This is a genomic window from Bartonella sp. W8167 (assembly GCF_016100335.1).
GTDB classification, from domain to species: Bacteria; Pseudomonadota; Alphaproteobacteria; order Rhizobiales; family Rhizobiaceae; genus Bartonella; species Bartonella apis.
Window position 1 is genome coordinate 1 of record NZ_JACFSQ010000003.1, and the last position, 115343, is coordinate 115343.

A 115343-nucleotide genomic window follows, 5' to 3' on the forward strand; every position below is an offset into this window, starting at 1 on the left:
CCTGCAAACCCAGCAGGGGCGGGGGCTGGCGGGGTGTTGGAAAAATCCATCCATGATTATCTAAGAATAATCCACTAGGCGCGGTTATCAGCGCCCTTGTGGGACGCTGCTGCCCTTGCCCAATATGCCCGGCCAGAGGCCGGATAGCTGGTCTATTCGCTGCGCTAGGCTACACACCGCCCCACCGCTGCGCGGCAGGGGGAAAGGCGGGCAAAGCCCGCTAAACCCCACACCAAACCCCGCAGAAATACGCTGGAGCGCTTTTAGCCGCTTTAGCGGCCTTTCCCCCTACCCGAAGGGTGGGGGCGCGTGTGCAGCCCCGCAGGGCCTGTCTCGGTCGATCATTCAGCCCGGCTCATCCTTCTGGCGTGGCGGCAGACCGAACAAGGCGCGGTCGTGGTCGCGTTCAAGGTACGCATCCATTGCCGCCATGAGCCGATCCTCCGGCCACTCGCTGCTGTTCACCTTGGCCAAAATCATGGCCCCCACCAGCACCTTGCGCCTTGTTTCGTTCTTGCGCTCTTGCTGCTGTTCCCTTGCCCCTTATTGATAAAATATGTCGAAGCCGGCTGGTTGGGGCGCAAAAGTGGCCGCGGCTTTTACGACTATAGCGGTGAAACACCAGTCCCCACACGTTGAGTTTTCTTGAAAAGCGAGAAGGCATAAAGCGCTATCAAAAATTAAACGCGACAAAATAACGGCTTTGAACGTCAGAAATCTCGCAACTCGTAATGCAAAAGAGACCCTTGCCCCCCCCTGGAAAAGAGTTAAAGCCGCTCTTTTCCGGTTTCCGGACAAAATTCTTCAATGACCCGTTCATGAAAAACAAAAAGACTCGTCTAAAAAGCCTTTACCAACGGGTTTTTCAATCCTGCATTTTTTTGAAAGCAAAAAGATATTCCACTTCGGGAAACTAATGACCGGAAAAGCTGATGACTTTTGAAAGTTAGCTTAACCGCAAAAAACAAAACATGGTCACTTTTAAAACCGGCTAGCGACAAAACATAGGTCACTGAACTCAAGCGTTTTCAAGTCATAAAGTTTGGCAAGATACGTCGAATCGAGTGCTGTAAATTGGCATCCAAACCGCTTTTTTCAAAGGTCAAAGGCTCGCTATAAAAGACTTAGTTACGCAATTTTTCAGGAATAATGCGATCGGGTGGACGATGGTGATCGATAAAAGCTCTGATATTGATGATGACTTTTTCCCCCATATCAATCCGGCTTTCCACCGTCGCCGATGCCATGTGCGGCAGAAGCACCACCTTGCCTTGCCGCGCCAATTTGGCAAGCGACGGACTGAAATTCGGTTCTTTTTCGAAGACATCAAGACCTGCGCCGGCAAGTTTGCCATTTTCTATCTGTCGGGCAAGGGCATTTTCATCAATAATTTCACCACGAGCCGTGTTAACGACGTAGGCTGTTTCCTGCATCAAAGCGAGACGTTCGGCTGAAAGGAGATGATAGGTCTTCTCGGTAAGCGGGCAATTGATTGAAAGAATATCAATCGTCTTCAACATATCATCAAGATCGGCCCAATAGGTCGCTTCAAGCTGTTCTTCAATTTTTTCGCTGACGCGGGCGCGATTATGATAATGAATTGAAAGACCAAATGCTTTGGCGCGGCGCGCAACCGCTGTACCGATACGCCCGAGACCGATAATGCCGAGTTTCTTTCCATAGATGCGCCGCCCCAACATCCAGTCCGGCGACCAACCCGGCCAGATACCGCTTTCATTCAATACATTGGCACCCTCGACAAGGCGACGCGGCACTGCCAGTATCAGTGCCATTGCCATATCGGCAGTATCTTCTGTTTGAACATTCGGGGTGTTGGTCACAAGGATACTACGACCGGTTGCCGCGTTAATGTCGATATTATCGGTACCATTGCCGAAATTGGCAATCATCCTGAGATTATCTCCCGCCTGATCGATAAGGTCCTTGTCGATGGTATCGGAAATCGTCGGCACCAGAACATCTGCACGTTTTACCGCATCGACAAGTTCCTGTCGTGACATCGGCCGATCTTGCTTGACAACCTCGGTATTGAAAAGCTCGCACATGCGTCTTTCAACCTGTTCCGGAAGCTTGCGTGTCAAAATGACCAACGGTAATTTTTTCCCCTGCATAGAAAACCTCGAAATATTTCCAATATTTTTCGCGATTATTGAGACCTCTTTAACCAGCACTATGGCATAGGATCATCAGGCTGTCATGAGTCTGGTCTGCTTATAGCAGAAAAGATACCAAAGAACACAAGAGAAGAGAGGCACACACAGTGGACAGTTTCAGCAAATTCCGTTTTTCGAACCTCGGAAGAATGTTTTGTTCAGCAAGCATTTGTTCGATTCTGACGGGTTTGTCCTTGTTATTTTCCCCCGTTTCCGCCCTTGCAGAAGAAGCGGCTCAGGAAGCTTCCCAGAATGTGGGGCCTAGCGGTTTGCCATTGCCGCGTTTTGTTTCTATCAAACCGGCGCGGGTCAATGTACGCGTTGGTCCCGGACGTAATTATACGGTTGTGTTCTCTTATCAAAAACAAGGATTACCTGTGGAAATTACACAGGAATATGACCAATGGCGCAAAATTCGCGACTCGGATGGCGATGAAGGTTGGGTTTACCAGTCCCTTTTATCAGGCCATCGCACAGCAATGATAACGCCTTGGCAAAAAGACAAATCCAAGCTTGCCCCCATGCGTCAGGAACCGAGCGAAAATGCACCGCTTGCTGCCGAACTCGAGCCCGGCGTTATCGCCTCAATTCATAAATGTGACGGTAAATGGTGCGAACTCGATGTCAACCATACACGCGGCTATGTAGCCCAAGATCAACTTTGGGGTGCCTATCCCGGCGAGACCGTCAAGAACTGATGCCCCGCCACTTAATTAACAACTTTCAAATTGCGTCCGCCAGAATCATCCGGTTTTGATGCCCATCCACAGTGATATTGTTTCAGAATATCGGTTTAACTCTCACAATTTTTTAAAAAAATCATACCGGCTTTTTGGGATGTGGCTTTTTAAACATATGCACATCTTATCCAAAAACAAACCGTTTCACACTTTTTGGGATGTGGCTTTTTAAGTGCACGCACATCTTATCCAAAAACCGTTTCACACTTTTTGGGATGTCGCTTTTAAGTGCACGCACATCTTATCCAAAAACCGTTTCACACTTTTTGGGATGTCGCTTTTAAGTGCACGCACATCTTTTTCCCAAAAACCGTTTCACACTTTTCGGGATGTGGCTTTTTAAGTGCACGCACATCTTATCCAAAAACCGTTTCACACTTTTTGGGATGTGCGTGTCTCACCCCTCAACTCACTTTCACGACCAGATCATCCAGCCCGTCAATATGGCCAACCAATTCGTCACCTTTTTGCACCGGCCCCACGCCTGCCGGCGTTCCCGTCATGATAATATCTCCCGCCTGCAACACAAATAATTGCGACAAATAGGCAATCATTTCAGGAATTTTCCAGATCATCTCGTTCAAATTGCCCGATTGGCGACCTTTTCCGTTTACCGAAAGGATAATCGAACCTTCGTTCATGTCTTTGGTTTCAGATTTTTCAATCAAATGAGAACAGGGAGCCGAATGTTCAAAAGCTTTTGCCGTTTCCCATGAACGCCCCGCTTTTTTAAGTTCGGCCTGCAAATCACGTCGCGTCATATCAAGGCCGACAGCAAAACCGAACACACAATCCTGCGCCTCTTTCGTCGTCAGGTTTTGTCCACCTTTTTTAAGAGCAACAACAAGCTCTATTTCATGTTCAACATCATGGCTTTTCGGCGGATAAGGGAAAACACCGTCAAATACCAGATTATCCGGATTTTTCTGGAAAAAGAACGGCGCTTCCTTTGACGGGTCATGCCCCATTTCTATTGCATGATTTGCATAATTGCGACCAACGCAATAAATCCTGTGAACCGGAAAAACTTTACTGCTCCCTTTGATCGGGATACCGACAATTGCAGGTGGCGTAAATATGAAATCACTCATTTCTTTATCCTCTCGTTTAAAAGAAATTTTCGAGGCCGGAAAAGCCGGATAACGGCTTCTATAGAAAATTGAATTTTACAAAGTTTTTAACCGTTTTTCCGAATACAAATTTTTGCAACCTTCAAATTTATAGCTATTTTTCCCGATGAGATGAAGCCGATATTTATTTAACTTCGGTCACGATCAGCCGGACAGCAAAGGCTGTGAAAATTCCGGCCATTAAAAAATCAAGTATTCTTACAAAATGCGGGTTTTCTTTTATGGCTCTGGCAAATTTATCGGCAGCCAAAACCATTGAAACCGTGAAGGGAAGGGATATCGGAATGAAAGAAGCTCCGAGAAAAAATATCTTTTCAGGCGCATGCGGATCAAGCGCGTCAACAAATTGCGGTAAAAAGGTCAAATTGAAGAGAAGAACTTTCGGATTTAGAAGATTGATCGCAAGACCGGTAAGGTAATTCCGTTTTACACTGAGTTTTTTCTGCTTTTTCCCGTCGACAAAAAAATTCGACCGGTTCAAAAGCGCTTGTAGTGCAAGCCACAAGAGATAGACCGAGCCCGCCACTTTGAGGATAAAAAACGCTGTTGGAGAGGCTATTATCAATGCTGAAAGGCCGACAGAGACCGCAAAAACCTGAATGATAATACCAGTTGCACAACCGGCAATGCAGGCAAGACCGGCCGCTTTTCCCTGCGATATGGCGCGGCCGACAAAAAGCGCCATATCGGGCCCCGGGATGAGTGTCAAAATGATTGCTGCACCGGCAAATTCCAAAAACACATGGGCGTCTGGCAAGAAAGACATGATCATGATCTCTCGTTAATCATCTTTGTCTTATTGTTTTATCAAACCATTTCAATCTGTTTTTATAAGTTTTATGTAAGAAAAAATTTTTGATTGCTTGCATGGTTGCTATCTCCTGATAAAACAGCTCATATCAATTCAATCGGGTCAATCAATTGGGGCCATTAATTATCGGACAGAAAAAATGGAAAAGTGGAAAGACGTTAAAAAAGTTGTACTGGCCTATTCAGGCGGCCTTGATACTTCAATCATATTGAAATGGCTGCAAACCGAACTCGGTGCGGAAGTCATCACCTTCACAGCCGATCTGGGGCAGGGCGAAGAGCTTGAGCCGGCACGCCGCAAAGCCGAAATGCTCGGTGCCAAACAGATTTTTATGGAAGACCTGCGCGAAGAATTTGTCCGCGATTTCGTATTTCCGATGTTTCGCGCCAATGCAGTTTATGAAGGTGTCTACCTTCTTGGAACATCAATTGCCCGCCCGCTCATTTCAAAACATCTGATTGAAATTGCCAAAAAAACCGGTGCCGATGCGATTGCTCATGGTGCGACAGGCAAAGGCAATGATCAGGTTCGTTTCGAACTTTCAGCTTATGCTTTGAACCCCGATATCAAGATCATTGCGCCATGGCGTGACTGGAATTTCAAAAGCCGTACAGAACTTCTGGATTTTGCCCAGAAACATCAGATTCCTGTGACCAAAGATAAACAGGGCGAAGCACCGTTTTCGGTCGACGCAAATTTGCTACACTCTTCTTCAGAGGGCAAAGTATTGGAAGACCCGTCACTTCCGGCTCCCGAATATGTGCATTTGCGCACTGTCTCTCCTGAAAATGCACCCGATAAACCCACAATTATCACCATCGGCTTCAAGAATGGCGACGCCGTTTCAATCAATGGCAAACAAATGTCGCCGGCAACTTTGCTGACCGAACTCAATAAATATGGTCACGACAACGGAATCGGTCGTGTCGATCTGGTTGAAAACCGCTTTGTCGGCATGAAGTCACGCGGCGTCTATGAAACGCCGGGCGGTACAATCCTCCTTGCAGCCCACCGCGCTATTGAATCCATCACGCTTGATCGCGGTGCAGCGCATCTGAAGGACGAGTTGATGCCGCGTTATGCCGAGTTGATTTACAACGGTTTCTGGTTCTCTCCCGAACGCAAAATGTTGCAGGCAGCAATCGATCTGTCGCAAGAAAATGTTGAAGGGGAAGTCAAGCTGAAACTCTATAAGGGCAATGTCATTATTGAAGGTCGCAAGAGTGACAAATCGCTCTATTCAAGTTCGCTTGTGACATTTGAAGATGACCACGGCGCCTATAACCAGAAAGATGCCGCCGGCTTCATCAAATTGAATGCTTTGCGTCTTCGCACTCTTGCTGCGCGGGACCGCAAATAAGCATTTTTACTTGGATTTTACCAAAGCTCCGGAATGAATTTTCCGGAGCTTTTTATTGTCTTTTGTCATCTCCTAATCTACCCCAAATCTGGCACGTTAAGTCGTTAAAAGATTTCTACAAAACAACAAAAATTGCCGATGCCGATAATCAAGCGCTTTTCGGCCCATGCGCCAAGGTGAAGAACCCCGAATACCTGTTGAAGGATTGTTTTTTTCCTTATGCTGGCCTAAATCTACAAGAGAACTAAATTGGAAAGGCTTCTCGGATGACACAAAATCTTGGTAGCGTTGATCGCATTATCCGTATCATCATCGGTATTGTTCTACTTTCTCTTATTTTCTTTCTTGATAGTGGCGCGCGCTGGTTTGGCTTGATCGGACTTATACCACTTCTCACCGCAATTATCGGTTTTTGCCCGCTTTACAAGATATTCGGCCTATCAAGCTGCCCATTGAAACACTGAGATTTCTTTAAATAAGCAAGATTGAACCGGAAACTTCTCACCCTCAACGGGTCTCATGTTCCAAAAGAGCGGGCATTTGGTCAAGGCTCGGATAAGTAATCAACATCATTCCGGCAATAAAGCTTAACGCGAAAATAAGTGTTGCAACGATGATACCTGTTGCACCATTCATGAATGCCGGCGTGCCAAGCGGGTTCCGGCTGATCTTTTTTTCTTCTCTGTCTTCCGGATTATCATCAAGCGTGACAATGAATAAACCGAGATTGAGAAGCGGCATAACCAGAAGCCAGGCAGCGCCTTTTTTCCCGAATCCGTCACGCGCGCGGGACACAGAAAGATACATCGTAAGATAGCCGAACAGGAAAGGCGCCACGGCTGCGAATAAAGCCATAAATACCGGTGGCAATGCACCGTTCAATCTGAACAATACCAAATTGATTGCATAACTTAACAAAACATAGCCCAAGAAAGCACATGCAAACATGAAAAGATAAGGAATACGATAAAGCGTTTTGGGGCTGATATTGGTAAAATAGGCAAGCACAGCACCAAACAGGAAAGCAAGCACGAGTCCTTGCAAAGAAAGAACAAATCCTTGAATAGAAAAAACGTAGCTCAACATTTCTATCACTTCTTTCTTCTGTGATACTTTGTGGAATAATCAAACTCTGCCGGATTTACGTGGCTTTCAAATTCCTGTTCAATTGAAGAAGCGCCTTGCTTCTTGAAAAACCGGAATGCGAGAAAGGCATATCCGCACTATTCCACGCAATTTTCCCACATAAAAAATTTGCCTGAACAAAGAGGTTGTAACCATAAAACTTTTTATGGTTACAAAACATAATCGTCTTACGCTTTAAAAATCAATAAATGCTTTTGCGTTGCTCTTGATATTAATGACGATCGACCGAAACGCCATTTTTATCAATTGTCATTTCGACGCCGGATGGTTTTTGCTGTTGTTTCTGTTGGTAAGTTTTATAACCCAAGCCCGCAACAACAACGATAAGCACGCCGATAATAAGAAAAAGGAAATTCCGATTCATAAAATTGCTCCCTACTCAAAGTAATAGGGAGCAATATGGAGCAATAATTTCCATTTCAAGTGCAGCATCATTCGGTTTTCAATTCAGAATAACCTGAATAACACTTTCATTGAAGCTTCTTTTAATGTGCTTCATCCCAATTTTTAGCTGCCCGTGCATCAACTTTAAGAGGCACAGATAAGGATAGAGCTGGCATAGTCGCATTCTCCATCACATTTTTTACAAGAGCAGTGGTTTTTTCAACTTCGTTTTCAGGCAATTCGAAAATCAGTTCATCATGAACCTGCAATAACATTTTAGCCGACAAGCCGGCTTCCTTCAGCGCGTCATCCATTTTTATCATCGCACGACGGATAATATCGGCGGCGGCCCCCTGAATTGGTGCGTTGATTGCCGCTCTCTCGTTGAAAGCCCGCACTTGTGCGCTTTTGGAATTGATATCCGGATAATGTGCACGCCGTCCGAAAATTGTCTCTACAAAACCATGCTCGTGCGCAAACGCTTTGGTCTTTTCCATATAATCTTTAATGCCCGGAAAACGTTCGAAATAGGTGCGGATATATTGGGCTGCTTCCTCGCGAGGAATCGATAATTGGTTGGCAAGTCCGAAAGCGGAAATGCCATAAATAATGCCGAAATTGATCGCTTTGGCACGGCGACGAACTTCCGGTGGCATACCCTCGATCGGTACCCCGAACATTTCCGATGCTGTCATTGCATGAATATCAAGACCATCTGCAAATGCTTTTTTCAAAGCTTTGATATCGGCGACATGGGCAAGAACACGCAGCTCAATCTGACTGTAATCAGCAGACAGTAGCAAATTTCCGGGACCGGCTATAAAAGCCGCACGGATTTTTCTTCCCTCCGGTGTGCGAACCGGAATATTCTGCAAATTCGGGTCTGACGAGGCAAGTCGCCCGGTTGACGTTGCAGCCATTGAATAATTCGTATGAACGCGCCCCGTATTAGGTAAAATATAATTCGGAAGTGCATCGGTATAAGTCGATTTCAATTTTGTGAGCTGGCGCCAATCAACAATCTTGCGGGGTAATTCATGCCCCTCTGCTGCCAGATCTTCAAGAACCTGAGCCGATGTTGACCATTGGCCGGTTTTGGTTTTCGAGCCTCCGGGCAAACCCATTTTGCCGAATAAAATTTCTCCCAGTTGCTTGGGCGACCCGATATTGAATTTTTCTCCGGCAAGTTGATAGATTTCATCTTCCAAAGCGGCTGCCGATTGGGCAAGCTCACCGGATAATCGTGACAATAATTGCCGGTCAACCAGAACGCCGCGTTCTTCCATGCGGGCAAGAACGGTCACCAAAGGCCGCTCCAGACGCTCATAAACGCGGGTAACACCGCGGGCGACAATTTGTGGTTTTAAAACCCGCCAAAGTCGCAACGTAACATCCGCATCCTCGGCTGCATATTGGGTTGCCCGTTTCAAATCGACGGCAGCAAAACCGGTTGCCGTTTTTCCACTTCCGGCAACCTCTTTGAATGTAATCGGCTTGTGTCCCAACCAGCGCTCGGAAAGTGCGTCCATTCCATGGGTCAATGTTCCTGCATCCAGAACATAGGAAAGCAACATCGTATCGTCGAATGACCGTATTGTGATATGATACTGTCGCATCACCAGCCAATCATATTTCATATTTTGCGCAATTTTTAAAATTGCGGGATTTTCCAATACCTGTTTCAATAAAGCGACCGCTTTTTGTGTATCAATTTGTCCCTTAAGGCGGCCGCCACCCAGTAAATCATTGCCACCATCGACATGATTAAGTGGCACGTAGGCCGCTTCACCGGGATTAAGACCAATAGAAAAGCCGACAAGTTCCGCTTGCATCGGGTCAAGCGAGGTCGTTTCGGTATCGAATGCAAAGAACCCTTGCCCCTTTGCCCGGTCGAGCCATTGTTTCAGTTCGGCTTCGTCCGTTATCGTGTGATAAGCGGTCGTATCTATTTTTTCTGTGAGTGCTTCTTTTTTACGTTTTTCTGCCAGAAGCTGCGGGGTGTTTTCCGCTTGTGAATCATCAGAATCACTTTCTTGTTCTTGTCGAGCATTACCACCAACTTCCGGCGCTCCGCCAACATCGGAACCTTCCTCAAGATCCGGTCCATGGGCACTTTTGCCCCATTCGACATCAAGCTCCACCGGCTCGATCAAAGCCGCATCACAATTGGTCGCTTCTGCAACACGACGCGTCAAAGAATTGAATTCCATTGCCTTTAAAAAGCCGATAAGGCGCGGTCCATCAGTTGGTTCCAACAGGAGACCGTCAAGACCGATTTCAAGCGGAACATCGGTTTTTAATGTTACAAGCTGACGCGCCAATCTCGCCTGATCGGCAAACTCGATAATATTTTCACGACGTTTTTTTTGTTTGATATCGCCGGCATGAGCCAACAGCGTATCGAGATCACCGAATTCTCCAAGGAGCTGTGCTGCCGTTTTCGGGCCAATACCCGGCACACCGGGGACATTATCGGTGGAATCACCAGTAAGCGATTGCAAATCAATCATCTTTTCAGGTGGAACGCCCCATTTTTCAATAACTTCCGCAATGCCGATCGGGCGGTCTTTCATACCATCATACATCCCGACCTGTTGATTGACGAGTTGCATGAGATCCTTGTCGGAAGAAATAATTGTCGTTTTCGCACCGCTTCGGGTGGCCGCAGAAGCATAGGTTGCAATAATATCATCTGCCTCATAACCCTCTTTTTCAATGCATGGCAGATTGAAAGCGCGGGTAGCCTGCCTGATAAGGCTGAATTGGGGAATAAGATCATCAGGTGGGGTAGGGCGGTTTGCTTTATATTCGGGATATATCTTTTTACGAAATGTTTCCGACGAATAATCAAAAATCACAGCAAAATGCGTGGGCACGACGCCAACTGCAGTATCACGCGCATCGCACAACAATTTCCAGAGCATATTGCAAAAACCGGCCAGTGCGCCAACCGGTAAACCGTCTTTTTTTCGTGTTAATGGCGGCAAAGCGTGATAGGCGCGAAAAATATAACTTGAACCGTCAACGAGAAAAAGGTGATCATTTTTTTGCATCGTCAATCCTGACATCGAATTTTGAAAACATTATATAAGTTAAAAAGCACATTGAACACGAAAAGCCCATCAGCAAACAATAGAAAATGTGGTGCGAGCAAAATTTATCGTTAGGCTCTTATAGGTTCTTTTCACGCATTTGTTACAAAATGTTAATATAGTTGCCCTTGAAAAGCCATTTTTAAATTCTTTTATATGACCTATCGACACTGCGTCGATATGTCCGGTGTTCCGGCTTTGTCCCCCGCCGTTTACCGGATACAACAGTCTACTTTCCCTCTCCGGACTGTTGAGTGAGTGCAGTAAAAAAGGCCGTTGTGGTTTCCCCCTCTCCACAACGGTCTATTTTTATAAAATGACTTCCCGAAGATAAATTCCGAAGACATTGATCAAATCGACTTGCAATGAAGCGCAATTCTACGAGGGGATGCATTTAAAAATCATCATCCGAGTTTGAATGTCGAGTTTAAAGTCGAAATCTACTTTTTCCTAGATTTTTAAACACGATATCTCTCAATCATGACCCCCAAATAGTCCTAATGTCGGGTATATTCTTCATTGAAGATTTTACGAAAACCAACCCGTTTGGCTACAGGATGTTTCAGTTTATCCCATCGTCCAATTTTTCCTGTCGGTTCAATTTTTGATGTGGCTCCACATGGCTTTTTCGCCAATTTTTGCAAGCAAAGCATCATGGGCCGCTTTATCTTCTTCGCTCAAACGGCTTGGCAATGGTTCAGGGCGAGCTTTGAGAACGATTTTCTTCTGATCCTCGTTTTCATTGGATTTGCTATCGGTATTAGCTCCGTCAAATCCCAGAGCACCCTGTTTGCCGCCGATAAGTTCGATATAAACATCGGCGAGAATTTCAGAGTCAAGCAAAGCTCCGTGCAGCGTCCTGCGTGAATTATCAATGCCGAAGCGTTTGCACAAAGCATCCAGAGAATTCGGGCCCATCGGAAATTTCCGACGAGCCATCGCCAATGTATCGATAATACGATCAACACTGATAAGCGGTTTATGAATACGCCCCAATTCCGCATTCAAAAAACCAAGGTCGAAGTTTGCATTGTGGGCAATCAATGTTGCGCCTTCGATAAAGGAGAGAAAATCATCGGCTATTTCTTCAAATTTCGGCTCGTCCTTGAGGCGCTCATTGGTAAGTCCGTGAACTGCTACAACCTCATCAGGGATGATTACGCCTTGCGGATTGAGATAGACGTGAAAAGTTTTATCGGTAAGATAGCGATCAACCATCTCCACACAACCGATTTCGACAATACGGTCTGTTTCTTTGTGAAGGCCTGTTGTTTCAGTATCAAAAATAATTTCTCTCATAAAAATCTGCTCTCATCTACTCTTTAACGTGCATTAATTTGCATTGGCCTTTTTTAAACGAATGGTCACTTCAAACCGGATTGTTTCATATTTTTCTAGCGTTTCGGGGAGACAATAAACAACAAATCACGTTTCCAATGACTATATTCGCTCACCTCTCCGGAAGAGTGGCAATCCAAAATAATCGACGCAAAAAACATTTTGATGATTCTTACATCTTATATCGGAAAGAAACTATGGATAATCCGGATATAACGGCGCAAAAATCCGCCGATAACCTCGTCATTTCAATTTTACAAAAACTGTCACCAAAAAATACTATTATTTTTATGGACAGGCGGTCTACTTGCCAATCAAACGGGAAATCAGATGTTTTACCTGTTGTCTGGCATCATCAAGACTCTTGCCCGTATCAATAATGAAATCCGCACGCCGACGCTTTTCTTCATCTGATATCTGGCGTGACAAAATACGGTCGAGCTTCTCATCATCCCAGCCGCTGCGGGCAAGTACACGTTGCCGCTGGATTCCCGTTGGTGCCGAAACAACCGCTATCTTGTCAACCCGTCCTTCTGGCCCTTTTTCAAATAATAAAGGAATATCGAGAACCACAAGCGGATCACCCCGATCGCGGTGCATTTTTACAAAATCTTTTTCTTTTTTGCGCACCAGCGGGTGAATAAACTTTTCCAAAAGGACAAGTTTTGCCGGATCCCTGACAATTGTTTTCGATAATTTTGAACGATCTATCCGGCCATCTGTCAAACAATCGGGGAAAATACGGCTTAAATTTTCAATAACCTCTTTATTTTCGTAAAGTTCATGGACAGCCCTATCAGCATTATAAACAGGAATGCCGGCTTCCTCGAAAAAGCCGGCTGTCGTCGTTTTTCCCATGCCGATAGAACCTGTAAGCCCGAGGATAATCATTTAATGGCCCATTTTACCCAGAATTTCTTGTCGTAATTCGTTGTCAACAACAGGTCTTATTCCAAACCACCGTTCAAACCCCGGTACAGCCTGATGAAGCAACATTCCGATTCCATCAACATAATTGAGGTTTCTAGCTTTGGCTTCCAAGAGAATCGGCGTCATCAAAGGAGTATAAACAATATCTGTCACCAGGACCGACGGCTTTGCCTGATCAAGGTGAATAAACGGTTCGCTGTCTTTCACTACAAGATTATTTGTCATTCCCAAAGATGTCGTATTGACGATTAAATCCGCCAGAGGAACGAGATCATCTATTTCGCTCCAATTGCGTGCTTTTACCTGATTGCCAAAATAACCGGCAAGCTTGTCGGCACGGGATTTCGTCCGGTTTACAAGATAAATGTTCTCAAAACCGCGTTGTTCAAGCGTATAAATAATTGCGCGCGCTGCACCTCCGGCGCCGATGACAAGCGCCGCATTTCCACCCCAACCTGGAGCAAAATCGTTAAGATTGGCTTCAAAACCATAACCATCTGTATTGCTTGCACAAAGTGTGTTATTCTCGAACCATAATGTATTGGCGGCTCCTATCCTTGTTGCAGCGTGATCTTTTTTTTCAGAAAGGCGAAAGGCTTCTTCCTTATGAGGAAGGGTAACATTGCCGCCGCAAAAACCTTTTTTTTGCAGCGAACTGATAAATGTTTCAAAATTTTCCGGCTTTACCTCGACTGCATCATAAGTTCCGGCCAACTTATATTTTTTGAGCCAAAAGCGATGAATTTGCGGTGAAAGCGAATGTCCAACCGGATAGCCGGTTACAAAAGCATGGGGTATTTCTGTTGTTATGTTTTTCATCTTATTGAATGATGATTCCTATCTCACGTAATTTTTTGATTAATAATAAAAGGGGCATACCGATAATGGTGAAATAATCACCATCTATTTTATCAAATAGCTGGATACCCAAGCCTTCGATCTGATAGGCACCGACACTTGATTGAACATCTTCTCCTGCTTTATCGATATAATAATCGATAAATTCGGGCGATAATGACCGGACTGTCATTTTTGCAGTTGAAAGCCCGACCCAATCGGCTTTACCAGCTTTTGCCAAAGCGATGCCGCTATGAAGATAATGTGTTTTACCTGATAAAGAGAAAAGACGGTCACGCACTCCTTCAAGATTTGCTACTTTATGAAGTGCATTTCCCTCAAGCTCCAGTGTTTGATCGCATCCGATAACAAACGCATCCGGAAACCGGCTGGAAACATCTTCAGCCTTTTTCATTGCCAGTTTTTTAGCAAGTTCCTGAGGCGTGATTTTACCTAAAGTTTTTTCGAGCTCGCGCTCATCTATTTTTGCTCCTTCAACATCGAATTCGAGACCGGCATTTTCCAAAATCGATTTTCTGAATGGGCTTAAAGATGCGAGAATAAGCGGTTTATGAGACATAGTTTTTCTTTTTATGAAGTTCAGATTTGATGATCGCGCAGGTAAAGTTCGAGAATCGCAGTTGCTGTTTCTTCAATAGAACGGCGTGTAACATCAATAACCGGCCAATTGTTGCGCTGAAAAATCTGTTTTGCATTATTGAGTTCCTGCGCGATGCTTGCCCTGTCAATATAGCTTTCGATTGTGAGACCCCCGCCAATATTGCGACTTTGCCGCACCTGACTTATCCTGTCAGCAGAAGCAATAAGACCGACAATCAATGGCTTTTTTAATAGGAAAAGCTCACTTGGCGGTAAAACACCCGGAACCAATGGAACATTGGCTGTTTTGATACCACGATTGGCAAGATAAATACTTGTCGGCGTTTTTGATGTTCTCGAAACCCCGACGAGAATCACATCGGCATCTTGTAGCCCATCGGGTAGTTGGCCGTCATCATGTTCCATTGTGTAATCCAGTGCCTCGATGCGTTTGAAATAATTTGCATTAAGCTCGTGCTGGGCACTGGCGCGCCGGTTTGCCGGCAATCGCAAAAATGAATGGAACGCTTTGAAAACCGGGTCAAGAACAGAAACTGAAGGAACATCCATTTTTTCACATGCCGAATGCAGTAGATGCGCCATTTTTTCGTCGACAATTGTGTAAAGCACAATTCCAGGTTCCCGATTGATCTGGCCGATCACTTCCTGCAACTGGGCTTCGTTGCGAATAAGTGGATAGACATGTTCGATAGCGTTAGCTTCGACATATTGAGAGGCGACTGCGCGCCCTGCCGAGAGGAGAGTCTCTCCGGTCGCATCAGAAATCATATATAAATGAAAGTCCAATTTTTGTTTTGCCACAGGATTCACAGGCCCTTGTTGATAGATGTGCAAAGAAACAAGCATTTTGTGCACACCAAAAAAATCAGAGGATAAGTCTATAATGTTATACACAAGCCAATGCGTTGTGGGAAATTCAAATTCAGACTTATGAATTATGGGGAAAACTCTTATTCTTTTAAATTGAACGGGTCTTTGACAATCCATCATAAAAACCGCGAATCCATTTGATTCTATAAATCATTTTTTATCTTTTAAGATGAATAGACGGGCGTTGGAAAACGCCATTTCCTGATTTTAAAAAATATCGCCAAATCTGTGGATAAAATAAGGTTAATAAATAATTAACAGAAAACACAGACTCTAAGAATCAGAATCTCGATTCAAAATAATTTCTTTCTTGAAACCTCCCTTTGGAAAAGCCAACATAAGCCATGACAAAAAAAGTTCTTGAAGTTCTAAGTGGTAAAACACTTTCTCCACCACCAATCTGGTTGATGAGACAAGCCGGAAGGTTTTTACCGGAATATCGCGAAGTCAGGGAAAAAGCAGGAAGCTTTCTTGATCTTTGCTATAATCCTCGCCTTGCTTTTGAAGTCACAATGCAACCGGTCAGACGATTCGGCTTTGATGCAGCAATTCTGTTTTCGGATATACTCGTTGTTCCCCATGCTTTAGGCAGAGATCTACGTTTTGAAGAAAAGAAGGGACCGATTCTTGATCCACTATCGGTCAATGAAATTGAAAATTTAAATGTCGAAAGGGCTCAGGAAAGACTAGCCCCAAGTTTTGAAACTTTATCTCTTCTCAAAACCGCTTTACCTCGTGACACAACGCTTATCGGTTTTTGCGGAGCTCCATGGACTGTTGCAACCTATATGATTGCCGGACACGGCACTTCAGATCAGGCTCCTGCCAGACTGTTCGGATTTAGCCACCCCGAAGCTATGAAATCACTTCTCGAAATTCTTGCCGATGTTTCGGCAGATTATCTTATCAATCAGGTAAAATCGGGGGCTGAAGTTCTACAGATTTTTGATTCCTGGGCAGGTGTTCTGGATGAAGAAAGTTTTGATAGCTATGTCATTTATCCAATAAACCGGATAGTTCAGCGTATCAGAAAAGTTTTTCCGGAAGTTCCTATAATAGGTTTTCCGAAAGGTGCCGGTGCCCTTTATGGAAATTTTGTCAGAAAAACCGGTGTTACAGCTCTTGGACTTGATTGGTCTGTTCCTCTTTCCTTTGCTAAAAAATTGCAACAAATAACACCGGTTCAGGGAAATCTTGATCCATTGCGACTGGTTTCGGGTGGTGTCGCGCTCGAAAAAGGAATAGAGACTATTCTGGAGAATCTGGGGCAGGGCCCGTTGGTTTTTAATCTGGGGCATGGAATAACACCACAGACACCTATCAAAAACGTCGAAAGACTGGTCAAACTGGTGAGGAATTTTAACAAATGACGAATTCTAAAACGCACATGACAACAGGGACAATCTGGCTTCGCGCCATCATTTCAATATTGATTGTTGTGGTTGTTTTATGGGCATTGTTTCACGTGAATCCGGAACAATATCCGAATGCAACGTTGTGGATCAAATCTTTCCATGTGATTGCCATCATCTGCTGGATGGCGGGAATGTTCTATTTACCGCGCCTGTTTGTCTACCATTGTCGGGCCGAAACCGGTTCAAAGCAATCAGAGACTTTCAAAATTATGGAAAGACGGTTGTTGCGCGCAATTATCAATCCTGCGATGATCGCCTCATGGATAACCGGGCTTTGGTTGGCATGGGAAGTTTATGCGTTACAGGGTGGTTGGCTACATCTGAAACTTCTCGTTGTTGTTATACTTTCTGGCTATCACGGGCTGTTATCACGCGGGGTTCGCCATTTTGCCGAGGATAGAAATAATATTTCGGAAAAGACCTGGCGTATTTTAAACGAGGTACCAACGGTGCTGATGATCATCGCTGTAATTGATGTCATTGTAAAACCGTTCTGAATGAAAATGGCTTGATTTCTTAATATAAGGGGGGTAGATGGAATTTACCCTCCTTTCTTATTTTCCAAAGTTTCTGAACAAGGCGCTTTTTCGAGGAAAATAATTTTTCTATAAATATAAGAGTTTATATTGGATGCAGAATATTCAACAGATGAAACTACAAGAGCTGAAAAGTAAAACTCCGGTTGAACTTGTCGCTTTTGCCGAAACGCTTGAGGTAGAAAACGCTTCATTAATGCGCAAACAGGAACTGATGTTCGCAATTTTGAAGAAACTTGCCCTTCAGGATGTTGAAATTATCGGTGAAGGTGTTCTGGAAGTTTTGCTCGACGGTTTCGGGTTTTTACGTTCGGCCGATGCCAATTATCTTCCGGGGCCAGATGATATTTATTTGTCACCATCCCAAATCCGGCGGTTTTCATTAAAAACCGGCGATACTGTGGAGGGACCGATACGCAGCCCTAAAGAAGGCGAGCGTTATTTTGCTCTGTTAAAAATCAATACAATCAATTTTGAAGATCCGGAAAAAATCCGTCACAAAATTCATTTTGATAATTTGACACCTCTCTATCCGAACGAGAGGTTGAAAATGGAGTTAAGTGACCCAACAAATAAAGATATGTCGGCAAGGGTCATTGATCTTATCTCACCTTTGGGTAAGGGGCAGCGTGCACTGATTGTTGCACCGCCAAGAACCGGTAAAACAGTTCTCCTACAGAACATTGCCCATTCAATTACGGCCAATCATCCGGAATGTTTCCTGATTGTGTTGCTTATTGACGAACGGCCGGAAGAAGTGACCGATATGCAACGTTCGGTCAAAGGTGAAGTTGTTTCTTCAACATTCGACGAGCCGGCATCACGCCACGTTCAGGTTGCTGAAATGGTCATTGAAAAGGCAAAGCGCCTTGTCGAACAGGGCCGCGACGTGGTCATTCTTCTTGATTCGATCACCCGTCTTGGTCGCGCTTATAATACGGTTGTTCCTTCATCGGGAAAGGTATTGACCGGCGGCGTTGACGCAAACGCGTTGCAACGACCCAAGCGCTTTTTCGGTGCGGCTCGTAATATTGAAGAAGGCGGATCGCTCACAATTATTGCCACGGCTTTGATTGACACAGGAAGTCGTATGGACGAAGTCATTTTCGAAGAATTCAAGGGCACGGGTAACTCTGAAATCGTGCTTGACCGTAAAGTGGCTGATAAGCGAATTTTCCCGGCAATGGATATTTTGAAATCCGGAACGCGCAAGGAAGATCTATTGGTTTCTCGTCAGGATTTGCAAAAAATATTTGTTTTGCGTCGTATTTTGGCTCCAATGGGCACAACCGATGCAATCGAATTTTTGATTGACAAATTGAAGCAGACAAAAACCAATGCAGAATTTTTCGATTCGATGAACACCTAATTGGGGAATACCTAATTTGGAAACACCTGATCGGGAAGGTTACACCTCAGATAATATTGGGGATAATGTCTGACGGGTGTTTTAAAAAAATTGATGTAACAGTTTTTCCGTCCGGAAATTTTTTCGGGCGGTTTTTTATTTTTGATCACGCCAAACAACAGCTTGAGACGAAGTTGAACAGAGTTGTGCAAAAAATGGATGGTCTCATCTATTTCAAATGTCTTATAGAACGTTTGTCGAATTGTAGAACTTTTGTCCGTTCAACATGAAGCGGGTGGGATTGGAAGACCTATTCCACAACGAGGTTACGAATATGGATACTATTTTTGCTTTATCAAGCGGAAAACTTCCCTCTGGAGTTGCGGTCATCCGCGTTTCGGGAGATATGACTCAAACGATCGTCAAGACATTGCTCGGTCGACTTCCAACACCTCGCCTTATGACATATGGAAAACTGGTATCCCAAGACGGTGACTTTCTCGATAGCGCTCTAACAGTGTTTTTTCCTTCGCCGCATAGTTTTACCGGTGAAGATTGTGCGGAATTTCATCTTCACGGGGGTAAGGCCGTCGTTGAACGGTTTTTGAACGAGCTTGCGAAGTTCGATACATGTCGTTTGGCAGAACCGGGTGAATTTTCGAGGCGCGCGTTTTTTAATGGTAAGCTCGATTTAACGGAAGCTGAGGGATTGGCTGATCTCATTGAAGCAGAAACCGAAAGCCAGAGGCGACTAGCCATCATGGGGGCAAGCGGTAAACTAGCGACACTTTATCGGCAATGGCGAAGCAATCTTATCAAAGCTCGTGCCATGATAGAGGCAGAGCTGGATTTTTCCGATGAGGAAGACGTTCCGGGTTCTGTGAGTGATATTGTTTGGAATAATTTACGAGCTTTAAGCCGGTCAATCTCGGATTTTATTGAAAAGAGTGAACGTGTCGCATCCATGCGCGACGGTATAAAAATTGTCATCGCTGGTGCTCCGAATTCTGGAAAATCTAGCATTATCAATAAGTTAGTAGGTTTTAATATAGCAATTGTCACTGACGAAGCAGGCACAACACGCGATGCTTTGGAGACGCGTATTGTGATTGATGGCTATCCGGTTTTGATAACCGATACGGCCGGAATGCGAGAAACGGATAACAAAGTTGAAAAACTTGGTATTGAAGTCGCTTATGATCGAGTGAAGGATGCGGATCTCGTTTTGCTTGTTGATGACTTGGAACATCCGCTTCCGATAGAGCTTCCCGGAACCGATGCAGAAATTTGGCATATCGGGAATAAAGTTGATTTGGCAAAAGGGTCATTAGAAAAATGGCCAATCCAGTTTTCGACAAAAACCGGTGAAGGATTTGATTCTTTTGTAAAAGCGATTGCTTCTTTCTGCTCGAGTTTTTCATATGACGTAGGAGAAGTCGTCACTGCTCGCAAAAGGCAATTGATGCTTTTAAAAACGGCGATCTCCGAAATTGATCACGCCATTCGATATGAAGAACGCGATTTTTCATTGAGAGCCGAACATTTGCGGCTCGCTGCAGATTCGCTTGGTAGAATTACCGGTGATATTGATGTGGAAGACATTTTGGACGTTATTTTTTCGCAGTTTTGTATAGGAAAATAGGTTGTCTTGTACGGTCGATGACTATTTCCGAAAAATTGATTCACGTGAAACAGTAAAGTGATGATTCACGTGAAACAGAGGTTGAATTATATGTTCAATCTTCGAAAATAATGATTCACGTGAAACATTCTATGTGTTAGACAGATTGTTAAATTGATGTACCATCCAAGAAGGTACAGTTCTTTGTTTCACGTGAAACGTTATAATTTTAACGGTGTTAATATAAAATTGGCTGATAAATTCGATGTAATTGTTGTCGGGGGCGGACACGCCGGATGTGAAGCTGCTGGTGCGGCTGCACGTACCGGTGCAAAAACCGCGCTGGTCACCTACCATTTTGCTTCAATCGGGACGATGTCATGTAATCCGGCAATTGGTGGTCTTGGAAAAGGTCATCTTGTGAGAGAAATTGATGCACTTGACGGACTGATGGGAAGGGCGGCAGACGAAGCCGGAATACAGTTCCGGCTGCTTAACAGGAGAAAAGGACCGGCAGTAAGGGGGCCACGCACACAGGCAGATCGGAAACTCTATAAACAAGCCATGCAGTCGTTAATTTCGGAGCAGACCAATCTTACGGTTATAGAAGATGAAGTCATTGATCTTATTGTAAAAAATGACGCAATTTCAGGCGTTGTCTGTAAAACCCATGGACAAATTGAAGCCGGTGCCGTTGTCTTGACAACGGGTACATTTTTGCGTGGACTTATTCATATAGGTGAAAAAACATGGCCAGCCGGAAGAATGGGCGAAGAACCCAGTAATCTTCTTGGAGAACATCTAGGACAATATGGTATCCACTTGGGACGGTTAAAAACCGGTACTCCTTCACGCTTAAGTAAAAAAACGATTGATTGGGACAATCTTCCAAAGCAGAGTGCTGACGAGGATCCTGTACCGTTTTCTTTTTTGACAGAAACAATTCGTCAACCGCAAATAGATTGTGCTGTTACAAGAACCAACCACAAAACCCACCAAATTATAAAAGATAATATTCATCGTTCGGCAATGTATTCGGGTGCGATCAAAGGCATAGGACCGCGATATTGTCCCTCAATCGAAGATAAAATTGTAAAATTCGGCGAGCGTGACGGACACCAGATATTTCTGGAACCGGAAGGATTGGATGATGATACGGTCTATCCGAACGGTATATCAACATCTCTGCCGGAAGAGGTTCAACTCGATTTTATCAAGACCATTGAAGGGTTGGAACACGCCAAGGTTTTGCAACCGGGTTATGCAATCGAATATGATTTTGTCGACCCACGCCAACTTTATGCAACATTGGAATTAAAAGCGATTCCAGGTCTTTTTCTGGCCGGTCAGATCAATGGAACAACCGGTTACGAAGAAGCGGGTGCACAAGGTTTGCTTGCCGGACTGAACGCTGCAAACAAAGCTTCAGGTAAGGAACAGGTTACAATCAGCCGGTCAACCGCCTATATCGGGGTTATGGTGGATGATCTGATTACACGTGGCGTCAGTGAACCTTACCGTATGTTCACCTCTCGTGCCGAATTCCGTTTGTCTTTAAGAGCAGATAATGCCGATGAAAGATTGACACCTTTGGGATTAAAATGGGGAATTGTCGGCTCGTTACGTCAACAGGCTTTTCAACATAAACAGGATTTGTTGAAAACAGCCCGTGACCTTTGTCAATCAATAACAATCACACCAAATGAGGCCACTGAAAAAGGATTGCAAATAAAACACGACGGAATTCGCCGGAATGTTTATGATTTGCTTTCTTATCCGGAAATGTCACTTTCTCGTTTGAGTGAAATTTGGCCATCACTTAACGAGATTGATAAAAAAACAGCTAAAACACTCGAGATTGAGGCTCAATATGCGGTTTATCTTGAGAGACAAGCTCAAGACATTGCTAATCTTCAGCGTGATGAACAACTTCGTATTCCAGCAGAACTCGACATTGATGTGATTTCCGGCCTTTCCAATGAACTGAAAGGAAAAATCCGTGCCCGTGCTCCCCGATCAATAGCCGAAGCACAAAAAATCGATGGCATGACACCAGCAGCTCTGTCTCTTATTATTACCCATATTCAACGTTTACACCGCGAAAATCGGAGAAGCGCCTGATGACCGAATGGGCAGAAGAAAAATATCAATCAATACTGCAAATTGTACCTTCGGTTTCACGTGAAACAGCAGGAGCTTTGATGGCTTTTGAAGAAGCAGTTAAAAAGTGGCAATCCCATATCAATTTAATCGCAAATGCTACTTTGCCCGAACTCTGGACACGGCATATTCTTGATAGTGCACAACTCGCAGAATTCAAACCACAAGCAAAAAACTGGTGTGATATTGGTTCGGGTGGCGGTTTTCCCGGAATTGTTATCGCAATTCTTTTGAAAGAACAAAGCGGTTTTCACATCGACCTTGTCGAAAGCAATAACAAAAAAGCCGCTTTTTTAAGAAGTGTGAGCGCCGAGTTCAATTTGCCTACAACAGTTCATACCTGCCGCATTGAAACAAGTTACATACACATTAACAAACCGGAAATTATCACGTCACGCGCCTTGGCATCGCTTGAAAAGCTTTTTGAACTGACACAACCCTGGTTCGAGCAAGGCGCAACCGCGCTATTCCAGAAGGGCCGTGATTATAAGAAAGAAATAGCCGAAGCAGAGAAAAACTGGAAATTCGATTTTGAAGTTCATCAAAGCAAGATTGATAAGCAGTCAGTTATTCTCGAAATTAGCAAGATCGATTCACATAAGGGGTGAGAGAAATGAGCGACACACGTATTATCGCCATTGCAAATCAGAAAGGCGGGGTTGGCAAAACAACAACAGCTATCAATCTTGCTACTGCGCTTGCGGCAATTGGCGAAACCGTATTGGTGATGGATATTGACCCGCAGGGTAACGCCAGCACCGGACTGGGAATAGATCGTAACAAACGCCCGCTATCGTCTTATGATGTTATCGTTTCGGGTGCATCGGTCAATGACGCCGCATTAGAAACAGAAGTGCCAAACCTTTATGTTGTGCCTTCGACACTCGATCTTCTCGGAATCGAGATGGAAATTGCACCGGCAAATGACCGTATTCAGCGGTTACAAAAGGCCTTGCGAAAAAACCCTATGGTGACCGAGAAATTTTCATATATTCTGATTGATTGTCCCCCTTCCCTCAATCTTTTGACACTTAATGCAATGGGCGCAGCCGATTCCGTTCTTGTGCCTCTACAATGCGAATTTTTGGCACTTGAAGGCTTGAGCCAATTGTTGGAAACGGTAAAACAGGTTCGTGGCTCACTTAATCCTGCACTGGAAATACAGGGTATTGTGCTTACCATGTATGATGGCCGCAATAATCTTTCCAATCAGGTTGTGGAGGATGTACGGTCCTTTATGGGGGACAAAGTCTATCAAACTGTTATACCGCGCAATGTTCGTGTGTCGGAGGCGCCCTCCTTCGGTAAACCGGCTTTGCTTTATGATCTGAAATGTGCAGGCAGTCAGGCCTATTTGCAACTTGCTTCCGAAGTCATTCAACGCGAACGCCAGTTGCGCGCCGCTTGAATTTTTTAACCTATTGAATAATCAAGGAAATAAATATGAGTGACGATCAATCGAAAAAACGGCTTGGACGTGGGCTCGCGGCTCTTATCGGCGATGTTGATCTTGGTATTGATAAACCTGTCACTACCCGGAAGACATCGTCGGAACGTCAGGTTCCAATCGAATTTATTTCCCGTAATCCGCAAAATCCGCGGCGCCACTTTACCGAGACCGAGCTTGATGACCTTGCCCAATCCATCCGTGAACATGGCGTGGTTCAGCCGGTTGTCGTACGTCCCTCACCCGACCACCCGAATCGGTTTGAATTGATCGCCGGTGAACGTCGCTGGCGTGCTGCCCAGCGGGCAAACCTCAATGAAATACCGGTTATTATTCGTGACGTCGATGACCGCACGGCTTTGGAACTTGCCATTATTGAAAATGTTCAAAGAACCGATCTTAATCCACTGGAAGAAGGCATGGGCTATCAGCAACTGATCGATGAACATGATTATACCCAAGCCGATCTTGCACAGGTAATTGGCAAGAGTCGCAGCCATGTTGCTAACACATTGAGATTATTGAAACTTCCGGCCAAAGTGCAACAATTCATCAATGATGGACAATTGTCGGCCGGCCACGCCCGCTGTCTGATAACAGTCGACGACCCTCTGGCTCTAGCAGAAAAAATTATCCGTGACGGCCTATCCGTTCGTCAGGCTGAAGCTTTGGCAAACGGGCAATCAAATGGAAAAACAAAAAAACGCACACCGACCGAAAAGGATGCCGATACCAAGTCGCTGGAAAAACTACTTGCCGATGTCATAGGCATGAAAGTTGCCATCAAACACGGCAAAAAAGGCGGGGATGTTAAAATTCATTATTCTTCGCTGGAACAGCTCGACGATATTTGCAGGCGTTTACAGAACTAGAAGCGCTTGCCGTCAATCTCGCACCCCGATTGATCGGGAGACACGATCCTCGACGTTATCCGGCTTTCAAAAAGAGAGTAGCCGCATCTATTTTCGTGTTTTGCGATGTCTTTTCCTTTTCAGAGACCCGGCAAAACCGGTCTTACCGGTGTGAAAACTCTTTGTAAGTTTGCTTATAAAAATGACACGCTGTTTATCCGGATTTTAGTAAAATAATGAAGTGGCGATAACATAGAACGCAAATCGAAAAATATTTAAGTAAAATCGTATAACTATCTCGCATCATATTATATAAAAACACATCTACAGAATGTAAATATTTATATTTTTTAAAGTATTGTTAAAAATCACGTTGTCATAAATTATAACAATCTTATGTTATTTCTTAATAAAAAGATTTTTCTTTAAGTATAAAAGCTTTGACTAACTGCGCGGCGAAAAAGCGTAGTGAGGTGTTGCACCAACCTCTGCTATCGAGTTTATCTGAGTTAACGGTAGGCAATAAATTCTATTGTTCGAGAACCTTACGAATACGATCGGCGAATTGTTTTCCGAATTCGAGATTTTCTTTTGATACTGTTGTGCTATCGTCAAATATTGCATCCTGATCTTCAAGCGAGGATGCAGCAGCAAGGCTTGCTTGTAATGCCAGATAACCGACAACGTAATCCTTCGGTTCGAGCGCGTTTTTTTTCAAAATGTTCATGACGCGCTCATCTTTTGAAATAGTTTTAATGAGCCCGTCAATACTACCATCATTACCGGTTTCGGATTCCGAAAGCCTGATTGTGGACTCCGACATTTCCTTCTGGACATTTTCCATCTTTACCAGAAAAGCTTCATTCAAAGGATATTCCGCTATAATCTTCGGATTACCCGTCGGAGAGAGATAGAATTCGTTTTGCTTGTCATCCTGCTTTGGAGCATCTTCGCCAAAAGCGGCAACCGGAAAGACAATCAAACAAAGGGCAATGACAAATTGCTTGATAAACATTCAGAAGTGATCCTTGCGTTTTCTTAATTCGGCAAAAACAGCGACATCCGAAGCATTTTCCATCTTCAATGTGCGGCGTATATCGGGGTTATTGCAGCGCAAAAATGGATTTGACGCTTTCTCGCTTTTGATCGAACTCGGGAGTGAGGTTTCTCCAACTGCGATAAGCCTGTCAACAGCAGCAGCCCGATTGATAAGCGCGACATTATCCGGATCGACCGAGCGTGCGAACCGCGCATTTTCTTTGGTGTATTCATGGCCGCAATAAAGCTTGGTATCGTCAGGAAGAGCTTTTAGCTTTTCGAGCGAAGAAAACATCATCTCGGCTGTTCCTTCAAACAGTCTCCCGCAGCCCAGATAAAATAACGTATCACCGGTGAAAACCAGTTTGTCTTCAGGAAAATAATAGCAAACGGAGCCAAGCGTATGACCGGGGGTTTCAAGCACTTTCACATCGAATTTTGCGAATTTACAGCCTGATTGTTCATTGACCCCTTCATCAAGTCCACTAATTTTGTCGGCTTCACGTTCCGGCCCGATGATTTTCGTGCCATAAACGGCTTTAAGTGCCGCAATTCCCTCGATGTGGTCCATATGATGATGGGTTATGAAAAGAACATCAAGCTTATAACCTTTTTGGTCAAGCTTTTCACGGATTGCCTTTGCGTCCGGCGCATCAATAGCTGCAGTTAGCCCGCTTGCCTCGTCATGAAGCAGCACTCCGAAATTATCACTGCGGCAAATGAACTGTGTAATTTCCATTGTTTCAATCCCATCGATTTTTGAAATTCTCGACTTATTCGTCAAGCTTTGTCTGTTTCACACCTATCGGCGAGGTTGCATGTTTCATAACAATCGGCATTTGCGCAATCATAAAGATAATGGTGATCGGCATGACACCGAAGACCTTGAATGTCGTCCAGAAATCATTGCTGAAATTGCGCCAAACCAATTCGTTCAACACGGCAAGAAAAATAAAAAACCAAGCCCAGCGACGGGTTAGAATTTTCCATCCCTCATCATCAAGTTGAAAGGCAGAATCAAGCACATAGCCGAGAAGCGATTTATTGAAAGCCAGACCGCCAAACAGGATAAGGCCGAAGAGTGTGTTGATAATTGTCGGCTTCATCTTGATGAATGTATCATTATGAAGCCAAAGCGTTAAAGCCCCGAAAATCAACACAAAGACACCGGAAATAAGCGGCATGATTGGGAGTTTTCGTGCAATAATCCATGAGGCAACGAGTGCAATAACAATGGCAACCATGAAAATCGCCGTGGCAGGAAAAATCGGTTTTTCAAATCCCTGAAACAGGCCGACATGTTTGATAAGCCATTCGCCCTTGTAATTTGCAAAGAAAAACACCACCAGTGGTCCCATTTCCAGAATGAGTTTGAGCGCCGGTGACATATGGAGCTCTTTTACCGCTTTGGTATCTTCCGGATCGGGTTCAAAAAGTGAATTGGTCATTCGTGTTTTCCTGCTATTGCTTCGGCAAAGTCCGAAGCTGCGAAGGGCTCGAGGTCATCAATACCCTCTCCTACCCCGATAAAATATACCGGTAACTTGTATTTTGCCGCAATGGCAACAAGGATGCCGCCGCGCGCTGTTCCATCAAGTTTTGTCATGACAAGGCCGTTCACACCGGCAATGTTGCGGAATATTTCCACCTGGTTTAGCGCATTCTGGCCGGTTGTGGCATCAAGTGTTTGCAAAACAGTGTGTGGGGCATCCGGATCATGCTTGCTTAAAACACGCACAATTTTGGCAAGCTCGTCCATAAGTTCGGTTTTATTCTGCAAACGTCCTGCCGTGTCAATGATAAGAACATCACTTCCGGCAGCTTTGGCTTTTTCATAAGCGTCATAGGCAAGGCTTGCCGCATCGGCACCGAGTTTGGTCGAAACAACCGGTGCATTGACCCTGTCTCCCCAGATATGGAGTTGTTCGATAGCAGCCGCACGAAAAGTATCACCAGCCGCCAACATCACCTTTAATCCGCCGGCGGTTAGCTTGGCTGCCAATTTTCCGATTGTTGTGGTTTTTCCGGTTCCATTCACACCGACAACCAATATGACATGCGGCTTATGGCTCAAGTCAAGTTCAAGCGGGCGGGCAACCGGCTCAAGTACTTTTTTGATCTCGTCACTCATGATCGTGCGTACTTCGTCGGTTGATATATCTTTGCCATAGCGGCTTGATGCAAGGGTATCGGTGATACGGAGAGCGGTTTCAAGACCAAGATCGGCTTGAATGAGTACATCTTCCAGATCTTGCAATGTCGCTTCGTCAAGTTTGCGCTTGGTAAAAATGGAACTGATGGAATCACCAAGTTGGCGGGAAGAACGGGCCAAGCCCGATTTCAACCGTTCAAACCATGACATTTTTTTGGGTTCATGGAGGGGTAAATCCGGCTTGACGACCTTGTTTTTATTGTTTGTTACCTTGTCGGTAATTGTTACGGTTTTATGAGCCGGAAGGTTTGTTTCGGCCTCTGTTGTCTCTATCGTTTGTGAACCGACAAATTCCGCTTCGGGAACTTGTGGTTTTTTTGAAGGTTGCCTTTCCGCCTTTTTCTTTTCGGCTAAAGCGGGTTCTAAATTTTCCGATGAAGTGTCTGGCCGCTCTTTTTTCGCTTTGACCGGTTCGTTGTTTTCAGTGTTGGTGGCTTCGCTCTGTTTTTTTGCCTGAGCTGCCTTATAGGCTTCAAAGGGTGATAAAGCGGGCGTTGCCGCTTCTTTTGTCACATCATTGTCTGAATCCGTTTTCGGGTTCGAGCCAAAAGAAAAAACTTTTTTAAATAAACCTTTAGCCATAAAAATCCCCGGTCAGGCAGCGTTACGTTCGTCGAGCTTGGCAATAAGTTTGTCGCCATCCTGGCCGACAATGTGGCCTTTAACGATGGTTCCGGCAATTGCACCGTCGATTTTGGTCAGTGTGAAATCCTCCGTGCGGCCGATTCCATCATGTTCGACAAGAATCATGTGTTCGGTGTTTTGTAAATGCTCGAGATGGTCGTTATAGGCTTTTTGCCCCTTTTGCCTCAGTTTTTCTGCTCTCAGTTTGACAATATGCCGATCAACCTGTGGCATACGGGCAGCCGGTGTGCCTTCCCGCGGGCTATAGGGAAAGACATGAAGATGTGTCAGTTTACAATCATCAACGAGCGCCAATGTGTTTTCGAACATCGCATCGGTTTCTGTCGGAAAACCGGCAATAAGATCGGCGCCATAAACCATTTCGGGACGTTTGTCGCGTAAATCATTGCAAAACCGGATTGATTGGTCGCGTAAATGGCGCCGTTTCATGCGTTTCAAAATCATGTTGTCACCAGCCTGAAGTGAAAGGTGCAAATGCGGCATTAACCGGGGTTCATAAGCCAGTAATTCCATCAATTCGTCATCGACTTCTACCGAATCTATTGAAGAGAGGCGCAAACGCGCAAGATCGGGAACGTTTTTCAAAATTGAATGAACAAGTTTGCCGAGAGTTGCCTTTCCGGGAAGATCAGGTCCATAGCTTGTAAGATCAACGCCGGTGAGGACAACTTCCTGATAGCCGTTTCCGTTAAGGCGTTTTATCTGTTCGACGACTGCACCCATTGGAACGGAGCGTGACGGCCCTCTTCCATAGGGAATAATGCAAAATGTGCAGCGATGGTCGCAACCGTTTTGCACTTGCACGAAAGCCCGCGAATGCCCTTCTATCGAGTCAACCATATGGGGCGCATTTTCTTTCACGTCCATGATGTCGTTGACTTTGAGTTTTTCGTAATTGTTGACACCGAAATCCGGAAGCTGACGATAGGAATGGGCATGCAGTTTTTCTTCATTCCCCAAAACCAGATCAACTTCGTCCATATCGGCAAAATTCTGGCCCATAGTTTGGGCGGCACAGCCTGTTACAATGATACGTGCAAGCGGGTTTTCGCGCCTTGCTTTGCGAATTGCCTGTTTTGCCTGACGAACGGCTTCGGCCGTGACAGCGCATGTATTGAAGATAAAAGCGCCGTTTTCCAACTTATCAAGACCGGCTTCAGCACTTTCTTTGCGCATGACCTCAGATTCAAATGCATTAAGTCGACAGCCAAAGGTGACAATTTCAGTTGCCATTATGAAATCCTTTGATATTCGCCCGAAACCGGATCGAACTTTCCGCTAAACTCGAATTCCGTCGGTCCCGTCATGATGATATGGTTGTCTTTATCCCATAAAATGTCGAGTTTCCCACCTGGTAGAGTTACAGTCACATGCCGTTTTGTGAGTCCACGTCTTGATGCGGCAACAGTTGCGGCACAGGAAGCGGTGCCACAAGCGCGTGTAAGGCCTGCCCCCCTTTCCCATGTCCGCAAAGTCAAAGAAGTGGGCGATGTGACGTGCGCAATCGAAATATTGCAACGTTCGGGGAAAAACGGGTCATGTTCAAGTTCGGGACCATATTTATCAAGGGCTATTTTCTCGATATCGTCGCCAACGAAAAATATTGCATGGGGGTTTCCCATGGAAACCAGCGAGGCATCATGAAGTAGCCCGCGACCGATATCGATATCGGCGTGGTTTGTGTCGGCAATGGGATGTGACACCGGTATTTCCTGCCATTCAAGATGCGGAATTCCCATATCGACCGATACCAAACCGTTTTCACGGCGCTTTGCCCTGACAATACCGGCAACCGTATCCAGTTTGAAATTGTCGCCCAGATTTTGCTTATAGAGCCATTCAACAACGCAACGTGTACCGTTTCCACAGGCTTGAGCTTTGGATCCATCCGAGTTCCATATGACAATGTGGTAATCACTACCGGATTTAATTGGCTTATGAACCGCCATTATCTGGTCGAAAGCCGTATCGCGTTTTTTAGAAAGAGCGATAGCAGCTTTTGGTGTTATGTCTGTTTTGGTCTCGCGCATATCGGCAACAATTATTTCATTGCCGAGACCATTCATTTTTTCAAAAGGGATCATATTTGCCATCTACCTGATGTTTATTACGATAATATGGCTGAAAATCCAAAAAAATTCCAGCGCAAGCACGATCAATAATCGGAATAGTTCAGCGACTAATAAAAACCGGAGATTGATGAAAATCCGACTATTGATCAAAATATTGGAGAATTTTGAAAATGATCGCCATTTTCAGCGTTTACGAACGGATTTCCGATTTAATTTAGCGCCATTTCTAAAATTCTCTATTTAAGGTAAATAAATTCCGGTAATGTTTGTGTTTAAAAATAACATTTAAAAACAATATGTTAAACAATAATTTTATGGGCAAAAGTTTTTACTCGAGAAATCGAAGCTGCATCCGGTCCCCTTTTTTGTTCGTGAATCATGAAGAAGAGCAGATGTTTTTCTTTTTTTCTCACACTTTTTTGCTATGTATAGTCTTTAAGTAAAATTTAACCATCGTGCCTTTCGTCTGTACGGTATCACTGCGCAATCATGCGATGAGGAAAGTAGGAATATGACAGTCTCGAGGAATTCACTTCTGGTATTGACAGTTATGGCAACAATGCTTGCCGGTTGTGCGAATTCACGATTCGGCAACAATGGTGGTGGCGAACCGCCGCAGGTGGTTATGCCGGGGCCGCCAAGTTCGGGTGGTGTCAGCCAATCCGAGTTGCCGCCGCCGGATAATTTTCCGGCAGCACCCAATAATAGCGTGAGTAGCAGTGCCCCACAGCAACAACAGACCGAGGTAGCCAGTCTTCAGCCGCCTGCAAACGCTTCGGATTTGACTCCCGGAGCGATTGCCGGTGTCTGGAAAGCTTCGGTTGGCGGGCTGAATTGTCAGATTGCAACACCGCAGACAAAATATGGCCAAGGCTATCGCGCGGGACCGTTGCATTGTCCGGAAGCCTTCTCGAAAGTTGCGTCATGGGCAGTGAGTGGCAAACAGCTGAATTTCTATGACGGCGCCGGAAGTGCTGTCGCTACGCTTTATTCTGCCGGTCCTAGCCGGTTCGAAGGCAATACAGTGAACGGTCAGGCGGTTATTTTAAGCCGCTAATAAAATTGGGAGAGGTCGCAGTCATCAGGCCTCTTTTATTTTCTTCAGCACAAGAAGGGGCTTGTCGATGGGAGCAATGCGTGAGCGCTATGATGCTTTGGTTGAAAACGGTGAAATCGACCGTGATGAAGCGCAAATTACCCTGATCTCGCATTTCGACTGGCTTCTTGACGAGCTTGCTGTTAAGCGTATGTCGCAGAAAAGCTCTCCACTCGGCTGGCTTTTCGGCAAACACAGGGATAACCGAACCGGTGTGCGTGGCCTATATGTTTATGGTGAAGTTGGCCGTGGCAAAACCATGCTTATGGATTTGTTTTTTTCCTGTCTGCCCGATGGTGACAAAAGGCGCGCCCATTTCAATGATTTTATGGCCGATGTGCATGATCGTATAAATCGTCATCGGCAGGCATTGACGCGTGGCGAAACCAAACAGAACGATCCCATTCCTCCCGTTGCGGCAAGTCTTGCCAAAGAAGCTAAAGTTCTTTGTTTTGACGAGTTTACTGTGACCGACATTGCCGATGCAATGGTTCTTTCAAGACTTTTTACCGCTCTTTTCAAAGAAGGTGTAACACTGATTGCAACGTCGAATGTTGCGCCTGATAATCTTTATAAAAACGGGCTCAATAGGCAGTTATTCTTGCCTTTTATCAAGATTCTCGAAGATAATGTCGAGGTTTTTAACCTTGATGCAGATACCGATTACCGGCTGGAAAAAGCCGATCGCAAGCCTGTCTATATCACTCCTCTAGGCCATATTGCGCAGGAAAAGATGGATGCTGCATGGGCACTCGTTGAACAAGGAAACACCGCAAAGCCGGATGTTGTCGAAGTTCGCGGACATCCCGTTCAAGTGCCACGTGCAGTAAATAATGCGGCCCGTTTCGACTATATCGATCTTTGCTCCATTCCGCTGGCTGCTGCCGATTATCTCGCCTTGTCGGACCGTTATCATACATTTTTCATTGATAATGTGCCGATTATGGATGATGAACACCGAAACGAGACAAAACGCTTCATTCTGCTGATTGATACGCTTTACGATCGCCACATCCGGCTGTTTATTTCGGCTGCCACAACTCCCGATAAACTCTATCAGGGAACAAACCAAACCACAGAGACATTCGAGTTCGAACGGACTTCATCACGTCTTTTTGAAATGCAAAGTGAGGAATATTTGGCCAATTGGAATGAAAAACAGGTCAAATAAAGCCTAAAAACCAGTAAACACGCATAAATTGTGTCAATTTGACGCATAAAAGTGAAGAAAAATTGACGTTTACGTAACGTGAATTCAATATAACCGATTGAATTTATTAGCTTTAGATAATTCTATTGTAATTTTCTACGATTCAGCCTATCGACGATAAAGGTGTAGATCTCATGACTGCGGTTCGTCGCAGCTAAAATCTATACGGGAGTATTAACAAACCCGATTTTTTATTTGGCTTATCAAGCTGCAATAAAATTGAGGGGCGTTTGGATCATGTCGGCGAGGAGCAAATTCCGCTTTATATTCCGACACTATTTTTAGGGAAGAAACCAGAATGGCACGCAATAAAATAGCACTCATCGGTTCAGGAATGATCGGGGGCACATTGGCACACTTGATTGGATTGAAAGAACTTGGCGATGTTGTCTTGTTCGATATTGCAGAGGGTGTGCCGCAGGGTAAAGGTCTTGATATTGCCGAATCTTCGCCAGTTGAAGGTTTCGACGCAAAATATACAGGCGCCAATGACTATGCAGCAATCGAGGGCGCAAACGTCATTATCGTTACAGCAGGTGTTCCCCGTAAGCCCGGAATGAGCCGTGACGATCTTCTTGGTATCAACCTCAAAGTTATGGAACAGGTCGGTGCCGGAATTAAGAAATATGCCCCTGATGCATTTGTTATCTGCATCACCAATCCGCTCGATGCGATGGTTTGGGCACTGCAAAAATTTTCAGGCCTTCCGGCAAACAAGGTTGTCGGCATGGCAGGAGTTCTCGACTCCGCACGTTTCCGCTATTTTTTGGCAGAAGAATTCAAAGTTTCGGTTGACGATGTGACAGCCTTCGTTCTTGGCGGTCATGGTGATTCGATGGTGCCGCTTGCCCGTTATTCGACAGTTGCCGGCATTCCTTTGCCGGATCTTGTCAAAATGGGTTGGACAACCGAAGCAAAGCTCGAAAAAATTATTCAGCGTACCCGCGATGGTGGTGCAGAAATCGTTGGTTTGTTGAAAACCGGTTCGGCATATTATGCTCCGGCAGCTTCGGCTATTTCGATGGCAGAAGCTTATCTGAAAGATAAAAAGCGTGTTGTACCGGTTGCTGCGCATCTTTCCGGCCAGTACGGCGTTAAAGACACATATGTTGGCGTTCCTGTTGTTTTGGGTGCTGGCGGTGTCGAACGCGTTATCGAAATTGAACTTGATAAGAAAGAAAAGGAAGCTTTCGATAAATCTGTTCATGCTGTTCATGGCCTTTGTGAAGCCTGCGTAAAACTTGCACCAAACTTGAAATAAGTGGGGGTCACCCCACTTTTTCATTCACATAAGTCGGATATACCGATTTTCCGGGACCGGACTTTCGGCCCACAATAGAAAAGGAAAAATGAATGAATATCCATGAATATCAGGCCAAGCGTCTGCTTCATGAATATGGCGCACCGATAGCAAACGGTGTTGCTGTCTATTCTGTAGAGCAGGCAGAGGAATGGGCAAAAAAATTGCCCGGACCTCTTTATGTCGTTAAAAGCCAGATTCACGCTGGTGGGCGCGGCAAGGGTAAGTTTAAAGAACTTGGTCCCGATGCTAAAGGTGGCGTCCGTCTTGCAAAATCGGTTGAAGAAGTTGTTGCCAATGTCAAAGAAATGCTTGGCAAAACACTCGTCACCAAGCAGACAGGACCGGCCGGAAAACAGGTAAATCGTCTTTATATTGAAGATGGTGCTGATATCGAACGCGAACTTTATCTGTCACTTCTCGTTGACCGTACGCTCGGAGAGGTTGCTTTTGTCGTTTCGACAGAAGGCGGTATGGATATTGAAACCGTTGCACATGATACACCTGAAAAAATTCTCACCCTTCCGATTGATCCGGATAAGGGCGTTACCGCTGAAGACAGCGCAAAACTTTGCGATGCTCTGAAGCTTGATGGTGTTGCTCGTGAAGACGGATTGAAACTTTTCCCGATTCTTTACAAAGCTTTTGTCGAAAAAGACATGAGCCTTCTTGAAATCAACCCGTTGATCGTCATGAAAAACGGTCATTTGCGGTTGTTGGACTCGAAGGTATCGTTCGACAATAATGCACTTTTCCGCCACCCCGACATTGTCGAGTTGCGGGATACTTCAGAGGAAGACCCGAAGGAAATCGAAGCTTCCAAACACGATCTTGCCTATATTGCTCTTGATGGCAATATCGGTTGCATGGTCAATGGCGCAGGCCTTGCCATGGCAACGATGGATATCATCAAGCTTTATGGTGGCGAGCCGGCAAACTTTCTTGATGTTGGTGGTGGTGCTTCCAAAGAGCGCGTGACTGCCGCTTTCAAGATTATTACAGCCGATCCCCATGTACAGGGCATATTGGTAAATATTTTCGGTGGCATCATGCGTTGTGATGTTATTGCCGAAGGTGTTCTGGCTGCGGTCAAGGAAGTCGGTTTGAAAGTGCCTCTGGTCATTCGTCTTGAAGGCACGAATGTTGATAAGGGCAAAGCTCTTATCAATGAAAGTGGTCTGAATGTAATCTCGGCGGATGATCTTGACGATGCCGCCAAGAAAATTGTCGCAGCCGTGAAGGGAGCTTGAAGTCATGTCGATTCTTATCAACAAGGATACCAAAGTTCTCGTACAGGGTTTGACCGGCAAAACCGGTACCTTCCATACCGAACAGGCGCTTGCCTATCATGGAACCAAAATGGTTGGTGGCGTTAACCCGAAAAAGGGCGGCGAAACCTGGCATGGTGCCAATGGTGAAGAATTGCCTATTTTTGCAACTGTTGCCGAAGGCAAGGACAAAACCGGAGCCGATGCATCGGTTATCTATGTTCCCCCGGCAGGTGCTGCGGCTGCAATCATGGAAGCTATTGATGCCGAAATTGGCCTTATTGTTTGTATCACGGAAGGTATTCCGGTTCTCGATATGGTCAAGGTCAAGGCAAAATTGAGAAAATCGAAGTCGCGCCTTATCGGCCCGAACTGCCCCGGTGTTCTTACACCCGATGAATGCAAAATCGGCATTATGCCGGGATCGATTTTCAAGAAAGGTTCGGTCGGTGTTGTGTCGCGCTCGGGCACTTTGACCTATGAAGCTGTTTATCAGACAACAGTCGAAGGTTTGGGCCAAACAACAGCCGTCGGCATTGGTGGCGATCCGGTCAAGGGTACCGAATTTATTGACGTACTCGAGATGTTCCTTGCAGATGATGAAACCAAGTCGATCGTTATGATCGGTGAAATTGGCGGTTCTGCCGAGGAAGACGCTTCTCAATTCCTGATTGATGAAGCCAAGAAAGGGCGCAAAAAACCGGTTGTCGGTTTTATTGCCGGTCGTACAGCGCCCAAGGGCCGCACAATGGGGCATGCCGGTGCTGTGATTTCCGGTGGCAAAGGAGGAGCCGAAGACAAGATCGCTGCTATGGAAGCAGCCGGTATTCGGGTTTCACCGTCACCTGCGCAAATCGGCAAGACGCTCGTTGAGGTTCTTAAAGGATAATTACAAAAAAGCCACTCGGGCGACTGGTTCGGGTGGCTTGATTTTTTTAACAGAAGCGAATGCTTCTTCAACACCAATTCGTAGGGTGTTCCCGCGGATATTAAGGAGACGGAACAGGTGTTCCGGCAGAATATATGGCAAGGCAGGACCAGACAAACGATCTTTTTGAACAAACTTCGTTTTTATATGGTGGCAATGCTGATTATATAGATCAGCTTTATGCCGAGTATGAGAAAAACCCCGCCGGCGTTGATCCGCAATGGCGTGAATTTTTCGATAATTTAAAAGACAATAAAGAAGATGTGCTGAAAAATGCTGAAGGCGCATCCTGGCAGCGTGACAATTGGCCGGTAAAGCCGGTAGGCGAGCTGGTATCAGCTCTGGACGGTGATTGGTCCGCTGTTGAAAAACATATGGGCGACAAGCTCAAAGGCAAAGCAGCAGAAGCAGCCAAAAAAGGCGGTTCGGCTGTAAGCAATGCCGATATCATTCAGGCCACCCGCGATTCAGTGCGCGCAATTATGATGATCCGCGCCTATCGTATACGCGGCCATCTTCATGCAAAACTTGATCCGTTACAATTGCGTGAAGCACCGGAAGATTATAACGAATTGTCGCCTGAAACCTATGGTTTCACAACGGCCGATTATGACCGTAAAATATTTATCGACAATGTTCTCGGGCTTGAATATGCAACAATCCCGCAAATGTTGGAAATATTGAAAAACACCTATTGCAATACAATCGGTGTCGAATTCATGCATATTTCCGATCCGGCAGAAAAAAGCTGGATTCAGGAACGAATCGAAGGCCCGAACAATTGGGTATCGTTCACGCCTGAAGGTAAAAAGGCTATTGTTCATAAGCTCGTAGAAGCCGAAGGTTTCGAAAAGTTTCTTGATACAAAATATAAGGGCACAAAGCGTTTCGGCCTTGATGGCGGTGAATCGCTTATTCCGGCTCTTGAACAGATCATCAAGCGCGGTGGTGCTCTGGGTGTGGAAGAAATCGTTTTCGGCATGGCTCACCGCGGACGTCTTAACGTTCTTTCGCAGGTGCTCTCCAAGCCTCATCGCGCAATCTTCCATGAATTCAAGGGTGGTTCTTATAAGCCTGATGATGTTGAAGGTTCGGGCGATGTGAAATACCATCTGGGTACATCTTCCGATCGCGAGTTCGATGGCAACAAGGTGCATTTGTCACTTCTTGCCAACCCGTCCCACCTCGAAATTGTTGACCCGGTTGTTATCGGTAAAACCCGTGCAAAACAGGATTTGCTTGCCGGTCCGAGCCGCAGTGATCTGGTTCCGCTCAGTGAGCGGGCAAAAGTTATGCCGGTTCTTATCCACGGTGATGCAGCTTTTGCAGGGCAAGGTGTTATTCAGGAAACATTGGGTCTTTCGGGACTGAAAGGTTTCCGTGTTGCCGGCTCTATCCACTTCATCATCAACAACCAGATCGGTTTTACAACCAATCCGCGTTTCGGTCGTTCAACGCCTTATCCATCAGATATTGCCAAGATGATCGACGCACCGATTTTCCACGTCAATGGCGATGATCCGGAAGCGGTTGTTTATGTTGCCAAAGTTGCAACAGAATTCCGCATGATTTTCCATAAGCCGGTTGTTATCGACATGTTCTGCTATCGCCGGTTTGGTCACAATGAAGGTGATGAACCGTCCTTCACGCAGCCATTGATGTATAAAGCCATTCGTGGTCATAAAACCACTTTGGAACTTTATGGCGAGAAGCTGGAAAAAGAAGGCCTTATCAAGGCTGAAGAACTCGACCAGCAAAAGCGCGAGTGGCACGACAAGCTTGAAAAAGAGTTTGAAGCCGCCACTTCCTATAAGCCCAACAAAGCCGATTGGCTTGACGGGACATGGACAGGCTTGAAAGCCGCCGACAATGCCGACGATCAACGTCGTGGCGCAACCGGCGTGCCGATCAAGACACTGAAAGAAATTGGTGAACGTCTGGTTGACATTCCGGCCGATTTCCATGTTCACAAGACCATTAAGCGCTTCCTTGATAACCGTGCAAAAATGTTTGCAACAGGCGAAGGAATCGATTGGGCAACCGGTGAAGCTTTGGCTTTCGGTTCACTTGTTATCGAAGGTGCACCGGTTCGTCTTTCCGGTGAAGATGTCGAACGTGGTACATTCAGCCAGCGTCATTCTGTTCTTTATGATCAGGAAAACGAAAACCGCTATATCCCGTTGAATAATCTTAAAAAGGGTCAGGCCATTTATGAGCCTGTCAACTCGATGCTTTCGGAAGAAGGTGTATTGGGATTTGAATATGGATATTCGTTGGCACAACCGCTCGGCTTGAACTTGTGGGAAGCCCAATTCGGTGACTTCGCCAATGGTGCGCAGGTTCTTTTCGACCAATTCATTTCCTCGGGCGAACGCAAATGGCTGCGTATGAGCGGCCTTGTCTGCTTGTTGCCGCATGGATTTGAAGGTCAGGGACCTGAACACTCTTCAGCCCGCCTTGAACGTTATCTGCAACTATGTGCAGAAGATAATATGCAGGTTGCCAATTGTACGACACCGGCAAATTACTTCCACATTTTGCGCCGTCAGATCAAACGCGATTTCCGTAAACCCTTGATCTTGATGACACCGAAATCCTTGTTGCGTCACAAACGCGCCGTCTCTTCGCTGAGCGATATGGGAGCCGATACAACCTTCCATCGCTTGCTGCTTGATGACGCCCAACAGCTCAAGGATCAGGCAATCAAGTTGCAGAAAGACAACAAGATCCGTCGCGTCGTTCTCTGCTCCGGCAAAGTCTATTATGACCTTTACGAAGAGCGCGAAAAACGCGGAATCGATGATGTCTATCTGTTGCGTGTTGAACAGCTTTACCCGTTCCCGGCAAAAGCTTTGATCACTGTTCTTTCCCGCTTCTTGCAGGCGGAAATCGTCTGGTGTCAGGAAGAGCCGAAGAATATGGGTGCCTGGTCATTTATCGAACCCTATCTTGAATGGGTACTGGCTCATATTGGCGCGAAATATCCGCGTGCCCGTTATGCCGGTCGTCCTGCAAGTGCTTCGCCTGCAACCGGGCTTATGTCGCAACATCTTCAACAGCTTGCCGCGTTCCTTGAAGACGCGTTAGCTTAATTCTCAAATCACTCTGACGTATGGAAAAAAATTATGGCTAATGAAATCCGTGTTCCTACTCTGGGCGAGTCCGTTACTGAAGCAACCATTGGGAAATGGTTCAAAAAAGTTGGCGATGCTGTCGCTATGGACGAGCCCTTGGTTGAACTTGAAACTGATAAAGTAACAGTCGAGGTTCCCTCGCCTGTCGCAGGAAAATTGACAGAAATTGTTGCCAACGAAGGTGACAATGTCGAAGTTGGCGCGCTTCTCGGCTCGATCGAGGCGGGAGCTGCCGGCAATGTTGCTCCGCAGCCAAAGCCTGCCCAACCGGCACCGAGCGCTCCTGCACCACAACCGGCAGCAAATGCACCTGCAGCCGCTTCCGGCTCGATGCAGCCTGCTCCTTCTGCTGCTAAACTGATGGCTGAAAACAATTTGTCAGCTGGTCAGGTTGATGGTTCGGGCAAGCGTGGTCAGGTCCTTAAAGGCGATGTTCTTGATGCACTTGCAAAAGGCATTTCGGCCGCTGCTCCGGCAGCAGCTCCGCGCGTGGCTTCCCAGCCGCAAGATGCTGCACGTGAAGAACGTGTCCGCATGACAAAATTGCGTCAGACCATTGCCCGTCGTTTGAAAGACGCACAAAACACCATGGCAATGCTCACCACTTTCAACGAAGTGGACATGTCGGCTATTATGGACTTGCGTAAACGCTACAAGGAAATGTTCGAGAAGAAACATGGCGTCAAACTCGGCTTCATGGGCTTCTTCACCAAGGCTGTTTGCCACGCATTGAAAGAAGTTCCCGCTGTTAATGCCGAAATCGACGGCACCGACATTATTTACAAAAATTATGTCAATGCCGGTATTGCTGTTGGTACAGCCAAAGGCCTTGTTGTTCCGGTTGTCCGTGACGCAGACCAGCTTTCAATCGCAGGAATCGAAAAAGAAATCGGTCGCCTCGGTCGTTTGGCACGTGATGGCAAGCTCGCTGTCGCCGATATGCAGGGTGGCACATTCACCATCACCAATGGCGGCGTTTATGGTTCATTGATGTCCACACCTATCCTCAATGCTCCTCAATCGGGTATTCTGGGTATGCATGCCATCAAGGAACGTGCTGTCGTCGTCAATGGCGAAGTTGTTGCCCGTCCGATGATGTATCTGGCTCTCTCTTATGATCACCGTATCGTTGATGGTCAGGAAGCTGTTACATTCCTTGTTCGCGTTAAAGAATGCCTTGAAGATCCGGAACGTCTCGTTATCGATCTTTAAAATAGGATAGTCGCAAATGAATGCACCAGCAGCATTATTGGCCATAAGCGTCATATTGTTGTTGGTGCATATTTTTTTGCAGGCTTTTCTCGCAACACGTGAATTGGGACGAAGCTGGAACGCCGGACCAAGAGATGGCGGTGAGGCGCCAAAATCGGTTTATGCCGGTCGGGCAATGCGTGCGAGCGCCAATTTCCGTGAAACTTATCCGGCATTTCTGGCATTGATGTTGCTTGGTGATTTTGCCCCAAATAACATTATGTTGACCGTGGCAGGTGGATCCATATGGGTCATAGCAAGGATTATCTATATTCCGCTTTACCTCTTGGGCATCGCCTACATCCGTAGCATCGTCTGGCTAATTTCCATCCTCGGATTGGTCATCATGGTTGTCGCCGCTTTCTGGAGTTAGATGATGGCTCCTTATTTTGTCGAATGGTCAACATTGATGGCGGTATTCGCAATTGCGGCAATAACGCCGGGAGCCGATTTCGCATTGATTTTGCGCCAATCGTTGGTTCATGGGCGTGAGGCCGCTTTTGCGACAGCTTTCGGCATTGGCGCGGCTCTGCTCTTTCACGTGAGTTACACGATTCTGGGACTTGGATTGCTCATTTCGAAATCTCTTATTCTGTTTAATGTCGTTAAGTGGCTCGGTGTTCTCTATCTTCTCTATATCGGCATTAAAAGCATTACCTCGCGCGGTATTGCGGGTGAAAAAAACGAAAACGGAAAAAGTAGGAAAACACGGCAAAGTTTGAAAAAAGCATTTTTTGCCGGATTTACCGTCAATGCTCTTAATCCCAAAGCGGTGTTTTTCTTTCTTTCTATTTTCTCGACATTCGTTGCACCGGTAACGCTTATGGCAGTCAAGTTTTGCTATGGTTTATCGATGTCGGCACTTCTTATTGGATGGTTTCTAATGGTTGGCATTTTTATGACAACCCCTGCCATCCGGTCATTATATCAACGCGCCGCCAAATGGATTGATCGCCTTTGCGGAGCGGTTTTCATCGCATTCAGTATCAGGCTTATGTTTCAGAAAGCCTCTTAAGTTTTAGAATTTTCAGGTCTCTGCGGCCGTAACGAAAGGAAAAAGAATGTCTTATGATGTTGTCGTAATTGGAGCGGGTCCCGGTGGATATGTTGCAGCAATCAAGGCAGCGCAACTCGGGCTAAAAACAGCAATCGTGGAAAAGCGCAATACATTGGGTGGTACATGTCTCAATGTCGGCTGTATTCCTTCCAAAGCGCTGCTCTATGCTTCAGAAATTTTTGCCTCGGCTCAACATGGCTTCGAGGCTTTGGGTGTTTCGGTTTCCAAACCCAAACTCGACCTTGCCGGCATGATGGCTCACAAGCAGAAAACCGTTGATGGCAACACAAGCGGTGTCGCTTTTTTGATGAAGAAAAACAAAATTGACACCATTTACGGCACGGCCAAAATTCTTGGTGCAGGCAAAGTCGAAGTTGCTGCCAAAGATGGCTCGAAACAGACTCTTGACACCAAAAATATCATCATTGCAACAGGTTCCGACGTTGCCGGTATTCCGGGGATTAAGATCGATATTGATGAAAAAGTTATCGTTTCCTCAACCGGTGCTTTGTCGCTTTCCAAAGTGCCTCATCACATGGTTGTTGTCGGCGCCGGTGTGATCGGTTCCGAGCTTGGTTCGGTCTGGAGCCGCCTTGGTGCAAAAGTCACAGTTGTCGAATTCCTCGACAAGGTTCTTGGGCCGATGGATGGTGAAGTGTCCAAACAGTTCCAGAAACTCATGGAAAAACAGGGTATTGAATATAAGCTCGGCGCAAAAGTAACCGGCGTTGAAAAAACCGCATCCGGTGCAAAAGTTACTTTTGAACCGGTTAAGGGTGGTTCCGCGGAAACTCTTGAAGCAGACATTGTTCTCGTTGCTACCGGTCGTCGTCCTTACACGGAAGGGCTTGGTCTCAAAGAAGCCGGTGTAACACTGGATGAACGTGGTCGGGTGAATATCGATTCACATTGGCAAACGAATATTGCCGGAATTTACGCAATTGGCGATGTTGTCAAAGGTCCGATGCTTGCCCATAAAGCGGAAGATGAAGGCGTTGCTCTGGCTGAAATTCTTGCCGGACAGAAAGGCCATGTCAATTATGATGTGATCCCGAGTGTCGTTTATACAGAGCCGGAAGTCGCTTCTGTCGGTAAAACCGAAGAAGAGCTTAAAGCAGCCGGCATTGAATATCGCGTTGGCAAGTTCCCCTTCTCTGCCAATGGTCGTGCCCGCGCTATGTTGAAGACTGATGGATTTGTCAAAATCCTTGCTTGCGCCAAGACCGACAAGGTTCTGGGAGGCCATATTCTTGGCTTTGGTGCCGGTGAAATGATTCACGAAATTGCTGTCTTGATGGAATTTGGCGGCTCCTCGGAAGATCTGGCACGGACCTGCCATGCTCACCCGACAATGTCCGAAGCTGTTAAAGAGGCTGCATTGGCCGCTTTTTCAAAACCGATCAATATGTAAGCGATTTGACATATTATTCAAAAAGGCTGCCTTCGGGTGGCCTTTTTATTGCAATCAAACCGGATTAGTCACTCCGGAATTTTCAGGTCAGGTTAGAAGAGGAGTGACAATTTTCTCTGACAATCGGGATTTAATCACGAAACTACGTCAATATTGTTCGTATTGATGAATGCGATGGCAAAACTTTGCTTTGAGCTTTTTCGTTTAAAGAAGCCATTGTTGATTTTATAAAAGTGACCAAACCGGAAAAACGGAAAAAGCTGTTATCCGTTACCTGTCGCAACAACAGGGTGAGCGCGCAATTTCCGACCTTGAAGAGCCTACCTTGGAGAGCAAACAGGTCGCGACAAAAGACAGGTTGCGACAAAAGAAAACCTTCTACCGTTTTGTTGCTTTTAAAATTGTCAGAATTTGATGGGGCTAACCTGATAGCCATGTTTGCGTAATTGTTCGACAAGGCCACTATCGTCAACCATATGTGCTGCACCAACCGCGATGAAACTGTTTCCTTGTTCAATCAAAGGAAGTGCACGTTCAGACATGCGTAAATTGCGTTTTGTCATCAGAATATCTTTAAAAATTTCCTGGTCTTTTTTGCTGATCGTTGTTTTGAACATAGTATCAAGAACCAGAATTTCTCCAATGCGACTTTGTTTATAAAGTTGCGTTTCGGTATAAAACATATTGGAGTAAAACTTGGGGTTATTGAGGTAGTCTTCGATCGACCTTGCCTGAAAACTTAAAGGCAGTTTTTCAATTGCAGACAACTGTTCATCGACTGTTTCAAGACCGATAACCGGTTTTCCGATTTTTTTGGCATTCTGCCCGATTTCTACATCAAGTGCACGGTATCCATAGGCTTCCCGACGGGCCTCGCAGGCCGGTAGGCTCAATGTCATCCATATGAACCATGGTTTGTTATTGGAGATAAGATCAAAAGGAAGGTTGTGGTTTTCAAATGTAGCTTTGAGTTTATTGAATTCTTGCCGCGAAAGTCCGTCCTTGAAACTCTCGCCTTTTTTGGCAGTCAGAAAATCGGGCGAGGCAGCAAGTTTTGCAGCCATGGCTTTACCGTTATCATCTGCCGCTTCACTCAACTCTAGGGCGACACGGTCTGCATTTTCAAGTGCTGTTTTGACTTTAGGAGCGAGATTGACAATTTCCGGATCGGTCACGTGCATTGTGCCAAAAAGATAGGATGGTTTGGTTCCTTTCTTTTCAACCTTCCAGAATCGGGCATTGCCATTTTTTATTTTCTTGGCACGGCTCAAAAATTTCCGGTTTTCTTCTTTTGAAAATTTTTTAGTTAAATCCTCGCCCGAGCAGACAGGTGGCTCTGCCTGTTTTTTTTGTTCAAGCAGTGCTTTCGGTAAAAATTTTTCAAAAAGTTTTGGCTGTGGGGGTGTTTCACTTTCACTTAAAGCGGATAAAGAAAAGCAAAAAGTGCCGGCAAAAACAGCAAAAAGAAACGTAAAACTTTTCAACAATCTCGAGATCATCCTGAAATTTGTTCCGCTTTTCTTTTGCATCACAGCCTTCCGCTTTGCCAGCACTTGTCAGTCATTAAAGCTATAAATCGAGTTTTTTATCTTCTTTCCCTTCACGAATTCGGGTGGGAAGTCCCATTTCATCAAGTCTTTTCAGGAACGGTTCCGGTGGCAATTCTTCCACATTGGCCATGGTTTTTACATCCCAATCGCCAAGTGCCACCAATATGGCAGCGGCGACAGCCGGAACCCCTGCCGTGTAGGAAATTGCTTGTGAACCTGTTTCGAGATAGGCTTCTCTGTGGTCGGCGATATTATAGATAAACACCTCGCGGTGTTTGCCATCTTTTTCACCTTTGACGAGATCGCCGATGCAGGTTTTACCGGTATAATCAGGTGCGAGCGAAGATGGATCCGGCAAAACAGCTTTGACCACTTTAAGCGGAACAACTTCCAGACCTTCAGCGGTTTTTATGGGTTGTTCGGATAAAAGCCCAAGATTTTTCAACACATTGAATACGGTAATATAGCGTTCGCCGAATCCCATCCAGAAGCGGATATTCGGCACATCAAGATTTTTTGACAAAGAATGGATTTCGTCATGACCGGTCATATAGGTGTTACGCCGACCGACAACCGGCAAATCCCATTCGTGCCCGATTTCAAACATTTTGTTTGAAACCCATTTGCTGTTTTGCCATGACCAGACCTGGCCGGTAAATTCGCGAAAATTGATTTCCGGATCGAAATTAGTGGCAAACCAGCGCCCATGACTACCGGCATTGATATCGATAATATCAATATCGCTGATTTTGTCGAAATAGTCCTGATGGGCAAGCGCTGCATAAGCATTGACCACACCGGGGTCAAATCCTGCTCCGAGAATGGCCGTTACTTTATGTGCTTCACATTCTTCGCGGCGCGGCCATTCATAATTGCCATACCAGGGTGGTGTCTCGCATATTTTTAGCGGATCCTCGTGAATAGCTGTGTCGATATAGGCTGCACCGGTCTCAATACAAGCCGACAGAACGGACATATTAAGAAAAGCCGAGCCGACATTGATAACAATCTGGCTTTTTGTTTTGCGAATAAGATCTGCTGTCGATTTTACATCCATTGCGTCGAGATGGTGCGTTTCGAACACACCTTTTACCTTCATGGATTTTTTCTCTTTGACGGATGCAATGATCGACTCGCATTTTTGCAGTGTTCGTGATGCGATATGAAGATCACCGAGAATATCGTTATGTTGGGCGCATTTGTGAGCAACCACCTGAGCCACTCCGCCTGCGCCAATAATTAGGATATTCTTTTTCATTCCCGGTTTGTCTCCTAAATTTTGCTTTCAAAACCCTTGTTAAATCTGGAGCCTTTTTCAAGAAAGGCTTTCACAATAGTCTTTATACCCGAATTCACGTTGAACACGAATGGTTCCATCCAATTCTTTTATCGCAATAGCGGGCATATTAAGACCATTGAACCAATTTTTTTTCACCATTGTGTAACCGGCCGCATCTTCTATCGACAAATGGTCGCCTACTTTCAATTTTTCAGGAAAACGGAATGTTCCGAAAATATCTCCGGCAAGGCATGATTTGCCACAAACCATAATTTCATGAGGTCCCTGATTTGGCGAAATTTTCGCTTTTTCCCGATAAACAAGAAGATCAAGCATATGAGCTTCGATGGAACTGTCAACGATCGCAAGATCCTTGCCATTATGCATGGTGTCAAGAACCGTAACTTCAAGTGTTGCGCTATTGGTAATAGAAGCTTCACCCGGTTCAAGATAAACCGTAACGCCATATTTATCCGAAAAACGTTTGAGCCTGTCGGCAAAAGCTTCAAGCGGATAATCTTTACCGGTAAAATAGATACCGCCGCCAAGGCTCACCCATTGAACATGGTGAAAAAGTTGGCAGAATTTTTGTTCTATATCGGAAAGCATCCGGTCAAACAAAGCAAAGTCGCCATTCTCGCAGTTATAATGAATCATAAAACCGTTGACGAGCGGCAAAACTGCTTCGATCTTTTCGTAACTTGTTTCGCCAAGACGGCTGAAAGGGCGCGCAGGGTCGGCAAGGTCGAAGCCGGAATAGCTTACTCCCGGATTTAGCCGCAAACCTCTTCCGATATTTTCGGATTTTTTTTCAAATCGATGAAGCTGGTTGATGGAATTGAATATGATTGTATCGGCATAAGTGATCGCTTCATCAATTTCGTAGTCGGCCCAGGCGACAGAATAGGCATGGGTTTCTTTGCCGAATTTTTCTTTTCCCAAACGAAGTTCATAAAGTGATGACGATGTGGTGCCATCCATATATTGCGCCATAAAATCGAAAACGCCCCATGTTGCAAAACATTTCAATGCCAGAAGCGATTTGGCACCCGACAAATCACGAAGACGCGCAATTTTTTCCATATTGCGTATCAACTTCGATTTATCGACAAGGTAATAGGGCGTTTGAAGCATTTTTAAATCCTGCAATATCCGGTTCTGTCCGATGGCTCTTGAAGCCTCGACCACATATAGAAACACATTCCTATAAGAGCAAATATGTTCTTCATTAACTATAGCAAAAAAGAGTCCGGTTTTCTCGATTTGATGTCTGCTATAGTCTTCATGTGTCGTTCCGGGAAGGATTCTTAATGCGTAAATTCAATAAACCTTTTTACTTGTTTGTCGGACTGCCAGTGATCGGTTTGGTTGCGACATTTTCATCACTTGCTTCCGATCTTGATGAGAATCTCGTCGTTGCGCAAAACACCAGAACGACTGGATCGTCAGCCATTACCAGTACGAGCCGAGGCGAATTGAACGGTTTCAAAGGCTATCGCCATCACCGTACCGGTTATAGAAAGCATACAGATGGCTGGTGGTATCCGGAAGCAGCGTTTCAACCGGGCGCACATGCCGATAGCACCAGTGTGAAACCTAAAAAAGCTCAACAAAAATCCAGAAAAGACGACGATAAACCATGGCTTATCAAAAACCATGTCGATTTTTGTTCGTCAAAATATAAGTCCTATACAAGTTCCGATAACAGCTATCAGCCTTTTGACGGTCCGCGAAAACAATGTGTATCGCGCTATTACAGTCCGAAATGAAAATCGTCTGATTGATGGCAATCGGACTTTATAAACGCTGCAATCCGGTTCAATGAGAAAAATTTGGAAAAAACGATAAATTTTTCTCTGTTAAGCTTTTGAAAAGGCTTGCGTCATATGCTTGAAACCATCCAATATGGAGTTGAGGTAATATCGATTCATTTCCGGTGACCTATATAGAAACGAGGCCCCGAAAAACAGGATGGTGTACAGATAATGACAACACGGGAAGCAATCTTGATATTGCTGGTAATACTTCCCTTTGTTGGTAGTGCCATTATCGGTTTTTTTCGTTCTACAGCAAAAAACAATGAAGCATGGTTTGTTGGTGCGATTGCGCTTATGGCACTGTTTTGCACCATTATGCTCTATCCGGCCATTTCAGCCGACAATGTTATAAGACTTGATATTTCATGGTTGCCGCAATGGGGATTGAATTTCACCTTGCGGATAGATGGTTTTTCCTGGTTGTTTGCACTGCTTATTACGGGTATCGGCCTGCTCGTTGTTGTCTATGCCCGTTATTATATGAATCCGGCCGATCCCGTGCCGCGTTTTTTTTCATTCCTGCTTGCTTTTATGGGCTCGATGCTCGGAATGGTGTTGTCGGGCAATATTGTTCTCCTCGTTATTTTCTGGGAACTCACCAGCATTTTCTCGTTTTTGCTGATTGGCTATTGGAATCATAATGCAAGTGCACGTGACGGTGCACGCATGGCTCTGACTGTAACAGGATTCGGCGGCTTTGCGCTTCTTGTCGGAATGTTGATTATCGGTCACATTGTCGGCAGTTATGATCTCGATGTGGTGTTGAAGTCGGGTTCACTCATCAAAAGAAGTCCGCTTTATATTCCGGCACTTGTCTGCGTGCTTCTCGGAGCATTGACAAAAAGCGCACAATTTCCGTTCCATTTCTGGCTCCCTAATGCAATGGCCGCGCCAACGCCGGTTTCCGCCTATCTTCATTCGGCAACAATGGTCAAAGCCGGTGTGTTTCTTATGGTGCGGTTTTGGCCGGTGCTGGCGGGAACAGAAGCATGGTTCTGGATTATCGGGCTTTGCGGCTTGATCACGCTTTTGATCGGTGCCTATTTTGCCATGTTCCAACAGGACCTTAAAGGTCTGCTTGCCTATTCGACAATCAGTCATCTGGGGTTGATAACCACGCTCTTAAGTCTTGCAAGCCCGCTTGCTTGCGTTGCAGCAATTTTCCATATCGTCAACCATGCTATCTTCAAGGCATCATTATTTATGGCAGCGGGCATTATCGACCACGAAACGGGAACCCGCGATATGCGCAAATTATCGGGGCTTTTCCGCTATATGCCGTTTACCGGTACGCTGGCGCTGGTTGCAAGTGCTGCCATGGCAGGTGTGCCGCTTCTCAACGGCTTCATATCGAAGGAAATGTTTTTTGCAGAAGCTGTTGAAGTCCATCTGGAATCCTGGCTCGACAAAAGTACACCCTATCTTGCTACGCTCGCGGGATTATTGAGTGTTACCTATTCGGTGCGTTTTATCCACGGAGTATTTTTTGGCGGAAAACCGCATGATTTGCCTAAAACGCCGCACGAACCCCCGCATTTCATGCGTTTTCCAATCGAGTTGTTGGTATTTTTATGCCTTCTCATCGGCATATTTCCGAAATTTGCCATTGGTGGCATTTTGGGAACAGCCGTCCATTCGGTATTGGGGGTAGAAACGCCGCATTATGATCTGGCTTTATGGCATGGTTTCAATACACCGCTTGTCATGAGCCTCATTGCTTTGATAGGCGGACTGATACTTTATATTCTCACGCGCAAATATCTGAAATCCTGTGAAGGTGGTCCGCCATTTTTCAGACATTTGAAAGGGCAGCGTATTTTTGAACGCGTATTGGTGACAATATCGTGGAAATGGGCGCGTTCGGCCGAGGCTTTTCTTTCTACCCGTCGTCTGCAAGTGGAAGCACGCTGGATTATCCTTGCGCCAATCGTTGCACTCTTGTTGTTGGTTGCCAGCAATCAATGGATTGATGCGGGTGCATTGCCGCTTTTTCCGCTTGACCTACCATTTTTAATTATCTGGCTGATCGGTGGTGTTTGCGCAATATTGGTTGCGTGGCAGGCAAAATTCCACCGCTTCGCTTCGTTGATACTTCTGGGTGTTACGGGGCTTATGACCTGTGCCACATTCTTGTGGCTTTCAGCCCCCGATCTTGCCTTGACACAACTGGTTGTTGAGGTTGTCACAACCGTTCTTTTGCTTTTGGGGCTCAGGTGGCTACCCAAACGCTTGCAAGCACCTGATCCTATGCCGGACGGTTTTACGCCATGGTTGAGAAGAGGTCGCGATTTGCTCATTGCTATTGCCGGCGGGGGCGGTTTGGCGTGGCTTTCCTATTGTGTGATGACCCGTCCGCAAGGCGAAACAATTTCAGACTTTTTCCTCACCCATTCCTATTCCGATGCGGGTGGTCGCAATGTCGTTAATGTCCTTCTCGTGGATTTTCGTGGCTTTGATACAATGGGCGAAATAACGGTGCTCGGTATTGTAGCGCTCACCGTTTTTGCCCTGTTGCGGCGTTTCCGTCCGGCAGTTGAAAGCATCGAGGCACCGACACAACAACAGGTCCAGTCGGCTTTTGACGAAGCAAGGCCCGATCGGGAGGTTGGTGACACAGTTTCCGATTATCTTGTTATTCCACGCATTATCATGCATTGGCTGTTTCCGGTTATTATGGCCTTTGCGGTCTATTTGTTCATGCGCGGGCATGATTTGCCGGGTGGCGGTTTTGCCGGTGGTGTCACCATGGCTATCGGATTTATTCTGCAATATGTGGCGTCCGGAACGCGGTGGGTGGAAAGTCATCTGAAAGTATTACCGCTGCGCTGGATCGGTTTCGGTATTCTTCTGGCTTTGGTAACAGGCATCGGCTCGTGGTTCTTCGGCTATCCGTTTCTTACCTCCTATTTTCAATATACGAAGATTCCTTTCATCGGAAAAATGCCGACAGCCAGCGCTATGGCATTCGACCTCGGTGTCTTTTCACTCGTTGTCGGTGCAACCGTGCTGATGCTCATCGCAATAGCGCACCAATCAATCCGGCATTATCGCGTTGGTAAAAGAACTGCGAAAAAAGAGGAGGGACGCTGATGGAAATTGTTCTTTCTCTTGGTATCGGTGTGCTTGCAGGTTCAGGAATCTGGCTCCTTTTGCGGCCAAGAACCTATCAGGTCATTCTAGGGCTTTCGCTTATTTCCTATGCGGTCAATCTGTTTATTTTTTCAATGGCGCGTCCCCGCTCGAATGCAGCACCGATTGTTGACCCCTCCAATCCTGTCAATCCGGCAAATTATGCCGATCCGATACCGCAAGCGCTGGTTCTTACAGCCATTGTGATCGGTTTTGCGACAACCGCATTATTTCTTGTTATTTTGCTGGTTTCACGAGGGCTAACCGGTTCGGACCATGTCGATGGAAGGGAAAATAAATGATCAATTATTTTCTTCACCATCTCGTTATTCTGCCCATTCTCCTTCCTATTGCGACTGCGGCACTTCTGCTTTTTTACGATGAGAGACGCCGCAAACTCAAATTATGGATAAGCCTTTCTTCAATAGGGCTACTTGTTCTTGTTTCGATCGGATTGATCGGGCGAGCTATTGATTTTTCACCCCATGCGGAGGTTTATAACCTCGGAAATTGGCAAGCTCCTTTCGGAATAGTTCTGGTGCTTGACCGGTTAAGTGCAGCCATGGTTTTTCTTGCAAGCATTCTTGCGGTGGCTTCATTGGTATTTTCGGCTGCCCATTGGCATAAAGCCGGACCGCATTTCCATTCTCTTATGCAATTCATGATTGCCGGTGTAAACGGCGCATTCCTGACCGGTGATCTGTTCAATCTCTTTGTGTTTTTTGAAGTTATGTTGACAGCATCCTATGGGCTTGCCCTCCACGGTAGCGGGCAGGCAAAGGTGCGCGCCGGTATGCACTATGTGGTGATCAATCTTATTGCTTCCTCGTTTTTTCTGATAGGCGCAGCCCTCATTTACGGTGTTTGCGGAACATTGAATATGGCCGATCTTGCGTTGAAGCTCCAAACTCTCAAATCGGCCGATCGTATTATTTTCGAGTCCGGCGCGGCAATTCTCGGAATTGCCTTTCTGGTCAAAGCCGGCATGTGGCCACTCAACTTCTGGCTAACACCGACTTATAGTGCTGTGGCCGCGCCGGTTGGAGCAACATTTGCTATTTTAAGCAAGGTTGGCATTTACGTTGTTTTGCGGCTTACATTACTGGTCTTCGGAACTAATGGCGGAACTTTAACCGGTTTTGGTAATGACATATTGTTTTATGGCGGACTCGCAACTTTGATATTCGGTTTTATTGGAGTGCTTGCAAGTCAGGCTCTGGGACGGCTTGCCTCCTATAGCGTTCTGGTTTCATCGGGAACGCTGCTTGCGGCTATCGGGACCGGCAATGCTTCGCTCACCGCTGGCGCGCTTTTTTATATTGTCTCTTCCACTTTGTCGCTTGCGGCATTTTTTCTCCTCGTCGAACTTGTCGAACGTAGTCAGGACACAGCCGCCAATGTTCTTGCGGTAACAATGGAAGTTTACGGCGAAGACGAGGAAGATGAAGAGGATGAGGTCGGCACTTATATTCCGGCAACGCTTGCAATTCTTGGAGCGTGTTTCGGAATAACAGCTATTCTCATTATCGGTATGCCGCCATTTTCGGGGTTTGTCGCAAAATTCATGATGATTACCGGTGTTTTCAATCCGGATGGACTAAATGGCGATGGTTACCAACCAAGCGCGAGGGATTGGACTTTTGTCGCTCTTCTCATCTTTTCCGGTTTTGCCGCACTCATTGCCATGACGAGAACCGGCATCCGCACTTTCTGGGCGTCGATTGAAGGGAAAGTGCCACGCGTGCAAGTAATAGAATTTGCGCCCGTTGCGGGCTTGCTCGGCTTGTGTCTTCTATTGACCATTGCTGCCGGTCCGGTTGCTGGCTATATGGGAAAAGCGGCTGAAGAACTGCATCATCCGCAAAATTATATCGACAGTGTTTTGCCGCAGGCAAACGTAGCAGTGAGCCCGATCCCGTCAAAAGAAATGACAGCGGGACTTATTGATAAGGTTGAAGTGGAAAGGGGTATGAAATGAAACGCATAATCCCTTATCCTTTGTTGACCTTGTCGCTTCTTCTCATGTGGATGATTTTGAACGGCTTTACCTTGGGGCAGGGGGTGATCGGCTTTGTCGTTGGCATTGCAGGCGGGTTTTTAATTCGGCTTTTAAAACCGCAGAAGGTACATATCCATAATTGGGGCTCGGTTATAAGGCTGTTTTTCCGTGTTACGCTGGATATCGTAAAGTCGAATTATGATGTTGCTCTCTATGTGCTCTTTGGCGGTGCAAAACGGAAACAATCCGGCTTCATCACTGTTCCGCTTGAACTTAAAAACCATACAGCACTTGCTGTATTATCCTGTATTATGACAGCAACTCCCGGGACTGCCTGGATTGCCTATCATAGCAAGGATAGCAGTCTTCTTGTCCATGTTCTTGATCTTGATATGGATAATGAAAATTATTGGAGAGATTTCATTAAAAATCGTTATGAAAGTCTGCTTCTGGAGATATTCCAATGAGTATTGTTATTCTTTATTGGGGCATCAATATTGCGCAATTGTTTCTGGGACTTGCGATGATCTTGTCGTTTATTCGCCTGATCCGTGGACCGCGTGCTCAGGACAGAATTTTAGGCCTTGATGCACTTTATACGGCTACTTTAATGTTGTTCGTCACTTTCGGTATGCGTTCTGGCACAACTGTTTATTTTGATTCCGCATTGGTGATTGGCCTTTTGGGTTTTGTTTCAAGTTCGGCTTTGGCCAAATTTCTCATGCGCGGGGAAGTGATCGAATGATTGAAGACTTTCCTCTCTGGCTTTCTATCGTCATTGTGTTTTTCCTGCTATTAGGCTCGGGGTTGACATTGATCGGCGCCATCGGTCTCAATCGCGCAAAAAGCTTTTATGAACGTTTACACATGCCAACGCTTGGAACAAGCTGGGGTGTCAGTGGCATTATCATTGCCTCGATCATCTATTCAACGGTAAGCGGTCACAAACTCATTTCCCATTCTATATTGCTCGCAATATTTATTATTGTGACAACACCTGTCACTCTCATGTTGTTATCGCGGGCAGCCATGCAGCGCGATCAATCCTCCAATTCAACCGAATTGCCGGAGAAAATGCACTATCAAAAGATTGACGATTCTTTGCCGACGCAGCAAGAGCTTCTTGAAAAAACGCCGAGCCTTGACGATTTCAAATAATGACAAATGGTGAAATGGCTCAACGACTATAGAGGCGAAACGGCACATCGATCAAGCCGATATAACCGAGCCGATGCAGGCATAAAAGAAATCCGGATTGACGAGAAGGCGCCCTATTTTCTTCGTCAAATATGGGCAATTATTGCTTATCGCTTGGCGCTTCGTTGTTTTGAAAGCCTGTTGAGCTACACGGACATGAACCGCTCGTCTCAGACAAATCCGGTTATGAGAGATAGTTAAAAGAAGCGCGTTTAATTTTGGCAAACACGCTTCTTTGTGAAGTCCGGTTATTTTTTTAGATCTTCGGGGTGTTTACGAGCAACCTGCCGACCAAAATCGGGTGCATCAACTTCCTGTCCCGCATCAATAATGCCGCGTCTTACCGCACGTGTACGCGTGAAAAGGTCAAACAAAGCCTGACCATCTCCCCAGCGGATTGCGCGTTGGAGTGAAGCGAGGTCTTCACTGAAACGTCCGAGCATTTCAATGATAGCGTCTTTATTGTTCAGGCAAATGTCGCGCCACATGGTCGGGTCGGAAGAGGCAAGACGGGTGAAATCGCGAAAACCGGAAGCCGAATAGGCAATAACTTCGGAATTGGTGACTTTTTCAAGGTCGCTGGCAGTGCCGACAATGTTATAGGCAATAAGATGTGGCAAATGCGATGTGATTGCCAGAACCAGATCGTGGTGTTCGGGATCCATTCTGTCAACTTTTGCACCACAGGCTTCCCAGAATTGCGTCAATTTGGCGATTGCTTTTTCATCTGTTCCGGGAAGCGGGGTCAAAATGCACCAGCGATTGATGAAAAGGTCGGCAAAACCGGCATCGGGACCGGAAAATTCCGTACCGGCAATGGGGTGACCGGGGATAAAGATGACATTATCGGGCAGTTCCGGTTTCATCTGGCGGATAACCGATGCTTTGGTAGAACCGACGTCGGTAACAATGGCACCGGGTTTTAGATGTGGTGCAATTTCTTTTGCAACCTGACCGGATGAACCGACCGGAACCGAAACAATAACGAGATCGGCATCTTCAACCGCTTTGCCATTGTCGGTTGTATAGCTGTCACCCAGTTTAAGTTCGCGTGCCCGTTCAAGTGTTGTGCCTGTGCGGGTGGAAATGGCAATATGATCGGCCAACTTTTTTTGTCGGATGACACGGGCAAGAGAAGAGCCGATAAGACCGATACCGATAAGGGCGATTTTTTTAAATTTCACTTCAGACATTTTTCTACTTCAAAAAATTTTTCAATGTGGCGACAACGCCGCGATTTGCTTCTTCGGATCCAATGGAAAGGCGCAACGCGTTCGGAAATCCGTATCCGGTAACGCGGCGCAATATATATCCGTTGGCTTTCAGATAATCATCAGCCAGAGCAGCCGATTTATCCTTGTTTGCCGGAAAATGGATAAGCAAAAAATTGGTGACAGAAGGCGTAACTTTCAGCCCCAATGCTTCAATTTCATGTGTGAGCCAGGAACGCCATTTTGAATTATAGGCTATTGCATTCTTGATATAGGCTCTGTCGCGAAAAGCAACACTTGCTGCGGCTTGTGCCGGAACACTGACATTGAAAGCTCCGCGAATACGGTTAACCGCATCAATGACATGAAGAGGCGCATACATCCATCCCACACGCAAACCGGCAAGCCCGTAAATTTTTGAAAATGTGCGTGTCATGACAACATTTTCGTTTGCCGAAACAAGTTCTACGCCGGTATCGTAATCATCTTTGGTGACAAATTCGGCATAGGCACCGTCAAGGACTAAAAGCACATTTTTGGGCAGCCCTGCATGAAGTCTTTTGACCTCGGTTGCTGTCAGATAAGTGCCCGTCGGATTACCGGGATTGGCGATAAATACGATTTTTGTTCTTTCCGTTACTGCGCCAAGAATAGCGTCAATATCAATTCGGCAATCTTTTTCTTTCACAATAACAGGTTTTGCACCGGTCCCTCTGATTTGTATTTCGTAAACACCGAAGCCGTGCTCGGTCATAATACCTTCATCACCGGCTGTAAGATAGGTATTGGCTAAAAGACCTAACAAATCATCGGATCCGTTTCCCGCCATCAGATTGCTTCTTGCAAGTCCTGTCACTTCCGAAATGGCTTCAAGAAGCGGTGTGGCCGAACCATCCGGATAGAGTTCAAGATGTGCTGCTGCCTGCCGATAGGCGTCAATCGCTGCAGGACAGGGCCCAAGCGGCGACTCGTTTGAAGAAAGTTTGAAAACTTTCTTTGTATTTTTTAGCTCGCTTGATCCGGGAACGTAAGCTGCAATGTCCAGAATACCTTTTCTAGGCTGTGGACGGTCAACAATAACATCTTTTTTCATCGATATTTATCCGGTCTGGTAGTTTAATATTTAAGGAAATACCCTTGCTTTCATCTGAAGTCGAGAGAAAATCTTGACATTTGTCAGAGGAGACGACTAGCTATTATTTTTCTTTCTAGACGGTGCAACCGATATGACACAAACGAGATCGACCGGAAAATCTTCCGGCGCGAAAAATTCCCAAGCCGATTTTCCTGATAGTAAAGTAGCGCTGTTCGGGCCAGACGAGCCGCTAAAGCTTGATAGCGGCGTTGTTTTATCGCCTTTCCAGATTGCCTATCAGGACTATGGCACATTGAATGAAGACAAAAGCAATGCCATTTTAATCTGCCATGCCCTCACCGGCGATCAACATGTTGCCAACACCCATCCAGTGACCGGAAAGCCCGGTTGGTGGGATATATTGGTAGGCCCCGGTAAAATTATTGATACCGAACGCTATTATGTGATCTGTTCCAATGTTTTAGGGGGATGTCTCGGCTCTACCGGTCCGGCATCGAAAAATCCGAAAACGGGAAAGCCCTATGCACTCGATTTTCCTGTTATCACGATAGGAGATATGGTGCGCGCACAGGCAATGCTTATCGAAAAACTGGGAATTAAGACATTGTTTTGTGTGGTTGGTGGTTCCATGGGCGGAATGCAGGCATTGCAATGGGCGGCAGCTTATAAGGAAAAAGTTTTTTCATCCGTTATTCTTGCGACCGGTGCGCGCCATTCGGCACAAAATATCGCTTTCGATGAAATTGGCAGACAAGCCGTTATGGCTGATCCCAACTGGTTGGGCGGGCGGTATCTCGAAGCAGGAAAACGACCGACAAAAGGTTTGGCTGTTGCCAGAATGACAGCCCATATCACCTATCTTTCGGAAGCGGCACTTCATCGCAAGTTCGGGCGGAATTTACAAAATAGAGACCAGATAACGTTCGGTTTTGATGCCGATTTCCAGATAGAAAGCTATTTGCGTCATCAGGGGATGACATTTGTCGAACGCTTTGATGCCAACAGCTATCTTTATTTGACGCGAGCCATGGATTATTTTGATCTTCAAGCCGAATATGGGGGCCATTTGGCAGACGCTTTCAAGGGTTCGCGCGGGCGGTTTTTTGTTGCTTCGTTTTCCAGTGATTGGCTGTTTACCACCGCACAATGCCGCACTTTTGTCCACGCACTCAACGCTGCAGGGGCACGGGTTTCTTTTGTTGAAATCAAAACCGATAAAGGTCATGACGCTTTTCTGCTTGATGAACCGGTGATGTTTTCTGCCATTCACAGTTTCCTGACAGCGGCTGCAGAACAGAGGGGATTGACGGCATGAGCGAGAATGAAGAATTATTGTCGGCGTTAAAATCCCGTACCGATTTTGAAGTGATCGCCAATTTTATAAGGTCGGGTGCCCGTGTTCTTGATGTCGGTTGCGGCGATGGCAGTCTGCTTTATCTGTTGCAAACGCGGCGCAATGTTGATGGGCGCGGTGTGGAATTGTCGCAACAAGGTGTTGACCAATGTTTGCTTAAAGGACTCTCGGTCATTCAGGGAGATGCCGATAGCGATCTCGTCTATTATCCGGATTCGTGTTTCGATTATGTTATTCTCTCGCAAACCTTGCAGGCAACACACAATCCGAAGGTCGTGCTCGAACAACTTTTACGCATTGGCGAGAGGGCTGTTGTCTCCATTCCCAATTTCGGTTATTGGCGCGCCCGCGCTCATCTGCTTTTTCTTGGCCGTATGCCGGTTACCAAAGAGCTTCCCTATAGCTGGTATGATACGCCGAATATCCATTTTTGCACGATTGAGGATTTTGTTGATCTCGTTAAAGAAATAGGAGCGGAAATAGAAGAAGCGGTGGTATTGAATCGGCAGGGAAAGCCCGTCAAACGCAAACTGCCTTGGGGGGCCTGGAATTTGTTCGGGCAACAGGCAGTATTTCTGTTACACAGATGATGATGAAAGCCGAAAACGACCTTCCGACTTTGATAAGGAACAATCTTGCTTGTTGGGATATTCCCGAGAGGGCCCGCATCGACCTTCTCACCATATCGGAAAATGCGACTTTTCGGGTGACTTTCGGGAACGAGACAAGAATTATACGAGTTTATCGGCCTTCCTATCATCAAAATGATGAAATTTTATCCGAACTCCTTTGGCTTCAGGCAATTGAGCAATCCGGCATTGTGACAGTTCCACATCTTTTCATTTCCCGTTTTGGCAAATTGTTTGTCGAAGCGGGCATTTTCAGACTTGCCTGTTTTTCTTTTATACAGGGACAAGAGCCTCAAGCTGATAAGGCGCTTGTGCGCCGGTTTTTTGAACTTGGCAAAATTTCCGCCAAACTGCATCGCCAATCCATGAATTGGGTGAGGCCGGAAAGCTTCATTCGTAAACATTGGTCTTATGAAACAATGATCGGCCGAAATGCTATCTGGGGAAATTGGCGAGAGGCCGAAAATCTTTCATCTCAGGATCGTGAAATTCTTGAAAACTGCGATAGAACGCTCGAATATTTTTCTTCAACTTTTCCGAAAGATAAAGCCCATTACGGTCTTATCCATGGCGATTTGCGGCTTGCAAATCTATTGATTGACGGCGAAAAACTCGCCGTAATCGATTTTGATGATTGCGGCTTTTCATGGTTCGGATTGGATCTTGCCAACGCATTGAGCTTTATCGAAGATAATCCATTTGTGCCAAGCTATATAAATGAATGGCTTGAAGGTTATAGCGAGGTGATGCCGGTAAACCGGGAAATGGCAAATATGATTGTCCATCTTATCATGATGCGCCGCTTGCAATTGACAGCATGGCTTGAAACGCACAATCAAACACCAACGGCCAAAAAGCTTCGCAAAACTTTTTTGCAAGGCACAGTCGAACTCGCGCGAATCTATCTTGAAAGAGTTACCCCTCTTGCTGGTCGATCAGGGCAACGCCTTTAATTTGGGCATAAACATCCATTCCTTCCCTAAGCCCTAATATTTGCCATGAATGGCGTGTGAGGCGTGCAAGAAAATGCGCTCCCTCTCCATTATCACCCAATTCCAGTTTGACCAGAACTTCAAAATGCCCCTGTTCCCGCATTGTCAGAATGCGCGCCGGCATCACATTGAGTATTGAGCTTTTTAGCGGTTTTTTAACAGCAAGGCTTACATCATTGGCAGCAATACGAATGCGCATTTTTTTTCCCCCTACCAAAGGTGCAGACGGGGCAACGAACGTGCCACCCGGTACATCCACTTCGACAAGGCCGGTATGTTCGTTATAGGATTTGACATAGCCGTCAAGATTGACGGCGGCTTCGCGAGTATTGGCAAGCGGCAGATCGGGATTTGCTTCGATTTCTCTCAAACTGCCGGAGGCAATAACTTTGCCACTATCCATCAAAACCAATGTGTCGGCCAACCGTTCGACTTCGTAAATATCATGGGTGATATAAATGATTGGCATTGAAAGACGATCACGCAAACCAATCAAAAAGGGAAGAATTTCATCTCTCGACCGTTTGTCGAGTGCCGATATCGGCTCATCCATAAGGAGTATCTTGGGATGCGACAGGAGAGCACGGCCAATCGCCACACGTTGACGTTCACCACCGGAGAGATTGTGCGGCGCACGATCGATAAGGTGGGCAATATTCAAAAATTCAACCACTTCGTCAAATGTCGGCGAGAGATTGTTTTCGCCTTTTGCCATAGCAAAGGTAAGGTTCTTTCTGACAGACAAATGCGGAAACAAACTGGCTTCCTGAAAAACATAGCCGAGGGGACGTTTATAAACGGGAACGAAGCCGGTTTCATTTTGCCAGCATTCGCTGCCGATCTCGACTTTTCCCGAAAAACGGTTAAGTCCGGCAATGCCGCGTAAAACGGAAGTTTTCCCGCATCCGGAAGGGCCGTAAAGCGCAATGACGCCGCGAAGCGGTGCGTGAAACGTACAATCGAGCGTAAAATTGCCCAGCGTCCCTTTAAGATCAACAGAAATAGTTTCACTCATAATGTTCGTGCCTGCATGAATTTCTGCAAGAGTGAAACAGTAAGAATGATGCAAAATGAAAAGATAACCATAATGATTGATAGAACATTGGCTTCATGCATCTGACCGGCTTCGACATAGCTCATAATGGTGGTCGAGATCACGGCCGTCTTACCCGGCAGGTTTCCACCAATCATTTGAACAACACCGAATTCGCCGACTGTATGGGCAAAACCCAAAACGGCGGCAGTCATAAAACCGGGGCTCGCAATCGGAAGGGCTACTTTCCAGAATGCTTTCCATGGCGAAGCACGCAAGGTTGCCGCAACTTCCATCGGCCGCCTTCCCATAGCCTCGAATGAATTGCGGATGGGTTGAACAACAAAGGGCATGGAATAAATGACCGAGCCGATGACCAGCCCTTCAAAGGTGAAGGCAAATTTATCCATGCCGAACCATGGTGCAATAAAGCCACCTGGTCCATTAGGCCCCAGAAATACCAGAAGATAAAAGCCCAGAACCGTTGGTGGTAAAACCAAAGGTATGGAGATAATGGATGCGACGATTTCTTTTCCATAAGTTTTGGATCGCGACAGCCACAAAGCAATCGGCGTTCCGATAGCCATCAGAAAAAATGTGGTTACCGTCGCCAATTCGGCCGTCAGCTTGATCGCGGTCCATGTCTCATTGGAAAGTAGCATCATGCTTTCTACTTTGTTTCCGGCAAAGCGTAGCCATATTTTTTGATAATGGTTGCTGCTTCCGGACCTTTGAGGAAGCTCACAAAAGCCTTTGCCGCTTCATTATTTTCACCGGTTTTCAAAAGCACGGCATCCTGACGGATCGGGTTATAGTCGTTTTGTGGAACAATCCATTTCGAGCCGCCTTTTTCATTGATAATCTGAGAAAGTGCAACAAAACCGATTTCGGCATTTCCGGTTTTGACAAACTGGTAGGCTTGCGAAATGTTTTGCCCTTCGACAAGTTTGTCCTTGATTTTATCGTGAACTTTGAGCGCATCCATTGTCTCGACAGCCGCCTTGCCATAAGGAGCCGCATCGGGATTGCAGAAGGAAATGTGGGTGATTTTGCTATCCGTCAAAGTTTCAGGACCCTTTACAAGGTCATCTTTTGCACTCCACAACACCAATGTGCCGATTGCATAGGTAAACTCTGTTCCCTTGACACCATAGCCTTCTTCAACGGCCTTGGTCGGCCTTTCGGTATCGGCTGCAAGAAATACCTCGAAAGGAGCACCATTCTTTATCTGTGTATAGAAATTACCGGTGGCACCAAATGAAAGTGTTGCCGTGTGTCCGGTCTTTTCTTTGAATTGTTCGGCAATTTCCTTGACGGGTTCGGTAAAATTGGCAGCCACTGCAACAACGGTTTCACCGGCATGGGCAAAGGTTACACTTGCCAGCAACAGACCGACCGATAAAGCGAGTTTGGATTTCATTGCCTTCTCCTAACATGTTGCAATTATGATGTTTTCAGCCTTGATAAGTGCAAGAACAGGTTGATTGGTCATAAGTCCTTTAAGTGTGGGGTCGTCCGGTCTCATCGTTGCGACGAGTGTTTTGTCTTCACCAATTTCAACGTTAAGCTCGACGCTTTTTTTGCCGACAGTGATTGATTGTAAAATTCCCGGAATCCGGTTTTGTTCAGAAAAATTGTCCTTGTCTTCAAAAGGAACGACCCTGACAAAAGGTGCTTTGATAAGAGCCGCGACCTCACGCCCCTTGACAAGTCCAAGCCGCTCGACACTTTTTTCGGTAATCTCGGCTTTGATGTGGATTTTATCGGAAATACCGATGGTCACAAATGCGGCTGGTACTGCACTTTCGATGGATAAAATGTGACCTGATAAAACATTACGCGCCGAGGTTCTCATCATGAAACCTTGTAAAAGCCCTGTCGGACTCAAACCTATTTCCGACAAATTAACGGAAGCTTGCTTCATCATTGTGGCAAGTCCGGTTTCAAGATGGTGAAAGGTTTCGATGAGCTTTAGCGCTTCCGGTGTCAGTGTGGCACCACCACCATTTTTTCCGCCGATGTTCTTTTTCAAAAGCGGTTTTGCAACGAGATTTTGCATGGCGCTAATGCCATCCCATGCTGCCTTGTAGCTAAGTCCGACAGAACGGGCGGCGGCAGAAATCGAACCTTCACGGCCGACCGCCTCAAGAAGCTTGATGCGCTCGCGCCCGACCGAGCCGATATGATCTTCTGTGAAAGATAAGGTTGCTTTGACCGACATAGATACACCAATCTGCTATATAGTTTACCTATATAACGATTATGACGAAAGCAAGGTTTCTGAACCAATTTTTCTAAAGCCGGTTTTTGGTGGTTTTTCCGGAGCTTTGTCTAGATATTATTTTAATAGCCGCGTATCCGGTTGACTGTGGGCGGCAAGTTTCCGGTTTTTCGCCAATGAGCTATATTTTTTGCTACAATTTTTGCAGCACTTTCTTTGTTCGTTGGTGCCGAAATATGGGGAAGTACGGTTATATTTTCATTCTGCCATAAGGGCGAATCGGGCGGCAAAGGTTCCTGGTCGAAAACGTCAAGAACAGCATGATCGAGCTCATGTTTATTAAGAGCGTCAACAAGAGCATCTGTATCAATAACAGGCCCTCTGGAAAAATTGATAAGGCTTGCTCCTTTTTTCATATGGGCAAATTCGTTTTTTCCGAGAAGCCCCGTTGTTTCATTGGTGAGCGGTATAAGGAGAACGACAATATCGCTTGTTTCAATCAGTCGTATAAAACCGGCTTTTCCACTCGAACATGTGACATTATCGAGTGTCTTTTGGCTTTTTGACCAACCATTTACCTGAAATCCGGTAAGTCTAAGCAATTTTGCCGCAGCTCTTCCCAATTGACCTAAACCAAGAAGGCCGATTTTCCATTGTGATGCAGGCTTATAGCTATGTGCTTGCCAGAGCCGTTCCTGTTGCTGGCGATGATAGCGCGGCATATCGCGGGTTAAATAAAGTGTCCATGCAAGAACAGCTTCGGCCATGGCTTCGGTCAAAGCGGGGTCAACGAGCCGGACAATCGGTGGCGCGTTTTCGGGTAATTCCTTCACCATCCGTTCGACACCTGCCCACAGGCTTTGTATCCATTTCAGATTTGTCAGTTTTTTCAATTGGTCGGTATCAGGGTTTGCAACAATGGCAAGTTCGATTGCGCCATAATCTTCCGGTTTCAAATCGTTGAAATCTACAATCTTTTCATCGCCCAAATTTTCGGACAGGATTTTTAACCAACTATCTCTATCGGTTTGTGCGCTACGGCTGACAAAAGCAATCGGTTCTGCCATCGGTTATTTTCCTTATGAAAAAGCGGCACGAAATGATTGGCCGCGACATCTCGGCTATTGCTGCCCGGTCAAATCTGCCTTAAGTTCAGCCAAAATTCCATAGTGATTTTTAAACGCGGAAAATGATCGTCCGGAAAGAGTTGAAGGCTTCCGGTTTCTAAAATCGGAATATCCGGATTCTCTCCGGCATGATAAATGTTTTTCGCTGGTGAATGATGTTGAAGAGGTAAAAATACAATGACACGCACCGTTTATGTCAACGGCGATTGGTTTGATGAAACAAATGCCCGGATTTCAATTTTTGACAGGTCTGTCATGTTTGCCGATTCCGTTTATGAAGTCACCTCTTTTCTTGACGGAAAGTTTCTCGACTTTGACGGACATATCAAAAGGCTTAAAAATTCTCTGAAAGCGCTGGAGATAGAATTCAACGTGGATAGAGATGAATTTCTCGATATTCATCGCGAGCTTATCAAGCGAAACGGTCTTGATAACGGCACTGTCTATCTTCAGGTTTCGCGTGGCGCGGGGGATCGTAATTTTGTTTATGACAATAGCGAATTGAAGCCCTGCCTTTTCATGTTCACCCAGACAGGCATTGTCAAAAATCTTCAAAAAATGCCGCAGTTGAAAATGATATCGGTGAAAGAGGGCCGCTGGTGCCGCCGCGACATCAAGACGACGCAGCTTCTTTATTCGTCTCTGACCAAGACTCACGCCCATGCCGAAGGCGTTGACGATGCTGTCTATGTCGAGGATGGCTATCTGACCGAAGCAACCTCGTCCAATTTCTTTATTGTCGATCGTCAGGGAACACTCATAACCCGTCAGTTGGATCACTCCATTTTGCCCGGTATTACCCGCGGTACCATTCTCGAACTTGCCCGCAAAAACGGCATTAACGTCGAAGAACGGCTTTTTACATTGGAAGAAACCTATGCCGCCAGTGAAGCGCTGATCACCTCGACCACCAATTTTGCAGCTCCTGTTTTGAGCGTTGACGGGCGTAAAATTGGCGATGGTAAGCCCGGAAAAGTAACATTGCGCTTACGTGAGCTTTATATCGAACACGTCAAACGCAGTTAGAGCTTTTGTTTAATATCGGAAATTAGTTCTGGCGCCTTGATTGAACAGCAAGCGCCAGAAGTGCCTGCCGGATAATCGGTTCGGCAAGAGCTGTATTTTCTCTGCTTTCAAGAACGGCTTTTTGTAGCCGCTCCATCGCTTCCGCAATCCGCTTCAATGTCCAACGGGTAAGTGCCTGTTCCATAACTTTTTGTCGGCGAAAGAAAATAGGCGGACGCGCTGAAGCAATAGCGGAAGAGGGCGTTTTCCCCTCGACTTCCACTTGCTGGCGTAAAATTTGCAATTGTTGGAATTGTCTCTGGGCAGCGCTTAATATCAAAAAAAGCGCATTGCCGGTTGCAACCTGACGGTCGAAACGGTTGTTAAAGCCGACAAGATCACCAATGAGCACAGCATCGATAATTTCATCGTAAGTGAGGCCGCTTACATCACTGACGGCAGCTTTTACATCATCAAGTGTAATCTCGTCCTTGCCCATTGCATAAAGGCAAAGCTTGTCCAATTCACTACGCGAGATAAGCCGGTCTCCCCCCAGACTTTCTTTGAGCCATTTTCTTGCTTCAAGCGAAATAGCAAGGTGATATTCACCGAGAACCTGATCAATCAGCCCTTCAAGCGAGCGTGCATCGTCGGCATAACAGGGAAGCGCCATGGCTGACGCTGCCGTTTCCACAGCGGAGCGTAAGCCCGCACCTTTTTTAAGGTCTCCGGCTTCTATCATCAGATAAACATTTTCAAGGCCGGTTTTTGCAAGTTTTTTGACGACTTCGGTGAGATTTCGTCCATTGCCGGCGTTTTTTATCGAGATGAGCCGTTTTCCGCCAAACAGCGAGACCGTATGGGCTTCGTCAAGAAGGCGCGTAGGGTCGCGTTCAAGATCGGCCGCTTCAAGCCTGATATTGGAAAACGGGTCATCAAGTTTGACGCCGGTGAGCTTGGCAAATTTCGACGCCCGTTCGGAAACGAGCCCCTTATCGGGACCGTAAATCAGAACAATGGGGTATTGCGCTTGTAAACGTGAAAGGAAACCGTCGACCTCATGTGCTTTTTTCTGCGCCATGTTAATCCATCAGCAGCTTGTCATCGTCGAGCGCTTCACCTCTGACCTTCTGGAACATGCCGACAAGGTCGCTCACATCAAGACCTTTGCGTTCTTCTTCGTGCACATCAAGTATCACCTTTCCACCATGCAGCATAAAAGTACGATCACCATAATCAAGTGCCTGCCGCATAGAATGGGTAACCATCAAAGTGGTCAGATTGTTTTCCTTGATGACTTTTTCAGTCAGTTTCATAACAAATTCGGCCATTCCCGGATCAAGTGCGGCCGTATGTTCGTCAAGCAGCAAAACATCGGCATCCGAAAGAGTGGCCATAATCAAAGCCAAAGCCTGACGTTGCCCGCCCGAAAGACTGTCCATCCGGTTCTGGATGCGGTCTTCAAGTCCAAGACCGAGAGCGGCAATGCGTGCGCGGAATATTTCGCGATTTTCTTTTGTCAAAGCCGATCGCAACCCACGCCTTTTTCCACGACGGGCGGCAAGGGCGAGATTTTCTTCAATAGTGAGTGACCCGCAACTTCCTGCTAGCGGATCCTGAAAAACCCGTGCGATCATACCCGCCCGTTCGGCAGTCGATTTTCTTGAAACATCAATATTGTTGATAATCACTTTGCCTTCATTGGGCAAGATATCTCCGGCGAGAACGCCAAGCATGGTCGATTTGCCAGCACCGTTGGAACCGATAATGGTTACAAAACTGCCACGCTCTATTTTTAGGTTGAGATCGATAAGCGCCTGTTTTTCCAGTGGTGTTCCGGCTTTGAATGTAACGCCGATGTGTTGCAGTTCAATCATGCTTTTTTGCCCCCAGATAATGCGGCAAAACAAGAGTCAATACCACAATCAAAGCGGTAATAAGCTGCAAGTCTGTCGATGTATCAATGCCAAGACTGCTGCCTTCAAATGCAAATTGCACAGCAACACGATAGAGGACAGAACCGACAATGCAGCTTATGATAATCAGTAAAAGATTTCGGGTTCTGAACAATGTCTCGCCGATAATAACGGCAGCAAGCCCGAACACAATGGTTCCGGCACCTCCCGTAATATCGGTTGCAATAGCGGTCTGGATATAAAGCGACCCGCCAAGAGCAACGAGACCATTTGATAATCCCATACCGGCATAGATAAGAAGCGCGGTTTTGATTCCCTGAGCTTTCGCCATATGTTGATTCGTTCCGGTTGCCCGCATGGCAAGGCCGATTTCACTTTCCAGAAAACGCCAGACAAGAAAAGCAACAATGATGACGAGAATACCGACGAAAAGCGGGCGGATAATCATATCCGGCAATCCGAACAGATTATAAAACGGTGTGAGTGCGGTATCTGCCAAACCAAGATTGACATTAGATACCCCCATAATCCCCATGATGCGAAGATTGATGGTGTAGAGCGCCGACATCGTCAAAATGGATGCAAGGAGGTTCAGAATGCCGAATTTCAAATTTAAAAGAGCGGTAACAAGTCCGGCAATCATTCCTGCAATCAAAGCCGAAAACATGGCAAACCACGGATTGAAACCGCACAATATCATGACACCGCAGACGGTCGAGCCTAACAGAAACGAACCGTCCACCGTCAAATCCGGAAAATCGAGAATCCTGAACGATAAATAGACTCCGATAGCGACAAACGCATAAACAAGCCCGAGCTCGACAGCACCGGTAAAGGCAAACATACTCATGAGGCAATAGCCCCGCTTGCAATTATGTCAGTATCGAAAAATTCCACCGTCAGGATACCTTACTTGTTGATAATTTTTGCCGCCCGATCAAGGACCGGTTGGGGGATCGTAATTCCCATTTTTTCCGCAGCTTGAAGGTCAATCGCCACATTTTTCCCTTCCGGTGTGACAACATCTATGTCACCGGGTTTTTCACCTTTTAAAATACGAACAACGAGTTTACCGGTCTCGAGCCCCGAATCATAATAATCGATTCCCTGGGCTGCAAAGGCACCATGCCCGATCGAACTCGGATCAGCCGTAAAAAGCGGTGTTTTTGATTCGGCTGCTACTTTCGTTGCACCTTCAAGCACCGAGATAATTGTATTGTCTGTCGGCACATAAATCATATCCACCTTGCCAATAAGGGCGCGGGTTGCTGCCTGTACGTCGGATGATTTCGGTGCAGCCGAGGGGATAATTTCGATGCCGTCTTTTTCTGCAAGCTTTTTCAAAACATTCAAGGTCGAAACCGAATTTGCCTCGGCAGCATTATAAAGGTAGCCGAGTTTTTTCAGATCAGGTTTGATTTCTTTCAAGAGTTTTATGTGTTCTTCAACCGGCGAGCGGTCGGATACGCCGGTAATGTTTCCACCGGGTTTCTTCATATCCGGTACGAGCTTTGCTTCAACAGGGTCTGAAACAGCCGAAAAAACAATCGGTATGTTTTTGGTTGCTGCAAGCATGGTTTGTGCCGAAGGCGTTGCAATGGAAACAATCACATCCGGCTTGTCTCCGACAAATTGGCGGGCAATCTGGGTTGCTGTGGAAATGTTTCCTTGCGCTGATTGGAAGTTGAGAACGAGATTCTCGCCATTCTTGTAACCCTCTTGTGTAAGGACATCCTCTACGCCTTTGCGCACGGCATCCAAAGCCGGATGGGCAACAATCTGTGTAATATCGACTTTCACTTTATCGGCTGCAAAAGAAAAATTTCCCAATGCCAGAATTGCTGCGGCTGCCAGAACCAAACGACGCATAATCACTTCTCCCTCTAAAACCTCTTAAAAGCTTTATTGGAGCCATAGCCGGAAATCAATATTTTCAACGATTTTTAAAGCATGAAAAACGAATATTGAAAGAATTTTATTTTTTATGTTGCAATCGTCGCAAGGTTGGGTCATATAGGCACGACCGAAGCGAAGCGCTTCCGGTTTGTGAGCGGGTGTAGCTCAGGGGTAGAGCACAACCTTGCCAAGGTTGGGGTCGTGGGTTCGAATCCCATCGCCCGCTCCAATTTTCCCGAAATTTGAATATAAAGATATTTTGCGTGCACGGGGCCTTGCCACAAGCTTGAAGAGCCCATTTCAATATGCGCGCTTTCGTGTTTTATCCAAGACAGCGTTTATCGAGATTTTCCGGCTTCCGCTTTAAAGCGTCAGATTGAAGCGGAAATTCGTCAGTCGACGAATCTTCATGGAAAATTTCATGCGAAACCGATCTAAAATGCTTTCCGATTCGATTGACATTGAAAAGACGTTTTATTTCTTGCTTGAATGAGAAATTTTGAAAACGAAATCGTTTTCGTAAAAGATGTAATTTCTCTGAAAAACCTGTTTGCGAATTTCACCCCCCCCTTTTCGAATTTTTTGTTAAGTGAAAGACCGTAAAACGACTTGTCAATCAATAATCAAGTCTGACAGTCCGATTTTTTCATAATAAACGAACTGTGTCGAACGATTAAAACTGTCGAAGAACACATGTTTTGTCTGACAGATCGCTTCTCTCCTCGAGACATTTGCAACTATCAAAACAACCTATTATTGAACTTTCGAGTGTGATTGCTATGTAGAAGGCAGTTATTTTCAAAGAATGAATTTTGCCGAAATAGCTTTGGCAGGTTGCAAAACAGGAACAATATGTAATGACAAAAAAGATAACCCAATTTTCAGGCGTTAATGCTCTTATGATGGGAGTTTTTGATGGTTTATTTCCGATATCGGAAATTAAAAAACATGGAAATTTCGGTTTGGGATGTTCGGAAGGTTTGACCGGAGAAGCTATTATTGATTGTTGTCATTTTTGGGATGCCAAAGGTAACAGACCATTACGAATAATGGATGACACTGAAAGAATGCCATTCGCGCAAATTACGACATTTGCCCCCGAGGCGAGTTTTGCAATTTCACACGTTTCGAAAGCGACATTATATGATGAACTTTCGAAACATCTGAAATTCGATAATGTGTTTCTTGCAATAAAATTGGAAGGCAAATTCGATCATTTGAAGGTGCGGAGACCGAGGGAGCTTGATCAACATTTTAAAAACGCAATGGAAGTGGCCGAACACCAAATCGTTGAAGATATCAAAGACATTGAAGGAGAACTTATCGGGTTCTGGACACCGGAATTTTTCCAGAATGTTTCGGTTGCCGGATTTCATGTTCATTTTGTTGACAAAAACCGGACAACGGGTGGCCATGTGATCGATTTTTCGATTGATAAAGGTACGTTGTCTTATGAAACCAAATACGGTTTGGATATCGAACTATCCGATAAAAAAGCCTATCTCGATCATGATTTGAAAGTTGCCGATATGGACAAAATCATCAAGCAATTCGAAAATTGAGGCGTGTGCCATTCGTTTTATCAGAACGGTTGGAAAGCCTTAAATTTTGCCATGTGTTTTTATATCGGGTGAGTAAGTTGTAAGATATTTACTTACCTGAATTTTTATCACTGCTTGTCCCCTCTATTCACAATAATCTCCTGCCTTTTATGTCTACAGTCATGGCATGCCGATTTTCATCAATATTTGAAGCCGCTACAGGTTATTATCGACCCCCATGTTTGTTTGTTGGCTTCACTTGCAAAATTTCACATTTGCGCGGGCACGATGATCAGCTTCGCATTTTGCCTATTCCCATCAAATGCTACACAAATCTGGACAATAGGTTCCATTTCGTTTAAGCCGCAATGACTACCGGGGAGAACAGAAAATGGATGCTGGCAACGTTAATCTTCTCAAATTTTTGGAAGATGCCCGCCAATTTATTATTCCGATTTATCAACGCAAATATTCGTGGACATCAACACAATGCGAACAATTGTGGCATGATATTTTGCGCGCCGGTAAAGCAAATGACAATGCAGGACATTTTCTTGGAACAGTTGTCTATATCGCCAATAATGATGCTCATAATGCGCCATTGCTTGTGATTGATGGTCAACAGAGAATAACCACTTTGACATTACTTTTATTGGCACTTGCGAAAACTGTCGGAACAACCGAACCTTATGACGGTTTTTCGGCTCGTAAAATATTCAATTACTACCTTGTCAATGAATATGAGGATGGAGATCGGCATAACCGCCTTCTTTTAACAGAAACCGACCGCGATACATTGTTGGCGCTTGTTAATAACACGCCTTTGCCGGCAGAGGGTTCGGAACGTATTTTGGAAAACTACCATTATTTCCAAGCGAAACTTGCTAGACTTGATGAACAGAACTTAGAGCTTCTGTGTCGGGGAATTGCAAAACTTCTTATTGTTTATGTGGCCCTTGCCAGAGGGCAAGATAATCCGCAGCTCATTTTTGAAAGTATGAATTCGACAGGTCTGCAACTGACGCAGGCAGACCTTATCCGGAATTTCTTTCTTATGGGATTGGAGCCGGACCAGCAGACGCGGCTTTATCGTGCCTATTGGCAACCGATGGAAAAGCTTTTCGGGCAAGAGGCTTACGACACAGAATTCAACAGTTTTATGCGGCATTATCTCACCGTCAAAACCGGTTCGATTCCGCGGCTTGATGAGGTTTATGCCGGCTTCAAGCAGTTTGCACGCACCGATGATATCAAAACAATCGAGAAGATTGTTGATGATATGTTGCGCTTTGCCCGCTATTATTGCGCAATGGCTCTTGAAGGGGAAAATGATAAAGAGCTGGCACAAGCTTTTTTTGATTTGAGCGAACTTAAAGTTGACGTCGCATATCCTTTTTTGCTGCCAGTTTACAACGATTACGCTAATGACATCCTTGGAAAAAGTGATTTTCTCGAAATTATTCGTCTGGTGGAAGCCTACGTGTTCCGAAGGGCGATTTGTTCGATTCCGACCAATTCGCTGAATAAAACCTTTGCAACGCTTTATCGTGATATTGATAAAAGTGACTATCTGGAAAGCGTGAAAGCGGCCTTCAGCCTGATGACATCATATAGACGTTTTCCGACAAATGAAGAGTTCAGAGAAAATTTCCAGCACCGTGATCTTTATCATTTCCGCAGTCGGTCTTACTGGTTGCGCCGGTTTGAAAACTTTGGTCGTAAAGAACGGGTCGCCGTTAATGAATATACAATCGAACATATTATGCCGCAATCAACGCCATTGCCGAAGGATTGGCAAAAAATGCTTGGGGAAGATTGGCGACGTATTCAGGAAACATGGTTGCATACGGCCGGTAATCTGACACTAACAGGATATAATTCCGAATATGGTAACCGGTCATTTGAAGACAAACGCACGATGCGAGGCGGATTTGCCGAAAGCCCGCTCCATCTCAATAAAGGGCTGGGTGAACTTCCCGAATGGACAGAAAAAACAATCATAGCGCGGGCGAAAAATTTGGCCGATCAGGCGGTCAATATCTGGTGTGCACCGGATATATCCGAAGAATCGCTTGAACGTTTCAAACCGGAAAAACCGGTTTTGAAATCATATACAATTGCCGATCATCCGCTTTTACAAAATGGCATTACACGGGAATTGTTTGAGGCCTTCCGCAAAGAGATACTCAATCTTGATGACAATGTGCGAGAGGAATTCTTGAAGCACTATATCGCCTATAAAGCAGAAACGAATTTTGTTGATGTTTCGCCGCGATCAAAACAGTTAATTTTGAACCTCAATATCGAGCTAAACGAGCTTGATGACCCACGTGGTCTTTGCCGTGATATTTCACAGATTGGTCATTTTGGAACCGGTTTTGTCGAAGCCAAATTCAGGTCGCTGGATCAGCTTCCTTATATGGTTGGCCTTGCCCGTCAGGCGCTTGAAAAACAATTGGGCGACGATGGTTGAATTTGAGCGGGTTTGTTAGCTCCATGTGCTTTGCGCTAGATCAAACACAATATTTTCTCGGAAAATTAAGAATATGACTTCAAGCCAACAATAGCGTCAAGCATTGCATCGCGAGATCTATCAAATCGCCAATGATGTGCGTGGTTCGGTTGATGGTTGGAATTTCAAGCTATATGTGCTGTGCACATCGTTTTATTGTTTTATGAGTGAGAATTTTTGCGATTACGTCCAAATGGCTATAAACGTTTCAATTACGCGAGAATTGCTGATAACGACATTCCTATCGCTATGAGATTCCACTGTTTTTCGTTTCAAACTTGGATAATGTGGCGGGAAATATCATATTCTTGCCAGTTTTACTCGAAGTGATATGAAGAAGTAGCTACTTCGCGGGGGTGACAGTGCTTTTAACTGGTCAACAAACCGGGATATTCTATATAACACCCTTACTGGAGAAGCCTTCATAAAAGGATTATATTGATGCAATCCCTAAGCAAACTGAACCAGAAACTATCGGAATACGTACCTTTTCGTATTATCCCTGGTATTATTTGTGTGCTCATTTATTGGGCTTTATATATGACTCCGAAGCCGGCCGGTCTAACAGCCGAAGCCTGGCATTTTGTAGCCATTTTTGTGGCAGCAATTCTCGGAATTATTCTCAAAGTTATGCCGCTTGGCGTTATGTCGATGATCACGATTGCGGTGGTCATGTTGTCAAAAGTGACATCACCGACATCACCGAAAGCTGTCGCCGATGCGCTTGGTTCCATGGACAATGCGCTGATCTGGCTGATTGTTATTTCGGTCATTGTTTCGCGTGGCCTGATTAAAACAGGTTTGGGTGCGCGAATTGGCTATTATTTCATTCGTCTTCTCGGTAAACGGACAATCGGTATCGGTTACGGGCTCGCACTCTGCGAATTATTGCTTGCCCCCTTTACCCCCAGCAACACTGCACGCTGCGGTGGCATTATCCACCCGATCATGCGTTCGATTGCTCTTGCCTATGATTCTGTTCCCCAGAAAGGAACGCAAGGCAAAGTTGGTACTTATCTTGCGCTAGTCAATTATCACGCAAATCCGATCAGCTCGGCCATGTTTATTACAGCGACAGCTCCAAATCCGTTGGTTGTGAATTATATTGCCGAAGCAACCCATCAAGGCTTTACCCTTTCGTGGAGTACCTGGGCACTGTGCATGTTGGTACCGGGCATTGTTGCCATGTTGCTTATGCCGTTTGTCATTTATTTGATCTCCCCGCCAGAACTGAAAATCACTCCGAATGCTGTCACTTTTGCCCATGATGAGTTGCAGAAACTGGGTAAGATCAAAGCGCCGGAAATTATTATGCTGCTCACATTCGTCATTATGCTTTTGTTGTGGGCAGGTCTTCCGGCCGCATTGTTCGGGCCTTCCTTTTCGGTTGATCCGACAGCCGTCGCATTTGTTGGTTTGGTCATTCTGTTGTTGTGCGGAACATTGACCTGGGATGATGTGCTCAAGGAAAAAAGTGCTTGGGATACACTCATCTGGTTCGGTGCTCTCGTTATGCTTGCCGGTCAGCTCAATAAGCTTGGTGTTATTGCTTGGTTCTCTGACGGACTGCGCTTTGCTATCGAATCAAGTGGCATGAGCTGGCCTGCAGCGATGGCTATATTGATCCTGACATTCATGTATACCCACTACGTATTTGCAAGTACGACTGCTCACATCAGTGCAATGATGCTGGCTTTCCTGATGGTTGGTGTTCACCTCATTCCCGCTGATTACACTAACTTGTTCATGTTGCTGATGGCTGCTGCCTCGGCAATCATGATGTGCTTGACCCATTATGCCACTGGTACATCGCCGATCATTTTCGGTTCGGGTTACGTGACCCTCGGCCGCTGGTGGGGCGTGGGTTTTGTGATGAGTGTCGTCAATCTTCTGGTCTTCGCAATTATCGGCGGTATCTGGTGGAAAATATTGGGCTATTGGTAAGCCTGTAAGATGACTGACTCTCTATGGTTTTGTTGATCAGTGGAGACGACATCTCTTATGAAAAACAACACAATAGTGCAGCACAAAGGCTGTTTATGTTGAAATAAAATGCCGGTTTTATACCGGCATTTTTTTTGAAAAAATATCAAAGAAAATCTATCTCACCGCTATTAAAAATTATGGTTCGCAATAGTTTGTCAGGATTTCTGTTTTGCTTGCCATTCACGGATAAGTTTTCTGCGTTCGTCAGTACTATTTTCCTGTTGAAGTTGCTCTACCAGTGCCTTTGGGGCTTTCTCAGGTGTTCCACAATCAAACGGTGGCTCCGGATCATATTGCATGAGCAATTGCGTTTTTTTTGCGGTGTCCTCGCCTAAAAGTTTTGCAATAATGACCAAGCCGAAATCCATGCCCGCAGTGATTCCGCCGGCTGTTATGATATGACCGTCAACAACCACACGTTCCTCAACAGGAATTGCTCCAAAAAGTGGTAGAAATTCCATAGCGCTCCAATGGGTGGTGGCTTTCCGTCCTTTGAGTAGGCCGGTTGCACCCAGAATAAGCGAACCGGTACAAATCGATGTGAGAAAGCGCACCTCATTTGCTTCTTTACGGATAAAATCGAGAACCGGCTCGTTGTTTAGAAACCGGTTGACGCCATTTCCTCCGGGAATGCACAGGACATCAAGCGGAAGAAGTGTGCTGATATCATGATCGGGTGAAAAGGATAACCCGCCCATCGTCGTAATCGGCTTCAAGCTTTCGCCGATAAGAGAGACTTCCATATCAGGAGTTGAACTAAACGCATCATAAGGTGCGGCAAAGTCCAATAATTGCATTTCATCAAAAATAAAAAATCCGGCTTTTACAGTCATTGATCATCCCTTTTTTAAAATGTGTTTCAAAAAACTATAGAGCACGCTAAATTGGCAGTTATGACAAAGACCCCACATTTTAAGCCAAATAAAAACGGTTCGATTGATTTTCCGGCAGCCATTGCGCCAAAAACTATTGCACCAAAAACTATTGCTATTGTCGGCTTTGACGATGCACAGTTGCTTGATATCACAGGGCCAATGCAGGTTTTTTCCAGCGCCAACGACCTTTATGAAGGTAGTATGAAGCCTTATCGGCTTTTGACAATTGCCGAAAATGACAAGATCAGAACGACAAGCGGGCTGGAATTGGCAGTAGAACCTTTGTTCCGGGCTCCCGATCACCTCGATACGCTTATCATCAGCGGTGGCCCCGGCATCAACCGCTTTGCGGGAAACAAAGCCATGCTTCAATGGATTGATATGATGAACCGGAAAACAACGCGCATTGCATCGGTCTGTAGTGGCTCTCTGGCTTTGGCAAAGCTCGGGTTGCTTGACGGGAAAAAAGCGGCAACGCATTGGAGCAGAATAAGCGAGTTCGAAAAAGATTGTCCGAATGTTTCATGGACGAATGATGCAATCTTTATTCGCAATGGCAAAATCTGGACATCTGCCGGTATCACGTCCGGTATAGATATGGCTTTGGCAATGGTAGAAGAAGACTTAGGCTTTGAAATTGCAAAATCCGTTGCTCGTGAACTTGTTGTCTATCTTCGTCGTCCGGGTGGACAAAGCCAGTTCAGCGAACTTCTTGATCTCTATTGCGAGGACGAACGATTCAATGCCCTCAATCAATGGATTATGGAAAATCTTTCCCGCCCCTTGTCGGTTGCCATGCTTGCCGAAAAATGTGGTATGAGTGAACGGAATTTTTCCCGCCTTTATACCCGTGATACCGGATCGTCACCGGGCAAAGCCATAGAGCTTTTACGACTTGAAGCCGCAAGACAATATCTTGAACAGAACTGGTCGATAAAAAAGATAGTTCGCCAATGTGGTTTCGGCAGCGAAGAAACGTTAAGACGCGTTTTTCAACGTCACCTTCATGTATCGCCGCAAAATTATCGTGACCGGTTTTCGAGACTGTCGGAGGAATGACAGTTTAATCGCCGGTCATCCCGTCTTTCCATAATTCATAAAAATGATGAACAGGCCCATGCCCGTGTCCGACTTCGAGTTTATTTGAAGCGGCAAGTGCACCGGTCAGATAGCGTTTTGCAAAACGTACCGAATCAACAAGTGGCGTTGTCGGTAATAAAGCGGCAATGGCTGCCGAAATTGTGCAACCGGTGCCATGGTCATTTTTCGTTGCAATGCGTGGTGCTTCAAGTTCGATAACGCCGTGGCGGTCACAAAAAATATCAGGGCTCGTCGGGGTTTTGAGATGCCCACCTTTCAAGAGCACAGAACGACATTTGAGTTCAAGAATATCGGGTGCGCATTTGCGCATTTCTTCGAGTGACCACTGCGGTTTTGTCTTAAGAAGGACCGCTGCTTCCGGTAGATTAGGAGTGATAATGGCAGCCATTGGAACAAGCACATTGCGGATAATTTCTATGGCATCGTTTTCAAGCAATAAATCGCCGCTTTTGGCCACCATGACGGGATCAAGAACAATATTGCTTGCGCCATAATGGATAAGCTTATCGGCAATAACTTCAGCTATTGCAGCATTGGCCACCATGCCGATTTTCACCGCATCGACTTTGATGTCTTCAAAAACAGCATCAATCTGGTCGGCGACAAAATCGGCATCCATGGCTTTGAATGCCCGAACACCTTGCGTATTTTGTGCAACAACAGCTGTGACAACACTCATGGCATAAGTTTTCATAGCCGAAAAAGTTTTGATATCGGCATGCATTCCCGCACCTCCGGAAGGGTCGGTTCCGGCAATTGAAAGAATGCGGGGAATCACAGTTCCGTTTTTCTTAACTGGTGACGTCATTGCAGCGTTTTCCTGTCCAAGTATATCGGGGAACGTTCATACCTGTTCCCCAAAGGCCATCAAATTCATCAAATTTTTCGTCAAATTTCCAGATGGCAAGCCCGGAACCATATTTATCTTTCCATTCGACCGATCGTTCACGACCTTGCTTTTTTACAAGTTCTTCGACAGTTCCCTTGGTGACATTATCACCATCGCGATAAGTCATGGTGCCGATTAAGCGGCCATCTTCAGTTTTGCCGAGCACGACTTCGGAACGGACAATATAACCGGCATTAAAGACGAAACCGCAATAGCGACCTTCGGGTTCGAAGGACGGGGTTCCGGCAGAAGAAAAGACGAGCGAGCATGCCATCCATAAAGGGGCGAGCACGAAAACTATCAAGTGATTCTGTTTCACGAGAATATCCCCCCTTTTTCAAACTTTTAACGAAGCATAAACGAAAACAAAAAAATAGAAAATGGATAAAGATATCAACGTTTAAAAATGTGACAATCAACTGAAGGTTTATCACTTTTTCGGAGCTCACGGTCTTGTTGCTTAAATCTTGCCATAATTCGTGTAACGAGGGCACAGTATTTCGCTCGTGGAGGTATTTATGACACGAAAAAATTTGAACGCAACCAACCTGTCCATTACGAGGCGGGGCCTTCTTATTGGGGCAGCAGCATGTGCAGCTGCCGCATTATCGGCCCGTCACGTTATGGCACAGCCACAGGGGCCAGTTCCTTTGCAAAACTATCAGCGGTCTTTCTTCAACGCTGAAGAATGGGCTTTTGTGATGGCCGCTACTGCCCGAATCATCCCTTCAGACGGGAAAGGACCCGGTGCTTTGGAAGCACGTGTTCCGGTTTTCATTGATAAGCAAATGGCTGATCCATGGGGGCAAGGGGACCACTGGTATAGACAAGCACCTTTCAATCGTGATGCACCGCGTTACACAGGTTATCAGGCAGAACCTTCACCTGCCGAAGCCTATCGTATTGCTATTCCGAAGATCAACGAATGGTGCAAAGCACAGTATGGTGCAATTTTTGCTGAGCTTCCCGCTGAAAAACAGGATGAAGCTTTGAAACGTATCGAAAAGGATGAAGTCGAAATTGCTGAATTGCGTTCTGGCGATTTCTTCTCGTTCCTTGTGCAGAATACCAAGGAAGGTTATTTCGCCGATCCTCAATATGGTGGCAATTATGACATGGCTGCATGGGTTTACATCGGGTTCCCCGGTGCACGTGCAAGCTTCCTCGAATGGGTCGAAAAGGATAATGTTCCTTATAAACTCGGGCCCGTTTCACTCTCAGGTCAAAGGGCTTAAATCATGACACAAACAATGAAGAAGAAAGACGTTGTCATCATCGGCCTCGGATGGACCGGCGCAATCAGTGGCATCGAACTTGCAAAAGAAGGTTTGGAAATTTTAGCACTCGAACGTGGTGAAGACCGCGACACCGTTCCGAGTTTTGCTTATCCGAAGCCTGCTGACGAATTGAAATACGGTGTTCGTCTCGGTACTGCTGTCCGTCCGCGCGATCATACGGTAACGATTCGCAGAGGTCTTGACCAGGTTGCTCTCCCCTATCGCCAATTGGGTTCTTTTCTTCCCGGTATCGGCGTCGGTGGAGCCGGTATTCACTGGAACGGCATGACATGGCGTGCACAACCGGAAGAGCTCAGAGCCCGTTCCTATATCGAAGAAACTTTCGGCAATATCATTCCGGAAGATATGACCATTCAGGACTGGGGCGTTACCTATGACGAACTGGAAAAACATTTCGATATGTTTGAAAAGGTCGTAGGCGTTTCGGGTACTGCCGGCAATCTGAACGGTAAAATTCAGGAAGGTGGTGATCCTTTCGAAGGCCCGCGCAAGAACCCCTATCCTATGCCGGCTTTGCCTTATACTTATAATGGGCGGCTCTTTGCAGCAGGTGCAAAGAAAATCGGGCTTCATCCGTTTCCGTGCCCGTCGGCTATTGCTTCCGAGGCTTATACAAACCCTTACGGTATGCAGATGGGGCCTTGTAACTATTGCGGTTTCTGCGAACGTTATGGCTGCCTCAATTATTCGAAAGCTTCACCACAAGTCAGCGTTCTGGCTGCCTTGAAGCGTTATAAGAATTTTGAATATCGGGTTAAATCGGAAGTTTTGCGTATTGAAAAATCCAAAGACGGCAAGACTGTAACCGGTGTTACCTATGTCAACGAAAAGAATGAAGAAATCTTCCAGCCGGCAGATCTCGTTATTCTTGGCGGTTTCATGATCAACAACGTTCACCTGTTGCTGCTTTCCGGTCTTGGTCAACCTTATGACCCGATTACCGGTGAAGGTGTTATCGGCCGGAATTACGCCTACCAGACTGCTATTGGCGGTGGCACATTGTTCTTCAAAGACAAAGTGTTCAATCCGTTTGTCGGTACCGGTTGTAACGGTTCTTATCTTGATGATTACAGTTTCAACCAGATCGATATGGCAAAAGAAGGCTTTATCGGTGGCAGCCGTATTTCGTCAGGCCAGACCAACGGCCAACCAATTCGCAATATGCCGTTGCCAGCTGGCACACCGGCATGGGGTGCCGAATGGAAAAAGGCTGTTGGTGATTGGTATGGACATGCAATGTCGATCAGCCAGCACGGTTCGGTTATGTCCTATCGTGATGCCTATCTTGATCTTGATCCGACTTATAAAGATAAATTCGGCCGTCCGTTGATGCGTATGACGTTTAACTGGCACAATAATGAAATCAAGATGTCGCAATACATCACAGACAAGATCAACAAGATTGCCGATGCAATCGGTCCTGATAAATATCGTCAGAATCCGGCGATGAAAGAAGGCCAGCAATATGATACCCGCATCTATCAAACAACCCACACTGTGGGTGGTGCGATTATGGGTACAGATCGCAAACGTTCGGCATTGAACCGTTATCTCCAACACTGGGATTACCACAATCTGTTTGTTCCGGGTGCCAATGCATTCCCGCAGAACATCCAGCATAATCCTACAGGAACGCTTGGTGCTTTGACCTATTGGATGCTTGAAAATATCAAATCCGATTACCTCAAAAACCCGCGGTCTTTGGCATAGGAGAAAAATCCGATGAAACGTTTAGTACAAATTATTATTGGATTGGTAATCCTTGCGATTATTGTCATTTTGGCAATCATGTTTGTGCCAATCAAACGAACCGGCCCGACAGAAGCTCTTTCTCCGGACTTCAAACCGGAACAGGGACGGGGTGAATATCTTGCCAGAATGGCCGATTGTGCAGCCTGCCACACCGCACCCGGTGGTCAACCTTATGCAGGTGGTCGTGAAGTCAAGAGCCCGTTCGGCATTATCTATTCATCCAACATCACACCGGATGAAAACGGTATAAAGAATATGACACTTGACCAGTTCCGCGATGCTTTGCGTGACGGTATCGGCAAGAATGGCGAGCTTCTTTATCCGGCAATGCCTTACGAAAACTATCGCAAGATCAGCGAACCCGACATTGTTGCGCTTTATGATTATTTCATGCATGGCGTAAAACCGGTTAGTGCCAAGGTCAAGGAAACCAATCTGTCATTTCCGTTCAACCAGCGTTGGGGAATCCGTCTTTGGAACCTCTTTGCCATTTCCGGCAAAGGTGGTTTCGAGCCGCGCTTCAACGATGCGAAACTTGATCGCGGTGCCTATCTTATTGAAAGCTTAGGCCACTGTGGTGCTTGCCATACGCCGCGTGATTTCATGTTCCGCCAATCGGGTACGAATAGCGATAGCAACAAATTCCTGACCGGTGAAACAATTGACGGCTTCTATGGGCCGAATTTGCGCAGCCCGAATTCGTCCGTTACAAATTGGACTGCAGATGATTTGAAGACCTATTTGCAGACAGGTCGTAACAGCCATTCTGCTGTTGTCGGTCCGATGAAGCTCGTTGTCGAAGAATCAATGCAATTTGCAACCGAAGACGATCTTGATTCAATTGTTGCATATCTTAAACATATTGCTCTTCCTGGTAACGCACCAAAACAGGTACGTGATCCGAAAAAGACAACAGATATGCTCACTGAAGCAAAACCGGATATGGCACTTGGTGCCCGCCTTTACATGGATAACTGCAATGCTTGTCACTTTGTAAACGGCAAAGGTGCAAATGGCGTCTTCCCTGAACTTGACGGTGCAAAAATCGTCAATGCGAAGGATGCAAGCGGGTTGCTACGCGTTATCGTTAATGGTTCACGTATGCCATCAACAGAAAAACGCCCTGCAGATCTTGCAATGCCGGGCTTTGGCTGGCGTATGAATGACGACGAAGTTGCAGCACTTGCCAATTTCTTGCGGTCGAGCTGGACCAATGATGCTCCGGCAGTTACTGCTGCAGATGTCGCAAAGGTTCGCACGAAATAATAAAGTGTGAAAATTACAAACAAATTTGAAAACGGCCTACGGGCCGTTTTTTATTAAGGTGTTTTCTCGAAACATTTTGCTTTATAAGCAGGATTGATTTGAATAGCTTGAAATGGAAACATTATGGTTCTTGCAATCCGGTCAATCCTGTTTACGGCAGCGTTCTATCTGACAACTTTTGTCCAGATGATTCTTTATGCGCCGTTCTATTTTTTCCTTCCGCGCAAAAAAGCATGGATTGTTCCCAAAACATGGGCGCGGGTGAATTTATTTCTGCAAAAACATATAGCTGGAACCGACTTTGAAATCGAAGGGCTCGAGAACTTGCCAAAAGGTGCCTATATCATTGCGCCAAAACACCAATCGGCATGGGAAACGTTCGGTCTTGTTCCTTTTCTTGACGACCCCTCGCTTATTATGAAGCGCGAATTGACGTGGATACCGATTTTTGGCTGGTACATGTTGAAAACCGGCATTATTCCCATTGACCGCGGCTCGCCTTTGAAAGCCATGAAGGCAGTTTTGAACGGCGCCAAAGAAAAAGCGGCAGAAGGTCGCCAGATTCTGATTTTTCCGGAAGGTACACGCCGTCAACCAGGGGCTGAACCCGCTTATAAACCGGGTATTGTTGCCATTTATAATGAACTCGGTTTGCCGGTTGTGCCCATTGCCCACAATGCCGGGCTTTATTGGCCCCGTGGCAACTTCCGCCGTTATCCGGGTAAAATTCGTGTCCGCGTGTTGCCACCTATTGAAGCGCACCTCAATAAACGCGAATTTTTGCCTCGCCTGATAAAAGATACCGAAAGTGCTTGTGACGAATTGCTCGTGAAAGCAGCGCTTGATCCGAATCCTCCGGCTATGCCGCCGACAGCAGTTAAAAGACTGAAAGAGTTAGGCGTTGATTGGAAAGGACCAACTCGCGAATAGGCTTCGTGTGTCCGGTGGTTCCGGACCAATCAGTCGGGAAAAAACCTCATTAATCGGGAATTCAATTGCAATGATTGAGCTTAAAAATGTTTGTGTCGAGGCGGGCGGCCATAAGATACTCGATAATTTGAATTTGAAATTAGCCGAGAAGCGGATTGCTATTATTGGTGCCAATGGTTCAGGCAAAAGTACTTTTGTGCGATTGCTTAACGGTTTGCGATTGCCGACATCGGGTGAAGTGCTAGTCGATTCACTCGACAGTCGCAAATATGGCAAAGACATCCGTCGCAAAGTGGGGTTTGTCTTCCAAAATCCGGATAACCAGATTGTCATGCCGGTTGTTGAGGAAGACCTTGCTTTCGGCTTGAAAAATATCGGAGTTGAAAAAGCCGAAATCTCACGACGGATCGACTATGTTCTTGACCGCTTCAACCTTCAGCAAACACGGTTGCAATCTGTGCAAAGTTTGAGTGGTGGCCAAAGGCAGCTTGTTGCACTTTGCGGTGTCATTGTCATGGAGCCGGAAGTCATCGTGTTTGATGAACCCACCACGCAGCTTGATCTATTAAACAAGCGTAAAATGACAGAAACAATTTTTGGCCTTTCCCAGCAGGTCATTGTCGTCTCTCACGATCTTGATATGCTCGAAAACTTTGATCGGGTTATTGTTATAGATCATGGTAAAGTCGTTTACGACGACATACCGGAAAAATCGATCAGCTATTATGTGGAGAAGATGGCATGACCGATCCGAGCTACGGGACAACATTTATTCATCGGCTTCCGGCAGGATTGAAACTTTTTATTGTTTTTTTCGTGAGCATCGGGCTTTTTTATTTTGCGTCGCTTCCATTGGCGATTGTTTCTCTCATTTTCGTCTGGTGTCTTTTTTTTCTTGCCGGCTTTTCATTTTTTAAACCCGTTTTCGAACTTAGGAAAATTTCGTGGCTTCTCGTCGCTCTATTCATCGTCCAATATTTTTCAGTGAATTTTGAAAGTGCCGCACTGATTGTCATAAGGTTATCAAGCCTTCTTCTGCTTGCAACACTGGTAACCTTGACGACGCCATTTTCCAAAATGATGGCCTGTTTTGAAAAACTGTTTTCATTTATGCGGGTTTTCGGCGTAAATCCCGCAAAAATATCGCTCGGGCTATCACTGACTTTGCGGTTTATTGCGATCTTTTGCGATATTACCAAAGACGTGCGCGAGGCACAAAAAGCACGGGGATTGGAAAACAGTGTATTTGCTGTCATTATGCCGGTTCTGATAAGAAGCCTTAAAGTTCAGGCTGATGTGGCAGCCGCAATCGAGGCGCGTTGTTTTGATGAAGATGTGAACAATAAAAGCCGGAAAAATTGAGCGGGGGAGAAAATGTCTATTCGTGATATTGTAGCGGTTGCGCTTTTTGCGGCCTTCATAGCTGTTTTGGGATTATTTCCGGCCATACCTGTGCCCGTTATACCGGTGCCCATTACTGCTCAACTGTTAGGAATTATTCTTTCCGGTGCAATTTTGGGCGCAAAAAAAGGTTTTGCCGCCTGTCTTCTGTTTCTGATACTGGTTGCAGCGGGGCTCCCACTTTTGTCCGGCGGGCGTGGCGGCATATCGGTATTTTTTTCGCCTACAAGCGGCTATCTTTTCAGTTTTCCTTTTGCAGCAGGCTTTATCGGTTATTTCTATTCTCTCTTTCGTAACAGCCTGACACCGGCAAAAGAAATACTGATCATGATGGTCGGTGTTTTTTGTATTAATCACCTCTTCGGCATTATCGGGCTCGTATTTATTGGCGGAATTGATTTTTCAAAAGCTTTTATAGGTGATCTTATTTTTATTCCCGGAGATATGGTAAAAATTGTTCTCGCCTATTTGATTGCGAGCAGGCTACGCAAAGCTTTGCCGGATTTGATGGACGGAAATAGATAAAACAATGTAGAATAACAAAAAGCGGGCATAACGCCCGCTTTTTAACGAAAATTAATTTTTTAACCTTATTTGATAACCATAACCGGACGTTCACTCATTGCCAGAACTTCGGAAGCCTGACTGCCGAGAATGAGCCGGTTAACGCCACGACGACCATGCGAGGCAATAATAATAAGGTCGGCATTATGCTCGTTTGCCGCATCGACAATGCCGGCAGCAGCAAGCTGGTTTTCCGCATGAACGCCTTTTGCTTTAACGCCCTGTTTTTCAGCTTTGTTAAGCGCACCCTCTAGAATCTTGCGTGCGCCGTCATCCATTTCTTTGCGGAATTCATCGAAAGCTCCGGGGCTTGAAGCCCATTCAGCACCAACAACAATGCCGTAAGACGGCATCAGGCTTGTGACGGTAACAACGAAAAGCTCGCCACCTGTCTTTTTTGCAAGTTCGACAGCTGCATCAACGCCACGGCCAGCAAGCTCGGAACCGTCCGTTGCTACAAGAATACGTTCATACATATTTGTTTCCTTCCCTCTTCAACGCGGACTTATGCCCTAATATGCAAATAAGAACTATCTCGCTCCGCTTCAATATTTTTAGAGCCAAACTTTTCCAAAGTATACTATATTTTGTCAGTCTATTGTTCTCTCATTGTAGAAACCGGTTTATTCACAGGCAAATGACTGGTTACCGCCTGTCCGAAAGGGAAAAATTCCTATCAACTTCTGTGTTATCGGCCATATTTTTATGCGATTTTGAATTTTATGAGCTATAGAGTTAATAAGCACTATCGGTAAAGAAAAAGCTTTCATTCTTCTCCGGTAAGAGACCGGTTCGAAGAGAACCGGAAATGATAAAGATACGTCCAATTTGGATCACATGATATGCGTAAGATAACAGGTGTCACTGCCCTTTTTTTATTGTTTTTTATGAGTCTGGCTGTGGCAAGAGCCAACCCATATCTATCCGTCGATGTCGCAACCGGCCGTATTCTTGCCCATAACGATGCATTCGACCGATGGTATCCTGCTTCATTGACAAAGATGATGACAGCCTATGTTACTTTTCGCGCTCTTCATAATGGTGATGTTACGCCTGAAACAAGGGTAACAGTGAGTGCTGCTGCAGCAAAACTCCCCCCCAGTCATTCAGGGTATAAACCGGGTTCTGTTCTTGATCTTGATACAGCATTGTCGATTACTTTGGTGAAATCCACCAATGACCTTGCAACAGCAATTGCCGAAACCGTTGGTGGCTCGGAACAAGCTTTTGTTGTTCGTATGAATGCAGAAGCCCAGCGCCTTGGCATGTTCGGAACACATTTTGCCAATGCCAATGGACTTCCTAATCCCGACAATTATTCGACAGCCCGCGACCTTGCCGTTCTGGCAGTACAGATCCGTCGGGAATTTCCGCAATATGCCCATTATTTTTCAATTCCTGCGATCGATTTCGGGGGAGGGCGCAAAGTCGAACAGAATTCGAATAATCTGATAGGGCGTTTTTCCGGCGCTGACGGCATGAAAACCGGTTTTATTTGTGCATCAGGATTTAATCTTGTCGCGTCTGCGACCCGCAACAAGCGCACGATTATAGCCGTTGTTCTTGGTGCCGATCGTATTGATCAACGTGAAGCTTTGGCAGCTAAACTATTAAATGATGGTTTTTCCAATCAGGGCTCATCACAGACAACTCTTGCAACGTTGCAGCCTTACGGAACAAAACTCACACAGGTAAGCGATATCAAAGACAGAATATGCAATGACGATGCCTGGAAAGCACGTATGCAACATCGTGATGAAAAAGGAAAAGTAGTTTTTGATTCACCTTATATTTCGGCGCGACCGCTTGATGTAACGCCGTTGCAAGTGCGACTGATTTCGGCTCCGGCGCTCACAAAACCGGGTGAAATACCGGCATGGAAAATTCCGGTTCCGACACCTCGTCCACAGACAATGGATGCACAATGACCGATTTTAAAAACCGTATAGCTGTTACAGTTTTTACCGGTTTTCTGGGATCGGGCAAAACCACCTTGCTTAATCGGGTTCTAAAAGACCCGCTGCTTACCGATACAGCTGTTATTGTCAACGAATTCGGTGAGGTAGGAATCGACAATCTTCTCGTTGAACAAGCTGATGATGGCGTTATCGAATTATCCAATGGCTGCCTTTGCTGTACAATGCGCGGTCAGCTTGTCGATAGTCTTGCAAGTCTTGTCGACAGGCTGCAAACGGGTCGTATCAAACGCTTGAACCGTGTGGTTATCGAAACCACCGGTCTTGCTGATCCGGCACCCATTCTGCAAGCTCTGCTAGGCCATCCGGCAATGGTTCAATCTTTTGTCATAGACGGGGTTATTACCACTGTTGATGCGATAAACGGATTGGAAACTCTGGCAAGGCATAAAGAGGCACGAAATCAGGTTGCATTTGCCGATCGGATTGTTCTTACCAAAACCGATCTTGTTGCTGATAAAAAAACTCTTGAACCATTGGTTGACGAGCTTGGCAAACTTAATTCCACAGCCGAAATTCTTTATTCCGATGCTGCCCATTGTCCGCCATCGGCACTCGTTAATATCGGTGTTTTCGATTTGAGCAAGAAAGCGCCGGATATCAAAAACTGGCTTGGTAAAGAAGAGGACCACGAGCATCACCACCACCATGATGTCAATCGCCATTCCGATACGATTCATGCTTTTTCTCTCACCCATGACAAACCTGTGTCCTATTTTGCGCTGGAAGCTTTTATAGATCTTTTGCGAGCCAATCACGGGGCACAAATGTTGCGCATGAAGGGGATTGTCGAACTTGAGGAAGATCCGTCACGTCCGGTTGTCATCCACGGTGTCCAGACATTGTTTCATCCTCCGGTCCGGCTGTCCGGATGGCCGAATGACCGTCATGAAACCCGCCTTGTTATGATTACCGACGGGATAGATGAAACGACAGTGCGTGAAATGTTCGATGCTTTTTTGGGAAAACCTGTACTCGATAAGGCTGACCGGGCAGCAATGACAGATAATCCGCTCGCAATACCGGGATTCAAATTCTAGTCCGACGTTTTTCGCCCCCGAAGATTTCTGCTCCTATTCAACTGGCCGTTCGTTTTTTTGTCAGTCTATGTTTTAATTTTTTTCATGAAACGCGGCGTCATGAAACGCGGCGCCAAGGCACGCGGTGTTGAATGGTTACCCCTTTTTAAAAGCTGATAATGGAAAATAGCGCGGTTGATGTTGCTATAGGCGTTGCCAATTTTTGACCGGAAGTTTCAAGCAAACGAAATATCGTCCGTTCCGGAAAGATTGGACGTGAGGTAAAAAGCAGAAAAATCAAAGGGACGAAGTCCGCAATTCCGATAAAAGCGCGTAGCATCATTTGCGGATAAACGGAATTTCAGGGTGTGGCACAAAAGAAAAATTACCTGCCACGTGATAAAGCCCGACTGTCGTGAGGCTGTCGGAATGGCTGGAAGGGCATGCCTTCAAGAAGCGGGCAAGGAAATTACTCTTTTGCTCTTTAGAAGAGGTACCGGTTTTCAGGATTTTCCGTGTGGTATGATAATAAGGTGATGAATGCCGTTTTTGATGCTTTTTTCAAAGCCGTAATTACGCTGGCGGCAATAATTGGCAATATCCAGAGGTGCCAAAGGATCATCGCTCAATATAACGAGCGTCATATCATCCGGTAATGTGGATTGCTTTTTTCTTGTCTTTAAAAGAACGAGCGGGCATTTAAGCCCGCACAAGTCATAGATAAAACTTTTTTCAGCCACCAAATAATTTCCAGAGACTTTTCTTTTCTTGTGGTTCATTGGCTGCCGGTGTGACCGGTGCTCCAGAATTTTGCGCCTCTTCTTCGGCAAGCGATTGACCACCGGTTTCCGGTTTCGGAGTGGGGATAACGGTGCTTGCCGTTTTCTCGGCCGGGTTGGCCGCTTTTGATGCAACCGCATTTGCAGGAGCTATATCGGGCGCATCAGGCGTTTCTTTCGATGCCGGTGTCAATGACGGCGGTTCACGTGATACCTGAACGCCTGCGGCACGTTTGCGGCTCCAATCGGCAACAAGAGAAGCCTCTTCCACACCTTGAATTGTCGGTGCCGGTGCTTTCATTTTCTTTTCACGGGCCGATGAAAAGGCATCATCATATTTCTTTTGATATGAGGCAAAAGCTGTTTGCAACGATGAATCGGGCGCCGCAGCAGGGCACACGCCGGCCGGTGTCAAAGCTTTTCCGTCTGTATTGCGGTTGAAGACGTAGCGTTTTTCACAAACGTCGACCTTCGGCGGACGTTTTGTTACTTCAAAAATATCATAGCCTTCTTTAAGCATTGTCCAGAATTTATAGTTCGGGTCATTGCGATAACGAGCCATATTTTCGGCTGTCATGCGGAACGGAAAAGCTTCAAGCTGGAATTCGCGCTGACCACCTTTGAACGAGTCCCGCCCGAAAGCATAGATCTGCGCAATGTTTTCGTCGCTCATAGAATAGCAGCCGGATGAAGAACATGCTCCATGAACCATCAAATGCTGACCGGTGCGGCCATTTACCTGATCATAGGCATTGGGAAAGCCGATATTGAAAGCGAGATAATAGTTCGAATTCGGATTCATCTGGCTTGGACGAATTGTGTAAAAACCTTCCGGTGCCTGCCTGTCACCTTCCATATATTTCGGTCCAAGTTTTCCTGACCATTTGCATATATTATAAGTGGAAATGAGGTCATATTTTCCGGTGCGTGTCTGCTTCCAAATCTCGACGACACTTTCTTCCTTGAAAACTCTAACAAGAATAGGCGAATATTTTTCCATATTCTTGGCGGCCATCTTGTCTTGCAATTTTTTTGGCAATTCCTGTGTTGCTTTGCCGATTTGCGGCAAATTCGATGATTGCTGGCAACCACTCAAAAAAGTCGCAGTCAGAAAGAAAGAAGCAAGAAGTGCGGTTCCAAATTTCATTCACAAAGCTCCGGATGAGCAGGTTCACGAAGGTTGAAGTTTTGTCAAGTGACGGGATTTCGTCAGTTGAAAAGTTGAACTTGAACCAATTCTATTTACCATACCATAATAGCAAAAAAATTAAACTTCCCCTAAAAATCTCGGGTTTTCTTATATCGAACGAAAGCCGGCGTTAAACGAAATTCGGGCCCTTTTTGTATTCATAAGTCCGGATGATATCAGCCCTTGAATGCGTGTTATTTTATTTCCAGCGATTGTTCTTCTGATTGGGCACCAAAAAGCTAACCGAAGTCGTTTCTCAATTCCTGTCTGTGGCCTGTTATATTATTCAAAGACAGGAACTTTGAAGAACTGCAGGACAAACCGGCGATAGTGCATTCAAGCTTTGGCTGTTGGCATTGTTCATCACAACAATGATAACGCCCAATGTAATAGCGAGCGAAAGAACAGCCCGGATAATGCGCATCAACCACATATCTGTTCATACCTCTTCATTTCCGTCCTAAGTTCATTTGCCCATCCCTTTTGTTATCTCCGACAGGTCATTATCAAAAAGGATGAAACCGAAATGATGACGGATAACATCTTTTATATAGTGATTTGGTGAGCGAGTTCTAAGGGGTAAGCGGTAAATGCAGCATTAAATAAATTCAAAAAATTTATCAGAGAACCGGTTTTCTGAGTGAAATTTGCCAAAACAGGCCAAATACCTGCAAAAAACCGGTAATGGTTGCCCGAATTGTTATTTGCCGGATTGGCATTTTGTTATTTGCCAGATTGTCACTTGCTTGTAGTCATTATCTTCGATTGCTTTGGAAACACGAAGCTTGAACATTGCTTTTCTTTCCAGCAATTTTACCGGAAGGTAAGCGCGTGCAGGATCACCGACAAGTATAACGGTTTTTGACTGGTCGAAATGTTGAAACCAGTCAATGACAGTTTCACTCATTATTTTGTCATAAAAGACATCACCGGCAAGGATAACATCGAAAGCGTTTTGTAACGCCCCGCCTTTATTGACAAGATTGTCATTTTCAATCGTCACGGACACATTGTTGAGGCGGGCATTAAGCCGAATAGCCTCGCATGCAAAAGCATCAATATCATTGGAAAGAACCGATAAAGCGCCCGCCTGTTTTGCAGCAATGCCAACCAGTCCCGAGCCGGAAGCAAAATCGAGCACTTTTTTGCCTCTCACTATTTCAGGGTTTTCCAGAATATAGAGCGCCAATGCCTCGCCACCTGCCCATGGAAAAGCCCAGAAGGGTGGAGGAAGATCTATTTTACCCATCTCGGCTTCGGTCATGTGCCAGAGTTTGTGGACTTCATCAGCCTGATAAAGTTTTATCGACGGGATGTTGAGACAGGCAAGCGGAGAGGTGTTTTCGAGAATGAATGTTTTTTTATTCATCACGGTGGCGAATTAAATATTTTGCCGAAATTATCAACTCCTGCCAAAATTTTCAGGGAGCCGGTGAAAGCCCTCCCATCTTGCAGACTTCCAGCCATTCATCTTCGCGCACAGGCTGCACCGAAAGGCGCATGGAAGTCACCAAAGACATATTGGCAAGTTTCGGATTGGCTTTGACGGCTTTCAAAGTAACGGGCTTCGGCATATCGCAAACAGCGCGGATATCGACACATTCCCAACGCGGGTCATCGGTTGTCGAATCGTGATGGGCAGTTTTGCAAACTTCAACGATTCCGACGATTTCCAGTCCTTCATTGGAGTGGTAAAAGAAACCCTTGTCACCAATTTTCATAGCCCGCATATTGTTGCGAGCCTGATAATTGCGCACACCGTCCCACTGTTCGCCTTCGGCACCTTTGTTTTTTTGCATCTCCCACGACCATTTAAATGGCTCGGATTTGAATAACCAATAAGCCATTTCAGACTTCCTCGGGATTATTGACACCCCAGCGCCACCGACGGATTTTCATATCGCTGAAGAGTCCGGCTTTTGCATAAGGGTCGTTTTCGGCAAAACTTTTGGCTTCTTCGAGTGATTTTGCTTCCACAACGATCAAAGTGCCATCGGGCTTTTCATTATCATCAAGAAAGGGGCCGGCAAATTTAAGGGTTTTGCCAAGGCTTTTCAGATAGTCGAGATGTTTCGGGCGTATGTCGAGACGAATATGCAAATGGTCTTTTTTATCATTGCAGATAATGGCATAAAGCATTGTCTAATCCTCCGATTTCAAAGGGCGGGTAATAAGCGCAGTGACAGCTTCGTCAATGGTGGTGCGTCTGTCAAGCAAATCGGCAACGGCATCAATAACCGGTGCAACGATATTTTTTCTGTGGCAAAGCTCGGCTGCACCGGGGGCGGTGGCAACACCTTCCGCCAATCTCAAACCATCGGTTGGTTTCCCTTGGCCCAGCGCAAAACCATAAGTGAAATTGCGCGATTTTGCTGATGAACAGGTAAGGATAAGATCTCCCAAAACGGAAAGGCCGGTCATGGTTTCGGCTCTCGCACCCATGGCCTTTCCAATGCGGCGCAATTCGGCAAAACCACGGGTTACAAGAGCAGCTTGTGCACTGGCACCAAGGCCACGTCCGGCTGCAGCACCGGCGGCAATAGCAAGAACATTTTTTAACGAGCCGCCAATTTCTACGCCCACAATATCATCGCTCGCATAACAACGGAAAACCGGACCCGAAAACAGATTGGCAATTTCTTTGGAGAGTTCGATATTTTTTGCAGCAATTGTTACGGCTGTTGGCAGGCCACTGGCAACATCTTCGGCAAAACTCGGGCCGGAAAGTGTTGCCATATGATGATTTGGTAAAATATCCGAAACAATGTCGGACATGAAGCGTCCGGTTTTTTGTTCTATGCCTTTGGCACAAAGAATAATCGGGGCTTTTTCAGGAATAAAGCGGGCAAAACTGTTCAATGCGGATGCAAAAACCTGTGCCGGAATGACAGCAAGAACAAAATCGGCAGAAGCGAGTGCATAAGCCGCATCAGTCGTGGCGGAAAATCCCGAGGGTAAAACCACATCCGGCAGATAATACGGGTTGATATGATGATTATTTATTTTTTCGACAGTTTCGGGATTGCGCCCGTAAAGCGCTACATTGTGCCCGAGATTATGAGAGAGAACGGCAAGCGCTGTCCCCCATGCACCGCTTCCCATGATAGCAATTTTTTTACCCGTTTTCTTCAAGCTTTGGCTCCCCGTCGTCCGGCACCGATCAATGGTGATGACTGTTCATCAAGTGGCCAGCGCGAACGCGGCGCAATATTGAAGGATGAACGGTCACCGTGAATAAAATGTTGAAGTCCGGCATAAGCAATCATGGCGGCATTATCGGTGCAAAGGCCGATTGGCGGCGCGATAAATTTAAAGCCATGTGCGTCGCACAATTTCTGCAATGAATTGCGAATGGCTTTGTTGGAGGCAACACCACCCGCAACCACAAGAGAAGCCTCTTTATCAGGATATTCGTTTTTGAAAACAGCAAGCGAACGTTCGACGCGGTCGCTCAATGTATCGGTCACCGCAAGTTCGAAAGAGGCTGCAATATCGGCAATATCCTTGTCGCTCAAAGGTGCCATTTCCATAGCGGCTTGCCGAACTGCGGTTTTAAGGCCAGAAAACGAGAAATCGAGCCGTTTTTCACCTTTCAACGGTCTTGGCAGTTCAATTCTCTGATTATCGCCTTGAGCGGCCAGTTTTTCGATAATCGGCCCGCCGGGATAGGGAAGGCCAAGAAGCTTTGCCGTTTTATCAAAAGCTTCGCCCAGAGCATCGTCAATTGTTGTGCCAAGGCGTTTGTAATCTCCCAATCCTTTGACCAGAATAACTTGTGTGTGACCACCTGAAACAAGAAGCAGAAGATAGGGATAGTCAAGATTATTGGTGAGTTTTGCTGTCAGCGCATGGCCTTCCAGATGATTGATGGCGATAAATGGCTTGTTTGCGGCAAGCGCCAGCGCTTTTGCTGTCATCAAACCGACAATTAATCCGCCGATAAGTCCGGGGCCACCTGTTGCGGCAATAGCATCAATATCCTTGAGTCCGAGTTTTGCTTCTTCAAGGGCGCGTTTGACGAGCCCGTCCAGAATTTCGACATGGGCACGTGCAGCAATTTCAGGAACAACACCACCATAAGGAACGTGGTCTTCAATCTGGCTCCAAACGATATTGCTGACAATATGGGCTTTATCACCCTCGTCGCGTTCGACGATAGCGGCAGCCGTTTCATCACAACTCGTTTCAATTCCCAAAACACGCATTTTGCGCCTCAAGTTCCTTTCCATAAGCCATTTTAGGCGAGACCCGATCTGTTGCCAATGGCCTTTACGCTCATTGTCGGCAAGGCCTTTTATTGTCAGTTTTATCTTTTTTCGCTATTATTGATAGAGCAACTTTAAAACCGGTTTTACCAAATAGCCAGTTCTATCAAATAGAATCTGTGAAGTCTTGAAGAAAAGCGATAAAGCTTGGGGTCAACCGTTTGTTTTAAAGAGAGGGAGTTTTCCTTTATGGTTATTCTGGTGACGCGCCCTGAACCCGGAGCAACGCGAACCGCGGAGCATTTGCGTCATTTGAAGTTATCTCCGTATATTTTGTCTTTGTCGAAAACCGTTCAATTACCGGTTCTCCGGCAGGATTTTTCCTGTGATGCGGTTATTGCAACAAGTGAATCGGCATTTTTATATGGAAATTCGGATCTTATTGAAAAATTGCGCGGGAAGCCGCTCTATGTTGTTGGAAAACATACAGCAGAGGCAGCAAAAAAAGCCGGTTTTTCCAATATCGTCCTTGCCGCACCCGATGCGAAAACACTTGCACACAAAATCGAAAGAGCGCCAAGCGATCGCATTCTCTATCTTGCCGGTCATGTGCGCCGACCCGATCTTGAAGAACAATTGCACGAGAAATACAAATATTTCGAGACGATTGAACTATATGATACAATACCGATAAAGCTTGACGACGAACAAAAACTGAAGATTCCACAAAAAATCGATATCGTTATGCTCTATTCAGCTATGGCTGCCGCTGGTCTTGCGCAAATTAGCAGCTATATTAAACACTCGACAGTATTTTTATGTCTTTCAACGCGCATAGCAAATGCTGTTCCAAAAACATTTTTGAATGCAATAGTTATAGCATATGAACCGAATGAAGATGCGATGTTGGATGGGGTGAAGGCAATATTGGCTTAAAACTGTTTTTACCCTTTTCGAATGATATAAACCATTCTTTCATTTCACGCCGGTATTCTGGTCACGGATTAAACAAGGAAAGCGAGGAGCTATGGCAGAGCCTCAAAAACCAAAGGCGAAATCTCAACATTCAGGGAAAGCCCGTAAGCCCCCATTGGTCGATCTTCATGCAGAAAAGACTCTTCACGCAGAAAAGACACTTGGCGCAGAAAAGACCGGTATTCCGGAAGCCGAACCTGTGGTTATTGGCACTAATCAGAAAAGTTCCGTGACAGAAGCGCGAGGGCAGAGTGACAAAACCTCCGGTGCTAAAATCTCGCCCGAGGTTAAGACCGAAAACAAAAAATCCGCCGGTGAGGACGCAGGATTAAAACCTGCCGACACGAAAACTGCAGAGGCACCTGATAGAGAGAAAAGTGGCGATAGGGAAAAAAGTGGGGTAAAAATGGCAAGTGACCAGACCTCTCATAGGAATGAACAAAATAAGAATGGTTCACCATTGTCCGCACAAGAAAGAGTGGGCGGAACAAAAGGAGGGAGCCGCCTCAGCCACTTTGCTTCGGGTGTCGCCGGAGGTGTCATTGCTCTTATCCTCGGAGCAGGCTTGCAATGGAGCGGCTTATTGCCAGGCTTTTCAGAACAGGATCGTTCTACGCAAAGCAAATTGGCAAATCTTGAAACCGAAATTGCGAGCCTCAAACAGAATGCGGTGGATGGCGCAACTGTAACAGCAGAGCTTTCTTCTGCCGATCGGCAAGCCCTTGATAACGTTGTGGCTCATGTCAGCGAGCTTGACAGTAAAACAAATTCTATGGGCGAGCAATTGTCCGGTGTGATTGATAATGTTGAAACATTGAACAATGTTGTCAATTCTTCCGTCAGCGATAACGCCAATCCGCAGGCAGCCGAAATTCTGACAAACAAATTTACCGACATTCAAAACCGGTTGCAAACTCTTCCCGCAATTTCGGAAAAATCGGGTCAGGCTCTCGATCTCGCTCAAGGAAATGCTCAAAATATAGATCAATTGAAGAAGCAGGTTGAAGAGATAGAAACTGCGCTCAAAACGCCCGTTCAAGGTAAGGACGTTGCGGCAATAACAGCGGCGAATGCGCTTAAAAATGCTATTGATCGCGGTGGTTCCTTTGCAAACGAACTTGATATGCTCAAAAACCTCGCGCCCGATTTGACTTCGCTTGATAATCTCAAGCAATATGCCGAAAAAGGTGTCCCCAATCAGGCCGAGCTTTCAGATGATTTCGCACATGTTGCCGATCAGATTTCGAAAATAGACAATCAACCGGCAGATGACGCAGGTTTTGGTGAAAAATTATGGGCTAGCGCAAAAGGTCTTGTCACTTCTCGCCCTGTCGGCAATGTCGAAGGGAAAAGTGCCGGCGCAATTGCTGCGAGAATGGAAGTAGCAATCAAGAAAGGTGACAATGAACGTGCCTTGAGCGAATGGCAAAACCTGCCACAAAGTGCCAAGGATGTTTCATCCGATTTTATCTCGAAGTTGAAAATAAGGCGTGATGCCGATGCGGTTTTATCGGAGATATTGAACAACCTTATGTCTCCGTCCACACCACAAGACTTGAATTAGAGGGGTATGAAGAAAAATGGTCCGCGTACTCTTTTACGTTCTTGTAATAGCAATTCTTGGAGCCGGTTTTGCCTGGCTTGCCAATAATCCTGGCGATCTCGTTATGGACTTCGGCTCAAGCAGGGTCACTGTTTCTGTTTTGACAGCAGTGATTGCTTTTGTTCTTCTTGTTGTCGTCGTTTTGCTTTTGCTCTTTGTTCTGAAATCGGTTTTTTCAGCGCCGCGCAAACTTTCCCGTCACTTCGAGGAACAACGACAGAAAAAAGGTCGTGACGCATTGTCAAGCGGACTTCTGGCAGTTCTTTCGGGCGATGTCGATACGGCCAAACGCATGAATAAACGTGTTGCTCGTTATCTTGATAGCCAAAATGAACCTCTTGCCAAATTTCTCGAAGCAAAAACATTGCTTATTGAAAATGATGTTCCCAATGCACTTCGCGTTTATGAAGAGATGAGCAAATCTCCCAAAACGAAACTTGCGGGGCTCCATGGGCTTTATCGTGAAGCAATGAGATCGGGTGCTTATGAAGCCGCCGGTCAATATGCTGAAAAAGCAAGTTTGATAGCGCCATCTGTCACTTGGGCCAATCAGGCAATGCTTGACCGGTTATGCGCCGAAGGCTCATGGGACAAGGCGCTCGAGCTTTTTGATCGGGAAGTTAAATCTTTGCCACGCGCCGAACGGTCCAACAAGAAACTCACACATAAGCGGGTGGTTCTTTTGACAGGTCAGGCCAGAGATATGTTCGAATATTACCCTGATGACGCGCGTAAAACCGCGCTGAAAGCCCAAAAGCTCGACCCGTCATTTGTGCCTGCAACACTTGTGGCAACCGATATTCTCTATCGTCAACATGAAATCGGCAAAGCCGACAGACTCATTGAAAATTTATGGAAAAAGTCACCCCATGCCGATCTGGCAAGTCTTTATCTCAATGGTGAAGAACGTGCTGTTGACCGCTTGAAAAAAGCAAAAGCTCTTGCCCAAAAAAATCCGCAAGCCTTTGAATCATGCTTCATTGTTGCCCGCTCGGCTTTCGATGCAGGCGAACTTGGGCTTGCCTGTGAACAGGCGGAAAAGGCGGTAAAGATCGCACCCCGCGAGAGTGCCTATCTTTTGCTTGCCGATATTGAAGAAGCGCAAAGCGGAGATCAGGGGCGGGTACGTCAATGGTTGTCTCTGGCAGTGCGTGCTGATCGTGATCCGGTTTGGATGGCAGATGGCAAAACTTTTGACAAATGGCAGCCGGTCTCGCCGATCAGCGGCAAATTAGATGCATTCCGGTGGCAGGCTCCTTCACGCACTCCGGGATTGACTTTAAATCCTGATGAAGTCATTCCCGCTACAATCGAACAAGCACCGGTCAAAATTAAAAAAACTGCTAGTACGGATCGTGGCAACACGATGAATGCCAATGTGAGGTCAACAAATTTAAAAGACAGGGAAGACAAAAATAAGGGAACACAGACATTCCATACCAAACCGGTTATGATTGTCGATGCTGTTGACCCGTCAAAACTGGAAACTCCTGTCGATGCGACCCGCATCAATGTTGATGATCCCGGTGTGCATAAGAAATAATGCGTCCGTAAGAAATGATATGTGCGCAAAAAAGTGTTTGGGAAAATTTGATTGTCGATCATATCTTCCGTTGTAACTCGTTTTATAACTTCTACGAGAGCGGGAATGATCTGTTAAGCGGCATGTCGGAACATATGCCAAGCCTATTGAGAAACCCGCATGAACACAAAACTTGAATAGTGAAGTTTTTTAAAGAAAATTTATGCAAAGTAACATGCATGACAACTCTAGAAGCGAGGACAGGGATTGATATTAAAGCATCTGGAAGACTTTATAAGATCGCTTGGGAAAGGTGGTCCCGAATTTGGCAACGATGATCCGCGGGTAGCAGCGGTTGCTCTGGCTTTTCACATTGTTGATGCCGATGGGCAGGAACAGGGTGTCGAGAAAAAAGTCCTCTATGACATCGTCTCCCACGAATTCGAACTCGCTGAACCGGATGTGAAAGCGTTGATTGAAGCTGGTAAGGCAGCCAATCGTGACAGTCTCGACATCTTCAACTTTACCTCGACATTAAAACGCCATCTTACAAAAGAAGAATGCATCAAATTTATCGGCGTGTTGTGGGAAATTGCTTATGCTGATGGTTATATTTACGAGTTGGAAGATACGCTGATCTGGCGGATTGCGGAAATGATTGGCGTTGACCGTAAGGATCGACTGGAATTGAAGAAAATGGTGGGCCAAAGGAAACAACTTCCGGAAAAACCGAAAGGCCTGCCAGAAACTAAATAGGTTATTGGAATAGAATGTCATTGGCGGATGAAAAAATTTCCCCGAAAGAGGAAAAGCAAAAAATAGCGGTTGTTTTGCATCAGGCCTCTTCAAGTACCGGACGCATCGGCCAAATCTTGCAGAAGAACGGCTTCGAGTTGAGCATTTACCGGCCGGTGTTAGGAGATTGTCTTCCAACAACATTGAAAGATTATGCAGGAGCAATCATTTTTGGTGGCCCGATGAGTGCTAATGACAATGAGCCGTTTATCAATCGCGAAATGGATTGGATATCGGTTGCGCTTAAAGAAAATAAACCGTTTCTCGGTATTTGTCTCGGGGCACAATTGCTTGCACGGAATCTTGGCGGCACAGTCAAACCACGTAGCGATGGTGAAGTCGAAATCGGCTGGTATCCGATTGAAGCGACTGGAAGTGGCAAACGCGTCATGGACTGGCCAAAAATGGTTTATCATTTCCATAGCGAAGGCATTTATGATTTGCCACAAGGTGCGGAGCTTCTGGCCAAGGGGAATACATATCCTACACAAGCTTTCCGCTATGGTGAAAATGCGTGGGGTTTGCAATTCCATTCCGAATTGACGCGTGCAATGATGCAGCGTTGGGTGGTGCACGGTGCCGAACGTTTAGAGTTGAAGGGCGCCCAATGCGCAAAGTCGCAACTGGAAGGACGTTTCATCTATGATCCGGCGTTACGTCGCTGGATCGAACAGGCACTTGTCAAAATGTTCGGCAAGCCGAAGTAAAACATTCAATCCTGACCGATAATATCGAATGCGGTTTTAAAGTTTGTAGATTGTTTCAAGTCCATCAGTCTTGGAGAAGTTTTACAAGCTTTTCCAGAGACTTGTCGGGAATGCCCATTTTCCTTAAACTTGCGGCAGTATTAACCACGTAATCAATGTTGGAACCGGCAAGTCCATGACTTTGGCGGATAATGAGCGCCATATTTTCCCGATCAAGCTTTTTGGCATATTGTTCGTGCGAGTGATCTGCAACAAAAAACAATCCGTTGACGATGCGGCCGTCTTTCAGGTGGATCGGCTTCAACTTTTCGATATAGACACTGTTTACCTGTTCGCGCTTGATCAGATAATCATAGGTTTTTTTTGTGTCTTCCACCGGAACGTGAAAAGCGAGCCCGTCGCAACACCCGCCGCGATCAAGCCCTAGAACGAGACCCGGATTTTCGACAGTTCCGCGATAATGGTTGGAATAGATACATAAAGAACGATGATAGCCGTAAAGTCGGGCAGGCGACATAAAATCATAGGTAAAACCCGGATTCCAAATCAAAGAGCCATAGCCGAAAACCCAAAAATCGTGCATTTGTTGCTCATCCTCATCACATGCACTTTTACATGGTTTTGATATATGCACTAAAAAAAACATAAATGTCTATGGAGATATAAAGACTTATTCTCTATGATCGGCAAAAATTTTTCATGGAAATTGCGAGTAAAAACTTCAGATGTCTTCATTCGACTTCGAGCCTCAACGCAAATCGGTCAATCACAGATATATTGTTCGGGGTGTATTTGCCGTTGTGGTAATTGTTATACTCTACACAATCATCTGGTATTTTCTGGCAAATAAAGTCGAAGAAAAAGTTTCCAATCAATTGGCCACTTATAATGAAAGTGGCTTTGTCGTTTTATGCGAGAATATGCATAAAACCGGCTATCCGCTCAGAATTGGTGTTTCTTGTGACACAGTCAATTTGCAACAATTGATGAAAGGTTTTGCCTTTTCGGGTGAAAAAATAATTGCCGGCGCACCTGTTTATGCACCGCGCTGGCTCGAACTGTCATTGACAGCACCTATCTCTCTCGAATTTCCGGGACTCGTTCCACTTTCGGCAAAATGGAGCCAAATGGCGATTGAAACCGATATGAGCGGGGAAATCCCCGATGCAGTCAGTTTGCGCACAGACAATTTAGAAATCGGCTCGAAAGCGGAAGCCGGCCAATTGCTCGACAGAACCACAGCGAAGTTTTTGCGTTTTGATGCGCATGGATTAAATACCAATCTTGATGCCAGATTGACGTTTGAAAATCTGGTTCTGCCCTTGATAATTCCGCACGAAAATACACCTGTTCCGGAAATGAGCGGAGATATCAAATGGTCAATCGACCAAGCTTTTTCGCTTTTTGAAGTGAGTGAAGACGAAATCGATCCGCTTCAACGCTTGCGGGGTCATAAGGGCTTTTTGAAATCGTCGACAGTCCGTTTTGAAAGCGGTGGTTCGATAACCGTTTCGGGGCCTTTTTCATTCAACGATGAAGGGTATCTCAATGCAAAATTCGATATAGCCATTAGTGACCAGAACAAGCTGTTGCAAACAGCACGTAATGCATTTCCCGCTCAGGCTGACAATCTTAAAACAATCTTTTTTGCGTTAAATGCCATGCAGAAGAATGACAAAGGCGATCCGGTTTTGCAGCTTTCGATAAAAAATGGCGAGGTCCGTTTGGCCTTTTTCAAAATCGGGCATATCGATCCGATTTGATATGTCAAGTTTCCGCACGGGCGTAAAAGGATAGATAATTTGCTATCATTGATGACGCGTTTCCTTCACGCTTTTCGCGCTATAAGTTGCGCTATAAACCGGAATTATTTCATTTAAAATGAGCGCGAAAATTTTATTCTAAATTATTTTTATGAAAACAAATCAATGCTTTATAAAAAGCAATGGATAAGTCGGACAACGGTTCACTAAAACTACCCGGGTCATACGTTTGCGCGCTCGCGAATTTTAATTCCGGTTCTAGCGGGCTCAATATTCTTGGCACCAATCATCACTTTCGCACTTGTGACAGGGGGCAACAGGTTTTAAATAAAAGCTTGTTTTATAAAGAAGGCATTGTTGATGAGCAATTCTGGAAAGTCTGTTCTTGTTATTTCAAGCCACGTTATTCGCGGTTCGGTTGGAACGCGTGTGAGTGTCAATGCTCTTGAACAAATGGGTTATGCTGTCTGGGATATGTTGACCGTCAGCATGACATGGCAACCGCGTCATGGTCCATCCCATCGTCTCATCGTACCGGTTGCGGATTTCAAGGCATGGGCTGATGATATCATCCGCTCGAAATGGGTAGGAGAAATTACAGCTGTTATGACCGGCTATTTCGGAAGTGCCGAACAGATCAAGATTACAGCCGATCTTATCAAAACGCTCAAACAGAAAAATCCGCATCTTGTCTATTTTTGTGATCCGGTTCTGGGCGATGAAGGCGGGCTTTATGTCGGGGAAGATATTGCAAAAGAAACAGTTTCACGACTATTGCCGCTTGCCGATATTTTGAAACCCAATCGCTCGGAACTTGAGTGGATTGTATCGAAAAAACTTGAGACCAATCACGAGATTATCGCTGCTGCACGAAAAGTGGGGTGCAAGACAACGCTTGTTACTTCTGCCTGGCCACTTTTAAAAAATGCTACCGGCAATCTGCTTGTAACAGATAAATCAATTCTGCTCGCCGAACATCCGTTGGTGAAAGATCCGGTCAATGGTCTGGGCGATCTCACAGCTGCACTTTTCCTTGCCCGCATTCTTGATGGTGACAATGAAGAAGATGCTCTCCGTTTTGCTACGGCTTCTGTTTACACATTGCTTATGGAAACAACGAGGCACAATGCTTACGAGCTGATGCTTGAAAGCGGGCTTCATCGTTTAGGAACACTCGCCGAGCGCGTTACGTTGCGTTATCTCAAAGATACGGCGGACATGTCCAAGAATAAGTAACAGGCGAAGAACGCAGATACCGCCAAGTGATGATTTATGTTTGATTTTCCCGAAAAGCTTTTAAATGGCTATCATACGTTCATGAACACACGGCTTGTTCATGAACGTGAGCGCTATAAACAATTGGCTTATGAAGGGCAAAAACCCGAGACAATGGTTATAGCCTGCTGCGATTCACGCACTGCGCCCGAGACAATTTTCGATACCGATCCCGGTGAAATATTTGTTATGCGCAATGTGGCCAATCTGGTTCCACCTTTTCATCCCGATAAAGAATATCATGCGACGTCGGCCGCGTTGGAATTTGCGGTCCAGTCATTGAAGGTCAAAAACATTGTTGTACTTGGCCATGCACGCTGTGGCGGTATACGTAATGCACTTGACCTTGAGGGAAAGCCGCTTTCCTCTGTCGATTTTATCGGCAAGTGGATGGGGCTTTTGACACCGGCTGCCGAAGCTGTTGCAACCAATACATTGATGACTTCGAGTGAGCGTCAAACAGCACTCGAGCGGATTTCCATCCGCTATTCGATAAATAATCTGCGTACGTTTCCGTGGATAAAACAGCGTGAAGATCAGGGAAAGCTTACGCTTCACGGTGCATGGTTCGATATTGCAACAGGTGAATTATGGATTATGGACCGGCGTAGCGGTGACTTTACCCGTGCCGAATAATGATTTTCGTTTTTTGAACCGGTTAGCCGGTTGAATAGGCTATTAAATATGAAAAAGCCTGCCGATCAGGCAGGCTTTTTCTATTTTTTAAAATATTGAAGCAATAACGGGTCAATAACTTCTACTTGTCATCGTCATAGAACAATTCCGGCCGCAATTTTACGGCCTGCCGTTTTATCAATTGCCGTCTATCTGTTTACCCATGATGGCAATTGATTGTTGGTAAACACTTGCATCATTCCACCCCTGGATGGCAGCAAAATTGGGCTCTCCGGGTTGATAACCCTGTCCCGGTTGCCAACCATGGGCGCGCAAAAAATTGAATGTCGAAGCAAGGGCGTCGGCCTTCGAATTGATCATGTCGATATGACCGTTACCATCACCATCGACGCCATAAAGCAGAACGTTTTTTGGCAAGAATTGTGTTTGCCCGATCTCGCCATGCATAGCACCGATAGAATTTGGATCAAAATCTCCGCGGTCAATCAGCTTTAAAGCTGCATAGAGCTGGTCGGTAAAAAAGGCGCTGCGCCGACAATCATAAGCCAATGTTGCAACGGCTGACAGTGTATGTTGTTTACCCATAAAGGAACCGAAGCTCGTTTCCATACCCCAAATAGCAATAACCGGACCGGAAGCAACACCGTATTTTTTCTCAAGCCGGTCAAACAGTGCCGCATTTTGCTTTTTCATCACTCTGCCACGGGCAACAATGGTTGATGAACCACGCTTCTTCATGAATTGATCAAGGCTTAGTTTGAAACTTTTCTGGCCGCGGTCTGCATTGATGGTTGCTTGGGCATAGTGCACATTATCCAAGGCGGCTATACCACGCTTGCCAATTCCGTTTGCTGCGGCTTCCTGCTTGGTTGCCTCTACCCAGTTTTCAAAACCGGCCGAAGTACTTCCGCATTTTGGAGCTGCAAGGGCAACTCCGGTGGTTGCGGCAAATGCTAAGCCGATAAAACCGGCCTTTATCGCGCTTTTACAAAACATTCGAGCTGTTCCTTCTTAAAAAACCTAACCTTTGTGCAGGTAAAATGTTGTTTATCGCTTATAACAAGTTGGTTCTGAAACCAAGTAGGATTACACTTTATCAAATACATTATGCATAAACCTTGACAAGATGCTCCTTTTGCTGTTTTAAGACGCTTTAAATCTGCGACAAGCTTATCAGACTTGGAGCCACCGACCGGGACCCGTAATGGTATAAAGAGATCCCGGAGGTCAACATCCGACAGCGCGATGCGCCCTCGGGTGCGTGTTTCGTTTGGTTCGGGTTTGTTGGCTTATTAAAGAGGTAGACAATGTTTGATTCCTTACAGGAACGTCTGGGCACCATTCTGAACAATCTGACAGGGCGGGGAAGCCTGTCGGAGCAGGATGTTGCAACCGCTCTGCGTGAGGTCCGTCGTGCGCTGATTGAAGCCGATGTTGCACTTGATGTTGTGCGCTCCTTTACCGACCGTGTCCGTGAAAAGGCGGTTGGTGCCAATCTCTTGAAATCAATCAAACCGGGGCAAATGGTTGTCAAACTCGTTCATGACGAGTTGGTGGAAATGCTTGGCACCGAAGGCATTTCAATAGACCTTAATGCACCTTCACCGGTTGTTATCATGATGGTCGGCCTGCAAGGTTCAGGTAAAACCACAACTTCGGCAAAAATTGCCAAACGTCTTACTGAAAAACAGAACAAGAAAGTCTTGATGGCTTCTCTTGATACGCGTCGTCCGGCAGCTCAGGAACAGTTGCGCCAGCTCGGCGAACAGATTCATGTGCCGACATTGCCGATCATCGCCGGCCAGACACCGGTGGAAATAGCTGCCCGTGCTGTTCAGGTGGCCAAACTTGGCGGTCAGGATGTTGTTATTCTCGACACTGCCGGTCGCACCCATATTGACGAACCGCTCATGGTTGAAATGGCCGACATTAAGGCCAAATCCGCACCACATGAAATATTGCTCGTTGCCGATAGTCTGACCGGTCAGGATGCTGTCAACCTTGCCCGTTCGTTTGACGAGCGTGTGGGCATTACCGGCATCATATTGACACGTATGGATGGTGACGGGCGCGGTGGTGCTGCTCTTTCCATGCGCGCTGTGACCGGCAAACCGATCAAGGCCATTGCAACCGGCGAAAAAATGGAAGCGCTGGAAGAATTCCATCCGCGTCGCATTGCCGATCGTATTCTAGGTATGGGCGACATTGTTTCGCTGGTTGAAAAAGCTGCCGAAACAATAGATCAGGAAAAAGCCGCCGCACTTGCCAAAAAAATGCAAAAGGGCAAATTCGACCTGAGCGATTTGGCCGAACAGCTCAAGCAAATGAAAAAATTGGGTGGCATGGGCGGCATTCTCGGTATGATGCCCGGTATCGGAAAAATGAAAGATCAGATTGCGGCTGCCGGTCTTGACGACAATCTTTTTAACCGCCAATTGGCCATTATTTCTTCCATGACCAAAGAAGAACGTGCCAATCCGGATCTTTTGAAACATAGCCGCAAACAGCGCATTGCCAAAGGGTCGGGTACCAATGCGGCCGACATCAACAAACTTCTTAAAATGCATCGCCAGATGGCCGACATGATGAAAATGATGGGCGGCAAAGGCAAAGGCGGTCTGATGCAGAAGATGATGGGCGGCATTGGCGCCAAATTGGGATTTGGCGGTTTGGGTGGTGGTCTTCCCGATCTTTCGTCAATGGATCCCAAGCAATTGGAAAAAATTCAAAAACAGGCTGAAAGTGCAGGCCTTGGAAACAAACTTCCCGGTCTTGGTGGCGGGACATTACCCGGACTGCCTTCAAGCGGAACAAAATTCCAAGGGCTTCCCGGCCTGCCGAAAAAGCATTGAAAAACGAAGAAACGTTGAAGATTATGAGTGATACGAAAATTCCTGAAGAGCTTTTGCAACTTCGTGATTCGATTGACAATTTTGATGCCGCACTTGTGCATATTCTTGCCGAACGGTTCCGCTGCACCAAAGCTGTCGGAGTTTTAAAGGCAAAATACGGCCTTCCGCCCGCCGATCCATCACGCGAAAAACGTCAGGTAGCTCGTCTGCGCAAGCTTGCAGAAGAAAGCCATCTTGATCCTGATTTTGCGGAGAAATTCTTAAGTTTTATTGTCAAAGAAGTTATTCGTCACCATGAAGCGACAGCTTTGAAACTTAATTCGAAATAAGAAAACAATTCTGCCGGAACACGAAAAGGCCGGCGGCAACCCGATTGGTTAAAAAACCAAAACCGACAATAGGAGATAAAACATGTCGTTGAAAATTCGTCTGTCACGCGCAGGTTCAAAAAAGCGTCCTTACTATCATATCGTTATCGCCGATATCCGCAGCCCGCGTGATGGCCGGTTTATTGAACGTGTCGGTTTCTGGAATCCGATGCTTGCCGACGAGAATGATCGCATAAAGATGGATAACGAGCGCATTCAATATTGGCTTAGTCATGGTGCTTTGCCAACAGATCGCGTTGCACGTTTCCTTGATGCTGCCGGTCTTTTCAAACGCAAACCACGTAACAATCCGAATAAAGCGCTTCCGGGCAAAAAAGCTCAGGAACGTATTGCTGCTGCTAAACAGGCTGAAGAAGAAGCCAAAGCTGCCGCAGCTGCTCCTGCCGAGGAAGCAGCCCAGCCAACCGAATAAGCTTTTAAAATTGAAACTTTCGGGACTTCCGACAAGTTTTTAAAAAAAGTCAAAAAACGGGCGTTTGAGGCCCGTTTTTTGTTGGAATCCTGTGTGACTCATAAATGAAGAATTGAATGATTTTTTTGCGTTCTTCATTTTTATCTCGCGGTGTAAGTTTATAACCGGAATGGATTGCAGCAACGGCTCTAAACCGGCAGAAAGGCGGTTGATGAACAATCATTTGCGGCAAGCAATGAACAAATCTTTTTTAAAAAATGCCAAAACCTGTCCGATCAAGCCGGAAAGGCGGTAAAGCTTTCTGTATTATCCATTACCGAATGGAAAAAACGACGGAAGAGTTCAGGCTCAAGATAAAAAATTATGAAACCCGAAACAACAGCTTGTAAAAGCCGGTTTTGAAAATTTGTGTAACAAATTGTTTTAAGAATATTAAAAGAGCAATATTACGCCAAGCGAGCCAATATCGCTTGAAACGAACTGAGTTGTTCAATGAAGTCAGGTTAACTGGATCAACTTTCAAAAATTAGAAGTCGATAGCCCGTCCCTTTATTTCCCAATCTCCATAGCGTGAAGGATCGTTGCCACCACGGCCACCAATTTCCTTGGGCGCATCGGTTTTTTTGGCTTTTTTACGCCGTTCTTCAGCCTCTTTCAGTGCTCTTTGTGCAGCAGGCGGAAGTTCTTTTTTTTCAGATTGTTCGTTATTCGCCGTTTGTTCTTGTTGCTTGTCAGTCATTTTTAATATGTCTTCCATTGAAGAAAATGGAGATATTCACCATCATATAAGGACGAATATGCTTTATATCGGAGTTGTTGACAATGAATTTTATGCGTACCGCCATGCTTCTTGCTTTCATGACGGCACTATTGATGGGCGTCGGTTACCTGATTGGCGGCGGTAATGGTGCAATGATCGCATTTCTCATTTCAGCCGGAATGAATCTGTTTTCCTATTGGAATTCGGATAAAATGGTTTTGAGTATGTATGGTGCACGTCAGGTTGATGAGCGCAGTTCCCCCCAATATTACCGGATTGTCAGCGACCTTGCCAGAAAAGCCGGTCTCCCCCAGCCGAAAGTCTTTGTGATTGATGATGCCCAGCCCAATGCTTTTGCAACAGGACGCAATCCTGAACATGCTTCTGTCGCGGCCACAGCGGGTCTGTTGAACGCCCTTAGTCCGGAAGAACTGGCCGGTGTCATGGCGCACGAGCTGTCACATGTGCAAAACCATGACACACTGACAATGACGATAACGGCATCGATTGCCGGTGCCATTTCCATGCTTGGCAATTTTGCATTGTTTTTCGGCAGTAGTAACCGCGATTCCAATGGCAACTCCAATTCATCCGGTATTATCGGTACGATTATCGCGATGTTTGTCGCGCCTTTTGCTGCTATGCTTGTGCAAATGGCGATCAGTAGAACACGCGAATATGCGGCCGATAAACGTGGTGGGCAGATATGCGGAAATCCGCTATGGCTTGCTTCGGCTTTGAACAAAATTGCCCGTGGTGTTGAAACTATCCCCAATGAAGAGGCAGAGCATAATCCGGCAACGGCACATTTGTTTATCATCAATCCCCTGAATGGCAGTGGGGCTGATAATCTTTTTTCTACCCATCCCTCGACAGAAAATCGTATTGCAGCTTTGCGCAAACAGGCCGAGGAAATGAATATTACGACAACAAGCGGTTCCCCATGGGAAAATATGCGCCGCACTGTTGAACGCCCGTCATGGATGCGCAATAACACGCCAAAAGGTCCATGGTCATAATGAGTCGATATTGGCAAATAAACGTAAAATAGATCAATCTGGTTTGTCAGAAAAAAAATCTGTTTCCGCTGTTCCGGGACTTCCGGCAAGACAGGCAGCAGCCCGCCTTCTTTCGGCAGTGATTGACAAAAAGACTTCGCTTGATGGCCTCACTGATAATGAGCACGGACATCCCCAATATTTGGCACTTGAAATGCGCGATCGTATGCTGGTGCGCGCCATTTTGGGGGCAGCACTTCGCCATCGTGCCGGTATTGAAAGAATCTTTAAGTCTTATCTTGATCGGCCTTTGCCGCAAAATGCCCTGTCCTTAAGGCATCTTCTCCATGTCGCGGCTGCACAAGTGCTCTATCTTGACGTTCCTGACCATGCGGCAATTGATCTTGCTGTCACGGCCGCTAAAAGCGACCCACGCAATCAGCGCTTTTCAGGACTTGTGAATGCAATTTTGCGAAAACTTGCCCGCAATGCCGACAAAGAACGGGCACAAAGCTCGGCAATAGAAAATATTCCGGCATGGTTTTCGGAAATGCTTGTTGAAAACTATGGCCGTGAAAAGGCAGCGAAAATTCTTGCCGCACAGGCAAATGAACCACCAATCGATATTTCAGTCAAAAGCAACCCTGAAATGTGGGCAGAAAAACTCGGCGGGCATGTTCTCTTCAATGGCACAGTTCGGCTTGAACATGTCGAAGGAGCGATAAGCGATCTTGAAGGTTATCAGCAAGGGGAATGGTGGGTGCAAGATGCGGCCGCCTCTCTTCCCGCCCGTTTGCTCGGTGATATCAAAGATAAAACTGTTGCAGATTTATGTGCAGCACCCGGCGGAAAAACAGCAGAACTTGCCGTTCAGGGAGCCCGTGTAACGGCAATCGATCTTTCTGAAAACCGCCTGAAGCGTTTACAACGCAATATGGAAAGGCTCGATTTGAAGGTTGCAACATGGGCTGGCAACTTTAAAGACTTCAAACCGCAAGAGCTTTTCGATGCTGTTTTGCTTGACGCGCCCTGTTCATCGACCGGAACAATTAGAAGACACCCTGATATTTTATGGACAAAAGATATTAGTGACGTTGAAAAACTTGCGAAATTACAGCTTGAACTTCTTGTCGCCTCCATTTCGTTTGTCAAAATTGGCGGTTTGATTGTCTTTGCAAATTGTTCGATTGCCCAACAGGAAGGTGAAGAGCTCGTCAATAACGTCCTCTCTAGCCGCAATGACATCAAGCTCGTGCCAATCCGTGATGAGGAAGTGGCGGGAAGAAAAGAACTTTTGTCAAACGGCGTTTTGCGTACAACCCCCGCTGATCTGGAAGGGGCAACGCCGTTATTGTCGGGGATGGACGGCTTTTTTGCTGCCAGATTCCAACGTATTTCCTGAATTTCCGTTACGACGCTATTATTTTCAATTTTTGTGCCGCTTTGTCCTGACAAAAGAGAAATCGGCAAGTGTAAATTCTTGAAGCCTTTAATTTATTCTATTTGCGAAGTTAAAATAGCAAGTACAAAATTTGCAATTTTTATCGCCGACATTTCAAGGCTGAACGCATGGAAACCGGCATAAGACCTATGCTTTTTTGCGGGAAATTGATGATAAGATTTTCCATCCTTTGAAGAGGGGGGATCAGCAGTTTTTTATTAAAATTAACCAATCATTCACCTTAATCAAAGAAAATACCCTCAAGTTTGTTTTCTTGGAGTTCCGATCGTGTCCACTACAGTTGATCAGCAATATAAAACGTCGCCGGCGCTCTATGCTGCGATGCGTTTGTTGCGGCGTCTGTGCGTCGGACCATTATTTCGTTGGCGTTTTTCGGGCTTTCGCCCGCAGCGCATTCTTGCCGAACCGGTCGATCTTCATTTGGCCGATCCGGAAATGGCGCATGAATTCTATCATGGCCGGTTCGCACTTGCCGGACGGATTGTGCAAACAGGGTCAATCTCGCCTTTTGCAATCGAACCGCCAACTCCGGCTTGGGAAGCGGCACTTAACGATTTCAGTTGGCTCCGGCATCTTGATGCGGCACGCACTCCTCTTGCCAATGCCCATGCCCGTTCTTTGCTCAATGATTGGCTTGAACAATCCGGAAAACATGTCAAAGGACCTGCTTGGTATCCCGATGTTGCGGCACGAAGACTGATTTCCTGGCTTTGCCATGCACGAATGTTGCTTGATGGAGCAAATGAAAATTTCGAACGTCGGTTTTTGCGTGCATTAGGTTTTCATGCACGGTTTTTAAGAACAGCTATCCGCAATATGGACGAGAATGAAAACCGTCTTGAGGCGGCAGTTGCTTTATGTTTTGCGTCCATTTGTTTGCCGGTGTCTCCTTCAATGAAGAAGGCAGCACAGGCGCAGCTTACCCGCTCGTTGACCCGACAAATATTGCCGGATGGCGGGCATATTTCGCGCAATCCCGCAACATTGCTTTCGCTATTGACCGATCTTATCGCACTGCGTCACCTTTATGCCCACAGTAAAGAGACCGCATCGAGAATACTGGTTGATTCGGTTGAACGCATGTTACCGGCTTTGCGGTTTTTTGTTCATCAGGATCAGACACTTGCCCATTTCAACGGTGTCGGACCGGTTTTGCCGGAACGTCTGGCGGTCGTTTTAAAACTCGACGAGACAGCCGGTATGCCTTTTTCACATGCTCCCTATTCCGGCTATCAAAGACTTTATGCCAATAACACAACGATCATTGCCGATACCGGAACCATACCGCCGCGTCAGGTTTCCTATCAGGCGGCCGCAGGTTGCCTTTCCTTTGAAATGTCCTCAGGTGCCGACCGTTTTATTATCAATGCGGGAATCGACCCTTATGGACCGGCTGATTATGCTTTGATGGCGCGGGCGACTGCAGCCCATTCGACGGCAACATTGAATGATACATCGTCCGGTAAATTCCATAAGCGCAAAGGTAACAGCCCTGCGGCACTCATAAGCGGCCCGACTATTGTCAATATAAAGCGCGTTGAAGAACCCGACCGTGTCGGTTTTGTAGCAAGTCATAACGGTTATCTCGGATCATTCAACATGATCCACGAGCGTGGATTGCTGCTAATGTCCAATGGCAATATTATCGACGGTTATGACCACTTTTTTGCGCCTGCCGGCAAATCCATCAAAAGCGATGGCCGTGATAATGTAGCGGTGCGTTTCCATCTTCATCCGCATGTCGAGGTGAGCCATGATGGTAACAGCTTGCGTCTGGAAGTTGTGGGAGGAGATGCGTGGAATTTTATGTCGCCCGATGCCGATATTCAACTTGAAGATTCAATAGACTTTGCAGATGTGAATGGCCCTAAACGGACACGTCAGATTGTCTTGAATTTTCGACCGGTTTTAACCGAAAAAATCCGTTGGCGGTTTACACGTATTACCGGAGCAAGCTAAGTATTTGGCTCGAAAATGAAGGTATTTTGAAAAGAGCTTATCTAAAAGTTCCAAGTCAAAACCGTTCACTTTTCCATTCATAGAGTGTTTTTTCCAACTTCCTGTGCTATGGCAGTCAAGGTTATTTCTTCTGCGTAAATTTCAGGAACAATATTATGACTGTGACATCGAAACACATTCCCGCGCCCGATTTGCTTCGGGTGCGTCGGGCACTTATTTCCGTATCGGATAAAACCGGTCTTATCGAATTTGCAACGCGGCTCCACGAATATGGTGTCGAACTTATTTCGACAGGTGGTACTGCAAAGGCTCTGGCTGAAGCCGGCTTGCCTGTCAAAGATGTTTCCGAAGTAACCGGTTTTCCGGAAATTATGGATGGTCGGGTGAAAACTCTGCATCCGGCAATTCATGGAGGCATACTTGCAATCCGTGACGATCCCGAACATCAGGCCGCAATGAAAAAACACGGAATTGTCGGCATTGATCTTGTTGCTGTCAATCTTTATCCATTCGAGGAAACAAGACTTTCCGGTGCCGATAATGAAACTATTGTCGAAAACATCGACATTGGTGGTCCGGCAATGATTCGTGCGGCGGCAAAAAACCATGCCTATGTTACGGTTGTAACAGATGCGGATGATTATAATCTGGTATTGGCTGAACTTGATAAAAATGAAGGCAGTCTGAAGCTTTCCTTCCGTCGCATGCTGGCTGCCCGTGCTTTTGCTCGTACAGCTTCATATGATGCAGCAATATCGAACTGGTTTGCCGAAAAGCTTGAAATTGATACGCCGAAATGGCGTGCGATCGGCGGCGAACTTGAAACGATTATGCGCTATGGCGAAAATCCGCATCAAAAGGCCGGCTTTTATCTTACTGGTGAAAAACGGTTTGGTGTATCAACGGCACAGGTTTTACAGGGAAAACAGCTTTCCTATAACAATATCAATGATACCGACGCAGCCTTTGAAACCGTTGCCGAATTCGATCCGGAAAAGAGTGCAGCGGTCGCCATTATCAAACATGCCAATCCTTGCGGGGTTGCCAAAGGCAAAACGTTGAAAGAAGCTTATCTCAAAGCTTTGGCTTGCGATTCTGTTTCGGCTTTCGGTGGTATTATTGCGCTGAACCGTCCGCTAGACGAAGATTGTGCTGCGGAAATTACCAAAATTTTTACCGAAGTTATTATCGCACCGGATGCTACAGAAACGGCCCGCGAGATCATTGCCAAGAAGAAGAATCTGCGTCTTCTGATTACCGGTGGTCTGCCTGATCCGCGCGCTCCCGGTTTGACAATGAGAACCGTATCTGGCGGCATGTTGGTTCAGACGCGCGACAACGGTGTGATTGACGATCTCGAATTAAAGGTAGTCACAAAACGCCAACCGACCGAAGCGGAAATGCGCGATCTCAAATTTGCCTTTCAGGTCGCCAAACACGTCAAATCTAATGCCATTGTCTATGTGAAGGATAATGCAACAGTCGGTATAGGTGCCGGTCAGATGAGCCGTGTGGATTCAGCCCGTATTGCCGCTCATAAGGCTCTCGATGCAGCTAAAATCGCCGGCATGAGTGAACCTTTGACCAAAGGTTCGGTCGTTGCCTCCGACGCTTTCTTCCCGTTTGCCGATGGATTGTTGTCGGCTGTTGAAGCGGGTGCAACAGCGGTTATCCAGCCCGGCGGTTCTATCCGCGACGACGAGGTGATTGCAGCCGCCGACGAAAACAATATTGCAATGGTCTTTACCGGTATGCGGCATTTCCGTCACTGAATGGATGGAAAGAACAAAGATTTCATACAAGGAAAAGCTGCCGGATCAATTCCGGCAGTTTTTTAATGCTACGACTGTTTCTGATACTTGCCGGAATTGATGAAAGACCACTTTGACCACGCATTAAAGCGGAAGCATCGGAGAAAAATAGAGATTATTTGGGTGAAAATATTTTTAACAGGTTATGCGTTGTTTTGATGGATTCACCTGATATTTTTGTAAAATTGGCCAATTTTCTTGAATAGGCGGTGTAAATATGACGCATGTCGCATTGGAAATCCGGCAGGAATAATTGCAATGCATATAAGCCTCGATTGAATGAAACGGATACGGCGTTCCTTCCTTGAGATAGTTTCGAGACTTTAGACGATAGCCGGATTCGTCAATTCCCATATCAACAAATTATTTTCCATCGCCAACAATATATTCATGTCCGTGGAGCTGGTTGCAATTAACGAAAAATTAACCATGCTTTAAGAGTTTTATTAGAAAATATCTTCATCTTGCAAGTTGTTTTGAAAAGGAAACTAGAATTTCTTTCGTTCAAATTTGTAATTTGGCTTAATTTAGAACAATTCTCATGAAATTTTTGATAAGAATTATGGCAAGAGACAGCGTTTTATTGCTTAAATAAGGCCGGATGTTGCGAAATGAGGCAAAAAGCTGACAATTCTTAACGAATTGTGACTAAAAAATATGCAAAATGCTTAAACGTTGCACAGCAGCTATGCAATCTTGTCACTCCTCAATTCAGAAAGGCAAGACTATATACGCCTCAACAAATTCCAACATAGTAGTATTAATCAGGTGAGTGTCATGAACCTCCTTCGTAGTTTTAATAAATGGCGCCGTTATCGCACGACCTATAATGAATTGAGTCGTCTTTCTGCTCATGAATTGAACGATCTCGGCATTACCCGTTCCGAGATTGCGGAGATAGCTCGCCGTACAGCACGCTAAAAGCTCACAGAGCCTTTTCCCCTCGGGCTCTGTGTGGAAAGCCTTTCCTTCCCTTGAGGCTTTCCCTTCGTAACGTCTGCTGCCCCCTCCCGCAGCAGGCGTTTTTTTTGATCGTAAACACTAGTTTGGCGCTATAGGCAAAATCAGCTCTGTTCTCACATCCTGTGGGCCAAGCGTTTTTTGTTTCCGAATTTTATTTTAGTCTTTGTAATCAATACATCAGTCTGGTTTATAGCTTGTCTATATTAGAGGGTCTCTCGGCACGGGGTCACTGATTGCAGAGATTATTCTCCGTAGAGAAGGCTAAAAGCTCGCGAGCTATTTCCCTCGGGCTCT

107 protein-coding genes, 1 tRNA gene and 1 pseudogene are annotated in these 115343 nt (G+C 45.9%); 63 read left to right on the forward strand and 46 right to left on the reverse strand.

Annotation, left to right across the window (positions count from 1 at the left end):
• Positions 1 to 456: 456 nt before the first annotated feature.
• A pseudogene (locus H3V12_RS08680) lies at positions 457 to 639 on the forward strand (3-hydroxyacyl-CoA dehydrogenase family protein); the annotation flags it as partial.
• 485 nt (positions 640 to 1124) lie between these two features.
• Here H3V12_RS08680 and H3V12_RS08685 read toward each other — a convergent pair.
• The gene (locus H3V12_RS08685) at positions 1125 to 2132 is read right to left on the reverse strand and encodes a D-glycerate dehydrogenase (protein ID WP_198214365.1); all 1008 of its coding nucleotides are present in this window, start codon (positions 2130 to 2132) and stop codon (positions 1125 to 1127) included.
• Positions 2133 to 2368: 236 nt separating this feature from the next.
• Between H3V12_RS08685 and H3V12_RS08690 the strand changes: the two genes are divergently transcribed.
• On the forward strand, positions 2369 to 2872 hold the full coding sequence (locus H3V12_RS08690; protein ID WP_246787541.1) for an SH3 domain-containing protein: 504 nt from the start codon (positions 2369 to 2371) through the stop codon (positions 2870 to 2872).
• Between the two features lie 446 nt (positions 2873 to 3318).
• Here H3V12_RS08690 and H3V12_RS08695 read toward each other — a convergent pair whose 3' ends face one another.
• Positions 3319 to 4005, reverse strand: coding sequence for a fumarylacetoacetate hydrolase family protein (locus tag H3V12_RS08695; RefSeq protein WP_198214367.1), 687 nt, complete (start codon positions 4003 to 4005; stop codon positions 3319 to 3321).
• Between the two features lie 163 nt (positions 4006 to 4168).
• The gene (locus H3V12_RS08700) at positions 4169 to 4810 is read right to left on the reverse strand and encodes a LysE family translocator (RefSeq protein WP_198214368.1); all 642 of its coding nucleotides are present in this window, start codon (positions 4808 to 4810) and stop codon (positions 4169 to 4171) included.
• Positions 4811 to 4994: 184 nt separating this feature from the next.
• Between H3V12_RS08700 and H3V12_RS08705 the strand changes: the two genes are divergently transcribed.
• Together H3V12_RS08705 and H3V12_RS08710 are read left to right on the forward strand one after the other, a co-directional pair.
• Entirely contained in the window at positions 4995 to 6215 is a 1221-nt protein-coding gene (locus H3V12_RS08705) for an argininosuccinate synthase (RefSeq protein WP_198214369.1), read from the forward strand.
• A 266-nt stretch (positions 6216 to 6481) separates the two neighbouring features.
• On the forward strand, positions 6482 to 6679 hold the full coding sequence (locus H3V12_RS08710) for a DUF2892 domain-containing protein (protein WP_077969633.1): 198 nt from the start codon (positions 6482 to 6484) through the stop codon (positions 6677 to 6679).
• Between the two features lie 43 nt (positions 6680 to 6722).
• Here H3V12_RS08710 and H3V12_RS08715 read toward each other — a convergent pair whose 3' ends face one another.
• The 8 genes from H3V12_RS08715 to H3V12_RS08750 form a co-directional block, all read right to left on the reverse strand.
• Positions 6723 to 7301, reverse strand: a complete 579-nt coding sequence (locus tag H3V12_RS08715; protein ID WP_198214370.1) for a hypothetical protein — start codon at positions 7299 to 7301, stop codon at positions 6723 to 6725.
• A gap of 271 nt (positions 7302 to 7572) precedes the next feature.
• Positions 7573 to 7725 (reverse strand): hypothetical protein, encoded by a 153-nt coding sequence (locus H3V12_RS08720; RefSeq protein ID WP_178391763.1) that lies wholly within the window; start codon positions 7723 to 7725, stop codon positions 7573 to 7575.
• A gap of 121 nt (positions 7726 to 7846) precedes the next feature.
• A complete protein-coding gene (gene polA, locus H3V12_RS08725) occupies positions 7847 to 10798 on the reverse strand; it encodes a DNA polymerase I (protein ID WP_198214371.1) in 2952 nt (983 codons plus the stop codon).
• Positions 10799 to 11434: 636 nt separating this feature from the next.
• Positions 11435 to 12136, reverse strand: a complete 702-nt coding sequence (gene dnaQ, locus H3V12_RS08730; protein ID WP_075869500.1) for a DNA polymerase III subunit epsilon — start codon at positions 12134 to 12136, stop codon at positions 11435 to 11437.
• A 342-nt stretch (positions 12137 to 12478) separates the two neighbouring features.
• A complete protein-coding gene (coaE, locus tag H3V12_RS08735) occupies positions 12479 to 13066 on the reverse strand; it encodes a dephospho-CoA kinase (RefSeq protein WP_198214372.1) in 588 nt (195 codons plus the stop codon).
• A complete protein-coding gene (locus H3V12_RS08740; RefSeq protein ID WP_198214373.1) occupies positions 13067 to 13924 on the reverse strand; it encodes a shikimate dehydrogenase in 858 nt (285 codons plus the stop codon).
• Position 13925: 1 nt separating this feature from the next.
• Positions 13926 to 14522, reverse strand: coding sequence for a Maf family nucleotide pyrophosphatase (locus H3V12_RS08745; RefSeq protein ID WP_198214374.1), 597 nt, complete (start codon positions 14520 to 14522; stop codon positions 13926 to 13928).
• A 20-nt stretch (positions 14523 to 14542) separates the two neighbouring features.
• Positions 14543 to 15364 (reverse strand): pyruvate, water dikinase regulatory protein, encoded by an 822-nt coding sequence (locus H3V12_RS08750; protein WP_198214375.1) that lies wholly within the window; start codon positions 15362 to 15364, stop codon positions 14543 to 14545.
• A gap of 413 nt (positions 15365 to 15777) precedes the next feature.
• Here H3V12_RS08750 and hemE point away from each other — a divergent pair, with 413 nt between their 5' ends.
• From hemE to H3V12_RS08790, 8 genes are all read left to right on the forward strand, one after another.
• A complete protein-coding gene (hemE, locus tag H3V12_RS08755; protein WP_198214376.1) occupies positions 15778 to 16803 on the forward strand; it encodes a uroporphyrinogen decarboxylase in 1026 nt (341 codons plus the stop codon).
• A complete protein-coding gene (gene hemJ / locus H3V12_RS08760; protein WP_198214377.1) occupies positions 16800 to 17345 on the forward strand; it encodes a protoporphyrinogen oxidase HemJ in 546 nt (181 codons plus the stop codon). The genes hemE and hemJ overlap by 4 nt, the downstream gene beginning before the upstream one ends.
• Positions 17346 to 17487: 142 nt before the next feature.
• Positions 17488 to 18753: a transcription termination factor Rho gene (gene rho / locus H3V12_RS08765; protein ID WP_075869915.1), complete on the forward strand. Its 1266-nt coding sequence runs from the start codon at positions 17488 to 17490 to the stop codon at positions 18751 to 18753.
• Between the two features lie 313 nt (positions 18754 to 19066).
• A complete protein-coding gene (gene mnmE, locus H3V12_RS08770; RefSeq protein WP_198214378.1) occupies positions 19067 to 20374 on the forward strand; it encodes a tRNA uridine-5-carboxymethylaminomethyl(34) synthesis GTPase MnmE in 1308 nt (435 codons plus the stop codon).
• Positions 20375 to 20602: 228 nt separating this feature from the next.
• Positions 20603 to 22474, forward strand: coding sequence for a tRNA uridine-5-carboxymethylaminomethyl(34) synthesis enzyme MnmG (gene mnmG / locus H3V12_RS08775; protein ID WP_246787543.1), 1872 nt, complete (start codon positions 20603 to 20605; stop codon positions 22472 to 22474).
• Positions 22474 to 23121 carry a 16S rRNA (guanine(527)-N(7))-methyltransferase RsmG gene (rsmG, locus tag H3V12_RS08780; protein ID WP_198214380.1) on the forward strand — a complete coding sequence of 216 codons (648 nt, stop codon included), beginning with the start codon at positions 22474 to 22476 and terminating at the stop codon, positions 23119 to 23121. The genes mnmG and rsmG overlap by 1 nt, the downstream gene beginning before the upstream one ends.
• Positions 23122 to 23126: 5 nt before the next feature.
• Positions 23127 to 23921 (forward strand): ParA family protein, encoded by a 795-nt coding sequence (locus H3V12_RS08785; protein WP_075869492.1) that lies wholly within the window; start codon positions 23127 to 23129, stop codon positions 23919 to 23921.
• A 35-nt stretch (positions 23922 to 23956) separates the two neighbouring features.
• Positions 23957 to 24832, forward strand: a complete 876-nt coding sequence (locus H3V12_RS08790) for a ParB/RepB/Spo0J family partition protein (protein ID WP_198214381.1) — start codon at positions 23957 to 23959, stop codon at positions 24830 to 24832.
• Positions 24833 to 25340: 508 nt separating this feature from the next.
• On the opposite strand, the gene H3V12_RS08795 is transcribed toward H3V12_RS08790, so the two are convergent.
• Genes H3V12_RS08795 through dapF form a run of 6 tightly spaced genes read right to left on the reverse strand, consistent with a single transcriptional unit; the run spans position 25341 to position 30790 of the window.
• A complete protein-coding gene (locus tag H3V12_RS08795) occupies positions 25341 to 25826 on the reverse strand; it encodes a hypothetical protein (RefSeq protein ID WP_198214382.1) in 486 nt (161 codons plus the stop codon).
• Positions 25827 to 26588 carry a hydroxyacylglutathione hydrolase gene (gloB, locus tag H3V12_RS08800; protein WP_198214383.1) on the reverse strand — a complete coding sequence of 254 codons (762 nt, stop codon included), beginning with the start codon at positions 26586 to 26588 and terminating at the stop codon, positions 25827 to 25829.
• Between the two features lie 34 nt (positions 26589 to 26622).
• Positions 26623 to 27297: a septation protein A gene (locus tag H3V12_RS08805; RefSeq protein WP_075869488.1), complete on the reverse strand. Its 675-nt coding sequence runs from the start codon at positions 27295 to 27297 to the stop codon at positions 26623 to 26625.
• Positions 27294 to 28643, reverse strand: coding sequence for a signal recognition particle-docking protein FtsY (gene ftsY / locus H3V12_RS08810; RefSeq protein ID WP_198214384.1), 1350 nt, complete (start codon positions 28641 to 28643; stop codon positions 27294 to 27296). Before ftsY ends, H3V12_RS08805 begins: the two co-directional genes overlap by 4 nt.
• A 12-nt stretch (positions 28644 to 28655) precedes the next feature.
• Positions 28656 to 29939 carry a tRNA (N(6)-L-threonylcarbamoyladenosine(37)-C(2))-methylthiotransferase MtaB gene (gene mtaB, locus H3V12_RS08815; RefSeq protein ID WP_198214385.1) on the reverse strand — a complete coding sequence of 428 codons (1284 nt, stop codon included), beginning with the start codon at positions 29937 to 29939 and terminating at the stop codon, positions 28656 to 28658.
• On the reverse strand, positions 29939 to 30790 hold the full coding sequence (gene dapF, locus H3V12_RS08820) for a diaminopimelate epimerase (protein WP_198214540.1): 852 nt from the start codon (positions 30788 to 30790) through the stop codon (positions 29939 to 29941). Before dapF ends, mtaB begins: the two co-directional genes overlap by 1 nt.
• Positions 30791 to 31289: 499 nt before the next feature.
• Between dapF and H3V12_RS08825 the strand changes: the two genes are divergently transcribed.
• The 10 genes from H3V12_RS08825 to lpdA all read left to right on the forward strand — a co-directional run bounded on the left by H3V12_RS08825 (position 31290) and on the right by lpdA (position 43433).
• Positions 31290 to 31835, forward strand: coding sequence for an AprI/Inh family metalloprotease inhibitor (locus H3V12_RS08825; RefSeq protein WP_075869484.1), 546 nt, complete (start codon positions 31290 to 31292; stop codon positions 31833 to 31835).
• 67 nt (positions 31836 to 31902) lie between these two features.
• Complete coding sequence (zapE, locus tag H3V12_RS08830) at positions 31903 to 33045, forward strand: cell division protein ZapE (RefSeq protein ID WP_198214386.1); 1143 nt, start codon at positions 31903 to 31905, stop codon at positions 33043 to 33045.
• A gap of 337 nt (positions 33046 to 33382) precedes the next feature.
• Positions 33383 to 34345, forward strand: a complete 963-nt coding sequence (gene mdh, locus H3V12_RS08835) for a malate dehydrogenase (protein WP_075913772.1) — start codon at positions 33383 to 33385, stop codon at positions 34343 to 34345.
• Positions 34346 to 34437: 92 nt separating this feature from the next.
• On the forward strand, positions 34438 to 35634 hold the full coding sequence (gene sucC / locus H3V12_RS08840; RefSeq protein ID WP_198214387.1) for an ADP-forming succinate--CoA ligase subunit beta: 1197 nt from the start codon (positions 34438 to 34440) through the stop codon (positions 35632 to 35634).
• A gap of 4 nt (positions 35635 to 35638) precedes the next feature.
• The gene (sucD, locus tag H3V12_RS08845; protein WP_075869480.1) at positions 35639 to 36541 is read left to right on the forward strand and encodes a succinate--CoA ligase subunit alpha; all 903 of its coding nucleotides are present in this window, start codon (positions 35639 to 35641) and stop codon (positions 36539 to 36541) included.
• 134 nt (positions 36542 to 36675) lie between these two features.
• Positions 36676 to 39672, forward strand: coding sequence for a 2-oxoglutarate dehydrogenase E1 component (locus H3V12_RS08850; RefSeq protein WP_198214388.1), 2997 nt, complete (start codon positions 36676 to 36678; stop codon positions 39670 to 39672).
• Between the two features lie 33 nt (positions 39673 to 39705).
• On the forward strand, positions 39706 to 40926 hold the full coding sequence (gene odhB, locus H3V12_RS08855; protein ID WP_198214389.1) for a 2-oxoglutarate dehydrogenase complex dihydrolipoyllysine-residue succinyltransferase: 1221 nt from the start codon (positions 39706 to 39708) through the stop codon (positions 40924 to 40926).
• Between the two features lie 16 nt (positions 40927 to 40942).
• Positions 40943 to 41338 (forward strand): MAPEG family protein, encoded by a 396-nt coding sequence (locus tag H3V12_RS08860; protein WP_198214390.1) that lies wholly within the window; start codon positions 40943 to 40945, stop codon positions 41336 to 41338.
• Positions 41339 to 41341: 3 nt separating this feature from the next.
• A complete protein-coding gene (locus H3V12_RS08865) occupies positions 41342 to 41980 on the forward strand; it encodes a LysE family translocator (RefSeq protein WP_198214541.1) in 639 nt (212 codons plus the stop codon).
• A 46-nt stretch (positions 41981 to 42026) separates the two neighbouring features.
• Positions 42027 to 43433 carry a dihydrolipoyl dehydrogenase gene (lpdA, locus tag H3V12_RS08870; protein ID WP_198214391.1) on the forward strand — a complete coding sequence of 469 codons (1407 nt, stop codon included), beginning with the start codon at positions 42027 to 42029 and terminating at the stop codon, positions 43431 to 43433.
• A gap of 404 nt (positions 43434 to 43837) precedes the next feature.
• Here lpdA and H3V12_RS08875 read toward each other — a convergent pair whose 3' ends face one another.
• The 3 genes from H3V12_RS08875 to H3V12_RS08885 are packed head-to-tail and all read right to left on the reverse strand — an operon-like array spanning position 43838 to position 47396.
• On the reverse strand, positions 43838 to 44962 hold the full coding sequence (locus H3V12_RS08875) for a TraB/GumN family protein (RefSeq protein WP_198214392.1): 1125 nt from the start codon (positions 44960 to 44962) through the stop codon (positions 43838 to 43840).
• A 40-nt stretch (positions 44963 to 45002) separates the two neighbouring features.
• A complete protein-coding gene (locus tag H3V12_RS08880; RefSeq protein ID WP_198214393.1) occupies positions 45003 to 46241 on the reverse strand; it encodes a saccharopine dehydrogenase family protein in 1239 nt (412 codons plus the stop codon).
• Positions 46242 to 46298: 57 nt separating this feature from the next.
• The gene (locus H3V12_RS08885; RefSeq protein WP_198214542.1) at positions 46299 to 47396 is read right to left on the reverse strand and encodes a carboxynorspermidine decarboxylase; all 1098 of its coding nucleotides are present in this window, start codon (positions 47394 to 47396) and stop codon (positions 46299 to 46301) included.
• A gap of 176 nt (positions 47397 to 47572) precedes the next feature.
• Between H3V12_RS08885 and H3V12_RS08890 the strand changes: the two genes are divergently transcribed.
• The 7 genes from H3V12_RS08890 (at position 47573) to mnhG (ending at position 54365) form a co-directional block, all read left to right on the forward strand.
• Positions 47573 to 48031, forward strand: coding sequence for a BA14K family protein (locus H3V12_RS08890; RefSeq protein ID WP_198214394.1), 459 nt, complete (start codon positions 47573 to 47575; stop codon positions 48029 to 48031).
• A 216-nt stretch (positions 48032 to 48247) separates the two neighbouring features.
• Positions 48248 to 51169, forward strand: coding sequence for a monovalent cation/H+ antiporter subunit A (locus tag H3V12_RS08895; protein ID WP_198214395.1), 2922 nt, complete (start codon positions 48248 to 48250; stop codon positions 51167 to 51169).
• Positions 51169 to 51510: a Na+/H+ antiporter subunit C gene (locus H3V12_RS08900; RefSeq protein WP_075869471.1), complete on the forward strand. Its 342-nt coding sequence runs from the start codon at positions 51169 to 51171 to the stop codon at positions 51508 to 51510. The genes H3V12_RS08895 and H3V12_RS08900 overlap by 1 nt, the downstream gene beginning before the upstream one ends.
• A complete protein-coding gene (locus H3V12_RS08905) occupies positions 51510 to 53186 on the forward strand; it encodes a monovalent cation/H+ antiporter subunit D (RefSeq protein WP_198214543.1) in 1677 nt (558 codons plus the stop codon). The genes H3V12_RS08900 and H3V12_RS08905 overlap by 1 nt, the downstream gene beginning before the upstream one ends.
• A complete protein-coding gene (locus tag H3V12_RS08910; protein ID WP_198214396.1) occupies positions 53183 to 53674 on the forward strand; it encodes a Na+/H+ antiporter subunit E in 492 nt (163 codons plus the stop codon). Before H3V12_RS08905 ends, H3V12_RS08910 begins: the two co-directional genes overlap by 4 nt.
• Positions 53671 to 53952 (forward strand): K+/H+ antiporter subunit F, encoded by a 282-nt coding sequence (locus H3V12_RS08915; protein ID WP_078040253.1) that lies wholly within the window; start codon positions 53671 to 53673, stop codon positions 53950 to 53952. Before H3V12_RS08910 ends, H3V12_RS08915 begins: the two co-directional genes overlap by 4 nt.
• Positions 53949 to 54365 carry a monovalent cation/H(+) antiporter subunit G gene (mnhG, locus tag H3V12_RS08920; RefSeq protein ID WP_198214397.1) on the forward strand — a complete coding sequence of 139 codons (417 nt, stop codon included), beginning with the start codon at positions 53949 to 53951 and terminating at the stop codon, positions 54363 to 54365. The genes H3V12_RS08915 and mnhG overlap by 4 nt, the downstream gene beginning before the upstream one ends.
• 287 nt (positions 54366 to 54652) lie before the next feature.
• Here mnhG and H3V12_RS08925 read toward each other — a convergent pair whose 3' ends face one another.
• Positions 54653 to 55597, reverse strand: coding sequence for a prephenate/arogenate dehydrogenase family protein (locus H3V12_RS08925; protein ID WP_198214398.1), 945 nt, complete (start codon positions 55595 to 55597; stop codon positions 54653 to 54655).
• A 4-nt stretch (positions 55598 to 55601) separates the two neighbouring features.
• Positions 55602 to 56708 (reverse strand): histidinol-phosphate transaminase, encoded by a 1107-nt coding sequence (hisC, locus tag H3V12_RS08930; RefSeq protein WP_198214399.1) that lies wholly within the window; start codon positions 56706 to 56708, stop codon positions 55602 to 55604.
• A 133-nt stretch (positions 56709 to 56841) separates the two neighbouring features.
• Between hisC and H3V12_RS08935 the strand changes: the two genes are divergently transcribed.
• The 3 genes from H3V12_RS08935 to H3V12_RS08945 are packed head-to-tail and all read left to right on the forward strand — an operon-like array spanning position 56842 to position 59647.
• Positions 56842 to 58026 carry a homoserine O-acetyltransferase gene (locus H3V12_RS08935; protein ID WP_198214400.1) on the forward strand — a complete coding sequence of 395 codons (1185 nt, stop codon included), beginning with the start codon at positions 56842 to 56844 and terminating at the stop codon, positions 58024 to 58026.
• Positions 58023 to 58655 carry a methionine biosynthesis protein MetW gene (gene metW, locus H3V12_RS08940; protein WP_075869464.1) on the forward strand — a complete coding sequence of 211 codons (633 nt, stop codon included), beginning with the start codon at positions 58023 to 58025 and terminating at the stop codon, positions 58653 to 58655. Before H3V12_RS08935 ends, metW begins: the two co-directional genes overlap by 4 nt.
• Entirely contained in the window at positions 58652 to 59647 is a 996-nt protein-coding gene (locus H3V12_RS08945) for a phosphotransferase (protein ID WP_198214401.1), read from the forward strand. Before metW ends, H3V12_RS08945 begins: the two co-directional genes overlap by 4 nt.
• Here H3V12_RS08945 and modC read toward each other — a convergent pair.
• The 5 genes from modC to H3V12_RS08970 form a co-directional block, all read right to left on the reverse strand.
• The gene (gene modC / locus H3V12_RS08950; protein WP_198214402.1) at positions 59610 to 60701 is read right to left on the reverse strand and encodes a molybdenum ABC transporter ATP-binding protein; all 1092 of its coding nucleotides are present in this window, start codon (positions 60699 to 60701) and stop codon (positions 59610 to 59612) included. The genes H3V12_RS08945 and modC overlap by 38 nt on opposite strands.
• Positions 60698 to 61384, reverse strand: a complete 687-nt coding sequence (gene modB / locus H3V12_RS08955; protein WP_075869462.1) for a molybdate ABC transporter permease subunit — start codon at positions 61382 to 61384, stop codon at positions 60698 to 60700. The genes modC and modB overlap by 4 nt, the downstream gene beginning before the upstream one ends.
• Positions 61385 to 61389: 5 nt before the next feature.
• Complete coding sequence (modA, locus tag H3V12_RS08960; protein WP_198214403.1) at positions 61390 to 62139, reverse strand: molybdate ABC transporter substrate-binding protein; 750 nt, start codon at positions 62137 to 62139, stop codon at positions 61390 to 61392.
• Positions 62140 to 62148: 9 nt separating this feature from the next.
• Positions 62149 to 62940, reverse strand: coding sequence for a TOBE domain-containing protein (locus H3V12_RS08965; protein ID WP_198214404.1), 792 nt, complete (start codon positions 62938 to 62940; stop codon positions 62149 to 62151).
• Positions 62941 to 63062: 122 nt separating this feature from the next.
• Positions 63063 to 64007 carry a glyoxylate/hydroxypyruvate reductase A gene (locus H3V12_RS08970; protein ID WP_198214405.1) on the reverse strand — a complete coding sequence of 315 codons (945 nt, stop codon included), beginning with the start codon at positions 64005 to 64007 and terminating at the stop codon, positions 63063 to 63065.
• Positions 64008 to 64244: 237 nt separating this feature from the next.
• Between H3V12_RS08970 and H3V12_RS08975 the strand changes: the two genes are divergently transcribed.
• Positions 64245 to 65093 (forward strand): D-amino-acid transaminase, encoded by an 849-nt coding sequence (locus H3V12_RS08975; protein ID WP_198214406.1) that lies wholly within the window; start codon positions 64245 to 64247, stop codon positions 65091 to 65093.
• Positions 65094 to 65115: 22 nt separating this feature from the next.
• Here H3V12_RS08975 and holA read toward each other — a convergent pair whose 3' ends face one another.
• Genes holA through H3V12_RS08995 form a run of 4 tightly spaced genes read right to left on the reverse strand, consistent with a single transcriptional unit; the run spans position 65116 to position 68857 of the window.
• The gene (gene holA, locus H3V12_RS08980; protein ID WP_198214407.1) at positions 65116 to 66153 is read right to left on the reverse strand and encodes a DNA polymerase III subunit delta; all 1038 of its coding nucleotides are present in this window, start codon (positions 66151 to 66153) and stop codon (positions 65116 to 65118) included.
• Position 66154: 1 nt separating this feature from the next.
• Positions 66155 to 66949, reverse strand: a complete 795-nt coding sequence (locus H3V12_RS08985) for an ABC transporter ATP-binding protein (RefSeq protein WP_075869455.1) — start codon at positions 66947 to 66949, stop codon at positions 66155 to 66157.
• Complete coding sequence (locus H3V12_RS08990) at positions 66942 to 67838, reverse strand: ABC transporter permease (RefSeq protein ID WP_198214408.1); 897 nt, start codon at positions 67836 to 67838, stop codon at positions 66942 to 66944. Before H3V12_RS08990 ends, H3V12_RS08985 begins: the two co-directional genes overlap by 8 nt.
• A 59-nt stretch (positions 67839 to 67897) precedes the next feature.
• The gene (locus H3V12_RS08995) at positions 67898 to 68857 is read right to left on the reverse strand and encodes an ABC transporter substrate-binding protein (RefSeq protein ID WP_198214409.1); all 960 of its coding nucleotides are present in this window, start codon (positions 68855 to 68857) and stop codon (positions 67898 to 67900) included.
• 181 nt (positions 68858 to 69038) lie between these two features.
• On the opposite strand from H3V12_RS08995, the gene H3V12_RS09000 reads away from it, so the two are divergent.
• The 4 genes from H3V12_RS09000 to H3V12_RS09015 all read left to right on the forward strand — a co-directional run bounded on the left by H3V12_RS09000 (position 69039) and on the right by H3V12_RS09015 (position 74881).
• A tRNA-Gly gene (locus H3V12_RS09000) sits at positions 69039 to 69113 on the forward strand.
• 628 nt (positions 69114 to 69741) lie between these two features.
• A complete protein-coding gene (locus tag H3V12_RS09005) occupies positions 69742 to 70446 on the forward strand; it encodes an acetolactate decarboxylase (RefSeq protein ID WP_198214410.1) in 705 nt (234 codons plus the stop codon).
• A 370-nt stretch (positions 70447 to 70816) separates the two neighbouring features.
• The gene (locus H3V12_RS09010) at positions 70817 to 72898 is read left to right on the forward strand and encodes a DUF262 and DUF1524 domain-containing protein (RefSeq protein ID WP_198214411.1); all 2082 of its coding nucleotides are present in this window, start codon (positions 70817 to 70819) and stop codon (positions 72896 to 72898) included.
• Between the two features lie 480 nt (positions 72899 to 73378).
• On the forward strand, positions 73379 to 74881 hold the full coding sequence (locus H3V12_RS09015) for a DASS family sodium-coupled anion symporter (RefSeq protein ID WP_198214412.1): 1503 nt from the start codon (positions 73379 to 73381) through the stop codon (positions 74879 to 74881).
• Positions 74882 to 75078: 197 nt separating this feature from the next.
• Here H3V12_RS09015 and H3V12_RS09020 read toward each other — a convergent pair whose 3' ends face one another.
• Positions 75079 to 75756, reverse strand: a complete 678-nt coding sequence (locus H3V12_RS09020) for a DJ-1/PfpI family protein (RefSeq protein WP_198214413.1) — start codon at positions 75754 to 75756, stop codon at positions 75079 to 75081.
• A 60-nt stretch (positions 75757 to 75816) separates the two neighbouring features.
• Here H3V12_RS09020 and H3V12_RS09025 point away from each other — a divergent pair, with 60 nt between their 5' ends.
• Positions 75817 to 76857, forward strand: coding sequence for a GlxA family transcriptional regulator (locus H3V12_RS09025; protein WP_198214414.1), 1041 nt, complete (start codon positions 75817 to 75819; stop codon positions 76855 to 76857).
• A 4-nt stretch (positions 76858 to 76861) separates the two neighbouring features.
• On the opposite strand, the gene thiD is transcribed toward H3V12_RS09025, so the two are convergent.
• Both thiD and H3V12_RS09035 read right to left on the reverse strand, forming a co-directional pair.
• Positions 76862 to 77707 (reverse strand): bifunctional hydroxymethylpyrimidine kinase/phosphomethylpyrimidine kinase, encoded by an 846-nt coding sequence (gene thiD, locus H3V12_RS09030; protein WP_210326822.1) that lies wholly within the window; start codon positions 77705 to 77707, stop codon positions 76862 to 76864.
• Entirely contained in the window at positions 77691 to 78107 is a 417-nt protein-coding gene (locus H3V12_RS09035) for a hypothetical protein (RefSeq protein ID WP_198214415.1), read from the reverse strand. Before H3V12_RS09035 ends, thiD begins: the two co-directional genes overlap by 17 nt.
• 199 nt (positions 78108 to 78306) lie before the next feature.
• Here H3V12_RS09035 and H3V12_RS09040 point away from each other — a divergent pair, with 199 nt between their 5' ends.
• From H3V12_RS09040 to H3V12_RS09070, 7 genes are all read left to right on the forward strand, one after another.
• Positions 78307 to 79023, forward strand: a complete 717-nt coding sequence (locus H3V12_RS09040) for a gluconate 2-dehydrogenase subunit 3 family protein (RefSeq protein ID WP_075869444.1) — start codon at positions 78307 to 78309, stop codon at positions 79021 to 79023.
• A 3-nt stretch (positions 79024 to 79026) separates the two neighbouring features.
• Positions 79027 to 80796: a GMC family oxidoreductase gene (locus tag H3V12_RS09045; protein ID WP_198214416.1), complete on the forward strand. Its 1770-nt coding sequence runs from the start codon at positions 79027 to 79029 to the stop codon at positions 80794 to 80796.
• A gap of 12 nt (positions 80797 to 80808) precedes the next feature.
• Positions 80809 to 82104: a cytochrome c gene (locus tag H3V12_RS09050; RefSeq protein ID WP_198214417.1), complete on the forward strand. Its 1296-nt coding sequence runs from the start codon at positions 80809 to 80811 to the stop codon at positions 82102 to 82104.
• 123 nt (positions 82105 to 82227) lie between these two features.
• On the forward strand, positions 82228 to 83034 hold the full coding sequence (locus H3V12_RS09055) for a 1-acyl-sn-glycerol-3-phosphate acyltransferase (RefSeq protein ID WP_198214418.1): 807 nt from the start codon (positions 82228 to 82230) through the stop codon (positions 83032 to 83034).
• Between the two features lie 70 nt (positions 83035 to 83104).
• Entirely contained in the window at positions 83105 to 83779 is a 675-nt protein-coding gene (locus H3V12_RS09060) for an ABC transporter ATP-binding protein (RefSeq protein ID WP_198214419.1), read from the forward strand.
• The gene (locus H3V12_RS09065) at positions 83776 to 84396 is read left to right on the forward strand and encodes an energy-coupling factor transporter transmembrane protein EcfT (protein ID WP_198214420.1); all 621 of its coding nucleotides are present in this window, start codon (positions 83776 to 83778) and stop codon (positions 84394 to 84396) included. The genes H3V12_RS09060 and H3V12_RS09065 overlap by 4 nt, the downstream gene beginning before the upstream one ends.
• A gap of 12 nt (positions 84397 to 84408) precedes the next feature.
• Entirely contained in the window at positions 84409 to 84960 is a 552-nt protein-coding gene (locus tag H3V12_RS09070) for a biotin transporter BioY (protein ID WP_198214421.1), read from the forward strand.
• A 65-nt stretch (positions 84961 to 85025) separates the two neighbouring features.
• On the opposite strand, the gene H3V12_RS09075 is transcribed toward H3V12_RS09070, so the two are convergent.
• Entirely contained in the window at positions 85026 to 85475 is a 450-nt protein-coding gene (locus H3V12_RS09075) for a universal stress protein (RefSeq protein WP_075869437.1), read from the reverse strand.
• A gap of 366 nt (positions 85476 to 85841) precedes the next feature.
• Here H3V12_RS09075 and H3V12_RS09080 point away from each other — a divergent pair, with 366 nt between their 5' ends.
• Together H3V12_RS09080 and H3V12_RS09085 are read left to right on the forward strand one after the other, a co-directional pair.
• The gene (locus tag H3V12_RS09080) at positions 85842 to 86927 is read left to right on the forward strand and encodes a D-alanyl-D-alanine carboxypeptidase family protein (RefSeq protein ID WP_198214422.1); all 1086 of its coding nucleotides are present in this window, start codon (positions 85842 to 85844) and stop codon (positions 86925 to 86927) included.
• Positions 86924 to 88015 (forward strand): GTP-binding protein, encoded by a 1092-nt coding sequence (locus H3V12_RS09085; protein WP_198214423.1) that lies wholly within the window; start codon positions 86924 to 86926, stop codon positions 88013 to 88015. The genes H3V12_RS09080 and H3V12_RS09085 overlap by 4 nt, the downstream gene beginning before the upstream one ends.
• Before the next feature lie 482 nt (positions 88016 to 88497).
• On the opposite strand, the gene H3V12_RS09090 is transcribed toward H3V12_RS09085, so the two are convergent.
• From H3V12_RS09090 to tsaD, 8 genes are all read right to left on the reverse strand, one after another.
• Positions 88498 to 88734: a sulfurtransferase TusA family protein gene (locus H3V12_RS09090; protein ID WP_198214424.1), complete on the reverse strand. Its 237-nt coding sequence runs from the start codon at positions 88732 to 88734 to the stop codon at positions 88498 to 88500.
• The gene (locus tag H3V12_RS09095) at positions 88727 to 89920 is read right to left on the reverse strand and encodes a murein L,D-transpeptidase family protein (RefSeq protein WP_198214425.1); all 1194 of its coding nucleotides are present in this window, start codon (positions 89918 to 89920) and stop codon (positions 88727 to 88729) included. The genes H3V12_RS09090 and H3V12_RS09095 overlap by 8 nt, the downstream gene beginning before the upstream one ends.
• A gap of 328 nt (positions 89921 to 90248) precedes the next feature.
• Positions 90249 to 90386: a hypothetical protein gene (locus H3V12_RS09100; RefSeq protein WP_198214426.1), complete on the reverse strand. Its 138-nt coding sequence runs from the start codon at positions 90384 to 90386 to the stop codon at positions 90249 to 90251.
• 276 nt (positions 90387 to 90662) lie between these two features.
• Entirely contained in the window at positions 90663 to 91331 is a 669-nt protein-coding gene (locus tag H3V12_RS09105) for a 50S ribosomal protein L11 methyltransferase (protein WP_198214427.1), read from the reverse strand.
• A gap of 52 nt (positions 91332 to 91383) precedes the next feature.
• Positions 91384 to 91809 (reverse strand): EVE domain-containing protein, encoded by a 426-nt coding sequence (locus tag H3V12_RS09110; RefSeq protein ID WP_198214428.1) that lies wholly within the window; start codon positions 91807 to 91809, stop codon positions 91384 to 91386.
• Between the two features lies 1 nt (position 91810).
• Positions 91811 to 92101 carry a YciI-like protein gene (locus tag H3V12_RS09115; protein ID WP_198214429.1) on the reverse strand — a complete coding sequence of 97 codons (291 nt, stop codon included), beginning with the start codon at positions 92099 to 92101 and terminating at the stop codon, positions 91811 to 91813.
• Positions 92102 to 92104: 3 nt separating this feature from the next.
• Positions 92105 to 93094 (reverse strand): NAD(P)H-dependent glycerol-3-phosphate dehydrogenase, encoded by a 990-nt coding sequence (locus H3V12_RS09120; protein ID WP_281432019.1) that lies wholly within the window; start codon positions 93092 to 93094, stop codon positions 92105 to 92107.
• The gene (gene tsaD / locus H3V12_RS09125) at positions 93091 to 94167 is read right to left on the reverse strand and encodes a tRNA (adenosine(37)-N6)-threonylcarbamoyltransferase complex transferase subunit TsaD (RefSeq protein WP_198214546.1); all 1077 of its coding nucleotides are present in this window, start codon (positions 94165 to 94167) and stop codon (positions 93091 to 93093) included. Before tsaD ends, H3V12_RS09120 begins: the two co-directional genes overlap by 4 nt.
• 249 nt (positions 94168 to 94416) lie before the next feature.
• On the opposite strand from tsaD, the gene H3V12_RS09130 reads away from it, so the two are divergent.
• The 5 genes from H3V12_RS09130 (at position 94417) to H3V12_RS09150 (ending at position 99769) form a co-directional block, all read left to right on the forward strand.
• Positions 94417 to 95103 carry a uroporphyrinogen-III synthase gene (locus H3V12_RS09130; protein WP_198214430.1) on the forward strand — a complete coding sequence of 229 codons (687 nt, stop codon included), beginning with the start codon at positions 94417 to 94419 and terminating at the stop codon, positions 95101 to 95103.
• A gap of 91 nt (positions 95104 to 95194) precedes the next feature.
• Positions 95195 to 96706 carry a hypothetical protein gene (locus H3V12_RS09135; RefSeq protein WP_198214431.1) on the forward strand — a complete coding sequence of 504 codons (1512 nt, stop codon included), beginning with the start codon at positions 95195 to 95197 and terminating at the stop codon, positions 96704 to 96706.
• Between the two features lie 16 nt (positions 96707 to 96722).
• Complete coding sequence (locus H3V12_RS09140) at positions 96723 to 98288, forward strand: heme biosynthesis HemY N-terminal domain-containing protein (RefSeq protein ID WP_198214432.1); 1566 nt, start codon at positions 96723 to 96725, stop codon at positions 98286 to 98288.
• A 246-nt stretch (positions 98289 to 98534) separates the two neighbouring features.
• Complete coding sequence (locus H3V12_RS09145; RefSeq protein ID WP_075869424.1) at positions 98535 to 99023, forward strand: TerB family tellurite resistance protein; 489 nt, start codon at positions 98535 to 98537, stop codon at positions 99021 to 99023.
• A 14-nt stretch (positions 99024 to 99037) separates the two neighbouring features.
• Positions 99038 to 99769: a glutamine amidotransferase gene (locus H3V12_RS09150; protein ID WP_075915404.1), complete on the forward strand. Its 732-nt coding sequence runs from the start codon at positions 99038 to 99040 to the stop codon at positions 99767 to 99769.
• A gap of 64 nt (positions 99770 to 99833) precedes the next feature.
• On the opposite strand, the gene H3V12_RS09155 is transcribed toward H3V12_RS09150, so the two are convergent.
• Complete coding sequence (locus H3V12_RS09155) at positions 99834 to 100352, reverse strand: gamma-glutamylcyclotransferase (RefSeq protein ID WP_198214433.1); 519 nt, start codon at positions 100350 to 100352, stop codon at positions 99834 to 99836.
• 142 nt (positions 100353 to 100494) lie between these two features.
• Here H3V12_RS09155 and H3V12_RS09160 point away from each other — a divergent pair, with 142 nt between their 5' ends.
• From H3V12_RS09160 to H3V12_RS09170, 3 genes are all read left to right on the forward strand, one after another.
• Positions 100495 to 101532: a DUF2125 domain-containing protein gene (locus H3V12_RS09160; RefSeq protein ID WP_198214434.1), complete on the forward strand. Its 1038-nt coding sequence runs from the start codon at positions 100495 to 100497 to the stop codon at positions 101530 to 101532.
• 360 nt (positions 101533 to 101892) lie between these two features.
• Positions 101893 to 102768 carry a pyridoxal kinase gene (gene pdxY, locus H3V12_RS09165; protein ID WP_198214435.1) on the forward strand — a complete coding sequence of 292 codons (876 nt, stop codon included), beginning with the start codon at positions 101893 to 101895 and terminating at the stop codon, positions 102766 to 102768.
• A gap of 36 nt (positions 102769 to 102804) precedes the next feature.
• A complete protein-coding gene (locus tag H3V12_RS09170) occupies positions 102805 to 103443 on the forward strand; it encodes a carbonic anhydrase (RefSeq protein WP_198214436.1) in 639 nt (212 codons plus the stop codon).
• Between the two features lie 177 nt (positions 103444 to 103620).
• Here H3V12_RS09170 and H3V12_RS09175 read toward each other — a convergent pair whose 3' ends face one another.
• Positions 103621 to 104439, reverse strand: a complete 819-nt coding sequence (locus H3V12_RS09175; RefSeq protein ID WP_198214437.1) for a lytic transglycosylase domain-containing protein — start codon at positions 104437 to 104439, stop codon at positions 103621 to 103623.
• A 311-nt stretch (positions 104440 to 104750) separates the two neighbouring features.
• On the opposite strand from H3V12_RS09175, the gene ffh reads away from it, so the two are divergent.
• From ffh to rpsP, 3 genes are all read left to right on the forward strand, one after another.
• Positions 104751 to 106295: a signal recognition particle protein gene (gene ffh / locus H3V12_RS09180; protein ID WP_198214438.1), complete on the forward strand. Its 1545-nt coding sequence runs from the start codon at positions 104751 to 104753 to the stop codon at positions 106293 to 106295.
• 23 nt (positions 106296 to 106318) lie between these two features.
• Complete coding sequence (locus tag H3V12_RS09185) at positions 106319 to 106624, forward strand: chorismate mutase (RefSeq protein WP_075913982.1); 306 nt, start codon at positions 106319 to 106321, stop codon at positions 106622 to 106624.
• Positions 106625 to 106706: 82 nt separating this feature from the next.
• Entirely contained in the window at positions 106707 to 107096 is a 390-nt protein-coding gene (gene rpsP, locus H3V12_RS09190; protein WP_075913820.1) for a 30S ribosomal protein S16, read from the forward strand.
• A gap of 526 nt (positions 107097 to 107622) precedes the next feature.
• Here rpsP and H3V12_RS09195 read toward each other — a convergent pair.
• The gene (locus tag H3V12_RS09195; RefSeq protein ID WP_075869416.1) at positions 107623 to 107835 is read right to left on the reverse strand and encodes a DUF1674 domain-containing protein; all 213 of its coding nucleotides are present in this window, start codon (positions 107833 to 107835) and stop codon (positions 107623 to 107625) included.
• A gap of 83 nt (positions 107836 to 107918) precedes the next feature.
• On the opposite strand from H3V12_RS09195, the gene htpX reads away from it, so the two are divergent.
• The 5 genes from htpX to H3V12_RS09220 all read left to right on the forward strand — a co-directional run bounded on the left by htpX (position 107919) and on the right by H3V12_RS09220 (position 115007).
• Positions 107919 to 108875, forward strand: coding sequence for a zinc metalloprotease HtpX (gene htpX, locus H3V12_RS09200; RefSeq protein WP_198214439.1), 957 nt, complete (start codon positions 107919 to 107921; stop codon positions 108873 to 108875).
• 28 nt (positions 108876 to 108903) lie between these two features.
• The gene (locus H3V12_RS09205) at positions 108904 to 110256 is read left to right on the forward strand and encodes an RsmB/NOP family class I SAM-dependent RNA methyltransferase (RefSeq protein WP_343211734.1); all 1353 of its coding nucleotides are present in this window, start codon (positions 108904 to 108906) and stop codon (positions 110254 to 110256) included.
• A gap of 381 nt (positions 110257 to 110637) precedes the next feature.
• Entirely contained in the window at positions 110638 to 112275 is a 1638-nt protein-coding gene (locus H3V12_RS09210; RefSeq protein ID WP_198214548.1) for a heparinase II/III family protein, read from the forward strand.
• 155 nt (positions 112276 to 112430) lie between these two features.
• Positions 112431 to 114047, forward strand: a complete 1617-nt coding sequence (gene purH / locus H3V12_RS09215; protein ID WP_198214440.1) for a bifunctional phosphoribosylaminoimidazolecarboxamide formyltransferase/IMP cyclohydrolase — start codon at positions 112431 to 112433, stop codon at positions 114045 to 114047.
• 816 nt (positions 114048 to 114863) lie between these two features.
• A complete protein-coding gene (locus H3V12_RS09220) occupies positions 114864 to 115007 on the forward strand; it encodes a DUF1127 domain-containing protein (RefSeq protein WP_075869411.1) in 144 nt (47 codons plus the stop codon).
• Positions 115008 to 115343: the final 336 nt, after the last annotated feature.

Bases quoted from the DNA above. Each gene is read 5' to 3' on its own strand.
- H3V12_RS08685 (WP_198214365.1), bottom strand. From the start codon at position 2,132: ATGCAGGGGAAAAAATTACCGTTGGTCATTTTGACACGCAAGCTTCCG.
- H3V12_RS08695 (WP_198214367.1), bottom strand. From the start codon at position 4,005: ATGAGTGATTTCATATTTACGCCACCTGCAATTGTCGGTATCCCGATC.
- H3V12_RS08700 (WP_198214368.1), bottom strand. From the start codon at position 4,810: ATGTCTTTCTTGCCAGACGCCCATGTGTTTTTGGAATTTGCCGGTGCA.
- H3V12_RS08705 (WP_198214369.1), top strand. From the start codon at position 4,995: ATGGAAAAGTGGAAAGACGTTAAAAAAGTTGTACTGGCCTATTCAGGC.
- H3V12_RS08710 (WP_077969633.1), top strand. From the start codon at position 6,482: ATGACACAAAATCTTGGTAGCGTTGATCGCATTATCCGTATCATCATC.
- H3V12_RS08715 (WP_198214370.1), bottom strand. From the start codon at position 7,301: ATGTTGAGCTACGTTTTTTCTATTCAAGGATTTGTTCTTTCTTTGCAA.
- H3V12_RS08720 (WP_178391763.1), bottom strand. From the start codon at position 7,725: ATGAATCGGAATTTCCTTTTTCTTATTATCGGCGTGCTTATCGTTGTT.
- polA (WP_198214371.1), bottom strand. From the start codon at position 10,798: ATGCAAAAAAATGATCACCTTTTTCTCGTTGACGGTTCAAGTTATATT.
- dnaQ (WP_075869500.1), bottom strand. From the start codon at position 12,136: ATGAGAGAAATTATTTTTGATACTGAAACAACAGGCCTTCACAAAGAA.
- coaE (WP_198214372.1), bottom strand. From the start codon at position 13,066: ATGATTATCCTCGGGCTTACAGGTTCTATCGGCATGGGAAAAACGACG.
- H3V12_RS08740 (WP_198214373.1), bottom strand. From the start codon at position 13,924: ATGAAAAACATAACAACAGAAATACCCCATGCTTTTGTAACCGGCTAT.
- H3V12_RS08745 (WP_198214374.1), bottom strand. From the start codon at position 14,522: ATGTCTCATAAACCGCTTATTCTCGCATCTTTAAGCCCATTCAGAAAA.
- hemE (WP_198214376.1), top strand. From the start codon at position 15,778: ATGACAAAAAAAGTTCTTGAAGTTCTAAGTGGTAAAACACTTTCTCCA.
- hemJ (WP_198214377.1), top strand. From the start codon at position 16,800: ATGACGAATTCTAAAACGCACATGACAACAGGGACAATCTGGCTTCGC.
- mnmE (WP_198214378.1), top strand. From the start codon at position 19,067: ATGGATACTATTTTTGCTTTATCAAGCGGAAAACTTCCCTCTGGAGTT.
- rsmG (WP_198214380.1), top strand. From the start codon at position 22,474: ATGACCGAATGGGCAGAAGAAAAATATCAATCAATACTGCAAATTGTA.
- H3V12_RS08785 (WP_075869492.1), top strand. From the start codon at position 23,127: ATGAGCGACACACGTATTATCGCCATTGCAAATCAGAAAGGCGGGGTT.
- H3V12_RS08790 (WP_198214381.1), top strand. From the start codon at position 23,957: ATGAGTGACGATCAATCGAAAAAACGGCTTGGACGTGGGCTCGCGGCT.
- H3V12_RS08795 (WP_198214382.1), bottom strand. From the start codon at position 25,826: ATGTTTATCAAGCAATTTGTCATTGCCCTTTGTTTGATTGTCTTTCCG.
- gloB (WP_198214383.1), bottom strand. From the start codon at position 26,588: ATGGAAATTACACAGTTCATTTGCCGCAGTGATAATTTCGGAGTGCTG.
- H3V12_RS08805 (WP_075869488.1), bottom strand. From the start codon at position 27,297: ATGACCAATTCACTTTTTGAACCCGATCCGGAAGATACCAAAGCGGTA.
- ftsY (WP_198214384.1), bottom strand. From the start codon at position 28,643: ATGGCTAAAGGTTTATTTAAAAAAGTTTTTTCTTTTGGCTCGAACCCG.
- mtaB (WP_198214385.1), bottom strand. From the start codon at position 29,939: ATGGCAACTGAAATTGTCACCTTTGGCTGTCGACTTAATGCATTTGAA.
- dapF (WP_198214540.1), bottom strand. From the start codon at position 30,790: ATGATCCCTTTTGAAAAAATGAATGGTCTCGGCAATGAAATAATTGTT.
- H3V12_RS08825 (WP_075869484.1), top strand. From the start codon at position 31,290: ATGACAGTCTCGAGGAATTCACTTCTGGTATTGACAGTTATGGCAACA.
- zapE (WP_198214386.1), top strand. From the start codon at position 31,903: ATGGGAGCAATGCGTGAGCGCTATGATGCTTTGGTTGAAAACGGTGAA.
- mdh (WP_075913772.1), top strand. From the start codon at position 33,383: ATGGCACGCAATAAAATAGCACTCATCGGTTCAGGAATGATCGGGGGC.
- sucC (WP_198214387.1), top strand. From the start codon at position 34,438: ATGAATATCCATGAATATCAGGCCAAGCGTCTGCTTCATGAATATGGC.
- sucD (WP_075869480.1), top strand. From the start codon at position 35,639: ATGTCGATTCTTATCAACAAGGATACCAAAGTTCTCGTACAGGGTTTG.
- H3V12_RS08850 (WP_198214388.1), top strand. From the start codon at position 36,676: ATGGCAAGGCAGGACCAGACAAACGATCTTTTTGAACAAACTTCGTTT.
- odhB (WP_198214389.1), top strand. From the start codon at position 39,706: ATGGCTAATGAAATCCGTGTTCCTACTCTGGGCGAGTCCGTTACTGAA.
- H3V12_RS08860 (WP_198214390.1), top strand. From the start codon at position 40,943: ATGAATGCACCAGCAGCATTATTGGCCATAAGCGTCATATTGTTGTTG.
- H3V12_RS08865 (WP_198214541.1), top strand. From the start codon at position 41,342: ATGGCTCCTTATTTTGTCGAATGGTCAACATTGATGGCGGTATTCGCA.
- lpdA (WP_198214391.1), top strand. From the start codon at position 42,027: ATGTCTTATGATGTTGTCGTAATTGGAGCGGGTCCCGGTGGATATGTT.
- H3V12_RS08875 (WP_198214392.1), bottom strand. From the start codon at position 44,962: ATGCAAAAGAAAAGCGGAACAAATTTCAGGATGATCTCGAGATTGTTG.
- H3V12_RS08880 (WP_198214393.1), bottom strand. From the start codon at position 46,241: ATGAAAAAGAATATCCTAATTATTGGCGCAGGCGGAGTGGCTCAGGTG.
- H3V12_RS08885 (WP_198214542.1), bottom strand. From the start codon at position 47,396: ATGCTTCAAACGCCCTATTACCTTGTCGATAAATCGAAGTTGATACGC.
- H3V12_RS08890 (WP_198214394.1), top strand. From the start codon at position 47,573: ATGCGTAAATTCAATAAACCTTTTTACTTGTTTGTCGGACTGCCAGTG.
- H3V12_RS08895 (WP_198214395.1), top strand. From the start codon at position 48,248: ATGACAACACGGGAAGCAATCTTGATATTGCTGGTAATACTTCCCTTT.
- H3V12_RS08900 (WP_075869471.1), top strand. From the start codon at position 51,169: ATGGAAATTGTTCTTTCTCTTGGTATCGGTGTGCTTGCAGGTTCAGGA.
- H3V12_RS08910 (WP_198214396.1), top strand. From the start codon at position 53,183: ATGAAACGCATAATCCCTTATCCTTTGTTGACCTTGTCGCTTCTTCTC.
- H3V12_RS08915 (WP_078040253.1), top strand. From the start codon at position 53,671: ATGAGTATTGTTATTCTTTATTGGGGCATCAATATTGCGCAATTGTTT.
- mnhG (WP_198214397.1), top strand. From the start codon at position 53,949: ATGATTGAAGACTTTCCTCTCTGGCTTTCTATCGTCATTGTGTTTTTC.
- H3V12_RS08925 (WP_198214398.1), bottom strand. From the start codon at position 55,597: ATGTCTGAAGTGAAATTTAAAAAAATCGCCCTTATCGGTATCGGTCTT.
- hisC (WP_198214399.1), bottom strand. From the start codon at position 56,708: ATGAAAAAAGATGTTATTGTTGACCGTCCACAGCCTAGAAAAGGTATT.
- H3V12_RS08935 (WP_198214400.1), top strand. From the start codon at position 56,842: ATGACACAAACGAGATCGACCGGAAAATCTTCCGGCGCGAAAAATTCC.
- metW (WP_075869464.1), top strand. From the start codon at position 58,023: ATGAGCGAGAATGAAGAATTATTGTCGGCGTTAAAATCCCGTACCGAT.
- H3V12_RS08945 (WP_198214401.1), top strand. From the start codon at position 58,652: ATGATGATGAAAGCCGAAAACGACCTTCCGACTTTGATAAGGAACAAT.
- modC (WP_198214402.1), bottom strand. From the start codon at position 60,701: ATGAGTGAAACTATTTCTGTTGATCTTAAAGGGACGCTGGGCAATTTT.
- modB (WP_075869462.1), bottom strand. From the start codon at position 61,384: ATGATGCTACTTTCCAATGAGACATGGACCGCGATCAAGCTGACGGCC.
- modA (WP_198214403.1), bottom strand. From the start codon at position 62,139: ATGAAATCCAAACTCGCTTTATCGGTCGGTCTGTTGCTGGCAAGTGTA.
- H3V12_RS08965 (WP_198214404.1), bottom strand. From the start codon at position 62,940: ATGTCGGTCAAAGCAACCTTATCTTTCACAGAAGATCATATCGGCTCG.
- H3V12_RS08970 (WP_198214405.1), bottom strand. From the start codon at position 64,007: ATGGCAGAACCGATTGCTTTTGTCAGCCGTAGCGCACAAACCGATAGA.
- H3V12_RS08975 (WP_198214406.1), top strand. From the start codon at position 64,245: ATGACACGCACCGTTTATGTCAACGGCGATTGGTTTGATGAAACAAAT.
- holA (WP_198214407.1), bottom strand. From the start codon at position 66,153: ATGGCGCAGAAAAAAGCACATGAGGTCGACGGTTTCCTTTCACGTTTA.
- H3V12_RS08985 (WP_075869455.1), bottom strand. From the start codon at position 66,949: ATGATTGAACTGCAACACATCGGCGTTACATTCAAAGCCGGAACACCA.
- H3V12_RS08990 (WP_198214408.1), bottom strand. From the start codon at position 67,838: ATGAGTATGTTTGCCTTTACCGGTGCTGTCGAGCTCGGGCTTGTTTAT.
- H3V12_RS08995 (WP_198214409.1), bottom strand. From the start codon at position 68,857: ATGCGTCGTTTGGTTCTGGCAGCCGCAGCAATTCTGGCATTGGGAAAT.
- H3V12_RS09005 (WP_198214410.1), top strand. From the start codon at position 69,742: ATGACAAAAAAGATAACCCAATTTTCAGGCGTTAATGCTCTTATGATG.
- H3V12_RS09010 (WP_198214411.1), top strand. From the start codon at position 70,817: ATGGATGCTGGCAACGTTAATCTTCTCAAATTTTTGGAAGATGCCCGC.
- H3V12_RS09015 (WP_198214412.1), top strand. From the start codon at position 73,379: ATGCAATCCCTAAGCAAACTGAACCAGAAACTATCGGAATACGTACCT.
- H3V12_RS09020 (WP_198214413.1), bottom strand. From the start codon at position 75,756: ATGACTGTAAAAGCCGGATTTTTTATTTTTGATGAAATGCAATTATTG.
- H3V12_RS09025 (WP_198214414.1), top strand. From the start codon at position 75,817: ATGACAAAGACCCCACATTTTAAGCCAAATAAAAACGGTTCGATTGAT.
- thiD (WP_210326822.1), bottom strand. From the start codon at position 77,707: ATGACGTCACCAGTTAAGAAAAACGGAACTGTGATTCCCCGCATTCTT.
- H3V12_RS09040 (WP_075869444.1), top strand. From the start codon at position 78,307: ATGACACGAAAAAATTTGAACGCAACCAACCTGTCCATTACGAGGCGG.
- H3V12_RS09045 (WP_198214416.1), top strand. From the start codon at position 79,027: ATGACACAAACAATGAAGAAGAAAGACGTTGTCATCATCGGCCTCGGA.
- H3V12_RS09050 (WP_198214417.1), top strand. From the start codon at position 80,809: ATGAAACGTTTAGTACAAATTATTATTGGATTGGTAATCCTTGCGATT.
- H3V12_RS09055 (WP_198214418.1), top strand. From the start codon at position 82,228: ATGGTTCTTGCAATCCGGTCAATCCTGTTTACGGCAGCGTTCTATCTG.
- H3V12_RS09060 (WP_198214419.1), top strand. From the start codon at position 83,105: ATGATTGAGCTTAAAAATGTTTGTGTCGAGGCGGGCGGCCATAAGATA.
- H3V12_RS09065 (WP_198214420.1), top strand. From the start codon at position 83,776: ATGACCGATCCGAGCTACGGGACAACATTTATTCATCGGCTTCCGGCA.
- H3V12_RS09070 (WP_198214421.1), top strand. From the start codon at position 84,409: ATGTCTATTCGTGATATTGTAGCGGTTGCGCTTTTTGCGGCCTTCATA.
- H3V12_RS09075 (WP_075869437.1), bottom strand. From the start codon at position 85,475: ATGTATGAACGTATTCTTGTAGCAACGGACGGTTCCGAGCTTGCTGGC.
- H3V12_RS09080 (WP_198214422.1), top strand. From the start codon at position 85,842: ATGCGTAAGATAACAGGTGTCACTGCCCTTTTTTTATTGTTTTTTATG.
- H3V12_RS09085 (WP_198214423.1), top strand. From the start codon at position 86,924: ATGACCGATTTTAAAAACCGTATAGCTGTTACAGTTTTTACCGGTTTT.
- H3V12_RS09095 (WP_198214425.1), bottom strand. From the start codon at position 89,920: ATGAAATTTGGAACCGCACTTCTTGCTTCTTTCTTTCTGACTGCGACT.
- H3V12_RS09100 (WP_198214426.1), bottom strand. From the start codon at position 90,386: ATGCGCATTATCCGGGCTGTTCTTTCGCTCGCTATTACATTGGGCGTT.
- H3V12_RS09105 (WP_198214427.1), bottom strand. From the start codon at position 91,331: ATGAATAAAAAAACATTCATTCTCGAAAACACCTCTCCGCTTGCCTGT.
- H3V12_RS09110 (WP_198214428.1), bottom strand. From the start codon at position 91,809: ATGGCTTATTGGTTATTCAAATCCGAGCCATTTAAATGGTCGTGGGAG.
- H3V12_RS09115 (WP_198214429.1), bottom strand. From the start codon at position 92,101: ATGCTTTATGCCATTATCTGCAATGATAAAAAAGACCATTTGCATATT.
- tsaD (WP_198214546.1), bottom strand. From the start codon at position 94,167: ATGCGTGTTTTGGGAATTGAAACGAGTTGTGATGAAACGGCTGCCGCT.
- H3V12_RS09130 (WP_198214430.1), top strand. From the start codon at position 94,417: ATGGTTATTCTGGTGACGCGCCCTGAACCCGGAGCAACGCGAACCGCG.
- H3V12_RS09135 (WP_198214431.1), top strand. From the start codon at position 95,195: ATGGCAGAGCCTCAAAAACCAAAGGCGAAATCTCAACATTCAGGGAAA.
- H3V12_RS09140 (WP_198214432.1), top strand. From the start codon at position 96,723: ATGGTCCGCGTACTCTTTTACGTTCTTGTAATAGCAATTCTTGGAGCC.
- H3V12_RS09150 (WP_075915404.1), top strand. From the start codon at position 99,038: ATGTCATTGGCGGATGAAAAAATTTCCCCGAAAGAGGAAAAGCAAAAA.
- H3V12_RS09155 (WP_198214433.1), bottom strand. From the start codon at position 100,352: ATGCACGATTTTTGGGTTTTCGGCTATGGCTCTTTGATTTGGAATCCG.
- H3V12_RS09160 (WP_198214434.1), top strand. From the start codon at position 100,495: ATGTCTTCATTCGACTTCGAGCCTCAACGCAAATCGGTCAATCACAGA.
- pdxY (WP_198214435.1), top strand. From the start codon at position 101,893: ATGAGCAATTCTGGAAAGTCTGTTCTTGTTATTTCAAGCCACGTTATT.
- H3V12_RS09170 (WP_198214436.1), top strand. From the start codon at position 102,805: ATGTTTGATTTTCCCGAAAAGCTTTTAAATGGCTATCATACGTTCATG.
- H3V12_RS09175 (WP_198214437.1), bottom strand. From the start codon at position 104,439: ATGTTTTGTAAAAGCGCGATAAAGGCCGGTTTTATCGGCTTAGCATTT.
- ffh (WP_198214438.1), top strand. From the start codon at position 104,751: ATGTTTGATTCCTTACAGGAACGTCTGGGCACCATTCTGAACAATCTG.
- H3V12_RS09185 (WP_075913982.1), top strand. From the start codon at position 106,319: ATGAGTGATACGAAAATTCCTGAAGAGCTTTTGCAACTTCGTGATTCG.
- rpsP (WP_075913820.1), top strand. From the start codon at position 106,707: ATGTCGTTGAAAATTCGTCTGTCACGCGCAGGTTCAAAAAAGCGTCCT.
- H3V12_RS09195 (WP_075869416.1), bottom strand. From the start codon at position 107,835: ATGACTGACAAGCAACAAGAACAAACGGCGAATAACGAACAATCTGAA.
- htpX (WP_198214439.1), top strand. From the start codon at position 107,919: ATGAATTTTATGCGTACCGCCATGCTTCTTGCTTTCATGACGGCACTA.
- H3V12_RS09210 (WP_198214548.1), top strand. From the start codon at position 110,638: ATGCGTTTGTTGCGGCGTCTGTGCGTCGGACCATTATTTCGTTGGCGT.
- purH (WP_198214440.1), top strand. From the start codon at position 112,431: ATGACTGTGACATCGAAACACATTCCCGCGCCCGATTTGCTTCGGGTG.
- H3V12_RS09220 (WP_075869411.1), top strand. From the start codon at position 114,864: ATGAACCTCCTTCGTAGTTTTAATAAATGGCGCCGTTATCGCACGACC.